This window comes from Agromyces sp. NPDC127015 (assembly GCF_042725165.1).
Classification (GTDB): Bacteria; Actinomycetota; Actinomycetes; order Actinomycetales; family Microbacteriaceae; genus Agromyces; species Agromyces chromiiresistens.
Genome location: NZ_JBHXDI010000003.1, coordinates 472,057 through 581,818, shown reverse-complemented (window position 1 = coordinate 581,818; position 109,762 = coordinate 472,057). Strand labels below are relative to the sequence as shown.

Sequence of the window (109,762 nt, the reverse complement as noted above, 5' to 3'; positions counted from 1 at the left end):
CGACCGACGGCGCAGCGAGCACGAAGACCATCGCAAGCACGGTGAACAGCACGAGGGCGAGTCGCGCCGGCCGCCGCGCCTCGAGGGTGAGCACCTCGACGGTGCGCGGGCGGGACGCGTGGGACATGGGTCCTCCTCGAGGCGGCGCCAGCGCCGTCCATCCGCGATCGTCGGGCTCGATGCGGAACTAGGGCCGATACTCGCCCCCGTGGGGCACGATCCGCTAGCCCCGAGAACGGGGGTCGCGGCTGACCACCGACACGCGGGCGCGCTGCTCGTTGTGCCGGGCCGCAGACCGGAGGATCCTGAGACCATGAGCGATCGTGAGGATTTCTTGATTTGGCTGCACGAGGACTTCGTGCGGGCCGAGCGGGCGATGTTCAACGGCGACGACGGGCCCCGGCGCGCGATCTGGGCCGAGGATGAACCCGTGAGCGTGCTCGGCGCCTGGCGCAACGCGACGAATCGCGCCGAGCTGATCGAGGCGTTCGAAGAGCTCGCGACGAGCTTCTCGGACTGCACCGACTACGCGTTCGACCTCGTCTCGTTCGACGTCGGCGGCGAGATGGCGTACACCGTGGGCTACGAACGCGTCGCGGGGTCGGTCGACGGCCAGCCGCGCACCTTCACGCTGCGCGCCACCCAGGTCTACCGGCGGGGCGACGACGGCTGGCGGGTCGTGCACCGGCACGCCGACAAGGTCGGGTAGCCGGGAGGGTCGCATGTCCACCCCGGTTGAGGCCGACTACCTCGTGGTCGGCGCCGGCGCCATGGGGATGGCCTTCGTCGACGCCCTCGTCGACCACGCGCCCGACGCGCGGGTGGCGCTCGTCGACCGACGTCACAGCGTCGGCGGGCACTGGCTCGAGGCCTATCCCTTCGTGCGCCTGCACCAGGCCTCGGCGCTCTACGGCGTCGCGTCGACGCTGCTCGGCGGCGGTCGCGTGCAGCACCGCGGGCCCGAGGCGGGGCTGCAGGAGCGGGCGACGAAGTCGGAGATCTGCGCGTACTACGAGCGGATCCTCGCCGAGCGCCTGCTCGAGTCGGGCCGGGTCGAGTTCTTCGCCGGCTGCGAGCACCTCGGCGACCATACGTTCGTCTCGCGGGTCTCGGGCGAGCGTTTCGCGGTGCCCGATCGCTGCCGCGTCGTCGACGCGCATTACCTCGCTCCGCGGGTGCCGGCCGAGGTGCCGCCGCCCTTCGAGGTCGGCGACGGCGCGCGGGTCGTGCCGGTCAACGAACTCGCGCACCTCGACGAGCCGCCGAGCCGCTACGTGATCGTGGGGTCGGGCAAGACCGCGACCGATGCGTGCGTCTGGCTGCTGGGGCGCGGCGTCGCCCCCGACGCGATCACGTGGGTGCGACCCCGCGACCCGTGGATGCTGAACCGCGCCGTCGTGCAGCCCGTGCCCGAGGTGTTCCTCGGTTTCGTCGCCGACATGATGGAGGCCGCCGAGGCGGCGAGCTCGCTCGACGACCTGTTCCTGCGGATGGAGGACGCGGGCATCATGCTGCGGGTCGACCGTTCGGTGACGCCCACGATGGCGAAGGCTCCCACGCTCGCGCTGTGGGAGCTCGAGCTGCTGCGCACGATCGAGCACGTCGTGCGCCTCGGGCACCTCCGGCGCGCGGAACGCGGAAGCATCCACTTCGACGACGGCTCGATCACGATCCCTTCCGACGCGCTCGTGGTGCACTGCGCCGGCGAGGGCCTCGTCTACCGCCCGCTCGTGCCGGTCTGGTCGCCCGGCGCGATGACGCTCCAGCCGATCCGGGCGGGGTTCCCCTGCTTCGGTGCGGCGATCGCCGGCTACGTCGAGGCCACGCGTTCCGACGACGACGAGAAGAACCGGCTCTGCCCGCCGTCGCCCTACCCCGACTCGATGGCGTCGTGGGCGCGGATGACGGCCGTGGGCGCCCGCAACGCGGGATCGTTCGGGGCTGAACGCGACATCTCCTCCTGGGCGTCGACGGTCGCGATCAATCCGGCGCGCATCCCACGGGATGCCCCGCGCTCGGCCGTGCTCGACGACATCATCGATCGCGTGAAGACCCACTCGGGGCCGGGGGCGGCCCGCCTCGCGGAGTTGAGCGAGCACTCGCCTGAGTGAGTTCGTCGCGCGCCGCCCGGCCCGTCGGCCGTGATTGTTCGTGCGGCGGCCGCTGCACCCGCACGCCGAGCGTCCTGAAACGGCACGCGCGATACGGTCGACTCGACGCCCCGTCGCCTCGACCCCTCGAGAGGAAGCCCATGACCGCGAACGCCGCAGACCAGTTGAAGGTCCGCCCTCGCATCTGGATCGGCCTGGCGATCTGGCTCGCCTACGTCGCGATCATCTTCGCGATCCAGTCCGCGAGCGGCATCCGGTACGACACCTGGGGCGACAGCGCTGGCAACCTCTTCTTCGGCGGCGGCATCTCGCTGATCATCGCGACGGCGCTCCTCGCGATCACGACGACCCTGCTCGGCTGGTGGCGTCCCGCGATGTTCGACCGTGCGCCGAGCCGGCACCGCTGGCCGATCTTCGTGCCGATCCTGGCGGCGGTCGCGGCGGTGATGAACCTCGCGGGCACCGATTGGAGCGCATACTCCTTTGCGTTCTTCGGGGCGTCGCTCGCGCTGCTGCTCGTGGGCTTCACGGAGGAGCTCGTGAACCGCGGCCTGCTGCTCACCGCCCTGCGGGGCCGGCTCGGCGAGGGCTGGGTCTGGTTCATCACCACCGCGCTCTTCGCGCTCATGCACTTCGTCAACGTGCTGCTCGGCGCGTCGGTCGAGGCCACACTGCCCCAGGTCGGTGCGGCGTTCCTCGGCGGCACCGTGTTCTACATCCTGCGCCGCACGACCGGGTCGCTCGTCTGGGCGATGCTGCTGCACAGCCTGTGGGACTTCTCGGTCTTCGCGACCGGCGTCGGACATGCGGGCGACGTCGCCTCGATCGCAACGGTGCTGTACCTCGTGGCCGGCCTGCTGGGCCTTGGTTGCGTCGTGTTCGTCATCCGCGGCTCGAACGAGCGGCCGGATGCCGCCTCCGCTCCGACGTCGACTGCGGCGAGCGCGGCCGTCTGAACGAGGAGCGCCTGGCCCCGCGCGCCTGAGGCTTGGGCGCCGTCACCGCGAACGCGGGCCCTACGGCGATCCTGCTCCAGCCCGGCGAGCTCGGGTGCAGCCCGGGCACCGCGCTGTTTCCGGCCGAAGAACACCAGTCCCCGCACTGACGGCACGGCCGCTGATCGATTCGCGACTCCGACGTTCGCGCCGTCGGGGAGGGGACCCGGCGGCAACTGCGAACGGCGATCGCGCTCCGCGCAAGACCACGGCAAGCTTCCAGGTCAACGCGACGCCCGCCTACGTGAACGTCAACTCCTTCGACAAGTGAGGCAAGCCGCTCGCTCTCTGCACGCCGGCGTCGTCTGTACCGTCAACGGCATCGGTGGAGGAGCCGGCTCCTCGACGACCTCGGAGTCCGGCTCCGTCACGGAGGCGCACGCTGCCGCTGACGCGGCGAACACCCGGTCCTCGATCACGAGGGCCGGGTGTTCGATCGAGGTGGGGCGTCGCCGTGCCTATTGGGTGATTGACTGGGTCGGTGCCCGACATTCCCACCCATCTGAACATCGCCGGAACCGAGTTCGCACGCATCGACTCGCCCGATTCGATCGCATGCTGGACGGCGACCCTCGATTCCGCAGGCGGGGACGATGATCGATCGGTGAGCATCGTCATCGAGCCGGCTGCCTCGCCTGAGCAGGGCGTGTTGCAGCTCGCCGCTGTCGTGGTGGCGCGATTCGACGAGTTCACCGATCTCGCCGCCGAGTATCTGCAGCAGCGACTCGGTGAACCGGAATACAGGCTGAGCGACGTCGAGCTCCTGGCTCTGCAGGGCGCTGAACCGCCGTTCGGTGAACCCGAGGCGGTGATCTGGGCTGATGGCAGCTGGATGCTCCGGTTCGCGGAGTCACGGCTCGAGATCGCGGACCCGTACGGAATCGGGGTGCTCTTCGACGGGACGAGTCCGTGCGCGATCGAGGACCTGTCCGACGCCGACTCGGCCTAGCTTCTTCTGCTCCTGGAGTCGCGGCCGGTCGAGTAGCGAAGCGTATCGAGACCCCTCAGGAGGTCTCGATACGCTCCTTCGTCGCCACTCGACCGGCAGACGTGGTTAAGCCGCGAGCGGCACCACACCCGCTGCCGCGACGACGAACTCCCCGTCACGGGCGTCGACGTGCACCGCTCCCCCGTCGCCGAGGGCGCCGGAGACGAACAGGTCGCTGATGCGGTCGTCGACCTCGCGCTGGATGACCCGGCGCAGGGGCCGCGCACCGTATGGTCGCCGACGTCTTCGAGGCGGCCGAGTCGTCGGCCTCGCTCGACGACTTCTTCCTGCACCTGGAGGATGCGGGCATCATGCTGCGCGTCGACCGCTCGGTGATGCCCACGATGGCCCGGGCGCCGACGCTCGCGATGTGGGAGCTCGAGCTGCTGCGCTCGATCGAGCACGTCGTGCGGCTCGGCCACATCCGACGCGTCGAACGACGACGGATCGAGTTCGAGGACGGCTCGATCGAGACCGCCGACGACGCCGTCGTCGTGCACTGCGCGGGCGAGGGCCTGCTCAACCGGCCGCTCGTGCCGATCTGGTCGCCCGGCGAGATCACGCTGCAGCCGATCAGGTCGGGGTTCCCCTGCTTCGGGGCGGCGCTCGCGGGCTGCGTCGAGGCGACCCGCACCGATGACGACGAGAAGAACCGGCTCGCCGCGCCGTCGCCCTACCCCGACTCGATGGCCGCCTGGGTGCGGATGACGGTGGTGGGTGCCCGCAACGCGGCGGCATTCGGTGCGGCGCCCGACATCGCCGCGTGGGCATCGACGGTGGCGATGAACCCGGCGCGCATCCCGCCCGGCGAGCCGCACTCGTCGCAGCTCGACGACGAGCTCGAACGCATGCAGGCGCACGCCCGCCCCGGCATGGCACGCCTCGCCGAACTCACCGCCACCACCGCTTGAGGAGCGCCGCCCACCCGCTGGTTGAGCAGCGCCCGACGAAGTCGGACGCGTATCGAACCGCCCCCGCCGGTTGATTAGCGAGCGACGAAGGAGCACGCGTACCGAAACCATGTGACCCGTAGGCTCGCATCATGGCCGGCAAGTACCGCTACGACACCGAGGTCGTGCGAATCTTCTACGACTTCGCGGAATCGGTCGTGTGGTTCCCCGATCCCGTCGACTACGACGAGAGCCGACTGAGCAGCGCTCTGGTCGCCGACCTCCGTGCTTGGGGCAGCCTCCACGAGACCGGCCGCGATGAGGACTACGAGTGGCGATCGCCCGATCTTCGCCGCCAGGCGGAGCTCGCGCTGCGGGAGCTCGCGCGTCGGTTGGGTCGCGAACTCGGATCGGCCTTCGAGATCGAGTACGAGGTCAGTCGGGCGACGTATCGTTCGCCCCATGCGCCGACGAATCGCGCGGCGGCGGCAGCATTCGCGGCACGGGCGGCCGGCGCCGAATGGTGACGAACGCCCGGCCCTCGGGGAACGAGGGGCCGGGCGTTCGGTTCTGCAGATCGGGTCACCGGGTTTCGAGACGCGTCCGACTTCGTCGGGCGCTCCTCGACCAGCGGTGGCGGGTTACGCCGCCATCGGCACGAGGCCGGCGGCCGTGACGACGAACTCCCCGTCGCGGGCGTCGACGTGCACCGCTCCCCCGTCGCCGAGGGCGCCGGAGACGAACAGGTCGCTGATGCGGTCGTCGACCTCGCGCTGGATGACCCGGCGCAGGGGCCGCGCACCGTACTCGGGCTCGTAGCCCCGTTCGGCGAGCAGCGCGACCGCGGCATCCGTGGCCTCGAAGCCGACCTCGCGCGACGCGAGGCGACGCGCGGTCGCACCCAGCATGAGCTTCACGATCTGCGCGAGCTGCGGCTGGTCGAGCTTCTGGAACAGCACGATCTCGTCGATGCGGTTCAGGAACTCGGGGCGCATGGCCTCGCGCACCTTGCCCATGACGCGCTGGCGCACGTCGTCGGCCGAGCTGAAGCCCGAGGCATCCGCGCCGGCGACGAAGCCGAGCGCACCCGACCGCGACGCGAGGAACTCGCTGCCGAGGTTCGAGGTCATCACGACGACCGTGTTGCGGAAGTCGACCGTGCGGCCCTGGCCGTCGGTGAGGCGTCCGTCGTCGAGCACCTGCAGCAGCAGGTTGAACACGTCGGGGTGCGCCTTCTCGATCTCGTCGAACAGCACGATCGAGTACGGGTTGCGCCGCACGCGCTCGGTGAGCTGGCCGGCCTCGTCGTAGCCGACGTATCCGGGAGGGGCGCCGACGAGCCGCGACACGGTGTGCCGCTCGCCGAACTCGCTCATGTCGAAGCGGATCACGGCGGTCTCGTCGTCGAACAGGCGGTCGGCGAGGGCCTTCGCGAGCTCGGTCTTGCCGACACCCGTCGGCCCGAGGAACAGGAACGACCCGACCGGCCGACGCGAGTCGCCCATGCCGGTGCGGTTGCGGCGCACGGCCTTGGCGACCGCGGCGACCGCGTCGTCCTGCCCGATGACGCGCTGGTGCAGCTCGCCCTCGAGGTCGGCGAGGCGCTCGCGCTCGGTCTCGGTGAGGCGGTTCACCGGGATGCCGGTGGCCCGCGAGATCACCGCGGCGATCTCGGCCTCGTCGATGACGGTGGCATCGGATGCCGCGGCGCGGCCCTGCTCGGTGACCTCGTCGAGCTTCGCCTGCACCTTCGAGATCTCGTCGCGCAGGCGCGACGCCTCCTCGTAGTGCTCGGTGCGCACGGCGGCGTTCTTCTCCGCCTCGAGCTCGCCGAGTCGCGACTGCAGCGCGGAGACATCCACCTTCACGCCGAGACGCAGCCGGAGGCGCGCGCCGGCCTGGTCGATGAGGTCGATCGCCTTGTCGGGCAGCACGCGATCGCTGAGGTAGCGGTCGCTGAGCTCGACGGCGGCGCGGATCGCGGCATCCGTGTACTCGACGCCGTGGTGCTCCTCGTACGCGGGCTTCAGGCCCTGCAGGATGAGCACGGCGTCCTCGATACTTGGCTCTCCCACGCGAACGGGCTGGAAGCGGCGCTCGAGCGCCGGGTCCTTCTCGATCTTGCGGTACTCGTTGAGCGTGGTCGCGCCCACGAGGTGCAGCTCGCCCCGCGCGAGGCGCGGCTTCAGGATGTTGCCGGCGTCCATGCCGCCGTCGCCCGCTCCACCGGCGCCCACGACCGTGTGCACCTCGTCGATGAAGACGATGAGCTCGCCCGTGTTGGCGGCGATCTCCTCCATCGTCTTCGTGAGACGCTCTTCGAAGTCGCCGCGGTAGCGGGTGCCGGCGAGCATGCCGGGCAGGTCGAGCGCGATGACCCGCTTGCCGAGCAGTGCCTCGGGCACGTTCTCCTCGACGATCGCGCGGGCGAGGCCCTCGACGATCGCCGTCTTGCCGACGCCCGCCTCACCGACGAGCACGGGGTTGTTCTTCGTGCGGCGCGACAGGATCTCGATGGTCTGCTCGATCTCGTCGGCACGGCCGATCACCGGGTCGAGCTCGCCGTTCGCGGCGCGCTCGGTGAGGTCCATGCCGAACTTGTCGAGCATCGGAGTCTCCGACTCGGTCGGTTGATTAGCGCCCGACGAAGGAGGCCGCGTATCGAAACCACCTTCACCGTCGCCCTGGGTCTCGAAGTCGCCACGCATCCCCTGTGTCAGCGCCTCAGCCGTCACCCCAGCCCGAGCCAGCACCTGCCCCGCAGGCGCATCCTGCCCGAGCACGAGTGCGAAGAACAGGTGCTCAGGGTCGATGTACGTCGACCCGCTCGACCGCGCCACCTGGTAGCTGTGGAACAGCGCACGGCTGGCCGACGGCGTGATCGTCGCCGCATTGATGTCAGCGACATCGGATGCCGCGGGCAGACGCGCCTCGGTCGCCGTGATGATGCGTTCGGGGCTCGCCCCGACGCGGCGGATCGCCTGCTGCACGCTCTCGTCCTCGACGATCACGCGCAGGATGTGCAGGGCGTCGAGCTCGGTCTGCCCGCGCTCGAGGGCGAAGCGCCCGGCCTGCTGAAGAATGCTCTGGGTGCGCGCGGTAAGGAACCGGCTGAGGTCGATCGACCGCGCCTGTCGCGCCTGCTCACCCGCGAGGTATCGGGCGAGGAACTCGTCGAACGAGCTTGCGCCGGCCTCGTTGAAGTCGTTGGGCACCTGGCCTCCTGGTTGAAGTTGAGTGTGGTTCGCTCAAGTTCAACGCTCCTGAAACCTCTCTATTCCCGAGTGCCCCCGACGGCGAGGGGGTGCTTACGGAGGCGGTGTGCGAGGGGCTGACCGAGCCCACCACTCTTCTACAGGAGGCCGTTCGTCGCTAGGGAGAATCTCCGAGTACTGATTGGCGAAGAGGCTGTTCACGGGAGGGACGTTGAACGCGTTGTCAGCGTCAACCAGCCAGCGGTCGTGCCACTCACGCGTGGGATCAACCCGCCATTCCACCTTGATCCCCTTGGTCGTCATCTCCTCTTGGAATCGGAGATAGTCGCGGTAGCTCTTCGCGGACAATACATTTTGGGCGCTCCCCGAGATGATGCGGAGCTCCGCAACCTTGGACGGGTCCAGCTCATCAACGAGTTCCTCAAAGGCGCGGGCCCCGAAGTGCTGGTCCGCCCAAGTGACAGTCCCTGTCTGGCCCCGAAGAACTCGCCTAAGTCGAGCCACATTCGAGAACGGGGTTCGCGGGGAGATCATCGCGCTTAGCTTCGCGACTTCCCCTGCCTTAGCGGCCCCGGGGTCGTCGGGCACGAACCGCACAGTTTTCTTCTGACGTGAGTACACAACAACCCCCAGGTCATTCAGCCAACGGAAGGTGGACCTCGCGTCATCAACCGAGAAGTCGGCGTCAACCACACGGTGGAGCGCAAGCAGGCTAATAACACCGTCCTCGGGGATCGCGGCCGAGTTCCCGAGCTCCTGAGCGATCACTTGGATAGGCAATAGGGATCGAAGGGCCTGCCCCAGCAGCCGCTTGGTGGCTTGGGCGTCACGCACCACGAACGCAGCCCGGTACAGATCGAGCCCCGCCTCGGACAACTTCGAGTCGTCACCTTCAATCGGTTCGGTCAACCCGGACAGTTCGAGCAGTCGTGACAGGTCACCTTCGGCGACCGACCGGCCCGTACCGACCTCCCGGATCCCGGCGAGAACCTGCTCCTGCGCGTAGCTGAACAGCAGATAGCCATCAACGTCAGTCGGGCTCACCGGGCGTGCTCTCGTATCCAAGTGCCGCGAGGACACGAAGCACATCGTCAACAGGCCAGGCGCTCATGTCGAGCTTCACCGTCACTCCAACCGATCCAGAGCCAGAGCCGGAGCCCGGGATCACCTCCCGCGTCGGCGCTATCACGGGCGTCTGGATGACTGCGGGCGGTGGGGTTGGCGGAGCGGCCTCAGGTTCAGGCCCAACGGCGGGTGCCGCAGGCGGAAGAGACACAGGCCGGTAATCCGGAGTCGCCTGCGGCGAAGCCGTGATGGCTTCTTCCGTCTCCAGTTCAGGCAGTGCGACCAGCCCGCCCAAGTTGACTACGCCCTGTTCGTCGACGAGGCCCGCGTACGAAGCGCTGTCAATGAACAGTGTTGCCGCAGCAGATGCATCGCTCTTCCCCAACGCGTAGCTGTACTCGTACTCGCTCGCGATGATGCTTGCCTCCGGGAGAGGGCCGCCGTCGTAGCGAGTCAGCACGCTCGCATAGGCCGGAACGCCCAGCACCGCTTCCTTGAGCGCACGGCCGTGACCTGCTTCGTCTGCTGTATTCGAGAGCGCCATACCAAGGGGCGTGAGTCGGAGCGTCCCATTCGCGCCGTTCTCAACCACCCTGAACAGTCGGAGAGCGCCGATGCGAGTGTTCCAGGTGCCGCCACTCGCCTTTGAGTCGGGCCTACCGGTCAAAGCACGCGCAACGATTACCGGGGCGACTTCACTCTTCCGCGCCGACCCCCAGATCTTTTGCGCCTGGTCGTCGATGGCCGCGAGCCCCACCTTGGGCACACCGTTCTTAGAGCGCAGTTTTACGCTAGCGTCTGCGGTTTCTGCGCGCTCAGTTGCCTGTGCGTCCGTCATGATCCCATCCCCTCTCGCCCCGCCCCCCGGCGGATGCTGGAAAAACTACCAGTAGAATCCGACATTTTGGACTGACGAACGGAAGATTCTTCCATGTTCGCTCAAGGCGGACTGGCGGCCGGCACAAGATGCTCGCATCCATCGACATCGCACGTGCGCTACGTAGGCACCGTGCGCTTGCTCTCGCCGTTAGCCGTTGACGCACCACCCCCACCGGCGTAGACCTAAGGCATCCCGAGAAGGAGGTGCCGTCATGGCTAAGGATCTCTTGGTCACCCTCGAGGATCAGCCCGGCGAGGGGGCTCGACTCGGCGAGGCGCTCGGCAACGCGGGCGTCAACATCGAGGGCCTCTGCGCGCTCATGGAGGGCGGTCGGGGCGCCGTCCATATCCTCGTCGAAGACGTCGCGGGCGCCAGGGCGGCGCTCGAGAAGGCCGACATCGCGATCGATGCCGAGACCGACGTCATCGTCAGCCCGGCGCTGCCGGAGCCCGACCTCGACACACCTGGCGTGTTCGGTGGGATGGCTCGCGCCCTCGCCGAGGCGGGCATCAACATCTCGCTCGTCTACGTGGCATCCCGAAACCGCGTCGTGCTCGCGACGAGCGACAACCAGAAGGCCACGCAGCTGCTGCAGTCGATGATGTAGCGACGACTAGCCGTCTCGAGATCAGTCGCGAACGCCGCGGCGATCGGGATCGTACGCCCTGATCTCGAACTCGCTGGGCGGGGGCAGCTGCGTCATGCTGTCGCCCTCGTACCAGAAGCACTCGATACCGGCGAGCACCTCCTGGCCGGTGTGGGCGTGACGTGTGAAGAGAATGACCTCCCCGGTCCCGTCGCGGTGGATCGCCTCGGTGATGATCCGCATCCCGGGTCGGACAGCGGGAAGCACGAAGTCGACCGAGGCGCACCCACAGGCACAGCCACCACTGACCTCAACGGCTGCCGCCTGCCGACGGAGTTCGACTGCGCCGGGGAACTCGGGCTCGACGAGCGCGTCGAGGAAGGCACGCTCACGGCTGGTCAGCGAGCGCGGAATCGGATTCGCCACATCTCCCATCTTGCAGCCCCATGAGGCCCTTCGGGCTGACTGCGCTCAAGCTGCCGCACTACGCATTGATCCCGCCTCCTGAGTCGGCGACGCCACCGACGCCACCGGCGAACTGACGTTCCCTTCGATCCGCATCGGCCCGCGCTCACGGCGTTCGGTCGCGAGCGGAGGCACCGGCTCCCGAGTTGCTTCCTGCGCGACGCCGGTGGTCGACTCGGCGAGACGCTCGGCCACGAGCGTCCACATCGAGAGCCGACGCCCCCTCGCCCCCCGGCCCATGCCGGCACATCGTGACAGGTCATGCGGGCTCGTCGCCCTGATTCGTACTCCCGCGAACTGGGGAGTACGCCGTGAGAACGGCGTCGATAGGCTCACGTGAAGCCGACGTCTCCGCTTCGACTGACCCGGACCCTTCGCTTGAAGCGACGGTGGCGATGCTCGCTGCCGTCATCGTCGACGATTGAATGGAGAAGCGCCCTGTGTTCGTGATCGAACCGGATCCCGAGCGGCCTCGGAAACGCCGCGTCGTCGATCGAGAACGAGATGCCGCGCTCGTACCCCTCGGCATGCGCGCGTACGAAGCGATCCGGCTGATGAAGCTCGTGTGGGGCGAGCGGGTGATCCCGTTCGAATACGAGCTCGAGCCCGTCGCCGCCGAAGCCGGCAAGCGCTTCGTCGGTCGCGTCTCTGGCTTCGGCACGAGCCCGATCGCCGCTGAGCAGGCCGGCACCTCCCGATACCGCTTCGCCAATGATGAGGAACGACGCGCTGCCGAGCGACTCGTGGCCGAGGCGCTGCTCGTCTACGGGGACTTCTACGACGGCCTGGACCACCCCGACGGAGTCTTCACCGTCGAGGTGCCGACGGAGGCGTACGGAACCTTCGCCTACACCCCTTCTTCCTTCGGTTACATGACCAACGCGACTTCGCCCGGCACCACGGGTGGGAGCACCCGATGAGCGGCGAAGGATGCGATCATCGCCGACTCGCCTCCGAAGCGGGCGGATGCCGCTCCTGACCAGCCTCGGAGTCCGAGTGACGCTCGCACCCGGCAATCGCGTTGCAACGCCGAATGATGGATGCCACGGCGCGCGACTTCTCCTCCACAGGGCCACGTGTACGTCGATTATCCACAGGCAGAATCCCAGATCATCACTGATTTCCAGCGATCTCGAATGTCAGTGGGTGGGTACAGGATTGAACCATGGAAGAGACCTCGCCACCCGGGCACACCGCACCCGCGGCGCAGGCCGCGCTGCACGCGCTGGCCGCCCTCGAGCGCGAGGTGGCGAGTCTCCGTGAGGCGTGGACCGGCGCGATGCCGGCGTGGGGCGCGAGCTTCGGCTCGACGCAGTTCGACCTCGAGCAGATGAGCGACCCGGGTCTCATCCGGGTCACCGACGCCCTCGCGAAGACGCGGCGCGACATCGACGCCGTGCTCGCCCGGGTCGCCGCCGAGGTCGCGCGCCGCTCCGGGCCCGAGTTCGGCGAGACCGGGCTCGCGAAGGCGCAGGGGTTCCACAATCCGACCCGGCTCATCGCGGCATCCACCGGGGCATCGCGCACCGACGCGCAGCGGCTGATCGCGGTGGGCACCGCCACCGCCGAGCGGCACACCTTCAGCGGCGAGCGGGCGCCCTCGAGGCATCCGCACGTGGCGGCTGCGCTCGCGACGGCGGCGATCGGTCTCGACGCGGCATCCGCGATCACCTCGATGCTCGACCGGGCGTGGGCGAGGGCCGACGCCTCTCGAATCGATGTCGTCGAAGCGGCGCTCGTCGAGCTGGCGGCGCAGGTTCCGCTCGAGACCCTCCTGCGCGGAGTCCGCGAGGCTGAGGCGAGGCTCGACCCCGACGGCGTCGAACCCCGCGACGACGAACTCCGCACCGAGCGCTCGTTGACGATGCGCGAAGACCGCCACGGCATGGTGCACCTGCAGGCCCGGCTCGACCCAGAGAGCGCCGCGCCGGTCAAGGCCGCGATCGAGGCGCTCGTGAGCGATGCGCTGCGCCGACGTCGGCCGGTCGACGGCGACCACGCGCCCGTCGTCGACGACGACCGCTCGATCCCGCAGATCCAGGCCGACGCACTCGCCGCGCTCGCGCGCCACACACTCGGCTGCACCCAGACCCTCACGCCCCTCGCGAAGACCACGGTCGTCGTGCGCGTCGACCTCGACACGCTCGTGAGCGGCCTCGGGCACGCCAACATCGACGGGCTCGACCAGCCCGTCCCGGCGTCGACCGTGCGTCGCATGGCCGCCGACGCCGAGGTCATCCCGGCCGTGCTCGGCGGCGAGAGCCTCCCGCTCGACCTCGGTAGGGCGGCCCGGCTCTTCACCAAGGCGCAGCGTCTCGCCCTCGGCGAGCGCGACGGCGGCTGCGCCTCGTGCGGCCAGAACATCGCCTACGTCGAGGCGCACCACATCCGCTGGTGGGAGCGAGATACCGGCCCGACCGACCTCTCGAACGGCGTGATGCTGTGCAGCTTCTGCCACCACCGCATCCACCGCGACGGCTGGCGGATCGATGCGAGCCCGAGCGAGGTGTGGTTCATCCCGCCGCCGCACATCGACCCCGATCAACTGCCGCGGCTCGGCGGCCGGGCACGATTCGAGCTGCGCGACGGTCGGGCGGCCTGACCGCGCGCGCGGTGCGGTTCGTGGCGCCCGCCTCGCGCGGCGCATGGGTTGCCGCCCGCCCAGCGCCACCGGGCAGGCCTGACCGCACGCTGCGCGGCTCGTGCGCCCCCAGTCTGCACGACGCGTCGGCGGACCCCGGCCCGGCGCCACCCGGGCGGACGCCAACGCTCGCCCACCGCACAGGAGTCCCTCCTAGGCTGGAAGCGTGCCCCGTCTCCACGCTGAACCCGATCGATCCAAGTGGGTGCCCGTCACCGACTCCCTCGGATTCCGCGGCCGTCGCGCCCGCAAGCAGGCGATCGGCATGCTGCTGTCGCAGGCGAAGGGGCCGAGCGCCGAGCCTTCGAAGCGCGGCGGCGGCTTCAGCGCGTGGGCGTTGAGTCAGGCCGTGCCGTTGCTGATGCGCAAGGCGGCGGGGCGGGTGCTCGTCTGGGTCTGGAAGGCCGAGCCCGACCTGCTCGTGGTGATGGCCCAGGTTCAGGCGGCGACCCCCGAGATCCGCATCGCGCGGGCCTCGATGCCGATCGAGTACGACGACACCGAGGAGTTCCGCGGCACCTACCTCGGCCTGGGCGAGAAGCTCGCCATGCCGCTTCCGCCGGGCGGTCGCCCGCCGTTCGCCACGTACACCTGGGATCTCGGCACGCACCTCGTGACCGTCACCGCCGTGTGCAGCGACCGCGAACGGTTCGGCACCGTCATCGGTGCGGTCGATGACCTCGCACGCGACATCCGCATCGTCGACGACCTCACCGTCGGCGAATCGGCGCCGGTGCTGCGCATCGACCCCGCCTAGACCGCTCACGCTCGCGGATTGGCCGGCCTCCCGGTTCGAGCCCGACTGAACAACTGTTCGGTGGTGCCCAACGAAAGGTTCGGACGCTTATGGTTCTTCAATGAACGTCGTTGAAAACGGGCCCACTCGGGCTAGCCCGGTTTCCGTTTCCGTCGTTTCGGTCACCTTCGGCTCGTTGTCCCTTGTCGTGCTGTTCCTCGCCGCCCTGATCGCATCGTTGTATCTGGACGTGCACACGGACGTCGACATGACCTGGATCTGGATGATGATCGTTGTCGTAGCCCTACTGGTCTACGTTGTCGCCTTGCTACTTGCGATTACCGGTGTGGTGTTTGGGATCATTGCTGCGGTGCGTGATTCCCGATATCCGCTGGTTTGGGTGGGACTCGGGCTTGCGCTAGGAGGAGTCGCCGCGTGCGTCGCGAGCTTGAGCCTCATCACTCCATGATCGCTGTCGGCCGAGCGCGCGGAGCACGGCCGCGCCGTGGGCTGAGCCGCCCCGCGCCGGTTACGGCGTCGGGTTCGAACCCTCCACGACGACGTCCCGTTGCGGGCCGTACTCCAGCGGCGATGCAACGAAAGCGATCACCGCGACGAGCGAAAGGGCCGAGACAGCGACGCAGACGCGTGACATGACGACCGAGGTGCGTTCGCCTGCGACGCGGCGCACGGCGACGAAGATGCTCCAGCCGATGAGTGCGCCGGCGGTGTTGACGATGAGGTCGGTGGTGTCGAAGCTGCCCGTCGAGATGACGTGCTGCACCGTCTCGAGCACGAGGCTCGTGGCAAGCGCGGCGAGGCCGGTCTTCCACCACTTCCAGGCCGGCGCGAGGGCTCCGGCGAACAGCCCGAAGGGCACGAAGAGCGCGAGGTTGATCAGGAGCTCAGCCGGTTTGCTCGCCCCGTCGTCTCCGGCCGGTACGAACGGCACCAGCTTGATCGGCCGGGCCAGGCCTGCGGCTTCGCCGATCCACGGCACGTCGAGCTTCCACAGCACCACCCATGCGAGGAGCGCAAGGTACACCGCGAACGCGACGATGAGGATGCCGCGGCCTCGGTTCGTTCGCGGCTGGTTCGAAGAGGTCACAGGGCATTCTCTCGCTGCGAGCCTCGGGAACCGCCGAGCCCGGCGGTCGCAACCTCGCGCACCGCATCCAGCACCACCTGCAGCGCCGGCGAGTCCGCCTGGCTCCGCCGATGCACCGCCGACACCCCACGCGTCGACGCCGGGCGAACCGTCGGAATCGCCACGAGATCCGGGTGCAGCTCCGGCCGCCCCATCCGCGGCACGAGCGCGACCCCGAGTCCGGCCCGCACGAGCTCGAGGTGGTTCTCGAACTCCATCGACTCGTGCACGACCCGCGGCGCGTTCGAGACGCCGTCGAAGAGGCGCCGCAGCCACTGCCGGCAGATGGTCGAGTCGAACGTCGCGATCCATTCCTCGTCGGCGAGGTCGGCCGGCGTCAGTTCAGTGACCCCGGCGAGCGCAAGCTTGTGGTCGCGCCGCAGGATCACGTCCGCGACATCCGTGAACAGGGGTGTCTCGACGAGGTGATCGGGCATCGCGAGCGCGACCCCGCCCCACCGGTGCACGATACCGAGGTCGCGCTGGCCCGACGCGACGAGCGCGATGGTCTCCCACGGCTCGCTCTCGCGCATCGGCACCCGCAGCTCGGGGTGCTCCGCGCGCAGGCGCGGCAGCACATCGACGAGGATGCCTCGCACGGCGGTTGAGAACGCACCGATGCGCACTTCGCCCGTGACCCGGCGGGGCGCACCGTCGGCAGCACTCACCCCGCCGGCCAGGTGCAGGTCGGCCTCGAGGCGCTCGAGGTCGGCGAGCACGGTCGCCGACGACGTGACGAGGTGGCGCCCGGCGTCGGTGAGCACGACGCCGCGGCCGGCCCGCTCGAGCAGGGCGACGCGGGTGCCGCGCTCGAGGCGCTTGATCTGCTGCGACACGGCCGACGGCGTGAAGCCGAGCGCGTCGGCCGCGGCGGCGACGCTTCCGTTGGTGGCCACGGCGCGCAGCGCGACCACGGCTTCGAGATCGATCATGTACGGATGCTACCGAATCGAGAGCAGAAATGATCGCTGGTGTTTCCGGATGCCTCGGCGCGAAGCTGGTTCCATGACGAGACGCGACATGCTGCTGGCCGCCCTGGTGGCGACGATGTGGGGCTTCAACTTCGTCGTGATCGACTGGGGCATGGCCGGCATCCCGCCGCTGTTCTTCGTCGCCGTGCGCTTCGCGGTCGTGGCCCTCGCCGTGGTCGTCGTGCCCCGCCCGCTCGCGAGCTGGAAGACCGTCGTCGGCGTCGGCCTCTTCATGAGCCTCGGCCAGTTCGCCCTGCTCTACACGTCGATCGCGCTCGGGCTGCAGCCCGGCATCGCGGCGCTGCTGCTGCAGGCGCAGGTCGTGCTGACGATCGTGGTGGCGGCGCTCGCCCTGCGCGAGCGCCCGAGCCGCATGCAGACGATCGGCGTGCTCGTCGGCACCGTCGGGCTCGGCGTCGTGGCGCTCGGTCGCGGCGGCGATGCGCCGGCGATCGCGGTCGTGCTGTGCCTGCTCGCCGCGCTCTCGTGGGCGATCGGCAACGTCATCTCGCGCAAGGCCGGCCCGGTCGCGCCCGCGAAGCGCTTCGGCGCGCTGTCGCTGACGGTGTGGTCGTCGCTCGTCGTTCCGCTGCCGGCGCTCGGCCTGTCGGCGCTCATCGAGGGGCCCGATGCGATCGCGGCGGGCATCGCGGCGTTCGGCTGGCGGCCCGTCGTGTCGACGCTCTACACGGCCGGGCTCTGCACCCTCGTCGGCTACGCGATCTTCAACGCGCTGCTCGCGCGCAACCGCTCGGCGTCGGTGGTGCCGTGGGTGCTGCTCGCGCCCGTCGTGGCGATGGCGTCGGCGGCGCTGCTGCTGGGGCAGATCCCGAACGTGTGGGAGACCGTCGGCGGGCTCGTGCTCGTCGCCGGGGTGTTCATCGCGAATGCGCCGGTGCGGCGGCGCGCAGAGCGGGCGCTTGCCGCGCCCGAACCGGTCGCAGCATCCTCGTCGTCAGCCGTCAGAGGGCACGCGCACTAGGTTCTCGCGAGCCGAAGCCCCTTCTCGGTGAAGTAGCTCACTTCGCCATCGGCATCCTCGATCCCGAAGACGAACTTGCCCGAGGCGGTCGCGCGCACATCGACGACCTGGCCGCGTCCGCGCGGCGTGACCACCTCGGCTCCCGGTGTGAAGATCGTTTCGCTCATGCGCCCGATCATGCTGGCACGCCGCGGGGGCCGGCCTCCCCCGTGCGGCGGATCATCTCGCTCGACGATGACCCAGATCGCCGCTCGCGCGGTTGGTCTCGATACGCGCTCCGCGCTACTCGACCGACCAAGTGCTCCTCACAACCACCCGCGGTCGCGGGCGATCGTGAGCGCCTCGATGCGGTTGCGGGCGTCGAGCTTGCCGATCGCGTTCGAGAGGTAGTTGCGCACGGTGCTCGTCGACAGGAAGAACCGTTCGGCGATGTCGTGGATCGTCGCCCCATCGGCCGAGGCCCGCAGCACCTCGGCCTCGCGCGCGGTCAGCGGGTTGTCGCGCACGCCGAGCGCCTCGGCGGCCAGCTTCGAGTCCACGACCCGCTCCCCCGCTCGCACCCGCCGGATCGCCGCGGCGAGCTGCTCGACGGGGTCGTCCTTCACGAGGAATCCGTTCGCCCCCGCAGCGAGCGCCCGCGCGAGGTAGCCCGGCCGGCCGAACGTCGTCACGACGACGACGAGGCAGCCGGGCACCGCCGACCGCAGCGGCCCGATCACGTCGAGGCCGCTCGCGCCCGGCAGCTCGATGTCGAGCAGCACGACGTCGGGATGCAGGCGCTCGGCGGCGGCCACCACCTCGTCGCCGCGCTCGACCGCGCCGACGACCGTGAGGTCGGGCTCGAGCTCGAGCAGGGTCGCGAGCGCCGATCGCATCATGCGCTGGTCCTCGGCGATGAGGATGGTCGTCGCCCCGCTCACCGTCCCGCCTCCCCGGGGAGGGGCACGACAGCAGTGACACGGAACCACGGCGAGACCTCGACCGCGAACTCGCCACCGGCGGCCTCGACGCGCTCGCGGAGTCCGCGCAGCCCGTTGCCGGGCACGAAGGTCGATCCTGCCGCGTCCGTCGACGACACCGCGCGAACAGCCCGCCCGGGCCCGTCGTCCGAGACGTCGACGATCGCGCGGCCGTCGACCACCGAGACCGCGATCACGCACTCGCGCGCCACCGAGTGGCGCAGCACGTTCGTCGCACCCTCGCGCACGACCCACCCGAGCACGGCATCGACCGCGACCGGCAGCGGCCGGTCGGGCAGGGTCACGGATGTCGCGACCCCGGCCTGCTCGAGCGTGCGACGCGCGTTCGCCACCTCGTCGCCGAGGCTCGCCGACCGCGAACCGGCCACCACCGAACGCACTTCGCCGAGCGCCTCGCGCGCGATCTGCTCGACGTCCGAGATGTGCTCGGCCGCGGCATCCGGATCCGGGGTCATCAGGCGGCGCGCCGCCTCGGCCTTCACCGCGATCACCGACAGCGAGTGCCCCAGCAGGTCGTGCAGGTCGCGCGAGAACCGCAGCCGCTCCTCGCCGACGGCCGCGACGGCGAGCCGCTCGCGGGTGCGATCGAGCTCGTGGGCCAGCGCCACGTAGTACTGCACGAGGTAGTTGCCCGCACCGCCCGCGAACGCGGCGAACCCGACGAGCACGGCCGCCTCGAGCGACCACGACTCGAACCCCACGGCGAGCGCACCCGTCGCCGCGATCGAACCGACCACGCCCATCGCCCACCGCCGGCGGACGGCGAGCGAGGCGGCCACCGCGAGCAGGGGGAACAGCAGCGCCTGACCGCCCTGCTGGAGGAAGAAGTAGCCGGCGCAGAGCAGCAGCAGGGCGACGAAGGCGAGCTCCGTCGCGGCACTCGGGCGACGACCCGCCCCGAACGGGCGGGAGACCGCCAATCCGAACGCGACGCCGATGAGCACGACGTACGCGGCGCGCGCCGCATCGCCGGCGACGATCGCCGAGACGAACGGGGCGACCAGCAGCAGCGGCGCCGCGATCAGCGCGAGCCACGCGGCCGGGCGGTAGGCGAGCCACGCCGCGGTCCGCGGGGTCGGCTGCGGTTCATCGATCGTCGTCATCACGTCACGCATCCCGGTTCGACTCCGAATGGGGCTCGGTCCGTCAGCCAATCTACTCAGAGCTCCGTCGCGGTCGGGCGGCGCCGGGCGGCGATCGGCAGTCCGACCATGAGCGTCGCACCCGTGACGAGGTGCATCGCGATGAGCGCGACGATCACCGCCCCAGACCCGCCCGCCCCGATCGGGCCGAGCAGCGAGAGGGCGAGCATCGTCCACCCGACGATGCCGAAGATGCGGGCGCTGAGCCGGGTGAATCGCTCGAGCAGCGCGAGGAACCCCCACGCGGCGAGACCCGCGAAGAGGCCCGCGACGACGATCGACACCGGGGTGATCGTCTGCGCGGTCGTCCCCGAACCGGCGACGAGGTCGAGTCCGGCGAGCGGTACCGCGAAGACCCAGACGATGAGCGGCGAGACGATCGCGACGGCGACGGTCGCCGCCCGTGCGAGCCGGCGGCGGGATGGCGGGGCGTCGACACCGATGCGGTCGGCGACGGCGTTCGGCTGGACTGCTGGTGTGGTCGTGTTCATGCCTTCGACGCTACGAATCGGCGTCGGGCCTCGGCAGAGACGAATGTCACGACTGTGCGTGCGCTGCGGGCGGCTCGCTCGCTCAACCGCCCGAACGCGACGGGCGCCCACGCTCCGAATTCGCAGGGAGCGCTAGGGCTTCGGCCGAGTCGAGCGTAAATTGCGTTATATCGCGTTTGCGATGCGGTGAGGATGCCGCCTCGCAACTGGACGAAGGCGGGGGCCATGAACCTGAATCTCGAACGGCGCGGCACCGCGCCCGACCGCCACGACCATGCCGACGGGGGGTGGTGATCGTGGAGGTCCTGCTCGGCATCTTCATCGCGTTCCTGATTTTCGTCGCGGTCGCGATCACGACGGTCGCGCTCGTCGTGCGAGCCGTCTACCGGCGCATCCGCCGCAACAGGGCGGTCGCCGCCACAGCGCTGCGCACCCGTGCCGGCTTCAGCCACGGCCCGCGCCGCAAGGTGCTCGCCCTGCGCGTGCGACTCGGCGACACCCTCGACAGCGGACAGGCCGCGATCGACCTCGCCGCGCAGAGCGCCGGCGGGCACGGCGAACTGCCGCGGCTCTTCCGCCGCATCAAGACCGAGGGCGAGGCGCTCGGCCTGCAGCTGCGACTGCTCGAGAGCGAGACCGACCAGGCCGTGCTCGCCACCGAGCTTCCGCTCGCCACCGATCGTGTCGACCAGGTCGCGGGGCTCGTGCGCCGGCTGCGCTCGGCCGTCGCATCCGGTCTCTCCGGCTCCACCGACGACACGCTCAGCGCCCTGCACGCCGACATGGAACGCGAGGTCGCCGCCCTCGCCGTCGGCGTCGACGAGCTGCAGCGGCTCAACCGTCGCGAAGAACGCGTCGCCCCGACCCGGCCGCCGGGTCACCCCCAGAGCACGCCCGCACGCCGACCACGTCAGACGTTCGACCTGAAGGAGACCCGACCATGAGCGACAACACCTCGCGCGTCCGCACCATCTTCCGCAGCAAGACCAAGAAGGCCCTCGACAAGATCGAGGACCCGCGTGAGACCCTCGACGACAGCTACGAGCAGCAGGTGAAGCTGCTGCAGCAGGTGCGTCAGGCGGTCGCCGACGTGGCGACGGCGAAGAAGCGCATCGACCTGCAGGGGCAGGAGATGGGCGCCCGCTTCCAGCGACTCGGCGAGCAGGCCCGCGAGGCGATGGCACAGGGGCGCGAAGACCTCGCCCGGGCGGCCCTCGAGCGCCGTGCGCTGCTCGAGTCGCAGGTCTCGAAGCTGCAGGACCAGTACTCCGCGCTGCAGCAGCAGACCGCGCAGTTGCAGCAACGCGAGCGCCAGCTCTCCGAGCAGGTCGCCGCGTTCCGCGTCGAGAAGGAGACCATCAAGGCCACCTACACCGCCTCCGAGGCGCAGGTGAAGGCGAACGAGGCGGTCGCCGGCATCGGCGCGAGCATCAACGACGTCGGCGCCAGCCTCGACCGGGCGAAGGATCGAGTCGCGCAGATGCAGGCGCGCGCCGCCGCCACCGACGAGTTGCTCGCCAGCGGGGCGCTCAAAGACCTCACCGCCGCCCCCGACGCCGACATCGAGCGGCAGCTCGCGACGCTCTCGGCGAAGGCCGAGGTCGACCGTCAACTGCAGGCGATGAAGGATGGCTCGGGCGCGACCTCCTCGCAGCAGCATCGCGAAGGCCCCGACGGGTGGCTGGGCATCGGGCAGGGGTCGAGCACGAATTGAGGTAGCGAGGCGGCGCCTGCCGCTGCCATGATGCCGGTAGCCCGAACCGAGGGAGACCGGATGTCCGAGACGCTCGACCGAACACCCGCCGGCGTCGCTTCGCCCCTGCCGGGCGCGACGATCATCGGCCGCATCCGGGGAATGCTCCTCTCGGCCCTGGGCGCCGCGCTCGGGTACTCGATCCTCGGAACGGCGAGCAAGGGCGGCTGCTTCGACGCGGTGAGCGAAGAGGCCGCCGCCGACTCGGCGTGCGTGAACCTCACCCTGCATCCGAGCCCCATCGTGTTCATCGCGATCGCGGTGACGGTCATCGTCGCGATCACCCTCGTGCTGCGGCCTGGCCGCTCCGAGGCATCCGCCCTGCGCATCATCGACCGCGCGGTGGACATCATCATCGCCGGCACGCTCGCCTGGGCGGCGCTGACGATGGTCTCGTTCTTCGCGATTCCGCTCGAGCCGCCGGGCCCGGGCGAGCCCTTCACGATCCCGTTCACGTTCGGCAACGTCGACATCGACATCACGCCCTAGCCGGCGCGATTCGACCGACGGAGCAAGCCGAGGGTCTCGACGCGCGGCGCGCACCGGCGCATCATGTCCCCATGACGACGCCGTCCCTCACTGCGCAGCTCAGGCTCGACCTCAGGCATCGCCTGCGCCCCATGCGGGGCCGCAACCCCGACGAACCGCATCGTGCCGTCACCCCGCTCGAGCTGCTCTACGACCTCACGTACGTCATCGCGTTCGCCGCCGCGGCCGACGAGCTCGCGCACGCGCTCTTCGTCGGCGAGGTCGGACCGGGCATCGGCGCGTACCTGTTCGCGGTCTTCGGGGTGTCGTTGGCGTGGCTCAACTTCACCTGGTTCTCGTCGGCCTACGACAACGACGACGCGCTCGTGCGGGCCGCCGTCGTCGCGCAGATGGTCGGGGTCGTGATCTTCATCTTCGGCCTGCCCGTCAGCTTCGAGGATGCCGCGCACGGAGCCAGCCCGAACAACATGCTGCTCGTCGCCGGCTACATCGTCATGCGCGTCCCGCTGATCGCGCTCTGGCTGCGCGCCGCGCGCGAGGACCCGGCGCATCGGCGAACCTCCCTCGCGTACGCGGCCGTGATCGCGGTCGCGCAGGTCGGCTGGCTGCTCACGACGATCCCCGGCATCCCGACGGGCGCCACCATCACCGCGATCGTCGTGCTCGCGACCGCCGAGCTCATCGCGCCGGTCGTGCTCGAGCGCCGCTTCGGTCGGGCGCCGTGGAACGCCGGTCACATCGCCGAGCGATTCGGACTGCTCACCCTCATCACGATCGGCGAGGTCATCGCCGGAACGGTCGCAGCCGTCGGCGCTCTCGTCGCTGAGCAGGGATGGTCGATCGCGGCGGTCGCGATCGTCGCCGCAGGGCTCGTGATCGCCGCCGGGCTCTGGTGGGCGTACTACCTCGTCCCGTCGCGCACGATCCTCGAGCGCTGGCCCGAACGCACCTGGGGCTGGCGGTACGTGCACCTGCCCCTCTTCGGCGCGATCGCGGCGGTCGGCGCGGGACTCCACGTCGCCGCGGTCGGCGTCGAGCACCAGGAGCTCAGCCTGCTGCAGATCACCCTCGCGCTCGCGGTGCCGGTCGCGTGCGTGGTCGTGCTCGTCTTCCTCATCTGGAGCGTGCTGATGCACTCCATGGACTTCACGCACGTGCCGCTCTTCATCGCGAACCTCGTGCCGCTCGTGGCCGCGGTCGTCATCGCCACGGTCGTCGACGCCGGGGCGCCGATCGACCTCGAACCCGGTGGCGACCTCACCGCCCTCGTCACGGTCATCGGGCTCGTGTCGCTCTCGTGCGTGATCGAGGTCGTCGGGCACGAGCTCGTCGGGTACTCGCACACGCTGCAGGCCGCGAAGCGGCACCTGCTCGAGCCCGAGATCGCCGCCCGGCACGCCGAGGCCGACGCGGCCGAGGCATCCACCTGAACCTCGCCCGCCCCGGCGAAGGGGGCTACGCCCAGCCGAGCTCCCCGAGGCGCGCGTCATCCAAGCCGAAGTAGTGGCCGATCTCGTGCACGAGCGTGATGCGCACCCGGGTGCGCAGTGCGTCGAGGTCGGGGCTGTAGGCCTGCATGTTGTTCTTGAAGAGCGTGATGCGGTCGGGCAGCTCGCCGTAGCCGTAGACCCCGCGCGTCTTCAGCGGGCGCCCGCTGTACAGCCCGAAGAGCCGCGGCCGCTCCCCCGGCGGCTGGTTCGCGATGAGCACCGCGACGTTCTCGAGTCCGCGCACCATCTCGTCGGGCAGCGCGTCGTAGACCTCTGAGACCATCTGCTCGAAGTCGTCGTCCGAGATCTCGACCATGTACCGATTCTGAACCCCGAACGGGCTCACCCGACCGGAATGCGCAGATCCGAGGCATCCCGTTCGCTGTCGACGGAATCGTGCGGCGGGTCGGCCGGTTCGAGGCGGCTGTCGAAGAAGACCCGCGCGAGGCGCGCACGGAGCCGCTCGAGCGGGCGTCCGCGCGGTGCGGTCGTGGCCGCCGCGATGGCGGCCGTGGCGGGCCGGTCGACGTCGAGCAGGCGCCGGCGCTCGTCGCGGTCGAGCTCCTCGTGCACCTCCACGTACTCGCCGCCCGGCAGGCGCACGATGCGCCCCGTCTCGAACCCGTGCAGCAGCATGTCGCGGTCGCGTCGCTGCAGGCCGAGGCACACTCTCCGCGTGAGCGCGAACGCGACGGCCGGGCCCGCCAGCAGCAGGAGCTGGAACACGAGCACCACGCCCTCGATGCTGACGCTGAACGCGGCCGCGATGACGTCGGCGCTGGCCGCGCCCCAGAGCACGCCGTAGAACACGACGCCCGTCACCCCGACGCCCGTGCGCGTCGGGGTGTTGCGGGGGCGGTCGAGCAGGTGGTGCTCGCGGTGATCGCCGAGGATCCACTCCTCGATGAACGGGTACGCGGCGACGAGCAGGAGGTAGGCGGTGACGACCGCGAGCGGGGCGAGCACGGCGAGCGTCCAGGTGCGGTCGAACGCGACGAGCTCCCAGCCCGGCGGCACCAGGCGCAGCGCCCCGTCGAGGAACCCGGTGTACCAGTCGGGCTGGCTTCCGGCGCCGGCGTCGCCCGGTGACGCGGGCCCGTACAGCCAGATGGGGTTGATCGTGACCGTCGCCGAGATCACCATCAGCACCCCCATGACGATGAGGAGCAGGCCGCCCGCCCGAGCCGCGGCGGTCGGCAGCAGCGGCACGCCGGTGCGGCCCGGCCCGGCGAACCGCGGAGGGCGGTGCCGGAGGAGCAGCGCGGCGCGCACCGCGATGAGCACCGCCATGAGCGGCACCACGGCGAGGTGCAGCGGGTACAGGTGCGCGATGATCTCGCCGGGGAAGGCACCGCCGAACAGCAGGTCCTTCAGCGGGGTGCCGACGAACGGGATGCCGAGCACGATGCCCTCGACGATGCGCAGCCCCGTGCCCGACAGCATGTCGTCGGGCAGCGCGTACCCGCTCCAGCCGCCCGCGAGCGCCGCGACGAGCAGCAGGAACAGCAGCACCCACCCCGCGCGCCGCGGCCGCCGGAACGCGCCCGTGAAGAACGTGACGAGCAGCTGCGCGATGATCGCCGCCGGCAGCAGGAGGGCCGCCCAGTGGTGCGCCTGCCGAACGAGCAGGCCGACGGGCACCTCGAACGAGATGCGCATCGTCGACGCGTAGGCCTCCGAGACCTGCGCCCCGAGCAGCGTCGGGTAGGGCCCGTCGTAGGTGACCGTCGCGTTCGACGGCGTGTACCAGAACATGAGGATGACGCCCGTCACCGTGATGACCAGGAGGCACGCCATCGCGACCACCCCGAACAGGTTCGTCCAGTGCACCGGCACGACACGACCCCGCAGCTCCGCGACGAACGCCGCACCACGCCGTCCCGCGGTCGTGCGGCCCAGCCGCTCTGCCGCCCGCTCGGTGAATCCCGTTCGACGCTCCTGCGTTGCCGACACGTCGGTCTCCTCTCAAGCCCTCTGCACATACGACGCCGCAGCGGCCCGATTTGTGACAGGTGCCCTCGAGGAGCGTGCCGGTTCAGTCGACGAGCGCCCCCGCCGACAGGTTCGCGATCGCGCCGGTCATCGAGCCCGCGCGATCGGAGGCGGCGAACGCGAGGTACTCCGCGACGTCGTCGAGCACCGGCAGTCGGCCCAGCACCGTCATGCCCGCCAGCCCGGTGAGCCATTCATCGATGGGGATGCCTCCGGCCGCCGCGGTGCGGCCGAACATGTCGCCCGTGTACGAGGTCGCGAGCGCATCCGACATGGCGTGCGGGCGCACGCAGACGACGCGGACCCCGTCGGGCCCGAGCTCGCCCGCGAGCGCGCGCGAGAACCCCTCGAGCCCGGCCGACTGGGCCGCGTTGCCGAGCAGCCCGCGACCGGTGAGCCGGGCGCCCGGCGTCGAGATCGTGAGGATGACGCCGCCGCCCTGCGCGATCATGTGCCGCGAGGCGGCCTTCGCGGTCACGAAGTTCGTCTGCAGGTAGCCGACCACGGGGTGCAGGTAGTCGTCGAGCGAGGTCTCGGCGATCGGCAGGCCCTGCACGTGGTCGAAGCCGACCGCGTTGAGGGCGATGTCGATGCGACCCGCGATCTCGGCCACCTCGTCGACGTGCCGGTCGACCTCGGCCTGGCTCATCGCGTCGACGACGGCGATCGAGACGTCCGCGCCAGCTGCACGGGCGGCGGATGCCGCGGCCTCGAGCCGTGGCAGCGACCGGCCCGCGAGGAAGAGGCGTGCGCCCTCGCGGGCGAACACCCGCGCTGCCGCTCCCCCGATCGAACCGCCACCGCCGTGGATCACGGCCACCTTGTTCTCGAGCAGCATGTCACGACCTCCGAATCTCATTCCGAATTGTGCAACTTGATAGTTGCACTATTCCGAACAGAGTGCAACCTTTCGATTGCACTTCGGAAGCGAATGCCCGAGACGAGGGGTCGCTCGTCGCGGACCGATCAACCGAGCCCGGCGCGCTCCTCCGAGGCATCCTGCTCGCCCTCGACCGGGCGGCCCGACAGGCCGACCGATCCCTTGCCGGCCCCCGTCGAGAGCGCCGCGGCCACCGCCACCGACTCGTCGACGTCGGGGTACTGCGGCCGCAGCCGCACGGGCTCGCGGCGGCGCTGCTCGCGCTTCGCCTTGCGCGAAGCGGCGAGGAGGTTGAGCGCCTCGACGAGGATCGCGAACGCCATCGGCGCGTAGATGAGGGCCTTGTCGATGTGCACCCCGAAGCCCTCGGCGATCAGGAACACGCCGATCAGCAGCAGGAACGACAGGGCGAGCATCTTCACCGTCGGGTGGCGGTTCACGAACGTGAAGATGAAGCGCGCCGCGAACAGCATGATGCCGAACGAGAGCACGACGACCGTGACGATGACGAGCAGGTTCTCGGTCATGCCCACGGCCGTGATCACCGAGTCGAGCGAGAAGACGATGTCGAGCGCCAGGATCTGCGCGAGCACCGAACCGAACGTGATGCGCCTCGGCGCGGCACCGTGCTCCTCCTCCGCGCCCTCGAGCTTGTGGTGGATCTCGGTGACCGCCTTGTAGACGAGGAAGAGGCCACCGGCGATCAGGATGAAGTCCTTCACCGAGAAGCCCATGCCCCACAGCTCGACGACGTCTTCCTTCAGCGTGATGATCCAGCCGGCGAAGAAGACGAGGATGACGCGGATCACCATCGCGAGCGTCAGGCCGAGGTTGCGCGCCTTGGCCTGCTGCTCCTTCGGGAGCTTCGACGCGAGGATCGAGATGAAGATGACGTTGTCGACGCCGAGCACGATCTCGAGCACGAACAGCGTGACGAAGACGGCAATGAGGTCGGGGGTGAGGGCGAAGGAGAAGTCCACGCCGCCCATCGTAGGGAGCCGTGCGCGTTATGCGGCGCCATCCGTGCGGGGCGTGCGGCGTGGCGTCAGCCGGATCACGGGGATCTCCCGATCGGTGACGCGCTCGTACCTCGCGAAGCCGTGCGCCGTCGACGTGATCTGCGCCCACGCCGCCGCGCGCTCAGCACCGTGCAGCTGCTCGGCGGTGACGTCGATGCGCTTGCCCGCGAACTCGATGCGCACCCGGTCGGGATGCGCCGCGATGTTGTAGTACCACGACGGGTTCTTCGCGGCGCCGTTCGCCGACGCGACGATCAACCGTGCGCCGTCGCCCTCGGGAAACCAGCGCACGGGTGTCACGCGCTCCCGCCCGGTCTTGCGGCCGATCGTCACGAGCGCGAGCTTGTTGCCGCGCCGGTCGCCCTTGCGGCGGATGTGCTCGGCCATGCGCTGGTTGCCCCACCGCTCGAGCCGGGTGCCGGCCGGGCTGCGCGCGCCGCGGGTGCCGTTCGGGGTGTCGAAGGCCATGGGGATCGCCTCCTTCTGGTGGCGAGTGCTTCCCCTCAATCATCCCGCGGATCGGGCAGCGCAGGGGCCCCGAGACGCTCCTTCGTCGCTCCTCGACCACCGGGGTCGGCGGTCAGCGCGACAGCTCGGCCTCCTCGTCGAGGTGGCCGAGCTTGTAGGGGTTCGCGATCGAGAAGATGCGGGTGATGCGCCCGTCCTCGATCTCGAAGCTGATCGCCCCGGCGAGCGCGCCGTCGATCTCGCCGCGGATCGCCGGCTGGCCGTTCACCCAGGTCGGTCGCGCCTCGAACGGCAGGCCGAGCTTCGCGAGGCCGCCGATCAGGTACCGGGCGATCTTGTCGGCGCCCACGATCGGCCTGGGCGCCGCGCCGCGCACGAAGCCGCCGCCGTCGGCGACCGACACGACGTCGGGTGCGAGCACGTCCATGAGGCCCTGCAGGTCGCCCGAGTTGATCGCCGCGACGAACCGCGCGACCACCGCCTCCTGCTCGGCGCGGTCGACCGCCACCCGCGGCCGCCGGGCCGCGACGTGCGTCTTCGCGCGGTGGGCGATCTGGCGCACCGCGGCCGGCGTCTTGCCGACCGCGTCGGCGATCTCGTCGTACGACACGTCGAACACCTCGCGCAGCACGAACACGGCGCGCTCGGTGGGTCCGAGCGTCTCGAGCACGGTCAGCATCGCGATCGACACGCTCTCGGCGAACTCCACGTCCTCCGCGACATCGGGGCTCGTGAGCAGCGGCTCGGGCAGCCACTCGCCCACGTACGACTCCCGGCGCCGCGACTTGGTGCGCAGGTGGTTCAGCGCCTGGCGCGTGACGATCCGCACGAGGTAGGCGCGCTCCTCGCGCACCTCGGATCGGTCGACGGCGTTCCACCGCAGCCATGACTCCTGCAGCACGTCTTCGGTGTCGGCCACCGAGCCGAGCATCTCGTACGCGATCGTGAAGAGCAGGGTGCGGTGGGTGACGAACGGGTCGTCGGTCATGATGCCGAGCCTACGACCTCGGCCGCGGCATCCGTCGTCGTCGCCCTCGTCGCGAGCGGCGGCAGGGCGCACGCATCGGCGTAGCCCTCCGAGTGGATGCCGAGGGCGAGGTTCATGCGCGAGCTCATGTTCATGAAGGCGACCTTCGCCGTGAGCTCGATGAGCGCGGCCGGGCCGAGCTCGTCGAGCAGCGCCGCCGACAGCTCGTCGGTGACGGCGGGCGGGGTCTGGCTCATCGCCTCCGCGTACTCCATGACGTTGCGTTCGAGGGGCGTGAAGACGGATGCCTCGCGCCAGGCCGGCACCTGCCGGGCCTTCGCCTCGTCGAGGCCCTCGTTGTGCGCCTTGTAGTAGTTGAAGTCGAGGCACCAGCTGCACCCGATGTAGGCCGCCGTCGCCATCACGGCGTAGCTCGCGAGGTTGTCGTCGAGCTCGTCGAGCGCCTCGATCTTGCGCCCGATGCCCATCGACGCGCGCATGAGCGCGGGATGGTGCGCGAGCACGCCCATCGAGTCGGGCACCTGGCCGAGCATGCGGCGGGCCGCGACCTTCACGACCGTGCCGAAGACACCCGTGAGCTCGGTCGGCGGAATGCGGGTCTGGGTGGTCATCGTGTCCTCCTGCGGTGGTCGACGGCCGGTGTTCGGTTCCCGGAACATTCCGTCGATGCAGGTAAGACACCGGCCCGCGCTCGCGTGTGACAGGTGCGGCGAAAACTCCTCGTCGATCGTCGATCGTCGACCGGCGGCGGCCGGGCAACCGCCGCGTGCCTACTCGACCGGCGGAGCCGCCCGGTCGAGCACGATCGCCGCGGGGAAGCGGCCCAGCACCCGGCGGAAGGGCGCCTTCGCGAGGCGCTGCGCCACGGCGGCGTCGACGATGCGCGGGTGCACGAGTTCGACGTCGCGCGCCTTCCAGCGCAGTGATGCGCCGCCGGCGGCGACGACGTTGCGCGCCCAGTTCGTGTTGACGCCCCACGGCAGGCCGATCATCACGATCGCGGCGTCGATCGTCGGCACGATCGCGATCGGGGTCTCGTAGGCGGTGCCGCTCTTGCGGCCCCGGTGGCGGATCACCGCCCAGATCGGCATCCACCTCCGGCCGGCGAGCGCCCGGGCGACCGGCTCGGTCGCATGGACCAGGCGCATGGGCGGTCCGGCCGAGGCATCCTTGCCCGACCGTCGTGAGTCGGCCGGTCGTGCGGAGAGCATCTCGTTCATACCAGGGAGACGATCCAGGCCTGGCGAACGTGACATCGGCCCTTGCCGTCACACCGGGCGCGGGTGGATCGTCGTACTGACATGACCGAATTCGCAGAGCTGTGGACCGAGCACCGACGCGTGGTGCGCGACGTCGCCTACCGGGTGCTCGGCTCGGTCGCCGACGCCGAAGACGTCACGCAGGAGACGTACGTGCGCCTCCTCGCCCGCGGCGACGAACCGCTCGACGACCCGCGCGCCTGGCTCGTCACCGTCGCCTCACGGCTCTCGATCGACCGGCTGCGCGCGCACGAGCACTCGCGGCGCGCCTACGTCGGCCCGTGGCTGCCAGAGCCGATCGTGACCGACGGGCGCACCCTGCCCGAAGACCGCGTCACGCTCGACGACTCGGTGCGCATGGCGCTGCTCGTCGTGCTCGAGCAGCTGACGCCCGCCGAGCGGACCGCGTTCCTGCTGCACGACGTGTTCGACCTCGGCTTCGACCAGGTGTCGGAGGTGCTCGGGGTGAGCGTCGCGAGCGCGCGGCAGTCGGCGTCGCGGGCGCGCCGGCGCATCGCCTCGCACGGCGACGCCCGGTTCTCGGTCGACGCAGGTGTCGCCCGACGGCTCTCGGAGCGGTTCGCCCGCGCCGCCGCCGAGGGCGACCTCGACGGGCTCATCTCGGTGCTGGCGGGCGACGCGCAGGGGCACTTCGACTCGAACGGCTTCTATCCGGATGCCTCGACCGAGGTCGTCGTCGGCGCCGAGACGGTCGCGCGGCAACTGCTGCGCGGCGTCGGCGGGCGCGGCCTCGACTTCGAGACGGCCGAGGTGAACGCCGCGCCTGGCATCGTCGTGCGACGTCGCGGCCGAGTGGTCTCGGTGCTCGCACTCGAGTTCGCGGGCGACCGCATCGCGGCCATCCACGGCATCGGCAACCCGAAGAAGCTCGAGCACCTGCAGTGAGCGGCGGACCTCCTGCCGGCCCGTCCGCCTCCACCTAGACTCACCACGTGACCCACGCCTCCCCCGCACCCGCCGCCGCCACGCGATGAGCCCGGTTCCCCAGGCCGCCCGACGCATCGAGCTGACGCTGCACAAGCCGTGGTTCGCGCTCTACTGGGGCGTCAGGCCGACCGTCGTCATCGGCGGGCGCGGCCAGCCAAGCCAGTGGGGCGTCGGCACCTGGCAGGTGCCGGCCGACCGGGCGGCGACGATCGGGGTCTACCTCTACAACCGAGTGTGGCGATTCGGGTCGGCGGAGTTCGGGCTCGGGCCGGGGCATCCGGAATCGCTCGTGTACGTCGCACCGGTGCTGCCCTTCACGCGAGGGCGGATTCGCGCGCGGGAGTAGCTCGGACGGGCAGGCGGGCAGTCCGGTGCGGACTACCGCGTCGGGGAGACTGCCGAGGCGATGACCTGCGCAAGGTCTGCTGGCCGACTCCACATGGGCCAGTGGCCGGTGGGGAGGTCGACGAGATCGACGTGCGTCAGCCGGGCCACCTCGGCGAACATCGGATGCCCTGCGGCGGCCAGCTCCCGGATCTGGTCACTCGAGATGGAGCAGCACACGAGCGTGGTGGGGATGTCGAGGCGCGCGTCGTCGGTGAGGGTGACGGCCTGGCGCAGGACGGGCCCCGGCTCGGGCACGGCGCGGCGACGAAAACGCTCGAGGTCGTCGGGACTCAGCCCGTCGAGGCTGGCTTGCGCTGCGAGCGCCTCGAACGGGGGCAGGGCGAGCTCTTCGAGGTCGGCGGGGGCGTCGGGGGCGAAGACGCTGCCCGGTGCGAGCGGGCCGCTGTCGACCCAGACCACGCGGCGGACCCGTTCGGGGTGCCGGTCGAGCACCATGCTCACCGGCGCGTTCGCGCCGCTGTGCGCGACGATCACCGCCGACCGGTGGGCGGTCGCGGCCTCCTGCGCCAGCGCACGCTCGATCGCGTCGACCTGGTCGTCCAGGGTCCGTGACGACCGCTGCGCGTCCTCGGAATCGAGCCCGGGCAGGGTCATCGCGATGGCGCGGTGTCGGGCTGCACGCAGGTGTTCGACGACGTCGTCCCAGGCCCAGGCCCCCAGCCAGTGGCCGGGGATCAGGAAGATGGTCGGTTCCGTTTCAACACTCGTCATGCCTCCCACTCTCGCTGACGGCATGGACAGCTGGGTGTCACTGTTTCTGGCATGAATTGGGATGATTCACTGGTGAAGAGAGCTGAACGCCTGCATGCGCTCTCGGAGATGTTGCGCCGTCAAGGGTCTCGCGGTGCAACCGCCGACCGACTGGCTGCCGAGTTCGGCGTCTCGGTCCGCACCATCAAGCGAGACCTGGCTTCCCTCGAACGCAGCGGCGCGGCCCTGTGGTCCCGTCCTGGCCCCGGCGGCGGCTACGGGCTGTCTGAGATCGCCTCGCTTCGACCGGTGAGCCTGAGCCCCGCGCAGGCGGTCGCGATCCTGGCTGCGGTGTCCGCCGCCCCGGATGCCCCCTACTCCGACCTCGCCTCGTCCGGAATGCAGAAGATCCTCGACGTGCTCGATCCCGCCGCCCGGGCCAGAGCCCGACGACTGGCGGATCGCGTCTGGGTCGACGCGCCGGCCCCGCCGCGGCGGGCGGTCAGGTCGGCGCTCGAGGAGGCGATGACCGAACAGCGGGTGGTCCGCATCCGCTACACCTCGGCCGACGGCACGAACACCTCGCGCGACGTCGAACCGGTGCTGTTCGCATCGACCAACGGCCAGTGGTACCTGGTCGGCTGGTGCCGACTGCGCGACGCGATGCGCTGGTTCGTGGTCGCTCGAGTCCAGCAGGCCCGTGTCACCGCGATCCCGTGCACCGGACACACCGTCGACGAGATCGGCGTTCCGCCGGCCACGGCACGACCGGTGCACAGACGTGACGACTGACCGACCCGACCGACGTCTTCGGTCAGTGCACCTCACCGATCACCGGGGCGAGGCCTGCAGCCGGGCGCTCCGTCAGCGGCAGGGCGTCACCGAGGATCGGCGCGAGCGCCGAGCGCGCCGGGCCGAGGTACCGGCCGAGCTCGGGCCGGCCGTAGCGGATCGGCACGGGCGCGGTGCCCTTGGCCGGGTACATCTCGAACTCGTCGCGCACCGTGCCGAGGAAGTGCGGGCCGAGGGCGGGGGCGGCGCCGGCGATGACGACCTCCTGCGGGTCGAGCAACGCCGACATGATGCGCAGGGCACGAGACAGGGCGCGCGCGCCGAAGGCCATGCGCTCGCGCGACTCGGCGGTCGAGGCGAGCAGGCTCGTGTCGTGCTCGTCGAACTCGTCGGTGTAGGCGTCGCCGAGCATCGCGCTCATCGAGGCGGCCGACTCGAGGCATCCCGACAGGCCGCACCGGCACGTCGCCCGCGCGCCCTCGAAGACGACCCGCACGTGACCGATCTCGCCGGCCCGGCCGGTCGCGCCGGCCATGAGGGTGCCGCCGTTCGTGACGGCGGCGCCGACGCCCTCGCCGAGGTGCACGACGAGGCGGATCGCGCCGTCGGCAGCGTCGGCGGCCTCGGTCAGCGCCTCGGCATCGACGTCGTTCACGACCGAGGTCGGTGCGCCGATCGCCTCCTCGAGGAGGCTCGCGAGCGGCACGCCGAACCAGCCCAGCTGCACGCTGTCGACGACGACCCCGTCGGCCGTGACGCCGGGCACCTGCACGCACGCGGCGAGCACGCGCGACTCGGCCCCCTCAGCGCGCAGGAGCGAGCGCACGGCGTCGACGACCGCCGAGACCTCGACCTCTCCCGCGAGCTCGACCCGGTTGCTCGCGACCGTGCGCCCGGCGAGGTCGACGAGTGCGACGTCGATCGCGCGGGTCCGCACGACCGCGACCACGATGAGGTGCGTCTCGGTGTCGATCTCGAGACGGGTCGCGCGCTTGCCGCCCGTGCTCTCGGCAGGGCCGGTCTCGGTGACGAGCCCGAACTCGATGAGCTCGGCCACGAGCGACGACGCCGTTGCGGAGGTGAGCCCGGTGCGGCGCGCGATGACGGCGCGGGTGACCGGGGCCGGCTCGCGCGCGATCAGTGCGAGCGCCCGCAGCAGGTTCTCACGGCGGATCGCCGTCTGCGCGTCGAGTCCGCCCGTACTCGCGAAGCGGCGCAGGAGGTCGGACTTGCGCTGCGGGCCGGCGTTGCTCACGGTCATGGTCTCCTCGATCGGGCGAAGTGTGTCGCGGGCGGCACCCGTGATGCGGTCGCGCGGGTGACATCGGGGGGCACGAGATCATCTTGCCCCTTGACGCCTCGACGACGAATCGCATAGGTTCGAACCAACTTAGTTTACTAAGTCAACAAAGTGGGCCTGGTGCGCGGGATTTCTTCCCGTGGCGCGAGTCCCGCGGTCGGGGATTGGCCGCGGGACTCCGGCTCCGTCTGCGCGTTCCCTACCGCGATGCGTCGTGCTGCGCGCCGACGGCCGGCGGCATGCGCCGCGACATCCGAGGCCCCGAACCGTGTCACCCAGAGACAGAGTCGTCGAGAAGTTGGAGGCAATGATGCAATCGATCCGCAAGACGTTGGCCACGGCGGGAGTGTGCGCCGTCGCCCTGGCCGGGGTGCTCGTGCCGCTCCCGGCCGCGGCGGCCCCACCGGCCGGTGCCCTGCCCACGGTGAGCCCGACCCCGCAGTCGATCGATCGCGCCGGCTCCGACCTCAACGTGCCCGCGCGCGTCGAGGTCGTCGTCGACGGCGGCACCGACGCCGCCGCGCTCGCCGCACTGCGCGACACCCTCACCGCCCACGGCGTCGACCGCATCGACGAGCGCGCGAAGCGCTCGGGCACCGCCCCGCTCACGATCGAGTTGGGTGCGGCATCGCGTGGCGACATCCAGGCCGCGCTCGGCGAGACCGACGTTCCCGACCACGCAGAGGGCTACGCGATCCGCGCCGACGCCACGGGCGGTCCGCTCGGCACCGTCGCGCTCGGCGGCGTCGACGCGGCGGGCCAGTTCTACGCCGTCAAGACGCTCGAGCAGCTCTTCGTGCCGAAGGACGACGGCGGCTACCGCATCGCCGGCGCCTCGGTGAGCGACTTCCCGTCGATGCCGCTGCGCGGCACGATCGAGGGCTTCTACGGCAACCCGTGGACCCACGAGGAGCGCCTCGACCAACTCGGGTTCTACGGCGACGTCAAGGCGAACACCTACATCTACGCCCCGAAGGACGACCCGTACCACCGCGACAAGTGGCGCGACCCGTACCCCGCCGACAAGCTCGCCGAGCTCGGCGACCTCGTGCAGACGGCGACCGACAACCACGTGCGGTTCACGTTCGCCCTCTCCCCCGGCAACACCGTCTGCTACTCGAGCGACGCCGACTACCAGGCGCTCACCGGCAAGCTGCAGCAGATGTACGACCTCGGGGTGCGGGCGTTCAACATCCCGCTCGACGACATCGACTACGGTCGCTGGCACTGCGACGCCGACCGCACGAAGTTCGGTGCGCCGAGCGGCCGCACCGCCGGCATCGCACAGGCCTGGTTCCTCGACCGGGTGCAGAAGGAGTTCATCGAGACCCACGAGGGCGCGTACCCGCTGCAGATGGTGCCGACCGAGTACTACAACACGACCGACTCGGGCTACAAGACCGCCCTGCGCGCCATGGACGAGGACGTCGTCGTGATGTGGACCGGTGAGGGCGTCGTGCCGCAGGAGGTCACGGTCGCCCAGGCGCAGAAGGCCGCGACGGTCTTCGGCGGTCCGACCTTCCTCTGGGACAACTACCCCGTGAACGACTACGGCCAGACTTCCGGTCGCCTGCTGCTCGCACCGTACGACAAGCGCGAGGCCGGCCTCGGCGAGTACCTCTCGGGCATCGTCTCGAACCCGATGAACCAAGCCGCGGCGAGCAAGATCGCGATCTTCGGCGTCGCCGACTTCACGTGGAACGACGAGGCGTACGACGCCGAGCACAACTGGTCGCAGGCACTGCGATTCATCGCGAACGGGGATGCCTCGACCGCCGCTGCGCTGCGCGTCTTCGCCGACCTGAACCACCTCGCGCCGAGCTTCGGAGCGCCGTGGCAGCCGCAGTCGCCCGAGCTGAACGCCCGCATCGCGGCCTTCTGGGCGAGCTGGGAGGCCGGCGACAAGGCCGGCGCCGTCGCCGACCTGCGCGAGTACGCGGTCGCCATCGCCGAGGCGCCCGACGCGATCCGGAGCGGACCGACCGACCCGGCGTTCCTCTCCGACGCGAGCCCATGGCTCGACGCGACGACCCTGTGGGGCGAGGCGACCGTCACGCTGCTCGACGCCGTGCAGGCGAGGATCGACGGCGACGAGGCCTCCTCTGCCTCGCTCGCGACCGCAGCGAAGGCGACGGCCGCCGAGGCCGCCGCGATCGTGGTCGATCCGGCCGACAACACCTGGGGCAAGGCCAAGGTGCGCATCGCCGACGGCGTGCTCGACGTGTTCCACGGCCGCATCGGGTTCACCCTCGCGATGTGGGAGGCCGGTGACGTCGTGAACGTCGCGCCCAAGGGCACGGCGACCGCGTCGAGCGTCGAGGTGCCGCAGTTCGGCACCAAGAACGTGAACGACGACAACCTGTCGACGCGCTGGGCATCGGGCTACAGCGACGACTCGTGGGTGCAGGTGAAGCTCGCCGAGCCGACGGTCGTGCGCGGCATCACCCTCAACTGGGAGTCGGCCTGCGCGAACGCCTACGAGCTGCAGACGTCGAACGACGGCGTGACGTGGACGACGATCCGCACGGTCGACGACTCGACCTGCGCGCTCGACCTGTTCACGGTCGACGAGGCCGACCCGGTGCAGTACGTGCGCATGCAGGGCATCGACCGCAAAACCACGTGGGGCTACTCGATCTGGGAGTTCGGCATCTACGCGGCGAAGTAGCACTCCGGTCGGTCGAGCAGGCGCGCGGCGCCGTTTCGACACCGCCGGCTGAACCGGTGCCCTTCGGCTCGTGCGAGCGGAAGGGCACCGGTCGTCCGACCGCGGGTCGTCCACTCGAGCTGTGCCGGTTCCCCCTCACGATGAGGCGGAACCGGCACAGGTGGTCGGACCATGCCGGCGCCGACCTCGCGGGCCCACCGGGTCGGGAGCGGCGGCTCAGCGCGAGCGGGCGAGCACGGCTTGCAGCCGCGCCCGGCACTCCGCGACGAACTCGGGGAACGTCTCCCAGTAGTACGCGACGCCCGAGACGGCGACGCCGATCGCCCAGGCGCGGGCTCGCAGCCAGGTCGCCTCGTCGAGCTCTGCCGCCGCGAAGTAGGCGTCGCGGGCCTCGGCCGGCAGGTCCCAGACCGCCGCGTGCTCGGCGTCGGGTGCACCGACCGAGAGCGCGCCGAAGTCGATCACGGCGTGCAGGCGGCCGCCGCGCACGAGCAGGTTGCCCGGGCGCAGGTCCCCGTGCAGCCACACGGGGCCGGCCGTCGAATCGGGCAGCTCCACCGCCGCGCGCCACCATCGTTCGAGCAGGTCGATGTCGAGGTCGTGCCCGACGAGCGGTCGGCACTCGTCGAAGTAGCCGCCGATCCACCGGTCGGCATCGCGAAGGCTTCCGCCGCGGTACCAGCTGAGGTCGCCGTCTCGGGTGGCGCCCATCAGGTCGATCGCGTGCAGCTCGCGGACGAACGTCGCGAGGTCGGCGCCGAACGTCGCCCAGTCCTCGACGTTGTGCGCGTCGGGCACGGCGCCGTCGATCCAGCGCACGACGGCCCACTCCGACGGGTACTCGCCGCTCGGCTCACCCGCGTGCTCGGGCGACGGCACGCGAAGCGTCAGCCGCGGCGCGAGCCGCGGCACCCATTCCCGCTCCTTGCGCAGCGACGCCGCCTTGTCGCTCGTGCGAGGCATCCGCACCAGCAGGTCGTCGCCCAGGCGGAACATGCGGTTGTCGGTGCCGGCGCCCACCTCGACGATCGGCAGCTCGGCCCACGCGGGCCGGTCGCGGCGCAGCAGCGCAGCGACGAGCGCGGCGTCGATGTGCAGTTCGTCGTCGTGCAGGCGCATCCGCCCATTCTGCCGGTCAGCGCTCGTCGCTCGGCGCGGTCGCCTCGAACTCAGCGCAACGGCGCGTACTTCGCCGCGATGATGCCCGAGTCGTACACCTGCGTGTCGAGCAGTCGCAGGCCGACGGGATGCGGCGAGCGCAGCCGGTCCTCGGCGTTGCCGACGATGAACGGGTGGATTCCCGCGTGCACCTCGTCGACGAGCCCCGCATCGACGAGGGCGGCCGCGACATCGCCGTAGCCGTGCGAGATGATCGAGTCGTACCGGTCGAGGAGCCCGCGCACGTACTCGGCGACATCGCCCTCGATGAGGGTGCAGTTCCAGTCGAGCGGCTCGGTCAGCGTCGTCGACGCGACGTACTTCGGCAGCGCGTTGTAGTGCGCGGCGAATCCCCGTTCGTCGGTCTGCGCCGGCCAGTACTCGCGGAAGAACTCGTAGCTGCGTCGTCCGAGCAGCACGGCGTCGGCCCCGAACACGAGTTCGTCGCTCGCCCGCTGCAGCCCCGGATCGTTCTCGTCGAACCAGTGCTCCATCTGGTCGAAAGCCCCGTCGAGCGTCATTTCGAATGAGATCGTCACTTTGCCCATGCGCCCCAGCCTGCCCCGCACCCCGGTCGATGTCACGGACGGATGGCACTGAAGACCGCGACATCCCGAACGCTGTGCCGCGCGCCGGTGCCGGGATGCCTCGGACCCGCGCCCGAGGCATCCCGACGTATCATCCGGAATATCTCCCACACCGAGTCCGGCGAAGCCGTCACATTCGCACGAGGCATCCGGTCTCAGTCAGCGAGACGGCTGCAGTCCCACCCCTCCGACCGACGGGAGCCCGCATGGAGGCGAACCTCGACGACGCCCTGACCGCGTTCGAGCGCGTGCGCGGAAGGCTGTTCGGCATCGCGTACCGCATGCTCGGCAGCGCAAGCGAGGCCGAAGACCTCGTGCAGGACGCGTGGCTGCGCTGGCAGGGCACCGACCGCACGGTCGTCGACGATCCGGCGGCGTTCCTCGCGACCACGACGACGCGACTCGCGATCAACGCGCTGCAGTCGGCGCGCGCCCGCCGCGAGACCTACGTCGGGCCGTGGCTGCCCGAACCCGTCGACACGAGCGCCGATCCCACGCTCGGCGCGGAGCGTGCCGAGGCGCTCGGCTTCGCGGTGCTCGTCATGCTCGAGAGGCTCAGCCCGACCGAACGCGCCGCCTACGTGCTGCGCGAGGCGTTCGCGTACCCCTACGACCAGATCTGCGAGATCGTGCAGGTCTCGGAGGCTGCGGCGCGCCAGCTCGTGAGCCGGGCCCGCAAGCACCTCGCGGGCGACCGTCGCCGCGCGGTGCCGGCGTCGGAGCAGCGGCGGCTGCTCACCGCCTTCCTCGCCGCGGCGAAGACGGGCGACCTCGTCGCGCTCGAGCGACTGCTCGCCGAGGACGTCGTGTCGTACTCCGACGGCGGCGGAGTCGTGCGCGCATCGAAGGTGCCGGTCGTGGGGCGAGAGCGCGTGGCGAAGTTCGTGCGCGCGTTCCACACCCATTTCTGGGACGGCGTCGACCTCACCGAGGCCGAGACGAACGGTCAGCCGTCGGTGCTGCTCTCGAAGGAGGGCGCGACGTTCGCCGTGATCACGATCGTCACGGGTCGCGACGGCATCGACCAGGTGCTCTGGATGATGAACCCGGACAAGCTCGGCGCGCTGGCTTCCCGTGCCGCCTCGTGAACCGGCCGCCCGGCTTCTCGCGGCGCTGCGAACGGGCGATGACGTCGCGCTGACGGCCTGCCTGCACCGCGACGTGCGGCTCGTCGTCGACACGGGCGACGAGACGGGCGGTGAACTCGTCGGGCGCGGCAGCGTGGTGCGCGCCCTCGTCGAGCGGCTGACGAACGGGGTGGATGCCTCGCTGGAGGCGTCGCAGGTCAACGGCTGCCCGGGACTCGTGCTGCGACAGGTCGACGGCGAAGTGATCGGCGTGCTCGGCGTCGACGGCGGCGACGCGATCGACGGGCTGTGGCTGTCGACGGCGCCGTCGAAGCTCGCCCACTGGAACGGCCGGCCGACGGTCCGGTGAACGGCGCGGTCGACGGCCGGCCGACGAGATCGACCGATTCCGTCGACTCCGTCACAACCGCGCGGCGTGTCCGGTCAGAGCTGTGTGAGGGCGGCGGATCGGCCGCAGCCCGGGACGGAAGGCACCAGTCATGAAGATCGTCGTCATCGGAGGAACGGGCCTCATCGGCTCGAAGGTGGTCGAACTGCTCGCCGAGCACGGACACGAAGCGGTCGCCGCCTCGCCAGGCACGGGCGTGAACACCATCACGGGCGAGGGCGTCGCCGCGGCGCTCGCCGGCGCCGATGTCGTGGTGGACGTCTCGAACTCGCCGTCGTTCGCCGACGACGACGTGCTCGCCTTCTTCACGACCTCGACGAGCACGCTGCTCGAGGCCGAGCGCCGAGCGGGCGTCGGCCACCACGTCGCGCTCTCGATCGTCGGCGCCGAGCGCCTGCCGCACAGCGGCTACCTGCGCGCCAAGGTGGCGCAGGAGCACCTCATCGAGGAGTCGGGACAGCCGTACTCGATCGTGCGGGCCACGCAGTTCTTCGAGTTCGCGACCCGCATCGCCGACGAGGCGACCGTCGACGGCGTCGCGACCCTGTCGACGGGGCTGATGCAGCCGATCGCCGCCGCCGACGTCTCAGCAGCGGTCGCCCGCGTCGCCGCAGGCGCACCGTTGAACGGCACCCTCGAGATCGGCGGGCCCGAGCGCATCGGCCAGGACGAGTTCGTCCGCGCCGGCCTCGCCGCGAAGGGCGACGCGCGCATCGTCGTCGGCGACCCCGAGGCGCCCTACTTCGGCACGAAGCTGCGCGGCACCGAGCTCGTGCCCGAGAGCCCCGGCGCCCGGTTGTCGACCCTGACGTTCGCCGAGTGGCTCTCGGCCCAGGCGGATGCGCCGGCGCCCGCGAAGTAGCCGTCGGGCGCGGCGGCTGAGCCCGGACTCACCGATCCCGGCCCTCGTCGGCGCCCCCGGCGCCGTCGTTCTTCAGGAAGGCGAGCACCGCCGCCACCCGCCGATGCACGCCGGACTCGGGCAACCGCAGCTTCGTGAAGATCGCGTTCACGTGCTTCTCGACGGTCGAGGTCGAGAGGAACAGCGACTGCTCGATGCCGGCGTTCGTCTTTCCCGCGGCCATCTCGCGGAGCACCTCGAGCTCACGGGCCGAGAGCCGCGCCAGCGGGCTCGATGCCCCTGACGCCGTGCGGCGGCGCACGAGGGTGTCGACGATCTGCGGGTCGATCACCGAACCGCCGGTGCACACCTCTCGGAGCGCGTGCACGAGGTCCTCGAGGTCGCCGATGCGATCCTTCAGCAGGTAGCCGAGGCCGGCCGAGCCGTCGGCGAACAGGGCGAGCGCGTAGCTCTCGTCGGCGTGCTGCGAGAGCACGACCACCCCGGTCGAGGGCGACGACGCACGGATGGCGTGCGCGGCCTCGATGCCCTCCATGTGGTGGCTCGGCGGCATCCGGATGTCGGTGAGCACCGCATGCGGCGCGAGGCGGCGCACCGCATCGAGCAGCTCGGTGGCGTTGCCGACCGCGGCGACCACGTCGACCTCGCCCGAGTCCTCGAGCAGGCGCCGCAGTCCCTCCCGCACGAGGTAGTTGTCCTCGGCGATCACGACGCGCAGCACGCCCGGGTCATCCATGCACGCCTCCCTGCGCCGCGGGCGGCTCCTCGCCGGCCACCCCGTCGACCGGCAGCTCCACGAGCACGGTCGTGCCGGAGGGTTCGCGTGCCGACACGCGCACCGTCCCCCGGAGTGCGGCGACCCGGTCCCGGATGTTCGCGAGCCCGCCGTGCGACACCGGCTCGGCGCCGCCCGCCGGCGCCCCGATGCCGCGACCGTCGTCGCTGATCGAGATGCGCAGATGCCCGTTCGACCGTGCGAGCACCACCGTCGCGTGCATCGCGTCGGCGTGCTTCGCCGTGTTCGCGAGCGCCTCGCGCACGACGTAGTAGGCGGTCGTCTCGACATCCTCGGGGTACCGCTCGGCGCGCACCGCGGCGTCGGCGTCGACCGAGAGCGCGATCGGGTACCGCGCGACACCCGACTCGACGGCGGCGACGAGCCCGTTGTCGCTCAGCACGGGCGGGTGGATCCCTTGCGCGAGCTCCCGCAGGTCGGTGAGCGTCTCGCGGGCCTGGTCCTGCAGTTCGGTGAGCTCGGCCGGGGTGAGTTGACCGCGCTCCAACCGGTTGCGGGCGAGGCGCAGCCCCGCGATCTGCGCCACCACGTTCTGCTGGATGCCGTCGTGCAGGTCGCGTTCGAGACGCCGGCGCTCGTCGTCTTGCGCAGCCACGAGCCGCTCCCTCGAGGCGGTCAGCTCTTCGAGCTGCGCCGCGAGCTGCGCCGTGAGGCGCACGTTCGCCACGGATGCCGCGGCCTGGCCGGCGACCGTGCGCAGCAGTGCGCGCTCGGCGTCGTTGTAGTCGCCGTGGTGTCGCGGCCCGACCTCGATGCTGCCGAGGGTCTCGTCGCCGCGGACGAGCTCGGCGGCGAGCGCCGGCGAGGCGGCTCCCCCGTCCTCGCCGGCGACGCCGAGCGGTTCCGCGTCGAGCCCGCCGTCGCCCGACGCGAGCCGGATGCGCACCCACGAGGCATCGAGGCCGTCGCGCACCGCCTCGGCGAGCCGGTTCAGGAGGTCGCGGGGCTCGCCCGCCTCCTCGAGGCGCGCACCCAGTTCGCTGAGCAGTTCGAACTGCCGCTCGCGGTCGCCGAAGAGCCGGCGGTGGATCCAGCGCTGCATCCACGTGCGCACCGGCAGCAGCGCGATCGCGACGAGCGCGGTGATGAGCACCGCGGGCACGACGCGCAGCCGACCCGACAGCAGGATCGCCGGCGTCGCGACCGCGATGCCGTAGAAGACCGTGATGAGCAGGTTCGACGAACGCGAGACGGCTCGCCCGCGGTCGTCGGGGGCGACGTCGAAGGCGCCGTAGCGGAAGATGCCGTGCACGGCGACGATCGGGATGGCGATGAGGGTCGCGTAGACGATCACCTCGCCGACTCCGGGCCACGGCAGCACCGGCCACAGGAGGAACGCCGCAGCCGAGGCCACGACGGTGATCGCCATCGATCGAGTGCGGGCACGCACCTCGGGCGCGCCGAACAGCGCACGCGAGCCGAGCACCGCGAGAGCGAGGAGAACCGCGGGCCACGACTGGACGAAGACCGCGTACACGAACGGCGCCGCCCACTCGAGCCACGGCACGGCGTACTGGTTCGGGATGCCGTCGCCCGAGATGCCGATGTAGGGCGACATCACGAGGTGCGGCGAGGTGAGCAGCGTCAGCGGCCCCACGAGCATCGGCATCCAGAGGAAGGCGACGACGACGCGCTGCCAGCGCCGCTCGGGCACGCCGTCGGGGAACGTCGCGAAGACGATGAGGAACGCCGACGTGGCGGCCGCGTCGGCCGTCAGGCCGATCATGTTGAAGAGCGGGAACCACGGCTCCACGATGAGCTCGATGTTGCGCTGCACGAACGTCTCGTAGGCCGAACCGACGAGGATGGCCGTCGCCGCGAGCGCGATGAGCACCGCCGTGCGCGACCTCGAGACGGTGAGCAGCCACAGGCCCAGCACGAAGAGCGGCACGGCTCCGAGGATGGGCCATGCGAGCCCGTGGTCGGCGTCGGCCTCGACGAAGCCGCGCTGCACGACGATGTAGACGAGCGCGGCGACCCCGATCGGGCCGAGCGTCGCGAGACAGACCCACCTGCGGTTCACGGTTCCATCGTCCTCCTGTCGGGCATCGCGCGGGAGGGGGCGGTCCGTACCCGCCCTTGGGGGCCAGCCTCCATCCGGCGTGCGGTGCACCGCCACGAGGCATCCGGCCCGCCGTGTTCCGGCGCCGCCCGCACTCCGCGACCGTCGAAGGCGAGCGGATGCCGCGGACCGGCGCCGCACGAAGGAGAAGGCATCATGCGCAAGCTGTACTCGGGCCTCGCCTGGACCGTCGCGGGCGCCGTCGTCGTGCAGGCCGCGGCGATCGCGTTCGCGTTCGGCGGCATGCTCAATCTCATCGCCGAGGGCGGCGTCGTCGACAAGGCGCTGCTCGAGAGCTTCCAGGCCGGCGGCGTCGGCGAACTCGGCTTCATGATCCACGGGCTCGTCGGGGGCCTGCTGATCCCGCTCGTGGCGCTCGCCCTCGTGATCCTGTCGTTCTTCGTGCGCGTGCGCGGGGCGAAGCTGTGGGCGGCGCTCACGCTCGGGCTCGTGGCGCTGCAGGTGACGCTCGGCTTCGCGATCGTCGGCTCGCCCTACCTCGGACTCATCCACGGGGCGAACGCGCTCGCGATCGTGGTGGCGGCCTCCGTCGCCGCGCTGCGCGTGCGCCGGGCGCGACTGGCCGATCGGGCGAGTGCCGACGCCGCGTCGGGGTCTCGCTCCGAGGGGGCGAGCACCGATGCCGTCGCGGCGTGACCTCCTGCGGTGCGCCGTCGTCGGCGTCGCGGTCGCGACCGCGCTCGGCGCCGGTGCGCTCGCGTGGAGCTCCACGCTGCTGGGCGAGTATTCCGTCATGGGCATGGGCTCGGGAGGTACGACCGGCGGAGCCGGGCACGCGGGCCACGGCGGGCAGGGCGCCGCGGCGGGCGGCGCCGCCGAGGCATCCGGCCTGCTCGACACCGTGAGCGTGACCGACCTCGCCGCCGACCCCGACCGCCCGGCCGACGTGCGCGTCGAACTCGTCGCCCGGCAGGGCACCGTCGACGTGCCCGGCGGCCGGTCGATCGAGGGCTACACGGTGAACGGCACGTCACCGGGGCCCGAGATCCGCGCCAGGCAGGGCGACCTCGTCGAGGTCGTGCTCGTGAACGAGTCGGTGGCCGACGGCGCGACGCTGCACTGGCACGGCATCGACGTGCCGAACGCCGCCGACGGCGTCGCGGGCATCACGCAGGACGCCGTGCCCGTCGGTGGCCGCCACGTCTACCGGTTCGTCGCGGCCGACGCCGGCACCTATTGGTACCACTCGCACCAGGTGTCGCACGTGCAGGTCGAGCGGGGACTGCTCGGCGCGATCGTGATCGAACCGGCCGAGCCGGACGGGCGGATCGCCGCGCCGACCGACGGCTCGCCGCTCGACGTCACCGCGCTACTGCACATCTACGGCGGCCAGCACACCCTGAACGGCCGCGTCGCCGACGAGCGCGTCTCGGCGCCGCCCGGTTCGACGGTGCGGGTGCGCGTCGTGAACACCGACCAGGGCACCGCCGCCGTGTGGGCGGGAGCACGGTTCCGCGTCGTCGCCGTCGACGGCCACGACGTGCACGAGCCCGGCGAGATCGAGGGGCAGCGCGTGCTCGTACCGGCGGGCGGCAGGGTGGATGTCGCGGTGCGGGCGCCCGACCGCGGCGCTGTGCGGCTGCACGTGGGCGGCGCCCGCAGCATCGTCATCGGCGACGCGTCCGCCGAGGCATCCGCCCCGCCGGTTCGCCAGCCGTCGACGAGCCTCGACCTGCTCGCCTACGGAACGCCGGAGCCGCTCACCTTCGACGCGGCCTCGCCCGACCGCAGCTTCGACTACGTGATCTCACGCCGCTTCGGCATCATCGACGGCCGCCCGGGCATCTTCTGGACGATCAACGGCCGCATGTTCCCCGACGTGCCCATGTTCGAGGTCGCCGAGGGCGACGTCGTCGCGATGCACGTCCGCAACGACTCGGGCGACGTGCACCCCATGCACCTGCACGGCCACCACGTCGTCGTGCTCGCGCGCGACGGGGTCGCCGCCTCGGGCAGCCCGTGGGTCGTCGACACCCTCGACGTGCACCCCGGCGAGACGTACGACCTCGCCTTCGTCGCCGACAACCCCGGCATCTGGAGCGACCACTGCCACACGCTCCCCCACGCGGTCGACGGGCTCGTCGCGCATGTCATGTACGAGGGCGTCACGACGCCGTTCACGATCAACGGCGAGGCGGGCAACCGGCCCGAGTGACCGCGGGCGCGCTTCTCGCGTGCCCCGGGGTGCCGGGCGGCGGCGGGCGGCGCCTGGCGGCTGGCGGTGAATCCGTTGCGTGTCGCGGCCGACATCGCGGGCGGTGCCCCGGTCGACGGCCGCGGGCGCCGTGGGTTGCCGGCCCTACAGCGCTCCGGTCGCGGGCTTCTCGACGACGCGCCCGCCGCCCTCGAACACGAGCAGGCGGTCGGCGAGCTTGTCGACGAAGAACCGGTCGTGCGACACCACGACCACGGCGCCCGGGAAGTGCGTGAGCGCGCGCTCCATCACCTGCGTCGAGGTGATGTCGAGGTGGTTCGTCGGCTCGTCGAGCACGATCACGGCCGCGCCCGAGAGCAGGCACTGGGCGATCGCCACGCGCGCCCGCTGGCCGCCCGAGAGGTTGCCGATCTTCTGCTGCAGGTCGGCGTCGGAGAACTGCAGCATCGCGAGGAACCGGGCGACGCTCTTCTTCGTCGCCGTGAACGCGAGCGAGTCGGGGTAGGCGTTCACGGCGTGGCCCACGGTGTCGGTCAGGTCGAGCTCGGCGTAGACCCGGTTGTACGACACGAACCGCGCGCCCTTCGCCCAGCGCACCGAGCCCGCGTCGGCCGCGGCATCCTCGGTGAGCACGTCGAGCAGGGTCGACTTGCCCGAGCCGTTCGAACCGATGATCGCGACCCGGTCGCCGCGTTGCAGGTCGAACGACACGCCCTCGAAGAGCGGGTCGCCGCCGAAGCCCTTCGTCAGCCCGGTCACGGTGAGCAGGTCGTTCGAGACCTTGAGCCCGTCGTAGATCGAGGTGATGATCTGGTCGATGGGGCGGGGCGCCTGCCGCTTCTTGATGTCGGCGAGCCGGCGCGCGACGGCGTTCGACGGGTTGCGCGCCGCCTCGCGACGGGCGGACGCGGCGGCCTGCTCGTACGCGAGCAGCTCCTCTTCGTGCGCGAACTGCTTCTCGAGCATCTTGAGCCGCGACTGCTTGGCGTGCACGTAGGCCGAGTAGTCGCCCTCGTACTCCTGCAGTCGATAGTTCTCGATCTCGATGATTCGGTCGACGACGCCGTCGAGGAACTGCCGGTCGTGCGACACGACGAGCACGGCGCCCGCGAACGTCTGCAGCCAGTTCTCGACCCACTTGACACCGTCGAGGTCGAGGAAGTTCGTCGGCTCGTCGAGCAGCAGCACGTCGGGCGCCTGCACGAGGATGAGCGCGAGCGCCGCCCGGTTTCGCCATCCGCCCGAGAGCCGATCGACCGACAGGGCGCGCCGCTCGTCGTCGAAGCCGAGCCGGGTGAGCACCGTGTCGATCGTGGTCTCGTAGGTCCAGCCGCCGATGTGGTCCATGCGCTCGAACAGCTCGCCCTGCTCGGTGAGGAGGCGCGTCATCTCGTCGTCGCCCATGGGCTCGGCGAGCGCGAGCCCGATCTCGTCGAGACGGGCCTGCGTCTCGTGCACGTCGGCGAAGTGGGCGCTCAGGGTCTGCTGGATGCTCTGCTCGCCGTCGAGCTCGGAGAACTGCGAGAAGTACCCGATCGTCGTGCCGAGCGTGACGTCGCGCGTGCCGCCCGACGGCTCGCGGCGGCCGAGCACGACCTCGAGCAGGCTCGACTTGCCGGTGCCGTTCTTGCCGATGAGCCCGACGCGGTCGCCCTTCTTGAGCTTCAGGAACGCCTCTTTCAGCACGGGCCGCCCGTCGAACTCGATGCTCACGTCATTCAGGCGGATCAGGCTCACGAGGGTCCTCGGTTTCGGGGGTCGGGGTGCGTTCGGCGCGCTGCGGCCGAATGGCGAGACGGATGCCTCGAGCCGGCGTCGAGTCTACCGACGGTGCCTGCGCGCCCCGGATGTTCCGACGACTCGCGTCGACCGTTCGTCAACGTGCGAACGCGGCGTTGCGGGTCCAACTTTCGATGGTCGACTGAGTCCCACGCCGTGTGCAGCGCCGGCTTCGCGCCGCGTTGGCTAGCGTGAGCGGTGGCGGCCGCCCGGCCGCAGGCGGGAGTCGGAGATGAACATCGGCGACGTACTGCTCAACGTGGCGCTCATGGTCGCGCTCACGCTGCTGTTCCTGGCCGTGCTGACCGCGTTCGTCCGGCGCGTGCTCGGCGTGCGGGTCGGCCTCGTGCGCATCGTGATCGCGGGGTTCGTCGGCCTCGCCGCCGAGGTCGGGTTCGAGTCGCAGGTCGTCTGGGGCAAGCAGGACTACAGTGCCGCGCTCCTGCCGGTGCAGCTCGGCATCGTCATGTTCGCGGCGGTCGCGTTCCTGGTGATCGCCGAGATCATCGTGCCGCCCGGATCCATCCAGCGGCCTGACCAGTGGCTGCCGTCGTTGCGGCGCAGCGCCGCGCGCACCCGCCGCTACACCGAGATCTCGCGCATCGCCGTTCGACATGGACTCGTGCCCTTCCGGCCCAACGCCGAGCCGACGGCCGCCGGCCACGCCGAGCGCACCCGGCAGGCCATCGCCCTTCGGGCCGCGCTCGAGGACGCCGGTGGCGCGTTCGTGAAGCTCGGCCAGGTGCTCTCGACGCGCAGCGACGTACTGCCGCCCGAGTTCGTCGCCGAGCTCAGCCGGCTGCAGCAGCGGGTGCCCCCGGCCGAATGGGCCGAGGTGCGCGCCCTGCTCGAGGCCGAACTGCCGCGGCCGATGGGCGACGTGTTCGGTGCCTTCGACGAGACCCCGCTCGCCGCGGCATCCATCGGGCAGGTGCACCGGGCGACGCTCGCGTCGGGCGAGCCCGTCGCCGTGAAGGTGCAGCGTCCTGGCATCGTGCCGCTCGTCGACCGCGACCTCGACATCGTGCTGCGCCTCGCCGACCAGCTCGACCGGTCGACGGAGTGGGGCCGGTCGCTCGGCGTACGCGGGCTCGCCGAGGCCTTCGCCGCGAACCTCCGCGAGGAGCTCGACTACCGCATCGAGGCGGCGAACATGGCGGCGATGCGCGCGACGCTCGCGACGCATCTGGCGCGGGAGCGCGTCAGCGTGCCCCGCCACCACGCCGAGCTCAGCGGCGAGCGCGTGCTCGTGATGGAACTCGTCGAAGGCCGCACGCTCAGCGATCCGGCTGCCCTGCAGGGACGCTCCGGCGACGAACGCGCCGAACTGGCCGACCGTCTCTTCTCCTCGGCCATGACGCAGATCATCGACGACGGCGTCTTCCACGCCGACCTGCACCCCGGCAACATCGTGATCGTCGACTCGGGCGAGATCGTGCTGCTCGACTTCGGATCGATCGGGCGGCTCGACTCCGAACTCCGGCGCCAGATCGGGGAGGTGCTGCTCGCGTTCTACCGCGGCGACGCCCGCAGCTTCGGCGACGCACTGATCGGGCTGGTCGAGCTCCCCGACGACCTCGACGAGGTCGCCCTGCGCCGGCGGATCGGGGCGTTCATGTCGCGCCGGCTCGGCCCGGGCGGCACGGTCGATGCCACCGTCGTGACCGAGATGGTGCGACTTCTCGCCGAGAACCGCATCGCGGTGCCCGGCGATCTCGCCGCAGCGTTCCGCGCCATCGGCACGCTCGAGGGGACGCTCCGCCTCGTGAAGCCCGGGTTCGACCTGCTCACCGAGGCGGAGGGCTTCGCCAAGACCCGGGTCGCCGAGGCGACGCGCCCGTCGGCGCTCTTCTCGACCGCCGTCGACGAGATCGGCGGCCTGCTGCCGATGCTGCGCCGCATGCCCCGGCGCGCCGACCGCATCAGCGCGGCGCTCGCCGACGGACGCCTCTCGTTCAACGTGCGCCTGTTCGCCGACCGTCGCGACCGCTCGCTCGTGCGCGATCTCGTGAACCTCGTCGCCGTCGCGTTCCTCGCGGGGGTGTTCGGCATCATGGCGGCGATGCTGCTCGTCAGCGAGGGCGGGCCGGAGGTCGCGCCCGACTTCACGCTCTACCAGCTCTTCGGCTACCTCCTCGTGATCGTCTCGGGGCTGCTGACGCTCAAGGTGCTGTTCGACGTCTTCCGGCGGCGCACGCCCTGAGCGACGTCGATCGGCGGGGTCGGCGTGGAAGGATCGAACGCATGCCGACGCCCACCCCGATCGACCTCGACAGCTGGCCCCGCCGCGAGGCCTTCGAGCACTACCGGCACCGCGTGCCCTGCACCTACGCGATGACGGTCGAGATCGACGCGACCGCGTTCGTCGCCGCACTGCGCGCCTCGACCCGCAAGACCTATCCGGCGCAGATCTGGGCGATCGCGAACGTCGTCAACCGGCATCCCGAGTTCCGCATGACGCTCACCGACGACGGGGCACCCGCGACGTGGCCGGTCGTGCAGCCCGCGTTCACGGTGTTCAACCCCGAGCGCGAGACCTTCGCCGCGGTGTCGGTGCCGTACGACGCCGACTTCGCGCGGTTCCACGACGCGGCGGCCGAGGTGCTCGCGAGTGCGTCGTCGGCGACCGAGATGTTCCCGCAGGGCGGCCTGCCCGCGAACGGCTTCGACGTCTCGAGCATCCCGTGGGCGAGCTTCACCGGGTTCACGCTCCAGCTCGACGGCGGCTCGAACCACTTCGCGCCGATCTTCACGCTCGGCCGGTACGTCGAGCGCGACGGGCGCACGCTGCTGCCGCTGGCGGTGCAGATCCACCACGCGTCGGCCGACGGATTCCACACCGCGCGCCTCGTCGGCGAACTCGAGCAGCTGTTCGCCGACCCGTCGTGGGTCACCGCCTGAGCACGTCGCTCAGGCGGCGTCGAACGTCACGCGGGGTTCGAGCCCGAGGAAGGCGGCGTAGCGCGCGGCAGCGTCGTCGATCGCCTGCCGCTCGCGCGCGTCGAGCGCCCGATGCGGCCGCAGCGCGAAGGTGACCGCCTTCGCCGTGACCGTGCGCTTCATCGCCGCGACGAGCTGGGCGTCGACGAGGGCCATGCCGATCGCCGTCTCGCGCTCGCGCGGCACCACCCCCTCGGAGTCGATGACCCAACGCGAGTCCTGGTAGCCGCGGTACATCTCGTCGAGCACCTGCAGCAGGTGGCCGGCCGGTTCGAGCGCCGCCGCGGCCGGACCGCCGGGTGCGTGCCAGAAGGTGCGCCCGTCGTGCTCGAACGACTCGAGCCGGTCGGCGGCAGCGGCGATGCCGCGGCGCGCGTCGGTGACGGTGAGCGTCGCCCAGTACGCGAGATCGCGCTCGGTCGCCGGGCCGTGGGACGTGCAGTAGCGCAGCGCGAGTTCGGCGAGCGCCTCGTCGCGATCGAACGGACGCGCGGGCGGCACCCGCTCGCTCATGAGCGCGTACGTGTGCTCGCCGTCGCGCGGCGCACCGCTGCAGACGAGCCCGAGCATCTCGAGCTTGCCGACGACGAGCATGAGCTGCTGCCCCGTGAGCTCGGTTCCGCGTTCGGCGAGCGCGGCGCCGAGGTCGGCCCTGGTGCGATCGGATGCCTCGCCGAGCACCCGCTCGATCGTGTCGGCGATCGCCGTCATGCGATCGGCCACCTGCGTCAGCTGCTGGTCGAACACCGGCAGCACCCGCGGCGCCGTCAGCTCGAGGAGCCAGCGCACGTCGTCGGCGTGCACGTAGTGCCAGGTCGGCCGCAGCACATGGGTGCGGATGACGCGCCCCGACGCGAGCGCATCGGCGAGGTCGGCGGCCTCGGGCGCCGAGGTGCGCGTCGCGACCGCCCACGCCGACTGCGAGGCGTTCTCGGCCTGCAGGGCGAGCAGCGATCGGACGACCTGCTCGGCGTCGTCGCGGGGCGTGGCGAGCGACTGCGATCGCAGCCTCCAGCGGGCGATGTCGCGATCGGTCGTCATCTCTCGAGCGTAGGCCGAGCCGCCGTCATCCCGGCAGGCGGAAACCGTTGCGACCGCAACCGGTGCGCTGCCAACATGGGCTGACCGCAGAACGGAGTCCGATGACCGACGCAGCCGCGCCCGCGAACGCACCGACGTCGCCGCCCGCCCGGCAGTCCGAGCCGCCGAGGTGGGCGATGCTGCTGCTCCGGGTTCGCGGGCTGCTGCTGAGCGGCGCGTTCGCCGCGATCGTCTACGGCGCGCTCACGCACGCGAGCCGCAGCGCCTGCCCGACGCAGACCGGCGACGTCTCCGCCGCGCAGTGCCAGACGTACACGCTCGGTCCGAGCTGGATCGTGGTCGCCGCGATGGCCGTCGCCTTCTTCGTCGGGCTCGGGGCCGCCGCGCGGCGTCCCGATCCGCTCGCCGCGCTGCGCTCGCTCGACCGCACCCGGGTGGTCATCATCTCGATCGCGCTCGGCTCGATCGTCATCAGCCTGGTGTGGTTCTGGATGCTGCCGGTGCAGCAGGTGCTCGACCAGGGCGGCAGCCTCTGGTTCCCCTTCCCGTTCGGTGCGGTGACGAGCGACTTCACCACGACGGGCTGACGCGCCGCTCGTCACCGCGACGACGACAGGACGCGCCCGCTGGCGCCCAGCGCGAGCCGTCGGGGCATGAACCCGACGAGCCTGCTGGTCAGCGCGTTGGCCCGGCCCGAGACGACGCTCGCGGGAGTGCGGCGCCGGTCGAGGCGACGCAGGGCGAGCGAGACGACCTGCTCGGTCGTGCGGAAGCGGCCGACCGCCGCGTTCTCGGTGCCCACGACGTCGAAGAACTCGGTCCGCGTGGCTCCGGGGCTCAGCGCGAGCACGCGCAGGCCGGAGCTCCTCGTCTCGTACGCGAGCGCCTCGGTGAAGCTCAGCACGAAGGCCTTCGACGCTCCGTAGACCGCCATGTTCGGGCACGGCTGGTACGCCGCGGTGCTCGCGATGTTCACGAGCGCACCGCGTCCGTCGCGCACCATGTCGGGCAGGAACTCGCGGGTGATCGACACGAGCGTGGCGACGTTCACCTGGACGAGTTCGGCGATGCGCGAGGCATCCGCCTCGGCGAAGGCGCCCTTCATGCCGAAGCCGGCGTTGTTGACGAGCGTCTGGACGCGGATGCCCCGCCCCTCGAGTTCGGCCCGCAGCGTCGACGCGGCGTCGGGTCGCGCGAGGTCGAGCGCGATCGGCGTCGCCGTCACGCCGTGCTCGTGCTCGATGCGCCGGGCGAGGTCGCGCAGCCGGTCGTCGCGGCGGGCGACCAGTACGACGTCGGCGCCGCGGCGGGCGAGTTGCGTCGCGAACTCGGAGCCGAGGCCCGAGCTCGCGCCGGTGATGAGAGCGGTGGTTCCGGTGAAGTCGGTGGTCATAACCGCAAATGTAGACAGTGCCAGCATTGTTGTCAATGCCTACTTTCGGATAGGGTGCAGGGGTGACCGAACGCGCGTACCACCACGGCAACCTGCGCCAGGAGCTCCTCACCCGCGCTTGGGAGACGATCGACGCCGACGGCCTCGACGCCCTCTCGCTCCGGCAGCTCGCGCGCGACGTCGGCGTCAGCCACGGGGCATCCGCCCGCCATTTCGCCGACCGCACCGCCCTGCTCGACGCGATCGCCGTCACCGGCTTCGAGCGCATGAACGCGGCGCTCGAGGCCGCCGTCGCGACCGAGCCTGGCTTCGACGGGCGGCTGCGCGCAGCCGGCCTCGCCTACATCGGCTTCGCGGTCGAGCACCCGGCGATCCTCGACCTCATGTACAAGGCGAAGCACCACGCCGACGCCTCCCCCCGACTGCTCGAGGTCAGCCGCGCGAGCATGGCCGCGGTCGTGGCGCTCATCACCGAGGCACAGGCGAAGGGCGAGATCCGCGAGGGCGACGTGGAGCGCCAGGCGCTGGTCGTCTTCGCCGCTGTGCACGGCGTCGCCGCGCTCGCGACCGACGACCTGCTCGACGGCGTCGCCTGGCAGGACGCAGCCGACGCGACGATCGCGGTCGTGCTCGGGGCATTCACCGCTGCATGAGCCGACCGAGCCCCACGCGAATACTCTGGGACGCTTGACTGGGACGATCGACCCACAATACGCTGCGTGCCATCGAGCAAGGAGGCTCACATGGCGCACCACGTTCACTCGAGATCCGCCGCAACACCGCTCGCCGACCGTCGGCGACGACGCTCCATCCTCTCCATCCTCGGCATCGCCGCGATCGGCGCACTGCTCATCACCATCCCCGTCGCTCCGGCGGAAGCCGCCGAGAACTGGTGGGATGCCCCCGCCCGCCCGGCCGTCGACGTCGAGCTCAACGTCACCGGGGCCCCGATCACCGGCGCACCCGGCGGCGAAGTGCGCGGCTTCATCGACTCGCACACCCACCTCAACTCCAACGAGGGCTTCGGCGGCCGCATGATCTGCGGCGCCCCGTTCTCGCCGAACGGCGTCGCCGACGCCCTGAAGGACTGCCCCGAGCACTACCCCGACGGCAGCGGCGCCCTCTTCGAGAACCTCACGAGCGACCCCGACGGCCACCACGACCCGGTCGGCTGGCCGACGTTCGAGGACTGGCCGAAGACCACCTCGATGAGCCACCAGGCCTCGTACTACGCCTGGATCGAGCGCTCGTGGCGAGCAGGCCAGCGCGTGCTCGTCAACGACCTCGTCACGAACGGCGTGATCTGCTCGCTGCCGATCATGCCGAAGGACCGCTCGTGCGACGAGATGGGCGCGATCCGCCTCGAAGCGCAGAAGGTGCGCGAGATGGAGTCGTACATCGACGGCATCTACGGCGGCCCCGGCAAGGGCTTCTTCCGCATCGTGACGACCCCCGACGAGGCGCGGGAGGTCATCGAGAGCGGCCGGCTCGCCGTCGTCATCGGCGTCGAGATGAGTGAGCCGTTCGGCTGCAAGATGATCCTCGACGTCGCGCAGTGCTCGAAGGCCGACATCGATCGCGGCCTCGACGAGTTCAAGGCGATGGGCGTGTCGAGCATGTTCCTCTGCCACAAGTTCGACAACGCGCTCTGCGGCGTGCGCTTCGACACCGGCACGCAGGGCACGATCATCAACGTCGGACAGTTCTACTCGACCGGCACGTACTGGCAGACCGAAGCCTGCACCGGGCCCGCGCACGACAACCCGATCGGCAACGCCGAGGTGCCCGAGGAGCTGCCCGGCGCCGACCCGCCCACCTACCCGTCGGGGGCGCAGTGCAACACCCGCGGCCTCACCTCGCTCGGCGAGTACGCCCTGCGCGCGGCGATGTCGCGCAGCATGATGATCGAGCTCGATCACATGAGCGTGAAGGCCGCGGGCCGTGCCCTCGACATCCTCGAGGCCGAGGATTACCCGGGCGTGCTCTCGAGCCACAGCTGGATGGACGACACCTGGACCGAGCGCCTCTACCGGCTCGGCGGCTTCAAGACGGGCTACCCGCATGCGGCCGAGGGCTTCCTCGGCGAATGGCGCGCGAGCGCCGCGCTGCGCGAGCAGTACGGCAAGGGCTACGGTTTCGGCCTCGACTTCAACGGCGTCGGCAGCCACCCGGCGGGAGGAACCGCGCCCGTGCCGGTCTCGTACCCGTTCACCGCGGCCGACGGCCGCACCACGGTCGACCGGCAGGTGAGCGGCGAGCGCACGTTCGACATCAACACCGACGGGTTCGCGCACTCGGGCCTCACCCCCGACTACATCGAGCAGCTGCGGCTCGCCGGCGGCGGGCAGGCCCTCGTCGACGACCTCATGTCGGGCGCCGAGTCGTACCTGCAGACCTGGCAGGCGACGCTCGACCACGAGAGCACGCAGAATCTCGCCACCGGCAAGCCGGCGACGGCGAGCTCGAGCGAGTGGAACCCGTTCACGAGCTACGCCCCCGGGCGCGCAGTCGACGGCAAGGGCAGCACCCGCTGGGCGAGCGGCAACTGGGGCGTGAACCCGCAGTGGTTGCGCGTCGACCTCGGCGAGTCGCTGCCGATCAGCCGGGTCACGGTGAACTGGGAGCGTTCGGCCGCGAAGAAGTACGACGTGCAGCTCTCCGACGACGGCCAGAACTGGCGCACGGCGTGGTCGACGACGTCGGGCGACGGCGGACTCGACACGGCCGCCTTCGCACCGACGAGCGCCAGGTACGTGCGCGTGCTGTGCACCGAGCGTACGACCGACTACGGCTACTCGATCTGGGAACTCGGCGTGTTCGGCGGGTGATGCGGGGCCGTGCCGCGGCTCAGCGTCAGCCCGGATGCCTCGGCACGGCCACCCCCGTAGGCTCGCGCCCATGAACGCCCGGGCGCCGGCCACCGCCTCGCACGCGTACCTCGTCGCGCTCGCCGACGGCGGCGGCACCGTTCCGGTCGAGCTCGGGGTCGTGCGCCGACTCGTCGAGCGCGGGCACCGCGTCACCGCGATCGTCGACGCGAGCATGCTCGAGGCGGCCCGCGGCACCGGCGCCGACGTCCGCACCTGGAGCGCCGCGCCCGCCGGCCTGTACCGCGACTGGGCGATCCGCAATCCATTCGAGATGGCGCGCGGCATGGCCGAGCACTACCTCGCCGGCCCGGCGGCCGGCCAGGCCGACGACATCGTCGCGGCCATCGACGCGGCGCGCCCCGACCTCGTCGTCACCACGTTCTTCACGGTCGGCGCGATGATCGGCGCCGAGGCTCGAGGCATCCCGTTCGACGTGCTCATGCCGAACATCTACATCGCGCCCGCTCCGGGGCGCCCGCCGGGCGGTGCCGGCCTGAAGCCGATGGCCGGCCCGCTCGGCGGCCTGCGCGACCGGGTGGCGTCGAGCGGCACGACGCGGCTCCTCGACCGCTACACGCTCGCGGCGCTCAACGACGTGCGTGCGGTCCACGGCCTCGCCCCGATCGGCACCACGTGGGACCAGCTGCACCGCGCGCGACGCGAGCTCGTGCTGACCACGGCCGAGTTCGACTTCGCCGGTGCGTTCGGCCCGAACGTGCGGTTCGTCGGCCCCGTGCTCGATGATCCCGCCTGGGCGGCGGACCCCGAGTGGACGCCGCCGCCCGGTGACGCGCCGCTCGTGCTCGTCGCGATGTCGTCGACCTTCCAGAACCAGGCCGACTGCCTGCAGCGCATCGTCGACGCGCTCGGCGCGCTGCCCGTGCGGGGGCTCGTGACGACGGGGCCCTCGATCGAGCCCGGTGAGCTCCGGGCTCCCGAGAACGTCGTCGTCGAGGCATCCGCCCCGCACGCCGCGGCGATGCACGCCGCGAGCGTCGTCGTGACGCACGGCGGGCACGGCACCGTCATGAAGGCGCTCGCGGCGGGCCGCCCGCTCGTGATCCTGCACCACGGACGAGATCAGGTCGACAACGCCGTACGGGTCACGGAGCGGGGCGCCGGCCTCGCCGTGCCGCGTCGCGCCGCGTCGCCGCGCATCGCGAGGGCGGTCGCCGAGGTGCTGGGCGACGGGCGCGTCCGACTCGCGGCCGAGCGGCTGGGCGCCTCGATCCGGCGGGATGCCTCGAGCGGCGCGCTGCTCGACGAACTCGAGCGAGTCGACTCGGCGGGCGCGGGCACGGTCTCGACCACGCCCGACGGTTCGCCGACCCGGGAATACCCGGGGGCATCTGCGAGAAGCCGGAGAGCCGTCACAGCCCCTCCGCGATCTCCTTGATCGCGGCCAGGCGGCGCTCCCACTCGCGCCCCACCGCGTCGAGGCGTGCCGCCGTGGCGCTGAGCGACGCTCCGAGCACGCGGTAGCGCACCTCGCGCCCGACGCGCACGGGCTCGACCACCCCGACCTCCTGCAGCACGGCGAGGTGCTTCGCGATCGCCTGCCGCGACACCGGCAGGCGCGCGGCGAGGGCCGACGCCGAGGCATCCCCCTCGCCGAGTGCCGCGAGGATGCTCCAGCGCGTCTCGTCGCCGAGCGCCGCGAACACGGGAACCAGCGTCGCAGTGCTCATGCGTCGCCCTCGAGCAGGGCGACGAGCTTGTCGAGTTCGGAGACCCAGCCCTCGGCGTGGTCGGCCATGTTCGCCGCCGGGTCGCTCGTGCGGTCGAACCCGGTCTCGACGACCGTGAGCTCGGTGCCGTCGTCGACCTCGTCGAGGGTGAACGTGAAGACGGTCGTGGTCGTCTCGTCGATCGCGCCGCCCGCACGGCGCACCGCGTCGTCGTTGCCCCAGCGGTACGCCACGCTGCGCGGGGCGTCGATCGCCTCGACGCGGATCGGAATCACGCCGTACCCCTCGAACGTCATCGTTCCGGTCGCGCCGGTACCGGCGCCGTCGAGCACCGTCTGCCCGAACCACCGCGAGATGTGCTCGGGCTCGGTGACCGCGCGCCACACCTTCTCGATCGGTGCGGCGATGCGGATCGTGCGTCGCACCGTGAATGCGCCCTCGTCGACGACGGATGCCTCGTTGCGGGTCTGACTCACCATGGTCGCGCTCCTTCCAGCGGATGCTGCAGTGGATGTCTCGGCGATCGATCGATCACCTGCAACTTCATAGTTGCACAAGGTGGATCGGAGCGCAACCCCACGATTGCATGTCGCCGGCGGTTCAGCCCATGCGCAGCACGACGCTCCCACGCTTGTGCCCGCCGTCGACGTAGCGGTGGGCCTCGACGATCTCGTCGAGCGCGTACGTGCGATCGATGACGGGGCGCAGCGCGCCCGTCTCGGCGAGGGCGACGAGCCGCTCCATGCCGTCGGCGCCCAGCTCGCCGCCGCGATGGTCGACGACGAGCCCGCTCCGGCGCGCCTGCCGACCCGCCCTCAGCATGCCGGCCAGGTCGGTGATCACGAGCAGCAGCGCGCCGCCGGGACGCAGCAGGTGCGCGACGCGGCCGAACGGCGCGTTGCCGACGCATTCGACGATCACGTCGTGGCGTGCCGGCCCGCCCGACGCGGCCCCCGAGTCGACGTCGCCCGCCGCGAAGTCCTCGCGGGTGTGGTCGACGACGCGAGACGCCCCGAGCGAACGCACGAGCTCGGCGTTGCGTCCGCTCGTGACCGCCGTGACCCGGGCCCCGCGCGCCGTCGCGAGCTGCACGACCGCCGAGCCGACCGCACCGGAGGCGCCGTTCACGAGCACCTCGCTGCCCGGCCCGATCGCGACGCGGTCGAGGTAGCGGAGCGCCGTGTGTCCGCCGAACACGATGGCGACGGCCTCTTCGAACGAGAGGTTCGCGGGCTTGCGGGCGACCTCGCCGTCGGCCGCGATCGTGACGTACTCGGCGTGGCACCCCATGCGCGAGCCGCGCATGACGACGACCTCGTCGCCGACGGCGAATCGCACGACCCCCGCGCCGACCGCCTCGACGACGCCGGCGGCATCCATGCCGAGCACGCGCAGCCGTGGTCGGAAGAGCCCGATCGTCGGCGCCACGACGAGCGCGAGCCCGCGCGGCACCCGGCGGGTGCGCAGGCGGTGGTCGGCGATGCTCACGGTCGACGCCCGTACGCGCACGAGCAGCTCCCCCGGCCCCGGCTCGGGGCGGGGCACGTCGACGACGCGCGCGACCTCGGGCGCGCCGAAGCGGTCGATACGGGCGACCCGCATGGCGCCGCGAGTGGCGGCGGGTGCGTCGGACGTCGATCCCTGGCGTGATGCGGTGGACATGATGCACTCCCTTACGTCGTAAGTCTTACGTCGTAAGATACGCCGCCGCGGAGCCTACGTCCAGACCCTCCAGCCGATTACCTGACGTTGTACGGTGAACTATGGCCAGAACCGCGACGCGCAGCCCGCTCAGCCGTGAGCGCGTGCTGCAGACCGCGCTGCGCCTCGCCGACCGCGACGGCCTCGACGCCCTCACGATGCGGGCCCTCGCCGACGAGCTCGACGTCGAGGCGATGTCGATCTACTACCACCTGCCCAACAAGCACGCGATCCTCGACGGACTCGTCGAGCAGGTGTTCGCCGAGGTCGAGGTCGAGATCGGCGGCTTCGCACCGCCGACCGAGCTGGACGCCGCGGACTGGCCGACCGCGCTCCGCTCGCGGATCCTCGGTGCGAGGCGGGTGCTGCTGCGGCATCCCTGGGCGCCGAACCTCATGAACACGCGCGGTGCGCCGGGCGTGCTCGCCGTGCGGTACGCCGACGGCGTCGTCGGCATCATGCGGGCCGGCGGGCTCTCGCACGACCTCATCCACCACGGACTGCATGCGATCGGCAGCCGCATGTACGGCTACGTGCAGGAGCTCAACGACGACAACTCGGCCGACCCGCCCGGCGACCCCGCCGAATTCGCCGCACTGGCCCCGCACCTCGCCGCGATGCTCGCCGACGTCGTGCACGACGACCCCGACTCGACCCTCGGCTGGTGCGACGACCAGACCGAGTTCGAGTTCGGGCTCGACCTGCTGCTCGAGGGCCTCGAACGCCGTCGGGCGGCCGAGGCGTCCACGGCCTAGCCGCCACCCCCGGTATCGCGACCGACCCGACCGGCGTATCGTGGCCGCCGGAAGCAAGGGCCGAACAAGGGGGTTCCGACATGGCCGAGCTCGCACCCATCCAGCCGTGCCTGTGGTTCGACGACCAGGCACGCGAGGCGATGGAGTACTACGTCGGCGTCTTCCCGAACTCGCGCATCACGCGCATCGACGAGTATCCCGACGAGTCGCTCGACGAGCACTTCGCAGGCATGAGCGGCAAGGTGCTGAACGGGCAGTTCACTCTGAACGGGGTCGACTTCGTCTGCCTCGACGGCGGACCGCTGTTCACGTTCAACGAGTCGATCTCGTTCGTCGTCTCGTGCGCCGACCAGGCCGAGATCGACCGCTACTGGGCGGCGCTCTCGCACGTGCCCGAGTCGGAGCAGTGCGGCTGGTGCAAGGACCGGTTCGGCGTGAGCTGGCAGATCATCCCGGCGAACATGGGCGAGCTGACGAAGCGCCCCGAGCAGATCCAGGTGATGATGCGGCAGAAGAAGGTCGTGATCGCCGAGCTCGAGAACGCGTAGCGCGCACTGAGCAGGCGGCGGCCGGATGCCTCGGCGGTCGCTCGGCTCAGCGCCATGCCCGTCGCCGAGATCGTCCGCGCTCATCGCCGTGCTCGCTGCTGGGCCTGATCGTCGGACGCGGCTGAGCCGACTCCCCCGATCGGTGACCGGCCGGCCGGATGCGCCCGCCGAGGCATCCGGCCAGGGTCGCGCGACGAGCCCGCACGCGATCATGGGCGACCGGCCGCGTTCCCCCTCGCGGCCGGTCGCCCGAGCCCTCCTGGCGGCGCTCCCTAGCGCACGCTCTCCAGGAAGTCGCGCGTGCGCTGCCGCTGCGGCCGGTCGATCACGTCCTCGGGGCGGCCCGCCTCGACCACGACGCCGCCGTCCATGAACACGACCTGGTCGGCGACGCCCCGCGCGAACCCGATCTCGTGCGTGACGACGATCATCGTCATGCCGTCGTTCGCGAGCTCGCGCATGACGTCGAGCACGTCGCCGACGAGCTCGGGGTCGAGCGCCGAGGTCGGCTCGTCGAACAGCATGAGCTTCGGCCCCATCGCGAGCGCCCGGGCGATCGCGACCCGCTGCTGCTGCCCGCCCGACAACTGCGCCGGGTAGTGACCCGCGAAGTCGGCGAGGCCGACCCGGTCGAGCAGCTCGGTCGCCTTCGCGCGGGCCTTCGCCCGAGGCATGCCGGCGATGCCGACCGGTGCCTCGACGATGTTCTCGAGCGCCGTCATGTGCGGGAAGAGGTTGAACCGCTGGAACACCATGCCGATCTCGCGCCGCTGGCGGGCGATCTGCTTCGGCGTCATCTCGTGGATGTCGTGCCCGGCCTGGCGGTAGCCGATGAGCTCGCCGTCGACGATGATGCGGCCGCCGTCGATCGACTCGAGGTGGTTGATGCAGCGCAGCAGCGTCGACTTGCCCGAGCCCGACGGGCCGAGCAGCACGGTCACGGTGCCCTCGGGCACGGCGAGCGAGACGTCGCGCAGCACTTGGTGGGCGCCGAAGCTCTTGCGCACGCGGCGGATCTCGACGAGGGGGCGGGCGTCCACTGCGGCGTCCTGCGCGGTCCGGGTGGTGGTGATGGTGCTCATACGGCGCTGACCGCCTTCGTCTCCGGCGCGGGCGCGGGGCCGGGCCGGCGCGATGCGAACGCCTGGCGCAGGCGCTGGAACGGCGTCGGCGGCAGGTTGCGGCTCGAGCCGCGTCCGAACCGCCGCTCGAGGTAGTACTGCGGAACCGAGAGGATGCTCGTCATGAGCAGGTACCAGATGCTCGCGACGATGAGCAGCTCCACCTGCTTGAGGTTCTGCGACGAGATCACCGTCGCCTGCGTGTAGATCTCGAGCACGGCGATGACCGAGAGCAGCGAGGTGTTCTTGAGCATCGAGATCGTCTCGTTGCCCATGGGCGGGATGATCACGCGCATCGCCTGCGGCAGCAGCACCCGGCGGAACGTGTAGAGCGGCGACATGCCGAGCGAGTACGCCGCCTCGCGCTGCCCCTCGTCGACCGAGATCATGCCGGCTCGCACGATCTCCGACGAGTAGGCCGCCTGGTTGAGCGTGAGTGCGAGGATGCCGGCGACCATCGCGGTGATCAGCAGGTTGGTGTCGGCCTGCCAGAACACGATGTCGGTGAACGGGATGCCGATCGAGAGCTTCTCGTAGAGGAGGCCGAGGTAGCCCCACAGCACGATCTGCACGAGCAGCGGGGTGCCGCGGAACGCCCACACGTAGAACCACGCGACGCTCGACAGCACGGGGTTCGACGAGAGCCGCATCGCCGCGATGACGACGGCGAGCACCGTCGAGACGACCATCGCGACGAGCGTGATGAGGAGCGTCAGCCAGACGCCGTCGATGATGCGGGGGTCGACGAGGAACTGGCCGATGGCCGCGAAGTCGATGTTCGGGTTCGTGAGCACCGAGTACGCGAACCCGGCGGCGAGCAGCAGCACGACGGCGGCGCTGATCCATCGCCACGGACGACGGAGCGGGATGGCCCGGACGTCGTCGTCGGTGGCCTCTGGTGCGAGCGCGACGCCCCGCGCCTCCACGGCCGTCATCCCTCGCCGCCCTGGTTCACCTCGGCGGCCTCCACGCCGTAGTCGGCGAGGCTGTTGCGCTCGAGCACCTGCTGGTAGGTGCCCTCGTCGATGAGCGCCTGCAGCGCCTGGCGCACGGCCTCGACGAGCTCGGCCTCGTCCTTCAGGATGCCGATGCCGCTGTACACCGGGCTGAAGCCGGCGGGGTTCTCGGGGTCCTGCACGATGTCGAAGGCGTCACCGCCCTCGACGGTGTCGGCGACGTAGCCGGCGACGAGGGCGTCGGCGACGTATGCGTCGCTCTTTCCCGCGCGCAATGCCGTCTGGGCGTCGAGGTCGCTCGGCAGCTCGGTGACGTTGACCGGGTCGCCGTCGCAGTCCATCGACCGCAGGATCTCGCCCTGCGCCGTCGCCTTCTGGATCGACACCGTCATGCCGCACAGGTCCTGCTGGGTGCCGATGCCCTTCGGGTTGCCCTCGGGCACGACGATCGCGAAGCCGCCGTACGTGTAGTCGACGAAGCTCAGCGTCTCCTCGCGCTCGGGGGTGTCGTTCATGCCGCTCATGATGAGGTCGTTCTTGTCGGCCTGCAGCGACGGGATGACCGAGTCGAAGGCCTGCTTGTTGAGCGACACGTCGATGCCGAGCTTCTGGCCGAGGAGGCGCGCCAGTTCGGGGTCGAAGCCGATCTCGCGGTTGTCGTCGCCGTACATCGCCATCGGCGGGTAGGGAATGTCGACGGCGACGTCGATGCGGCCCTTCTCGACGATGTCGTCGGGCAATAGATCGGTCAGCGACTCGTCGACGGTCGTCGAGACCTCGTCGCCGGCCGGCAGGTCGGGGCCGGCTGCGGCCTCAGCCCCGGAGCCGGAGGCTCCCGAGCAGCCGGTGAGGGCGAGGGCGACGGCGACGGCCGTCGCGCCGAGCAGGAGGGTGGTGCGTGCGATCATCGGTGACTTCCTTGTCGTGGTGGGGTGATCGGTCGGGGATGCCTCAGACGAATGCGTCGGCCATGGCCGGCGCGTGCGTGGCGAGCAGGTCGTCGTAGGTCTCGCGGCGGGTGACGAGGCGGGCGTCGCCCGCGCTCGCGAACACGATCGCGGGCTTGAGGGCGCCGTTGTAGTTGTTCGACATCGTGTAGGCGTAGGCGCCGGTCGCCGCCATGACGACGAGGTCGCCCACCTGCGCGGCCGGCAGGGCGGCGCCGTCGACGAGGAGGTCGCCCGATTCGCACTGGCGTCCGACCAGCTGCGCGGACTCCGTCCAGGGCTCGAGCAGCCGGTCGGCGACGACGGCCTCGTAGCGCTGCTGGGTGAGCGCGATGTCCATCTGGTCGGCGAGCCCGCCGTCGACCGCGACGAACGTGCGGCCCGTGCGCTTGACGGTCGTCACCCGGTAGAGCGTGACGCCGGCGCGCGCCACGACCGAGCGGCCCGGCTCGATCATGAGCTTCGCGTCGGCGGGCAGGTGGGCCCGCGCTGCGGCGACGATCGCGTCGAGGTAGTCGGCGACCTCCGGCGCCTCCTCGTCGTACGTGTAGGCGATGCCGAGGCCGCCCCCGACGTCGTAGGTGCCGAACGTGCCGACGCTCGAGATCTTCTCGACCGCCTCGCCGAACTGCGCGACGTCCAGGATCTGCGAGCCGATGTGCAGGTGCACGCCCTCGAACTCCATCAGCGGGTGCGCCTGCATGCGCGCGATCGCCCGGGCGGCCTGGTCGATGGGCAGCCCGAACTTGGAGTTCAGTCCGCCCGTCGCCTGCGAGGCGTGCGTCTTCGCCTCGACGCCCGGGATGACGCGGAGCAGGAGCCGCTGTGGACGGTCGAGCAGTCGCTCGAGCCGATCGAGCTCGTCGTCGTTGTCGACGATGATCGCGCCGATGCCGGCGTCGAGGGCGAGCCGGAGCTCGGCGTCGGTCTTCGCGTTGCCGTGGAAGTAGAGGCGCTCGGGGTCGACGCCCGCGGCGAGCGCGAGCCGCAGCTCGCCGCCGCCTGCGATGTCGATCGAGAGGCCCTCCTCGTGCGCGAGCCGGTACATGCCGACGGCAGGCAGCGACTTCGAGGCGAACAGCACCTCGGAGTTCGGCCAGCGGTCTCGGAGCCCTTCGACGAACCGGCGGATCTGGCGGCGCAACCCCTGCTCGTCGTAGACGTGCAGCGGCGTGCCGAACCGTTCCGCGAGCTCGGTGACGGCGACCCCGCCGATCTCGAGCACGCCGTCGGCGCTCGCCGTCGACTCCTCCGGCAGGATGCGCCAGAGCTCCCCGAGGCGGGTGCCCGCAGGGGCTGGACGGTTCGCGGTCATCGTTCCTCCTTCGCGCGGCGCCGTCGCCGTCGCGGTGGCCAGCCTAGGAAGATCTCGTTCACCATTGGTTGTCGATCTCGGATAGCTTTGCAGTGTGGATGCAGGTATTTCTCCAATCGAGCGCCCACCGCACCCGCAGGTGACGCTCGCCGAGCTCGTCGACCAGCTCGGACCGCGCACCGTGACGCCCATCGGGCCGCCCGCACCCGGCATCGCCGTGACGGGCACCGAGTTCGTCGACACCGCCGAGGAGTTCGGCGATGTCTCGTCGACCCTGCTGCTCGCGCCGTCGACCGCGTCGCTCAGCACCTCGCGCATCGCCGCGCTCGCCACCGGCGCCGCCGAGCACGGCGCCGCCGGCCTCGCCCTCAAGTGCAGCGCCGAGCGGGTGCCCGCCCTCGCGGCGATCGTCGAGGCGACGGGCCTCCCCCTCGTGCGCATCGCCGACCGCATCAGCTGGCGGCTGCTCGATGCGCAGCTCACTCGCCTGCTCGGCGAGGCCGAGACGCCGCTCGCCGCTCCGCAGCGCGGCGCCGAACCGCTCTTCGCGATCGCCAACGAGCTCGCCGAGTTCTTCGGCGGCTCGGTCGCGATCGAGGACCTCAGCCGGAACATCCTCGCCTACTCGTCGGTGCCCGGCCAGCTCATCGACACGCTCCGCACCCACGGCATCCTGGCCCGGCAGGTGCCGGCCTCCCCCTACAACGACGACCAGTACCGCACCGTGCTGCGCTCCGATCGCCCGATCAAGTACCCGCGGCTCGGGGACGAGGAGCCGCGGGTCGCGTTCGCCATTCGTGCGGGTGCACTGCCCCTCGGCAGCATCTGGGCGATCGACGCCTCGGGCGAGGGACCGGTGAGCCCCGAGCAGGACGAGCGGATGCGGCGTGCGAGCGCCCTCGCCGGCGCTCACCTGCTCGACGACCTCCGCGCGCACGCGACCGACCAGCGACCGCGCGAGGACCGCTTGCGCACCCTGCTCACGGGCATCGACCTCACCGGCACCGAGTTCGCCGAGCTCGGCATCGACGAGGAGCGCGGCGCCGCGCTGCTCGCCTTCGAGGTGCCGAGCGCGGGCCCGACCGCGATCGCCCAGCTCCGTTCGACCGTCATCCGCCACCTCGTGCTGCACCGGCCCGACGCCGTGGCCGTCGCCCATCGCTCACGCGTCTACGCGCTGTTCGCCGCGCGCACCGTCGACGAGGCGACGGCCCTCGCCGAACCGCTGCTGCCGCTCGTCGACCGCCTCGTCGGCGAGGGCGCTCGCATCGCGGTCACGGGGCCGGCTCACCGATCCGGCGATGTCGCGGGGGTCCGCGAGCTCGCCGACCGGCTGCTCGACGTCGCGGGGCGCGACGCGGCATCCGGGCGCCGCATCGTCAGCGCGGCGAGCCTGCGGCCGCTGCTCGTCGTCGACCGCGTCGCCGAGCTGCTCGCCGACGGTGTCGAACTGCGCGATCCCGGGCTCGACGCCCTGCACGGGTCGGCGTCGACGCGGGCCGTCGCCGAGACCCTGCTCGTGTGGCTCGAGTGCTTCGGCAACGTCGCGCAGGCGGCAGAACGCCTGGGCGTGCACGAGAACACCGTGCGACATCGCCTGCGCCGGGTCGTCGAGACGCACGGCGTGCGACTCGAGAACGCCGACGAGCGGCTGGCCGCGTGGCTGCAGCTGCGCGCGCTCGCGCGCTGACCCGCGGACGCCTCGACGACGAGCGGCGCGCGCCGAGGCATCCGACCGCGGCTACCCCACCGACCGCATGAACGCGCCGAGCTCGTCGGCGACGAGCTCGGGCTCTTCGAACGCGAGGAAGTGCCCGCCGCGGCCCGGCGCGGAGTACTGCCGGAGGTCGGTCGCGGCGCGTTCGGCGATCGACCGCGGGAAACCCCGCATGCCCGGCTCGCTGCTGAGGGTGACCGCGACGGGCACGGTGATGTTCGGGCGCGTCGCGTTGTGCGGGTAGTCGAGGTACTGCCGGAACGAGGTGCCGATCGACCCGGTCGCCCAGTAGAGCGTGAGGATCGTGCAGAGCGCGTCGCGGTCGAACCGGGACTCGACGTCGCCGCCGCAGTCGCTCCAGTCGCGGTACTTGTCGACGATCCACGCGGCGAGCCCTGCCGGCGAGTCGGCGAGCGCGGCGGCGATCGTGTCGGGGCGGGTGGCCATGATCGAGCTGTAGCCCTCGTCGCCCTCGTCGTACGCCGCCTCGGCGTCGAAGAACGCCTGCTCGGCGGGCGTGATCGGCGAGGCGTCGAAGGCGGCCGGGAACGGCCCGTGGATCATGTGCAGGCCGGCGACCTCGTGCGGGTACATGGTCGCGAGCCAGCTCGACGCCGCGCCGCCGATGTCGCCGCCGAACGCGAAGTACCGCTCGTAGCCGAGCGTCTCGGTCATGAGCGCGTGGAAGGTCTCGGCGATCGCCGCCCTCGTGAGCGGGCCGTCGACGAGCTCGGAGTAGAGGAATCCCGGCAGCGACGGGATCACGACGTCGACGTCGAGCAGCTCGGCGAGCGGCAGCATCTCGATGAAGCTGCTCGGCCAGCCGTGGGCGAGGAGCACCGGCGGCCTGGTTGCGTCGCGCCGGAGGTGCACGAAGTGCTGCCCGCGGTCGATGAACTGCGGGGAGCGGTTGAGGTGCGCCTCGGCGGCGCGCCAGTCGAAGTCGTTCGCCCAGTAGGCGACGAGCGACGCGAGGTAGGCGGGGTCGACCCCGGCGCCCCACGCCGACGCGCTCGGGGTCGTGAAGCGCGTGCGGGCGAGCCGTGCGCGCAGGTCGTCGAGCACGTCGTCGGGCACGTCGATCGTGAAGGGTTGCATGAGCCCGACCGTATCGGGTCGGTCCGACGGGCGGCGGACCGGCCATGCGCTTCGCGCTACTCGGCCGGCCGGCGGTCGTCGATGACGACGTAGAGCTTGCGCACGGTCTCGTGCACGTCCCACACCCCACGCCAGCCGCTCGGGGTGATGAGCGTGTCGCCGGCGCCGAACGTCACCGGCTCCTCGCCGTCGACCTCGATCGTCACGCGGCCGGAGAGGAACTGGCACACCTCGGTGTAGCCCTCGCGGGTGGCGGAGAATCGGCCCGGGGTGCACTCCCAGTACCCGACGTCGACGCCCGGCACCTCCCACAGCGAGCCGGATGCCTCGAGCACGCCCTCCGTCAGGGCGGTGGGCTTCGGCGCGGCGGGGCCGAGGTCGCGGGCGAGCGGGGCGAGCCCCGCGACGGTCGACGTGGCGGCGGGCAGATCGCTCATGGTGTCCTCCTGTGGTGGTTCGTCGCGCCTCAGCGGCCGGCGACGAGGTCGGCGATCTTCGCGATCGGCGAGGTCGTGGCGCGTCCGCGCTGCTCGCCGCGGTCGGCGGCGTGGTAGGCCGCGTAGATCGCCTGCACGGCGAGCCAGCGCAGCGGCTCGACCTCCCACTTGCGCGCGCGGTGGCCGACCCACGGCAGGCGGGTGAGCTCGGTGTCGTCGCCGAGCACGAGGTCGCGCAGCGTGCGGCCGGCGAGGTTCGTCGCGGTGACGCCCGTGCCGACGTAGCCGCCGGCCCAGCCGAGCCCGGTCGCCCGGTCGTGCCCGACGGTCGCCGCCCAGTCGCGCGGCACGCCGAGCACGCCCGACCACGCGTGGTCGATGGCGGCGCCGGCCGTCTGGGGGAAGAAGCGGTTGAGCAGCGCGGTGAGGCTCTCGATCGTGCGCAGCTGGGTCTCGCCGTCCTGGTCGACGTGCGAGCCGTAGCGGTACGGCACCCCGCGCCCGCCGAAGGCGATGCGGTCGTCGGCGGTGCGCTGCGCGTACATGTAGACGTGGGCGAAGTCGCCGAGGGTCTCGCGGCCGTTCCAGCCGATGTCGTCCCAGACCGCCGGAGCGAGCGGCTCGGTCACGATGAGCGACGAGTTCATCGGCAGCCACGTGCGGTGCTCGCCGCGCAGGTCGGGCGTGAAGCCCTCGGTCGCGCGCAGCACGTGCGGCGCCCGCACGGTGCCGTGGTCGGTTCGCGCCTCGCCCGGCACGATCTCGGTGACGGTCGTGCCCTCGTAGATCGCGACGCCGAGTCGCTCGACGGCGCCGGCGAGCCCGAGCGCGAGCTTCGCGGGGTGGATGCGCGCGCAGTGCGGGTGCCAGATGCCGCCCTGCACGCCGGCGACGTTGATGCGGGCGGCGGCGGCCTTCGCGTCGAGCACCTCGACGTCGGTCGCGGGCCACGACTGCTCTTCGGCGGCGGCCGCCTTCAGTCGTGCGAGCTGCGCCGGGTTGAGCGCGACCTCGAACTCACCGCCCTTGTGGATGTCGGCGTCGATGCCCTCGGCGGCCGCGACGGCGATCACCTCGTCGACGGTCGCGTTGAGCGCGCGCTGCTGGGCGATCGCGGCGTCGCGGCCGTGCGACGAGACGTACTGGCCGCGGCCGCCCGTCACCGAGTTCGTGAGCCAGCCGCCGTTGCGCCCCGAGGCCCCGTACCCGGCGAACCGGCGTTCGAGCACCGCGACGCGGAGGTCGGGCTGGTCGCGCTTCAGGTAGTACGCCGTCCAGAGCCCGGTGTAGCCGCCGCCGACGATCGCGACGTCGACGTCGAGGTCGCCGGGAAGGGCCGGCCTGGGGGTCGGCACGCCGACCTGCTGCAGCCAGAACGAGACGCCGCCGTTGACCGTCATGCGAGGTGTGCTCCATCTCTCCGTCGAGGGTGCGGCCGCGAGCGGCGGCCGGCCGAGGCATCCCGTTCGAGGAGCGAGATATCGGCGTGTTGTACAACAGTGTTTTGAAACGTACCCTCGCCATGGCAGGCTGTCAAACGAGCATCGAGCCAGCGGAGGGAGGGCCCGTGCCGATCGAGGTCGACCACGACGAACGGCTCGCCGACATCGCCCGCGCGACCGTCGAGATCGCGCGGGAGCGCGGAACCCGCGCCGTGACCCTGCGCGCCGTCGCCGAACGTCTCGGCCGTTCGACCGCGTTCATCACGAACTACGTGCCGTCGCGGGCCCACCTCATGGCGAACGCCCTCGAGCAGGCGCGCGGGCAGTGGGACGAGGAGCGCGCGGCCCACCTCGGCGACCTCGTCGGCGTCGAGCGGCTCGCGGCGCTCGCCCGGTGGATGTGCACCTCCTCCCCCGAGGAGAACGTGCTGCGGAGCCTGTGGATCGAGGTCATCGCCGATGTGCGCGGTGCGAACCGCCGCGCCTACGAGGTCGTACGGGGCGTCACGGATGCCACGTACGGCAAGTTCCTCGCGGGCGCCGAGCACATCGCGCAGGGCGGCGAGCCGGTCGATCACGACGAGGCCGCGCACATCGCCGACATCCTCTACCTGTACTGCCGCGGCTACGAGGTCAAGGCGATCGAGGACCCCGGCGCGTGGACCGATGAACGCGTGCAGGCGTCGCTCGAGGTGCTGCTCGCGACGCTCGTGCTCGACCGGCGGCCCTCCTGAGCCGCCCGCCGGACCGGCTCACCCGACGCATCGGAGGAGCCGGCCTCGGAGAGAGGTCGCTCAGCCCTCGCCCGCGCCGACGGCGCGGATGAAGCCGAGCACGTTCTGGCGGAGCGTCTCGACGCGGCGTTCGCGGGCCGCCTCGACGTCGAAGCCGACGTAGGCGGTCGGCGGGCGCTTGCGGGCGTTCGCCGAGCACTGGAAGTCGGCGCAGACGAGCGTGCCGACCGTGTCGCCCTTGCGGCCGGCCTGGCCGGCTCGACGCGCGACGAAGAAGAGCACGTCGTTCGGCAGGTGCACGTCTTCGCACCAGGCGCACTGGGGCCGGGAGCGCATGCGACCCTCGGCGCGCCTCAGCATGACGCCGACGAGTTCACCGTCGACCTCGGCGACGACGTAGGCGACGTTCGGCAGCTTGCGGTCGCGCCAGCCGAGGAAGTCGCGGCGCTCCCAGTCGAGCTCGGCGAAATCGGCGGGCAGGGTGAGCGTGTTGCGCTCGCGGACGGTGGCGTTGACGAAGGACGCGCGGATCTGCGCGTCGGTGATGGGACGCATGGGAATCGGAACCTGTTCTGTTCGCCGCCCGCTCGGGCGGCCTGCTGACTCGAGACGACGACGGCCGCGGCGCTTCCGGGCGCGACCGTCGGCGGCCCAGGCGCCTGGCGCCATGGACCGCGGGCGGGGTCATCTCATCGCGGCGCGCACGGCGCCCGATACCCCCTCACGCCCGCGAGCGATCGCGGGCAGGTCAGCACGATTCACGGTCGCCGAGTCTACCCCCGGCCGATGGGACCGTCGTCGCCGAACGTCGGCGGCCTCTGGCACAGTGGAGCCATGGCGATCGAGGTGCGACCGGCGACGGTGTTCGACGACGTGGCCGCGGTCATCGGCCCGAAGAAGCCGACGTCCAACGTGTGCTTCTGCCTCAGCTACCGGCTGCTCTCGTCGAAAGAGAACGTCGCGCTGCGCGAGCCCGACCGCTCGGCCCGCGTGCGCGAGCTGTGCGCCGAAGATCCGGCACCGGGCGTGCTCGCCTACGACGGCGACGAGCCCGTCGGCTGGGCGGCGGTGCATCCGCGTGCCGACACGAGCTTCGCGAAGAACCGGCGCATCCCCCATGTCGACGACGTCGACGTCTGGTCGGTGTGGTGCTTCCGGGTGCGCCCGGGCCACCGCAAGCAGGGGCTCGTGCACCACCTGCTCGCCGGCGCGGTCGACTTCGCCCGCGCGAACGGCGCGCCCGCGATCGAGGGCTACCCGGTCGACAACCGCGGCGAGAAGGTCGACCTCACGATGGCCTACGTGGGCACTCGCGCGGTCTTCGAAGAGGCCGGGTTCACGAAGGTCTCCGACACGACCTCGGTGCTCTCGGGCCACCCCCGCGTGATCATGCGGCTCGATCTCGGATGACCGGAACGACGGGTGCCCCGCACCGACTCGACCCCACCACGGCGCGGCGCCTCGCGGTGCGGGCGCAACGGCTCGAGGCGACCCGGCCGACCGATCTCGTCGGCCTCGTGCGCGACCTCGACCTGCTGCAGATCGACCCGACCGCGGCGATCGCGCCGAACGCCGACCTCGTCGCATGGAGCCGGCTCGGCGGCTCCTACCGGCCGAGCGACCTCGTCGAGGCGCTCGAGCACGACCGCACGCTCTTCGAGCTCGACGCCCTCATCCGGCCGATCGACGCCCTCGAACTGCTGCGGCCCGAGATGGCGTCCTTTCCCGAGTGGCCGCGCTCCCGCACCTGGCTCGAGCAGAACGACGACTTCCGTCGTGACGTCCTGAAGCTCCTCGAGGGCGCCAGGGAACCGTTGCCGTCGCGCGACATCCCCGACACGTCGGCGGTGCCGTGGGAGTCGACCGGGTGGACCCACGATCGCAACGTCGGGCGCATGCTCGAGTTCCTCGCCCTGCGGGGCGAGGTCGCGATCGCCGGCCGGCGGGGCCGCGAGCGGCTGTGGACGCTCGCGGAGCGGGTCTACCCGACCGCCGGAGCGGCGAACGGCCGCGCGCTCACCGTCGAGGCGGCGACGGCCGAGCGCAATGCCCGGCGACTGTCGTCGCTCGGCATCGCGCGGGCCAAGAGCACGAAGATGCCGCTCGAACCGATCGACGTCGGGATCACCGGCGAGCCCGCGGTCGTCGACGGCGTTCCGGGCGAGTGGCGGGTCGACCCGGTGCTGCTGGAGGGACTCCGCGACGAGGCATCCGGCCCGCCGTTCGAGGGGCGCACCGCGCTGCTGTCGCCGTTCGACCGGCTGATCTACGATCGCAAGCGCGCTCTGCAGCTCTTCGGCTTCGAGTACACCCTCGAGATGTACAAGCCGGCTGCGAAGCGGAGGTGGGGCTACTACGCGCTGCCGATCCTCTCGGGCGACCGTCTCGTCGGCAAGCTCGACGCCAAGGCCGATCGTGCGGCCGGGGTGCTCGTCGTGAACGCCGTGCACGAGGACGTGCCGTTCGATCGCGCGACGCGGCGAGCGGTCGACGACGAGATCGCATCGCTCGCCGAGTGGCTCGGCCTCGAGGTCGCGCGACGCGACGTCAGTTGACGAGCGACAGGGCGCAGTCGGCCGGCGACGCCTCGACCGCATGGCCGGTGGCGTCGGCGCCCGTCGCCCCGCGCACGACCCGCAGGGTCGCGAGGGTCGGATCGACCGCGCCGCGCACGTACCCGCCCGGCGTCGCGGCGATGCGCTGCAGGAACTCGACGACCTCGGCCGTGATGACCTCGCCCGGCAGCACGTTGGGGATGCCCGGCGGATAGGCGGCGAGCGCGTCGGTCGACACCCGCCCGATCGCGGCGGCGACCGGTACCGGCTCGCCCTGCGCCAGGAACGCCTCGCGCGGCAGCATCGCGAGCGGTCCCGGTGACGGCAGCGCGACGATGGGCCTCGCATCCCGCACCTGCGCCGGTTCGGGGGCGCCGGTCGACGCGCCGACCGCGGCCGGCCCACCCGTGGCGACGAGCGGCTCGGATGCCTCGCCTGCGGCCCGCTCGGGCGCGATCGCATGCAGCGCCCCGGCGATGCGGTCGACGTCGGGCACCACGCCGGCCCCGAGCACTGCGACGACGCACGAGTCGGTCGAGATCTCGAACGAGACGCCCTCGCGCTCGAGGCGGTCGCGCACGGTGTGCCCGTGCAGGCCGCCGCGGGCGACGTCGATCGACACGCGCAGCGGGTCGGCGTCGACGATGTCGTCGAAGTCGCCGAATCCGTCGCTCACGATGCCGAACCGCCCGCGGGTCCGGATCTCGTCGCGCAGGCGGTCGGCCGCGGCGATCGAGGCGGCGATGCGCCCATGGCCCGTCTCGAGGGTCTCGCGGGCGAGGTCGAGCGAGGCGAGCAGCAGCGCGCTCGCGCTCGTCGACTGGGTGAGCATGAAGGCGCGCTCGACGAGCGGCTCGAGGTCGTCGGCGAACGGCCCGCCGGCGAGGTGCAGCATGGCCGACTGGGTGAGGCTGCCGCCGAGCTTGTGCGTGCTCGAGATGACGAGGTCGGCACCGAGCCGCAGCGGGTTCTCGGGCAGGTCGGGGTGGAAGCCGAAGTGCGCGCCCCATGCCGCGTCGACGATGAGGGGCGCGCCGGCGGCATGGGCGATGTCGGCGAGGGCGGCGACGTCGGCGACCGCGCCGAAGTAGCTCGGCGAGATGAGGTAGACGCCCTTCGGCGACTCGACGCCGGCGAGCGCGGCGCGCAGGGCGGCGGGCGACACCCCGTGGTTGATGCCGAGCCGCGGGTCGATCGCGGGCGCGACGAAGCGGGGCGAGAGCCCGGCGAGGATGACGCCGTCGATGAACGACGAGTGGGCGCTCCGCTGGCCGACGACCGGGGCCGCAGCATCGCGGTAGGCGCCGAGGGCGAGTGCGGCGATGCGGTTGCCCTGCGAGGCGCCGTTCGTGAGGAACCACGTCCGACGGGCGCCCCACGCGCGTGCGGCGAGCGCCAGCGACTCGGCCAGCGGGTTGCCGGGTCCCTTGTCGATGCCGGCGAGCAGCGGCGGCACGTCGCGGCGCAGCAGCTCGGCCCCGAACCATCCGGTGAGAGCGGGAGCGGCGTCGGGGTCGGCCGCGTGGCCGGGCACGTAGACCCGGGCGCGGTCGTCTTCGGCGTAGCGGGCGACGGCGTCGGCATAGGGCGTGGGCATGCTTCCATCGTTCCCGCTCGGAATTCAATACGGAATAGCGATTGTTCTGTAATCATCAATATGACGTATTGATCATCGAAGATCGGAGCGAGCGTGATCGACCTGCGCCAGCTGCGCGCACTCCGTGCCATCGCCGATCAGGGCTCGGTCGCCGCCGCCGCGCGCGAGCTCGGCTGGAGCCAGCCGACCGTCGCGCACCACCTCGGCGGGCTCGAACGGGCGACCGGCGCGCCGGTCGTCGCGAGTTCGGCGGCGGGCACCCGGCTGACCGTCGCCGGCAGGCTGTGGCTGCCGCACGCCGCGGCGATCCTCGAGCGCACCGACCGGGCGCTCGACGAGGTCCGAGGCGCCCTCGACGACGCCCGGCGGACCGTGCGATTCGGCGTGTTCCCCACCGCGGCCGCACGCCTGCTGCCCGCACTCGTCGCCGCGTTCGACGGCGCGGGCCTCGTCGCCCACGTGACCGAGGCCGAGCTCGACGTGGTCGAGGCGGCGCTCGACCGGCTCGACCTCGACGCGGCGGTCGTGTACACCGCCCCCGGGGAGGCGCCTCGTGCCGCCCCCGGCCATGCCAGCACCCCGCTGTTCACCGAACGCTTCTCACTCGTGATCCCGTCGCGACATCCCCTCGCCGCCGCCGACCGCGTGCAGCTGCGCGATCTCGCGGGCGAACGCTGGGTGATCGGCACCCACGACGACGATCCGATCGACGCGGGGTTCCGCGCCGCGGCGCTGCGGGCGGGCTTCGACCCGGCCATCGGGCCGCGCAGCGACGACTACCGCGTCGTCGTCGAGTACGTCGCGGCCGGCCTCGGCGTGGCCCTCGTGCCCGAACTCGCGCTGCCGCCCGAGCGCGACGACCTGGCCGTGCTCGAGGTCACGGGCCTCGAACTCTCGCGGGTCGTCTCGCTCGCGACCGCGCCGACGCTCGACCCGGCGCTCGTCACGCTGATGGCGCGGGCCCTCACCTGACAGCACTCGCTCGAACTCGTCGAAGAATCAGCGGCTATACATCGGATCTTTAATCGGGCAGGATGGGTCCAGTCTCACCGTTTGCGTCTGAACGTCGAGCACTACCCCACCAAACACCAGATCAATGATGCTCCGGAGGTTCCCCGATGCTCCAACGCGAGATTCCGCGCCGACGCGCCCTGCAGCTCGGCGGGCTCGTCGCACTGGCCCCGCTCGTGCCCCAGTTCCTCGCCGCCCAGCCCGCCGCCGCACTGATCGGCGGCCGAGCGGCGGCCGCCGCAGGCGGAGGCATCCCCGTTCCCGACCTCTCGCCCAAGGCGCTCTGGTACGGCACCCCCGCGACCGACTGGGAGACGCAGGCGCTTCCGATCGGCAACGGGCGCCTCGGTGCGATGCTCTTCGGCAACCCCGACGAGGAGGTCGTGCAGTTCAACGAGCAGAGCCTCTGGGGCGGGCTCAACGACTACGACAACGCCCTCGCCGGCAAGCCCGACGGCGCCTACGACACGAGCGTCACCGGCTTCGGCTCGTACCGCGACTTCGGCACCCTCACGATCGCGTTCGGCGCACGACCCAAGGTCACCGCGCCCGGCGGCCCCTACAAGATCTGGGGCGCCGAAGACGTCGACAAGAGCTACGACGGCAACCCGCAGACGAAGTGGTGCATCGACGGTCCGCCCGCGCACGTGCTCTGGCAGGCCGAACTGCCGAGCGCCGCCGTCGTCTCGTCGTACAGCTTCACGAGCGCGAACGACGTGCCCGCCCGCGACCCCCAGGAATGGCGGGTGCTCGGCTCGAACGACGGCGGCACGTGGGCGACGCTCGACAGCCGCACCGGCGCACCGTTCGAGCAGCGCTTCCAGACGAAGACCTACGAGTTCCAGAACACGACCGCCTACCGCTTCTACCGCGTCGACTTCGTGCCGAAGGCGGGGGTGAGCCACTTCCAGGTGTCCGAGATCGGGCTCGGCGGCGTCGAGCTGGCGGCGGGCGGCAGCGTCTACGTGTCGTCGCCGACGGGCCACGCCGATTCCCTCGTGGGCAGCGTCGACGGCGAGGCGTCCACCGTCTGGCAGGTCGCCGACGCCGGGTCGGGTGCCGCATGGCAGCTCGAGCTCGTCGCGAAGCGAGCCCTCACGGGGTATGTGCTGACGAGCGGACCCGACGCACCCGGAGCCGATCCGCGCGACTGGGTGCTCGACGCCTCGAACGACGGGCTCGCGTGGAAGACCCTCGACACGAAGTCGGGCGTCGCGTTCGCCGCCCGCGGCGAGGCGAAGGCCTTCACGTTCGCGAACTCGACCGCCTACACCCGGTACCGCCTCACGTTCACGTCGCCCGGGGCGTTCCGCCTCGCGGGCGTCGCGTTCACGGGCAGCGGCTACTCGACGCGCGGACAGCGCAACGTGGTCGGGTACCGGCGCGCACTCGACCCCACGGTCGGCGTTCACACCGCGCACTTCGCGACCGTCGGCGGCACCGTGCTGCGCGAGGCGTTCGCGAGCCGCGACGCCGACGTGGTCGTGCTGCGCTACACGAGCGACACCGCCGGCGCGCTGACGGGCACGATCACGCTCGCCTCCGAGCAGGAGAACTCGCCGACGTCGGTCGACGCCGCGGCACGGCGCATCGGCTTCGCGGGCACGATGGCGAACGACCTCAGCCACGCGGCGACGGTGCGCATCGCCGAGACCGACGGCGAGGTGACGGCCGACGGCGGGGGCTTGCGGGTGTCGGGCGCCTCGGTCATCACGCTCCACCTCGACGCGCGCACCGACTACAAGCTCAGCGCCGCCGACGGGTGGCGCGGCGCCGCGCCCCAGCCGGGCATCGACGCCGCCCTCGAGGCGGCGGGCGGGCGCAGCTTCGACGACCTGCACGACGAGCACGTCGCCCAGGTCTCGAAGCTCATGTCGCGTGCCGCGGTCGAATGGGGCGAGACGGAGGCCTCGGTGCTGGCGCTGCCGACCACGACGCGCCTCGCACGCTACGGGGCGGGCGAGTCCGACCCGACGCTCGAGCAGTCGATGTACGACTTCGGACGCTACCTGCTGCTGAGCTCGTCGCGGCCGGGCGGCCTGCCCGCCAACCTGCAGGGCCTCTGGAACAACTCGAACCAGCCTGCGTGGGCGAGCGACTACCACACCAACATCAACGTCCAGATGAACTACTGGGGCGCCGAGACGACCGACCTGCCCGAGGCGCACGAGGCGCTCATCGCGTTCGTGCAGCAGGTCGCGGTGCCGAGCCGGGTCGCGACGCGCAACGCGTTCGGCGAGGACACCCGCGGCTGGACCGCCCGCACCTCGCAGAGCATCTTCGGCGGCAACTCGTGGGAGTGGAACACGGTCGCGAGTGCCTGGTACATGCAGCACGTGTACGAGCACTGGGCGTTCACGCAGGACAAGACGTACCTGCGCGACGTCGCCTATCCGATGATCAAGGAGATCTGCGAGTTCTGGCAGGACCGCCTCAAGGAACTGCCCGACGGCAGCCTGGTGGCGCCCGACGGCTGGTCGCCCGAGCACGGCCCGCGCGAGGACGGCGTGATGTACGACCAGCAGATCATCTGGGACCTGTTCCAGAACTACCTCGACTGCGCCGACGCCCTCGACGTCGACGCCGAGTACCGGGCGACCGTCGCCGATCTGCAGTCGCGGCTCGCGCCCAACAAGATCGGCAGCTGGGGCCAGTTGCAGGAGTGGCAGACCGACCGCGACAGCCCGACCGACATCCACCGCCACACCTCGCACCTCTTCGCGGTGTACCCGGGCCGGCAGATCACGGCGGCCTCGCCCGAGCTCGCGGCGGCGGCGCTCGTGTCGCTCAAGGCCCGCTGCGGCGAGAAGGAGGGCGTGCCGTTCACCGCGGCGACCGTGTCCGGCGACAGCCGGCGCTCGTGGACGTGGCCCTGGCGCACCGCGCTCTTCGCCCGCCTCGGCGACGCCGAGCGCGCCGGCGTCATGGTGCGCGGCCTGCTCACCTACAACACGCTGTCGAACCTGTGGTGCAACCATCCGCCGTTCCAGCTCGACGGCAACTTCGGCATCACCGGCGCGATCGCCGAGATGCTGCTGCAGAGCCACGACGGCGTCATCCGACTGCTGCCGGCGCTGCCCGCCGACTGGGCCGCGTCGGGGTCGTTCACGGGGCTGCGCGCCCGCGGCGGCTACTCGGTGAGCTGCGAGTGGAAGGACGGTGAGGTCGTCTCGTACGACGTCGTCGCCGACCGTGCGCCGAACATGTCGAACGTCACCGTCGTGGTGGGCGGCGAGCGCCGCAAGGTGAAGCCCGCGAACCCGACGGCCGGCAACCCGATGCGCGACCTCGGACCGGCCGCCTGACGTTTCGCTCCACCCGCAGCGATGAAGGATGCCTCGGGCATCGACCCGAGGCATCCGTCATCGTCAGGCCGAGGTGAACAACTTGAACCCGACGTGGGATGCCGCGAAGCCGAGCCGCTCGTAGAAGCGGTGCGCGTCGACCCGGCGGGCGTCGGAGGTGAGCTGCACGAGCGCCACGCCGCTCGCGCGCGCTTCGTCGACCGCCCAGCTGATCATCGCGCTGCCGACGCCGCGGCCGCGCAGGTCGTCGGCGACGCGAACGGCCTCGATCTGCATGCGGAAGGCGCCGCCGCGCGAGATCCCGGGGATGATCGTGAGCTGCATCGTGCCGACGAAGCGGCCGGCGGCATCGTCGACCGCGACGAGCGTGTTGGCGGGGTCGGCGTCGATCGCCTCGAAGCCCCGCTCGTAGCGCGCGAAGTGCTCGGGGTCGGAGCTGTCGTCGTCGCGACGCAGCGAATCGGCGGCGGTCATCGCGACGAGCGCCGGCAGGTCGTGACGGGTGGCGCGGCGGAGGGTGTAGCAGTCCCCGCGGACATCGAGGTCGACGGGAAGCGCAGGTGCGGCAGGGAGCATGCAGCCAGTCTCGCAGCGGCGCACCCCCGCCTTCGACGATGAGCCCGCCCGCGAGGCGTCCGCAACCGCTGGCGGCTGTCGGCGGTTGCGGCCAAGATGACCGCATGGACGTCATCGACTGGCTGCTCGACGCCGACCCGGCGATCCGCTGGCAGGTGCTGCACGATCTGCAGGGCGACGCCGAGGGCGCCGCCGCCGAGCGCTCGAGGGTCGCGACCGAGGGCTGGGGCGCGCGCCTGCTGGCCCTGCAAGACGACCGCGGGTACTGGAACGACGATGAGTACGGCGAAGACGGAGACCGCCGCAGCGTCATGTGGTCGTTGCAGTCGCTGCACCGTTTCGGCGTCGAACCCGAGGCACCGCCGGTTCGTCGTGCGATCGCGCGCGTGCGCGACGGCGTCACGTGGCACTACTGGGGTGACCTGCCGTTCTTCCACGGCGAGGTCGAGGAGTGCATCAACGGCGGCGTGCTCGCCGCCGGCGCGTACTTCGGCGTGCTCGGCGCCGGCAGCGACCGCATCATCGCGCGGCTGCTCGACGAGCAGCTGCCCGACGGCGGCTGGAACTGCGAACCCCGCGAGGAGTCCGAGCGGTCGTCGTTCGACTCGACCCTCTGCGTGCTCGAGGGGCTGCTCCGGTACGAGCAGGCGGTCACGGGCGGCACGGGCACGGGGGCCGTCGCCGACGGCGCCGCGGCGCCCACCGCCGACCTCGCGGCCGTGACCGCGGCCCGCCGTCGCGGCGAGGAGTACCTGCTCGACCGCAACCTGTTCCGGCGGCGTTCGACCGGCGAGATCGTGCTCCCCCGATACCGCAACTTCTCGTTCCCGACCTACTGGTTCTACGACGTGCTGCGAGCGCTCGACCACTTCCGTTCGGCGGGCGACGCGCCCGATGCGCGTGTCGCCGACGCCGTCGACCTGCTGCTCTCGAAACGCGGCGACGACGGCCGCTGGCTCGCCGGGCAGCCGTGGCACGGCGAGGTGTACTTCGCGCTCGACGCCCCCGAGGGCGAGCCGAGCCGCTGGAACACGCTGCGCGCCCTCCGCGTGCTCCGCTGGGTCGACGAGGCGGCCGTGTAGCCGCGGCTCAGAGCATCGCCCCCACGAGCGCCTCGCCGAGCGGCGTGCGCAGGTGCATCACGCGGGCGCCGTCGCGGGCGGAGGCGATGAGCCCGCCCTCCCGCAGCACGCCGAGATGATGCGAGGCGGTCGAGACCGCGAGCCCGACGTCGGCGGCGACCTGCGAGGTCGTGCGCGCGGTGTGCGCCCCGAGCAGGATCTCTGCGCGCGCGGCCCCGATGAGCGCTCCGAGCGCCGCCGCGGTCGACGCCGGGTCGCGCGCCCACGTCTCGGTGACGCCGCGCGCCGGGTAGAACACGGTGGGCTGCGCGGGCGGCTCGGTGAGCACCATGCACCCGAACGACGACATCACCGAGGGCACGAGCACGAGCCCCGACCCCCGGCAGTCGAGCGCCTCGCGATGCAGGCGCAGCTCGACCCGCACGGCGTCGTCGCTCCAGCTCACCGAGGGATGCAGCTCGCCGGCCATCGCCCCGACCCCGGCGGTCGCGATGCGCCGCGAACGCACCGCGATGTCGGCCCGCAGCAGCCGCTCGAGCTGCGTCCACACGGGCGCGAGCACCGCCGCCCACACCTCGCTCCACGCGTCGGCGATCATCGCACGCGCCCGCTCGGGCTCGTCGATCATGCGCCGGATCGCCTGCTGCCGCGCGCCTTCCGACCGCGCGACCATCTTGTTGAGGTCGACGAGCATCGGCTCGACGGGCGCGACGCGCATCCTGGCCGCCTCCTCCTCGGGTTCGAGGTCCCAGCCCGGCTCCGAGGTGAGGAAGTCGGGCATGTACCCGTCGACGCCGATCACCACGGCGAGCAGTTCGAACGCCTCTCGGGGCACGCGGCCGCGCACCGCGCGGAGCCATCCCCACTGCAGCGGGTGGGCTTCGGGCCGCTGCAGCACGCGCACCGCGTGACTGAGCTCGTGACCGGGCGAGATCCCGAACCGGATCGCCGAGATGTCGCCCGGGGCCAGCCGGAACTCGACGAAGTTTCGATCCACATCGAAACACTACAGCGATGGGATGCCGCGGGCCGAGGCTGTTCGCAGACGAACCGCCCGATCGGCCCGAGCACCGCCCCCGCGACTCGCGCCGCGGCATCCCAGAACCGGACCAACCGAACCGAACCGAACCGAACCGAACCGAACCGAACCGAACCGAGGAGCAGAGCATGAACGCCGCCGAGATCACCCTGACGCCCACCATGACCCCGCCCGTCACGCCCGTCGTCGTGCCGGCCGACGCACTCCGCATCGGCACCGGTCGCACGCGCCGATTCGTCGGCCTCGAGCACGGCGCCCGCATCTCGTACTTCTTCGTCGACAACGAGCCCGGCCAGGGCGCCGACCTGCACTGGCACCCCTATAGCGAGACGTGGATCGTGCTCGAGGGCACCGCGCGCATCACCGTCGGCGACACCGAGCTCATCGCCCGCGCCGGAGACACCGCCACCGCGCCCGCCGGAGTGTGGCACGGTTTCAAGAACGTCGGCGAGGGGCGCCTGCAGCTCATCGGCATCCACGCCGCCGAGACGATCGTGCAGACCTGGGCCGACGAATCGGACTGAGTCACCCCGCACGCCGACCACTCGAGAAGGAGAACCCCATGTCGTTCCAGGCCTACCTCGACAACATCGAGACGAAGACCGGCCTCACGCCGCGCCAGTTCGTCGAGCTCGCGCGCGAGCGCGGCTTCGACGAGACCACCAAGGCGACCCCCATCGTCACGTGGCTGGCCGACGACTACGGCCTCGGCCGCGGCCACGCGATGGCGCTCGTGCACGTCATCACGAAGGGCCCGCAGATCAGCACCAAGCACGTCGGCACCGACGGCGTGCATCGCGACACGACCGACACGCTCTGGCTCGACGGCAAGGCCACGAACCCCAACCCCTGAAGACAGCGCATCGAGTGTGCACTCGTCGCCCGGATTCGGGCCAGGAGTGCACACCCGGGCGGATGAGGCCGGCGCGCGGGCACGCGCGGGTCGGCTCAGCTCGAGCCGCTGCGATAGCGGTGCTCGGGTCGGCCGGCGCTGCCGTAGCGGAGCGACACCGTGACCGCGCCGCGCGCGGCGAGCTCGGCGAGATGCCGCTGGGCGGTCGCGCGGGAGACCCCCGCGCGCTCGGCGACCTCGACGCTCGACGCCTCACCGCCGTCGGCCAGGGCGTCGAGGATCAACTGCTGGGTGCCCGAGCGCGACGAGGTCGGCGCCGCACCGTGCAGCACGCCGAGCGCCCGATCGATCGTGTCCTGCGCGAGCGGCGACTCGACCGCGAGCAGGTTGCGGTACCGCAGGTACCCGTCGAGACGCTCCTGCAGGGTGCGGGCCTCGAACGGCTTCACGAGGTAGTGCAGCGCCCCCGAGCGCAGGGCACGACGCACCGTCGCCGCGTCGTTCGCGGCACTCAGCACGAACCGGTCGAGCCCGCTCTCACGGGCGAGCTCGATGCCGTCGCCGTCGGGCAGGTAGACGTCGACGAGCAGCAGCTCGGGCCGCCAGTCGCGGATCGCGGTGCGCGCCGACGCGATGTCGCGCACGGACGGCAGCGCCTCGAACCCGGGCCTGGCCGAGACGAGGTCGTGGTGGATCCCCGCCACCCTGAAGTCGTCGTCGACCACGAGCACCCGCACGTCTGCGGTCATCACCGCACCTCTCCTTCGTCTCCGTCGCCCGTCGGGCGCCGGTGCATGACGGCCGGCAGCCGGGCCGCGAACACGGCGCCACGACCCGCCCCGCCCGCATCGACGAGCCAGAGATCGCCACCCCGCCGGCGCGCGAAGCGTCGCGCGAGCGGCAGTCCGATGCCGCGGCCGTGCACCCGATCGGAGGCCTCGTCGGTGTCCTCCGCATCGTCGGCACCGTCGTCGGCGCGGCCGGCGAAGAGCCGCTCGGGGTCGGCGACGCCCCGGCCCGAGTCGCTGATCGTCACCGCGAGCGTGTCGCCGTCGTCGAGGAGCGAGAGCTCCACCCATCTCGGCTCGTCGCCCGCGACCGCGGCGGTGACCGCGTTGTCGACGAGGTTCCCGAGCACGGCGGCCACGTCCTCGGGCTCGTCGACGATGCCGACGAGGAGGGTGTCGTCGGCGACCCGCAGCTCGACGCCGCGCTCGGCGGCCTCGACCGCCTTCGCTCCGACGAGCGCCTGCAGGAAGGGGTCGTCGATCGCCTCGACCGCCGCCTCGGGCACGGCGCCGCGGCTCGACAGCTCGGCGAGGAACTCCTGGGCGTCGACGATCCGCCCGACCGCGAGCAGCCCCGACACGGCGTGCATGCGGTTCGCGAACTCGTGCCGCTGGGCGCGCAGGGCGTTGGTGGCCGTGCGCACCGCGTCGAGTCGCTCGGCGAGCGCGACGACGTCGGTGCGGTCGCGCACGACGGCGACGACCCCGAGGTCGCGGTCGCCGCGGCGCACCCGTCGCGCCTCGACGTAGCCGACATGGTCGGCGGTGACGAGTTCGCCGAGCGCGAGCGGCTCGCCGTCGAGTCCCCGGCGGATGGCCTCGACGAGCGCGGGCGGCAGCTCGAGCTCTGCGAGCGGGCGGCCGATCGCCGCCTCGTCGAGCGCGAGCAGGTCTCGCGCCGATCGGTTCACCGCGCGAACGACGCCGTCGCCCGAGACGGCGACGACCCCGTCGTTCACGCCGTCGAGCACGGCCGCCTGGTTCTGCAGCAGCGCGCCGAGCTCCTCGGGCTGCACGCCGAGCGTGAGCCGTTCGAGCCGGCGGCGGATGAGGAAGGCGGCGAGCGCGGCCACGCCGAACGCGAGCGCGACGGCCGCGGCGATCGCGGCGACGAGCCCCGGCACCTCGGCGAGGACGCTGGCCGGGGCGAACCCCACGCTCACCTCGCCGACGATGCCGGCGCTCCCGCCGCCGGGACCGGTCTGGCCGGCGCCCGGCCGGTACACCGGCACCTTCGCCCTGGCGGACTCGCCGAGGGTGCCCCGCTCCCAGGTGACGATCTCCTCGCCGGCGAGCACCCGCTCGTACTCGGTGCTCACCCGCTCACCGAGCCGTGCGGGATCGGGGTGCGCGAGCCGCAGCCCGTCGTCGTCGGCCACGACGACGAAGAGCGCACCGGTGCGCCGGGCGATCTCCGTCGCCTGCCGCTGCACCTCGCCGTCGGCGAGCACCGCGGCGTCCAGCTCGGCGTCGCCGGCGTACTCGGCGACCGCCCGCCGCAGCTGCGGGTCGGAGGCGACGGTTCGCGCGATCGCGAGCGCGGTCGACTGCGTCTCCGTGCGCAGCTGCTGCACGCCGATCCACGCGAACGCCGCCGCGCACACCGCGATCACCGCCGCCGCGGCAGCGAGCTGGGTCACGAGCATGCGGGTGGTGAACCTCATGCGGCTCCCTCCGCGCTCGTCGGCCCGATGGTGCGCGATCCGATGATGCATCGTCGGCCGACGAAGCACGCGCCCCGAGGCATCCGGCCCGGCACGTCGTGAGCAGAATGCGCAGAACCAACGCTACGCGCAGAACGCGGCGCAATGCGAGTTATCGGCCGGCCGGCCTCCGCAGTCCGTACGCTCCTCGAGACCCACCAGCCCCGTGCGGGCGCTCACTGACAAGGACGTCACCATGCTCGTGATCCTCGGATTCGCCATGATCCTCGTGTTCATGGCCCTCATCATGACCAAGCGGCTCACGCCGATGGTCGCCCTCATCGTGGTGCCCACGATCTTCGGCCTCTTCGCGGGCGCCGGGCTCGGCATCGGCGACATGGTGATGGAGGCGATCGGCGGCATGGCCCCGACCGCGGCCCTGCTCATGTTCGCCATCATGTACTTCGGCATCATGATCGACGTCGGGCTGTTCGATCCGCTCATCCGCTTCATCACGCGCATGCTCGGCAACGACCCGGCGAAGGTCGTGCTCGGCACGGCGCTTCTCGCGGGCGCCGTCTCGCTCGACGGCGACGGCTCCACGACCTTCATCATCACGACCTCGGCGATGCTGCCGATCTACCTGCGGCTCGGCATGAGCCCGGTCGTGCTCACGTGCGTCGCCGGCCTCATGAACGGCACGCTCAACATCGTGCCGTGGGGCGGCCCGACCGTGCGCGCCGCGACCGCGCTCAAGATCTCGCCGACCGACATCTTCGTGCCGATGCTGCCGTCGCTCGCCGTGGGCCTCGCGATCGCGCTCGCCTTCGCCTGGATGCTGGGCCTTGCCGAGCGCAAGCGCCTGGGCACGCTCGCCACCTCGAACGTCATGATCGATGAATGGGCGGATGCCGCGGCCGACGGCCGCACGAGCGCGGGTCGCTTCGGCATGAAGGTGCCTCGGCTCGTGCGCGGCGCGCAGGGCTCGGTCGGCGCGCGGGCGACCCTCGCCACGACGAACATCGTCACCGTGAGCGGGTCGGGCACGCCCGCGCCCGTCGCCGTCGCCGAGGACGAGCGCGACACGGCGATGGCCGACACGATGCTGCACCCCGACCGGCCCACGCTGCGGCCGAAGCTCATCTGGTTCAACCTCGCGCTCACCGTCGCGGTGATGGTGCTGCTCGTGCTCGACGTCATGCCGCTCGCGTTCGTCTTCATGATCGGGTCGGCGCTCGCGCTCATCCTGAACTTCCCGAAGCTCAAGGACCAGTCGGCCGAGATCGTCGCGCACGCGCCGAGCATCGTCGGCGTCGTGTCGATGGTGCTCGCCGCGGGCGTGCTCGTCGGCGTGCTCGACGGCACCGGCATGGTCACGGCGATGGCCGAGTGGGTCGTCGACATCGTGCCGCCGGCGCTCGGCCCGTACCTGGCGATCATCACGGGCGTGCTGTCGATCCCGATGACGTTCTTCATGTCGAACGACGCGTTCTACTACGGCATCCTGCCGATCCTCGCCGAGAGCGCCTCGACCTACGGCATCAGCGCCGCCGAGATGGCGCGCGCCTCGGTCATCGGCCAGCCCGTGCACCTGCAGAGCCCGCTCGTGCCGGCGATCCTGCTGCTCGTGTCGCTCGCGAGCGTCAACCTCGGCGATCACCACAAGAAGGTGCTGTGGCGGGCGACGCTCGTCTCGCTCGTGATGCTCGTCGTCGGCGTGCTCGTCGGGGCGATTCCCTTCGGCTGACGCCCGCGCTGCCGCCGCTCGGCCCGGTTCGGCTCAGCCGAGCCGGGCCGAGAGGCGCGAGCGGCGGAACTGGCCCGCCGCGACGAGCACGGCGACGACACCGGCGAAGACCGCGCAGGAGATGAGCCCGAGCGGCCCGGACAGCCAGGCGGGCGGCACTGGCGACCCGGCGGCCACGAGCAGCGCGCCGAGCCCGGCCGAGGCGTTGAACGCCCCGTGGCCGAACACGGCGGGCCACACCGAGCCCGTTCGCAGGCGCGTCCAGCCGAGCAGCACGCCGAACAGGGTGCACGAGAGCACCATGAGCAGCACGCCCGTGACGTCGGTGAGGCCGAAGTTGTAGCCGAGCAGGATGAGCGGGGTGTGCCAGAACCCCCAGAACGCGCCCGAGACGATGAGCGCCGGCCAGACGCCGAGCGGGCGCAGGGCGGGCAGCAGCCAGCCGCGCCAGCCTACCTCCTCACCGAACGCGAAGGGGGCGTTGACGACGGCGCCGACCGGGATCATCGCGAGCTGCAGGGCGACGACGAGCACCACCGGGGGCATGGGGGTGCCGGGCGGCAGCTCGCCGGCGAGCGCCTCGGCGAACCCCGAGAAGCCGACCGGGTCGAGCACCGCGAGCCCCGCGATCCACGTGATTCCCAAGCCGATCGCGACGATCAGGGGCATGGCGAAGACCATGACGACGCTCATCCCGATCGTGCGCCGCGCCGGACGCAACGGCCACATGCCGAGACCCCGCAGGATGTCGCGCGCCGGGCGCCGCCCGCGGGTCCGCCGGTCCACGACGAGCGCCGCGAGCGTCGCCACGGCCGGCGTCAGCATCATGGCGGTCGCGACCAGCGGCAGCAACGGGTCGGCCATGCCCTCGCCGCGCGCCCAGAGCGGCCAGGCCACGAGCCAGGCGAGCCCGCACGAGACGACGGCGAACACCGCGACCGAAGCCCAGTGCACGTGCCGGTCGGCACCGTCGACCCGCTCGGCGCCCTCGGCTTCCTCGGCACCGACCGCCTCCGCCATGATCCTCGGCTGTTCGCTCATCTTGGCCACGCTACCGAGTCGTGCGCAGCACCGGATCCGCCGCAGGACGGAGATCGCCGGCGCATGAGCGCCGCCCCGAGGCATCCGTGCGGCCGTCGGCCGGCCGGCCGGTCAGGCGACGAGCTGCCGCCAGGCCCCCGCCCGGGCGTCGATCGGCGTGCCGTTCGAGATGCGAGCCGTGCGCGCGGCCGGGTCGAGCTGCACGGTCGCGAGCGTCGCCCAGCGCTCGCCGAACGGCAGCGTCAGGTCGGGGCGGTGGCAGAGCAGCGGCTGGCCCGGATCGGAGTAGAGGAAGGCGAGCAGCTCCTCGTCGGTGCGCGGCTCGGGGTAGTCCGCGAAGCGGGCGGCGATCAGGCCGTAACGCTCGTCGGAGTCGGGCTGGTAGATCTCGGTCTTCTCCTGTGCCTGCGCCTCGCGACTCAGGAAGTGGTTCGTGCGCACGACCGTGCCGTCGACGGGCTCGACGACGAACACCCCGATCGGAGTGATGTCGGTCGTCACGACCGTGTCGGCGTCGAGCAGCGTGAACGAGCTCGACGCGCTGCGCGGCGCGTCGCGCACGAGCTCGACCGCCTCGTCGACCGAGGCCGCCTCCTCGAGCACCGTCGCCGACAGCACGTGCACGGGCACGCCGCCCGCACCGTCGGTGCGGTGTCCGAGGATGTTGAAGTGCAGGGCGAGCCCCGCGCTGTTGACGCCGATCTTGCCGAGCATGCCGTGCTCGGTGAGGCCCGCGACGTCGTACCGGCCGCCGCGCGTCTCGTGCGTGTGCCACTCGCCGTCGAGCTGGTGGTGCCAGTCCCAGGTCTGCAGTCCGAAGGTGCGCACCGAACCGTCGGCGAACCGCACCCGCCGGCCGATCGTCGAGCACTCGCCCGGCGCGGCGCCCACGCCCTGCGAGAGGATCTCGGTGCGCGCATTGAGCGCGTACACGTGCCACGGCTCGACCCCCGCTCCGGCGGCCAGCCCGTCCATCTCGGCGAGCCGGGCGGGCCGCCATCCGCCGACCGCGTCGGCGCAGCTCAGGGCGAGGTCGCGCACGACGGCCTCGTCGAGCTCGTACTTCGCGAAGAGCTCGAGATAGGTCCGCAGCCCTGCGGGCAGGGCGTCGCGGAGTTGCGCGCCCCGTTCACGACCGCGTTCGAGCGGATCGGCGCCGTTCGCGACGACGTGCAGGCGGTCGGTGATGCTGTGCAATGGATCGTTCCTTCAGCGGTTGCGGTGGAGATGGCGCGACGGGTTCCCGGCGCGGTTCAGAGCTGGTGGGCGAGCTGCTCGATGACGCCGCGCCGCGGCACCCAGCCGGGCTGGGGCGCGCACTCGAGCAGCAGTCTCGTGTACGGATGGGTCGGGCGGTCGAGGATCTCGCCGACCGTCCCACGTTCGACGATGCGGCCCCTGCGCATGACGATGACGTCGTCGGCGACGGCGCGCACGACGGAGAGGTCGTGCGTGATGAAGAGGTAGGTGAGCCCCTTCTCGCTGCGCAGCCGGGCGAGCAGGTCGAGCACCTGCGCCTGCACCGAGACGTCGAGCGCCGAGACCGCCTCGTCGAGCACGATGATCTCGGGCTCGGCGGCGAGCGCGCGGGCGATCGCGACCCGCTGCTTCTGGCCGCCCGAGAGCGCAGAGGGCTTCGCGTCGGCGTGCCGTTCGGTGAGGCCGACCTCGGCGAAGAGCTCGAGCAGCCGCGCCCGGCGCCCGGCGCGATCGAGGTCGGGCCGATGCACGCGCAGCATCTCGTCGATGGTCGCCGAGACCGGCAGCGACCGGTTGAGCGAGCCCTGCGGATCTTGGAAGACCATCTGCACGAGCTTCGACCGCGCGCGCAGGCGCGATCGCGACGTGGTCGGTCGCACCTCGTTCCCGTCGATGCGGACCGCGCCGGCCTCGGCCGTCTCGAGCCCGACGATCACGCGGGCGAGCGTCGACTTGCCCGACCCGGACTCGCCGACGACGGCGAGGCACGTGCCGCGGCGCACCGTGCACGAGACGTCGTCGAGCGCCGTGACGCTCGACCGGCGCCCGACATGGAAGGTGCGGCGGAGTCCCACCGCCTCCAGGATGAGGTCTTCGCTCATTCGTGCGCCTCCGTTCCGTTCGCGGGCACCGGCGCACGCCCCGCCGGGTGGAGCAGGGGTCGGGCGGCCATGAGCGCACGCGTGTACTCGGTCTTCGGCCGGTCGCGGATGTCGTCGGGCGTGCCGATCTCGAGGATCGCACCGTCCTTCATGACGGCCAGCCGATCGCACACCGCCGCCGCGAGGTCGAGGTCGTGCGTCACGAAGATCATCAAGAGCCCGTGCTGGCGGCGCTTCTCGTCGAGGATCGCCACGACCTCGGCCTGCGTCGTCACGTCGAGCGCCGTGGTGGGCTCGTCGGCCAGCAGCAGCTTCGGCTCGCCCGACATCGCCCCCGCGATCACGACGCGCTGCAGCATCCCGCCCGAGAGCTGGTGCGGGTAGGAGCCCAGCACCCGCTCGGTGTCGGTGATTCCCACCTGCCGCAGCAAGTCCGCTGCGCGGGCCTTCGCCGCCGCCTTGGGGATGCCGCGGGCATCGGCCATGCCCTCGACGAGGAACCGCTCGACGCGGAGCACGGGGTTGAGCGCGCCGTGCGGGTTCTGCGCGATGAGCGCGAGGTCGTTCGCCCGGATCCGCCGGAGCTGCTCGCCGCGCGCGGCGAGCAGGTCGGTTCCGTCGAGCTCGATCGATCCGCCGACGCGGGCGCCGCCCGGCTCGATGCCGAGGAGGCACTTCAGCGTCATCGACTTGCCCGAGCCCGACTCGCCGACGAGGCCGAGGGCCTCGCCCTGGCGGAGCGAGAACGAGTTGCCGCGCAGGATCTCGGTCTCCTCGCCCGTGTCGGGGTCGGCGACCGCGAGCGTCAGGTGCTCGACGTTCAGCATCAGCGCGTCCTTCCCGCCGCCCGGCGTCCGCCGAGCTGCTCTCCCACGTAACCGAGCGCGGCCACGGTGATCACGATCGCGAGGCCCGCGAAGACGCTCTGCTCCCAGTACCCCTGCAGCAGCGAGGCCTGGCCGTTCGAGACCATGAGGCCCCAGTCGGGCGTCGGCGGCTGCACGCCGAGCCCCAGGAACGAGAGCGCGGCGAGGTCGATCATCGCGTAGCCGAAGTTGATCGTCATGCCCGTGAAGATCTGGGTGCGCACGTTCGGCAGGATGTGGCGCCCCGTGATGACGAGTCCCGAGATGCCCTGCAGTTGCGCAGACGACACGTACGGCAGGTTGCGCTCGCGCAGCGCCACCGACCGGATGACGCGGGCCGAGTACGGCGTGAAGCCGATGGCGAGCGCGATCGAGGCGGTGAGCAGCGACGGCCCGAAGATCGCGACCGCGAGGATGGCGAGCAGCATGTTCGGGAACGCGAACAGCACGTCGAGGACGCGACCGATGAACGCGTCGACCCGGCCGCCGAACCACACCGCGGTCAGCGCGAGGAGCGAGGCCGAGACGGCGGCCACGAGCACGACGACCGTGGGGCCGATGAGGCTCGTGCGCGCTCCCCACACGATGCGCGAGAAGATGTCGCGACCCGACTGGTCGGTGCCGAACCAGTGCTCGAGGCTCGGCGGGAGGTGCCGGTCGACGATCGATCCGACGTACGGGTCGTACGGTGCGATGTACGGCGCGAAGACGGCCGTGAGCACGACGACGGCGAGGATGCCGGCGCAGACGAGCCCGAGGGTGCCGAGCCGCAGGCGCAGCCGCCGCCAGCCCGTGACCGGGCCGTCGAGTCGTTGCCGGCGGATCGCCTGCACCGCGACGGTGTCCTGGCCGACGGTGTTCGCCGGCGGCTCCGTGGTGGTCTGCCGACTCGTCATGCCGACACCTCCCTGGCGAGTCGTACCCGCGGATCGATGACGGCATAGAGCAGGTCGACGATGAGGTTGATGAGGCCGAACGCGAGCACCATGATGAGTGCGATCGCCTGCACGACGGCGAAGTCCTTCTTCTGCACGGAGTTGACGAGCAGCGATCCGATGCCGTCGAGCGTGAACGCGTACTCGATCACGAATGCACTCGCGAGCAGGCCCGCGATGTTCGTGCCGATGACCGTGGTCACGGGCAGCATCGAGTTGCGGATCGTGTGCCGACCGAGCACGATGCGCTTCGGCACGCCGCGCGCGACCGCCATCACGACGTGCTCGGCGCCCTGCTCCTCACGCACCGCCGTGCGGGTGATCCGGGCGACGACCGCGATCGCCGGGAACGCGAGGGCGATCGCCGGCAGCGTCAGGTGCCAGACGCGGTCGGCGAACCCCTCCCCCGATCCCGACACCGGGAACCAGCCGAGGTTCGCACCGAACAGCGCCATCAGCACGAGCGCGGCGAAGAAGGTCGGCACGGCGAACCCGAGGTTCGAGCCGAACACGACGACCTTCTCGAAGGCGCCCGAGCGCGTGGCCGCGAGGATGCCCAGCCCGACGCCGAGGAGCACGATCAGGATCGCCGCGTATGCCGCGAGGAAGAGCGTGGTGGGCAGGCGCGACTCGATGAGGGTCGAGACATCCTGCTGCGTCAGCAGGGACCGGCCGAAGTCGCCGTGGAGCACGTCGATGAGCCAGTTCCAGTAGCGCACGAGGAAGGGATCATCCAGCCCGTACTGCGCCCGGATCGCGTCGAGCACCTCGGGGCTGACCGTGCGCCCCTGCACGAGGAACTGCTCGGGACTTCCCGGAGCGAGGTACATCCCGCTGAACACGATGAAGCTGGAGACGAGCAGCACGAGCGCCAGTGCGACGAGGCGTTTCAGTACGTAGAGCATGGACGATCCCTTCCCGCGCGCACCCGGCTACTCGGCCGAGCCGAGGTCGGCGGCCCAGGGGTAGTACAGGTAGATGAAGGAGGCGGGAACCCCGGTCACCGACTGGTCGAGGTAGAGCCGGACCGCGAGGTCGTTGATCGGCACCCAGGGCTGCTGCTGCATGACGAGCGCCTCCGCGTCGACCGTGAGCTCTGCCCGCTTGGCGGGGTCGCTCTCCGCGTAGGCGGCGTCGATCGCCGCGTCGATCTCGGGGTCGGAGAAGCCCGCGTAGTTCTGCTGGCTGCCCGTGTAGGCGACGTTGTCGAGGTGCGCGAGCGGCGACGGGCTCGAGAGGTAGTTGGTGGTGACGAAGCCGTCGTAGCCCTTGCGCGCCTCGGGGTCGGAGAAGAACGCTCCGAACTGGGCGCTCGGCACGCCGGTCGGCTCGAGGGTGAGGCCGAGCTCCTTGGCACCGTTCGCCATCTCGTTGAGGATGTCGGCGTAGAACGAGCGCTCGCTCGGATAGGCGATCTTGATCGGCTGCGAGAGGTCGACGGTCGCGGCCTCGAGCTCCTGCTTCGCGGCGTCCAGGTCGTAGCTCAGGTCGGGCAGCTCGGCGTCGCGCTGCTCGGCGACGTCGGGGTAGTGGTTCCACGGTCCCTGCGGCACGATCGAGCGCGACGGCGTGCCCGTGCCCTCGTAGACGGTGTCGGCGATGGCCTGGCGGTCGGTCGCCCGGGTGAGGGCGCGCCGCACTGCAGGGTCGCCGAAGGTGCCGTTGCCGGTCGAGATGATCGCCATGATCTGCATGCCCTCGCCGTACGAGAGTGCGCCCGTGCTGCTCGTCGAGAGCTGTCCGAGTGCCGGCAGCGGAACGTCGTAGGAGCCCTGGATCTCACCGGTCGAGAGCCCCGTCGCGATGGCGGTGGGGTCGACGACGAAGCCGATCTCGACCTCCTTCGCCTTGGCGCGCTTCTCGGCGTTCCAGTAGTCGTCGTAGCGGTCGAGCGAGATCGACTGGCCCTGCTTCCATTCGCCCACCTGGAACGGCCCTGTGCACATGACGCCGGCCTCGGGGTTGCCGTAGTCCTCTCCCGCGGCCTCGCGCTGCTGCTGCTGCACGACCGCGCCGAGGTTCGTGGCCAGTTCCTCGTCGAGGATGGTGTTCGGCTCCGAAAGGGTGAGCGTGACCTCCCACTCGCCGGTCTTCTCGATGCCCGTGACATCGGCGAAGCTCGATGCGAGGTAGCTGCCCTCGGAGGGGTCGAGGTGGCGGTTCAGGCTGAACACCACGTCATCGGCGGTCATCGGCGTGCCGTCCCAGAAGGTGACGTCGTCACGGATCTGGAAGACGTAGGTCTGTGCGTCGTCGGAGACCTCGAAGCTCGAGGCGAGGTTCGGCTCGACCGAGAAGTCCGGCTGCATCTGGAACAGGGACTCGCAGAGGTTGGAGAGGATCGTGTTCTCCGGGTAGTTGAACGCCTTGACCGGGTCGAGCGTCGCGAGTTCGCCGTAGGTCGAGTTCCACGTGACCTTGTCGACCTCGCCGGTCGCGGCCGGCGTGAGCTGCAGGAGTTCGCCCTCGTCGAGCGTCGAGCCGGAATCGCCGCCTCGATCCGCCGTGCATCCCGCGAGCCCCAGGCTCGCGACCGCGAGGAGCGCGATCGATGCTCTTGTCATTGCGGTTTTCACTGTGTCCTCCTGAGCTTCTCCGTCGAATCTCACGCCGTCGAGTGCGATGAGCTACGGCGAAGCTACTAGAAGAATCGATTCTTGTAAATCGATTCCGTAAATCGATTCTCTTTGTGAGGATCCCTGCTGCGATCAGCGCAGTCCGCTTGCTACGCTGGCCGGGTGTCCATCGATGCGGCGAGACCGACGATCAACGACGTCGCCGAGCGCGCCGGCGTCTCGCGAACGACGGTCTCGAACGCGCTGAACGGCAAGGGCACGATCGGCGCCGAGACCATCGAGCGGGTCAAGCGCGTCGCAGACGAACTCGGCTACGAGCCCAACGCCATGGCCCGCGGACTCCGGCAGTCGAAGCTCGGGGTCATCTCGCTGCTGATCCGGCCGCTCGAGTCGCTCGACACCGCGATGCCCGAGGGGGTCGACTACTTCCTCCGGTTCGCCGGCTCCGCCGCCCTGGCCGCGATGGACCACGGGTACTCGCTCATGCTCATCTCCGACCCGACGAAGCCCGGCGCGCCGCCCTCGTCGCTCGCCGCCGACGGCTGCCTCGTCGAAGCGCCGATCCGCAACGATCCCGCGCTCACCCTGCTCGACCGCAAGCGCATCCCGTTCGTCGCGGTCGGCGTCGACCCCGCGCGCCCCGACGCCTTCCCTGCGATCGCGCAGCAGACCGAGCGCGACACGCGGCTCGCCCTCGACCACCTCCTCGACGCCGGGGCGCGACGGGTCGCGCTCGTGACCGGCACCGACGAGAACTCGTGGAACGCGCACGCACGGCGCGGCTACGAGCAGTGGGCCGCCGAGCACGGCATCGAGCCGATGATTCGCGCACGCGACGAGACGAGCGGAGTCGACGGCGGTCGCACGGTCGCGCATGAACTCCTCACGGGCGACGCCCCGCCCGACGGCGTGTACTGCCTGACCGGTCGTCATGCGGCGGGATTCGTCGCAGGGGCCCGCGAACTCGGCGTCGGCGTCCCCGACGACCTGCTCGTCGTCGCCGGCTCGGACGCGGTCATGAACCGCACCTCGACCCCCACCATCACCGCGCTCGACCTCCGCCCGGTCGAGACCGCGCGGCTCGCCGTCGACGCGTTGATCCGCCTGCTCGACGGAGAGCCCGTCGACTGGTCGAGCCTCGATCCGGCCAGTGAGCTCGTCGTCCGCGACTCGACGTCGCGGCGCAACGGCGACGCCGCCGTGACGGCCTGATCCCCGGGCAGACCCCCCGGGCGGCCGCTCGCAGCCGACTCACCGTTCGAGGCCGTAGGCTCGATACACCGCAAAACCCTGATCTGCAGAGGAGTCCGCCTGCCATGAGCGACGCCGCGAACCTTGACGTCTTCAACCGCCGCGAGTCCGAGGTGCGCGGCTACGTGCGCTCGTTCCCGACGGTGTTCGACCGGGCGACCGGTTCGACCCTCGTCGACGCCGACGGCCGCGAGTACCTCGACTTCTTCGCCGGGGCCGGCGTCTTGAACTACGGGCACAACAACCCGGCGTTCACCCGCGCGATCATCGAGTACCTCGAGCGCGACGGCATCATCCACGGGCTCGACATGGCGACCTCGGCCAAGCGCGCCTTCATCGAGGCGTTCGAGCGCCTCATCCTCGAGCCGCGCGGGCTCGACCACAAGCTGCAGTTCACGGGTCCGACCGGTGCGAACGCCGTCGAGGCCGCACTCAAGGTCGCCCGCCAGGCGACCGGCCGCCCGACCGTCGTCGCGTTCACGAACGCGTTCCACGGCCTGAGCATGGGCGCCCTCGCGGCCACCGGCAACAGCCACTACCGCGAGGCCGCTGGCGTCACCCTCGACGACGTCGTGCGCCTGCCCTACGACGGCTACCTCGGCGAGAACGTCGACACCCTCGACCTCTTCGAGAAGATGCTCGACGACCCGGGATCGGGCCTCGACCTGCCTGCGGCGGTCATCGTCGAGGCGGTGCAGGGCGAGGGCGGCATCAACGTCGCGAGCGTGCCGTGGCTGCAGCGCCTGCGCGCGATCACCGCCGAGCGCGGCATCCTGCTCATCCTCGACGAGATCCAGGCGGGCGTCGGCCGCACCGGTGCCTTCTTCGCCTTCGAGGCCGCGGGCATCGTGCCCGACCTCGTGACGGTGTCGAAGTCGATCTCGGGCTCCGGCCTGCCGATGTCGCTCGTGCTGCTGCGCCCCGAGGTCGACGTGTGGAAGCCGGGCGCCCACACGGGCACCTTCCGCGGCAACAACCTCGCGTTCGTCTCCGCCCGCGTCGCCCTCGAGGCGTACTGGGCCGACACGGCGTTCGTCGACGAGGTCGCCCGCAAGTCGGCGCTCCTCGCCGGCGAGCTCGAGCTGATCGCCGCCGAGAACCCGTCGCTCGGACTCACCGTGCGCGGGCGCGGCCTCATGTACGGCCTCGTCTCCGACGGCGACCGCGGCCTCGCGGGGCGCATCTCGAAGGAGGCCTTCACGCGCGGGCTCGTCATCGAGACCTCTGGCGCGTTCGACGAGGTGCTGAAGTTCCTGCCGGCGCTCACGATCACCGACGACGAGCTGCTGCGCGGCCTCGCGATCGTGCGCGAGAGCCTCGCCGCGGTGACGGCGACCGCGGTCGCGGCGAGCTGACCGGCCGGCTCGAGCGGCCCCTCGGCCCGCGGGAACACCCCGACTCATGACCGACGACGCGGCACGGCCGCCCCGCCGCGGGGCCGGCCGGCCGCGCGTCGCGGTGCTGAACCGCGAGCGCATCACCGACGAGGCGCTGCGCCTCGTCGACCGCAAGGGCGCCGGCGCACTCACGATCCAGGCGCTCGCCGACCGTCTGGGCGTCGTCCCGAGCGCCATCTACAACCACGCCGCATCGCGAGCCGTCATCCTCGGGTGGATCCAGGAGCGCCTCGTGCGCGAGGTGGATGTCTCGGGCTTCGGCCCGCTTCCCTGGCGAGCGGCGACCGAACGCTGGGCGTGGAGCTACCTTCGCGTGCTGCGCGCGCACCGGGAGTGCGTCGCGATCTACGCGCACCTGCCGATCCGCGACACCCCCGAGGCGACCCAGATGTACCAGCGCGTCATCGTCGGGTTCCAGGCTGCCGGTTTCCCGCCGCCCGAGGTGTTCGCGTCGATCTCGGCGATCGAGCAGCTCGTGTTCGGCGGCGCCATCGACTCGCTCGGCCCCGAGGACGTCTACGCCCCCGAGGCGCCCGGGATCGTCGCCCAGGCGTACGCACTGCACCGCCGGCGACTCGTCGAGGAGCGCGTGCTGGTCGCCGACCGCGCGTTCGAGCTCGCACTCGGACTGCTGCTCGACGGGCTCGCGGCGCGATACCGCATCGCGCCCGCACGCTGACGGCGATGCAGCACACTGCGCGCCCGCGCCCGCGCCGGCGCGCGCGGACGCGGATGCATCGCGCGAGTTCGGCACGCGGCCGAGCCATCCGCGCCGTCGCCGCCCTACCCCGCGGCCAAGATCCGCTTCGCCGTGTCGGCGCCGATGCGGATCGCGCCGTCGACGTGCAGGTAGCCGACGCCCTGGATGTCGCTCGACGCGAAGAAGATCGGGCCGACCGGCTCGTTCTGCAGGTGGCCCCAGCGGCTGAGCCCGCCCAGGTCGTAGCTGCACGCATAGGCGCCGCGCGTCCACTCCTCGTCGCCCCAGTCCGACATCGCGACCGCGACCGGGTTCCGCGCCTCGTCGCCGAAGTACGCGGCGAACGAGTCGAGCACCGCGGCCCTGCGCTCGGCCTCGGGCATCGCCCAGAGCCGCTCGGCCTCGACATCGACGACGAACCCGACGAGCATGCCCTGCGACGAATCGTGCGTCGAGTTGTCGTAGACCTCGCAGACGAACTCGTCGCGCCCGAAGCCCGTACCCGCGAGGCCCCGCTCGCGCCAGAACGGCGTGTCGTACGCGGCCTGCACCTTGACGACGAGGCCCATCGACTGGTGCTGCTGCGCGACCATGCGCTCGCGCGGCAGGTGCGGCTCGTAGCGGATGAGCGAGTACAGGTTCGGGGGCACGGCGACGACCGCGAAGCGCGCGCTGACCCGCAGTTCGTCGCTCTCGGCGACGACCGATGCCGCGCGGCCCGGTCCCTCGTCGGTCCAGTCGAGCCTCCGCACGGGCGACGACAGGAACACGACGTCGTCGCCGAGCTCGTCGGCGAGCTGCGTCGACACCGACTGCATGCCGCCCACGACGCGCCGGTCGAGCAGCAGGCCGTCGTCGACGAGCTCGTGCAGCGAGCCCGCCGACGCGGCCATGAGCATCGCCTGCAGCACCGAGAAGGTGTGCGCCGGCTTCGTCAGCATGCCGCCGGCGATGAAGTGGTCGAACGAGCGGATCGCCTCCTCGTCGTCGCTGAGGGTGCGCAGCCACGCGCTGAAGCTGATCGCGTCGAGCTCGGCGGCGCGCGGGTGCTCCCACGGCGCGGCGGGGTCGAGCTCGGCGGCGAGCGCATCGAGCGCGGCGATGAGGGTGTTCATCGCCGCGACCGTCTCGGGCGCGGTCGGGAAGTCGTCGCCCTCGAACTCGGTGCGGCGCCCGTCGGGCGCGAGGTAGACCGAGCGGCCCTCGCGGTGGCGCGGATAGCTCTCCTTGCCGAGCTCGCCGAGCAAGGACTCGAGGGCGTCCTGGCCGGCCGAGATCCACTGGCCGCCGAGCTCGAACCACTCGCCGTCGACGGTGTCCGACCAGGTGCGGCCGCCGACGCGGTCGCGGGCCTCGAGCAGCGCGACCGATGCGCCTCCCTCGACCAGTCGGCGGGCGGTCACCAGACCGCTGACGCCGCCGCCGATCACGACGACGTCCCGGGTGATCTCTCTCACGTTCATGCTCCTCATCGAGTCCTCGAACCGCTCGGTCGTCGAGCCGTCGACGGCGGCATCGATGCGGCCGTCGCGAGGGAGCCTACGAGCATGGGGCGCCCGCGGGTGAGCCGCCGGCGCGGCGGATTCATTTACGCACGCCCCCGCACGCCGCCCGGGCGGGGCGCGAGGATGCGGCCGTTCATTTTCGCGCCCCCGTGCGAGGGTCGGGACGTCCACCCCGAGGCCGTCGCGGGGCGGGTCGGAATCTGGCAGGGTGAACGCTCGAAACCGAGAGGTTCGAGGCCCGCGTGTGACCTTCGAGTGCTTCCGCGACATTCCTGCAGTGAGGAGGTACTCCGTGGAGGACGATGAACCCGGGGACGCCGAACTGCTCCGCAGCATCGGCGCCGGCGACCAGCGAGCCCTGTCGAAGGCGTTCGACCGGCATTCGAACACGGTCGCCCGCTATGCGTGGGCGCTCGCGCCGAGCCGCATGGATGTCGAGGAGATCGTCCAGGACACGTTCCTGGCACTGTGGCGACGAGGCCCCGAGATCGCGCTGCTCGATCGGTCGCTGCTGCCCTGGTTGCTCGTGACCTGCCGCAACATCGCCGCGAACGCGGGCCGCAAGCGTGCACGCGCCGCCGCCGACGCGTTGCCCGACGAGTGGATGCCGGCGCACCTGTCGATCGTCAGGGCGGACCAGGCGCGCGAGTCCGCCCGCGAGGAGTTGCGATGGGTGCTCGACGCGATCGAGCGGCTCGAGCCGGTCGACCGCCGCGTCTGCGAACTGTGCCTCCTCGACGGCCTGCCGTACGCGCAGGCCGCCACCGAGCTCGGCCTCAGCGTCGGCGCGGTCAAGCAGCGGGTCTCCCGCAGTCGGATTCGCTTGAGGAAGGCGGTGACCGTCGATGAGAACTGAACCACCGAACGGCGACGAGATGGCGCGCCTGCTGGCGTCCGCCAAGGGTGGACTCATGGCCGAGGCCCGACGAACGCCCCGACGGCGACCCCGCACCGAACTGCTCGTCGGCAGCCTCGTCGCGGCGGTGCTGCTCATCGCGCTCGTGACGGGCGGCGCGCTCGTGGCCTTCACCGGAGGCCCGGCGCCGTTCGCGGGCCCGGGGCCCACCCCGGCGACCTCCGCACCGCCGACCGACACGACGCCCGCACCCGACGAGCCCGGGCCGACGCCGACCGAGTCGGCCACCGAGCCGCCGGATCGGCTCGCGGCCGTGACGACGATCGTCGTGCGCGCCGAGGGCCTCGACTTCGAGGACGCCGCCGGCGAGGTCGTGACCTCGACCTCGTACGACGACGACACCGGCCTGATCGTCGGGACGCTCACGGCGGTGCTCGGCGAGGTGCCGACCGTCGAGGAGGAGGGTGCGGAAGAGTACCTCGCCTATGTCTGGCCGGGCATCCGCGTCAGCGACGATCTCGGCGAAGGACCGGGTCGCATGCCGACGAACGTCGCGGTGAAGTTCACCCTTCCGGTCGTCGGTGACGGCGTCGCCGTGACCACGCAGCGCGGGGTCGCGCCCGGCGACGAGCTCGCCGCCTACCTCGCCGACGAACCGATCTACCCGGGGTACCCCGAGACCATCGGCATCGTCGCGCTCGAGACGGGACCCGAACTCGGGCCGCCGTCATCTGAAGGGGTGCCGAACGCGTACGCGGTCGTGGCGTCCGACTCCGTGGAGGAGGACGGCATCCCCTCGGTGGTGAGCGCTCCCGTCAATCTCGGGACCGCCCAGCAGTTCGGTTTCTGAGCGGCGATCTTCGGGCACCGATGCGGGCCGTGCGCACGACGCTCGTGCCCGCATCGCGGCCGCGCGGATGCCCGGTGCCGATCAGTCGAGCCCGGTGCTCGCGAGGTGCCGCGCCCCGTGGCTCAGCACCTTGACGACGACCCCGCGCCGGCGAAGCTCGGCGAGCGTGCGCAACTCTTCTTCGACGTCGCGGCCGAGCGCGTGCACGTTCGCGACGACGAGCACGTCGCCGCCGTGCAGGGTGCCGAAGAACCGGGCGAGTCGTTGCTCCCACGACTCGCCGACGTTCTCGGGCGCCGGGTAGCGGAAGTCGAGGATCGCGACCCCGAACGCGAGCAGGTCTTCGCGCTGCTCGAGGATGGGGGGCATGTCGGCCCTGGCCACGACCAGGCCCACCAGACGCGACCCCTCGGGCCGCGCCATCCACCAGTCGCCGTCGCGTCGCAACTCGACGAAGCACTCGGGGCACTCGGTGGCGGCGTGGGCGTGCGTCGCCGACGACCCGCCCACCGTGGGGTGCTCGTCAGTCATCCGGTCGCCTCGCTCCTACCCGTTCCGTCCGGCATTCATCGTACGCGCTCGCGCCGACACCGGGGGTGGGGCCGGTACAGGCCGGATGCCCCGGCGTGCGCTCAGCGCGGACCCGACGCGGCGCGCCGATCGCGAGACCGGCCGAGCGCGTACGCGCCGGCGCCGGCCAGCAGCAGCGCGATCGCGGCGAGCATCGGCTGCAGCGCCTCGAAACCCGAGGCGGGCAGGGCCCCGGCGTCCGGCGGCTCGGGCGCGGGCGGCTCGGGCGGCTCGGGGGGTTCGGGCGGCTCGGGCGGCAGCACCTGCGAGTTCGCGAACGTGCACACGACCGTCTCGCCGAGCCCGAGCGCGATCACTGCGTTCGCGCCGTCGATCGTCGGCTCCGACGCCCCGCCGGTGCACGTGACCCCGTCGAGCGCCCACCCGGCGGTCTCGAGCTCGGTCACCCGATAGTCGCCGGGCGCGAGCGGCGCGGTGGTGAACGGCTCCGAGGCATCCGACAGAGCGAAGCCCGCTTCGTCGCCGCCGTCCGGCCCCCATTCGAAGCCGAACTCCTGCGACGAGCCTGGCGGTGTCGTCGACTTGTCGACGACGATAACGCCCCATTCGGTGTTCGTGAACGTGCAGGTGACGGTCTCGCCGGGGTCGAGCCCGATCGAGCCGACGAGGTCTGCCGTCGTCGACGGGGTGCCGTCGGCGGCGCCGTCGACGCAGGCGAGCCCGGTCGTCTCATAGCCGTCGCGCGCGCGCTCCTCGACGGTGTAGCTGCCGGGAACGACCCCGTCGAACGCTGCCGCCCCCGTGCCGTCGCTCGTCGTGATCGTGAACTCGGGCGGTGACCGCCAGTCGCCGGTGAAGCCGAACTCGCCGTCGGCCCCGTCGACGGCCTTCACCACGACGATGCGGCCGTAGGCGGAGTTCACCGCACTGCAGGCGCCCACGTCGCCGGGGTTCACCGAGAAGTCGCTGAGATCGTCGAGCACGAACGGGGGGCCGCCGTCGCCCGGCGTGATCGTGCAGGTGAGCGCGCCCTCGATCCAGTCGGGGCGGTCGACCTCGACGAACGAATAGCGCACGCCCGGGATGATCTGCGGCAGCTCGACCTCCGCGCCGCCGCCCGCGGTCGTGACGCCCACGGTGATCGGGTCGATCGCGTGGTCGAGGTCGGTGAGCACGAACTCGAACTCGCCGTCGCCGCCGAGCGAGGTCTTGGTGAGCGCGCCCGTGCCGGCCGTCGCCCGGTTCGTCATCGTGCACTCGAGGTCCAGACCGACGGGCGCCGTGAACTGCAGCCCGGGCGCCTCGAGGTCCTCGTCCGCGAGCCCCGTGCAGGCGACGTCGCTCGACCAGCCCGACGCACCCGACTCGGTGATCGAGTAGCTGCGGCCGGGCATCAGCGCACCCCAGGTCACGATCTCGCCCGACTGCCCGACACCGCTGACGACCTTCGGGCTCGACTCGCCCGTCGGCACCGGATCGATGCCGAGGTCGAACGACCACGCGAAGTCGTCGCCGATGCCCGCGGCCACCTTCGCGACGCTGATCGAGGATGCCTCGGCGGTGTTCTCGACCGTGCACTCGACGGCCTGTGCCGGCGTCGGTGAGAACTGCAGTCCCGCCGTAGCGGGATCGAGGTCCTCGAGGCCGCAGACGGGTGCACCACGGGACCACCCCGCCTGGGCGGCGCCCGATTCGCGCAGAGTGTACGTCGCACCCGGCACGAGCTCGTCCCACTGCACGGTCGGCGCTGCCTCGGTCGCGGTCCGACCGATGGTGGTGCCGTCGGGTCCGACGAGGTCGAACGCGAACGACCACGCGAGATCCGCATCGGCGCCCGCGACCGTCTTCGTCAGGGTGAGCGAGGCCGTGTCGGCACGGTTGGTGAAGAAGCAGACCGCCGCGTCGGTGTCGGCGAGGTCGACGACGACGCCGCGGCCGTCCGCGCTCGGCTGCCATTCGGCGCCGTTGCAGTCGAGTCCTTCGAGCGTCCAGCCGTCGACGTCCGCAGGCTCCGTGACGGTGTACGACCCGGGCTCGAGCGACCCGAACGACCGGAGCGCGACGTTCGGCGGAGTCGAGTCGCCGTTGAGCTGGAATCCCGTCGGCGCCGCGTCGGGCGGCGTGAACACGAAGTCGAACAGCTGGTCGTACTCGACCGGCACGGTGCGCTTGATGACGGCGATCGAGCCCGGAAGGCTGTTCGTGAAGAAGCAGCGCACGGTCTCGCCCGGCAGCACGGTGAAGTCGATGCTGCGCGCAGCGGTGTCGCCCGTGTGATCGGTGCCGCCGTAGGTGCACGAGAGGTCGGCGAGCCGGGTCGGCGGATCGGCCGCGTCCGAGTCCTCGCTGAGCGTGTACTCGCCGGGCGGCACGCCCGTGAACGTCTCCTCGTAGAGTGTCCCGTCGCCGTTCGGCACCTCGATGTCGAAGGCCTCGCCACCGGGCAGGTCGCTGGCGAACGAGAACGTCCGCCCGTCGACCCCGTGCGCCTCCTTCGACACGATGACCGTGCCGAGCTGCGTGTTCGTGAACGTGCACGTGATGTTCTCGCCCGCCGCCGGCGTCACGGTCGCCGAGCGACCGTCGACCTCGGCGCCGCCGCTGTCGCACGCGATGTCGGGCGCGAGCCAGCCGTCGGCCGCCGCCTCGGTGATGGTCACGTCCTCGCCGACGGGCACGGCGAACGAGCGGCGATCGCCGTCGCCGAGCGTGACGTCGTCCTGGCCGGTCACCTCGAACCCGAAGGCACCGGCCGCCCCGTCGGGCAGCGTCTGCTTCTCGACCGTGACGACGGCCGCGGCATTCGTGATGACGCAGTCGGTCGTGTTCTCGGGTGAGACGAGGAACGCGTCGGACGGGTCGTCGATGACGAACTCCTGCGGCGGACCGCCGCCGAGCGGGATCGCCGTGCAGACGATCGACTGGAGCGACCACGGCGGTGGGATCGACGTCTCGGTGAGGTGGTACTGCGAGCTCACGAGCACGTCCTCGTACGTCTTCGTCTCGCCGGCCGCGAGCGTGTCGACGATCGAGTCGACGGGCGGCGGCCCCGGGATCACCGGTCCGCCCTCGCGGGTGATGGTGAACCCGAAGTCGTCGGTCGGCTCCACGTCGTCGGGCACGGTCGCCTTCGTGACCGTGAGCGCGCCGCAGTTCGAGAGGCTCATGGCGTCGGGTGCGTGGTCGGCGAAGTCCTGGATGTTCGCCTGGGCGGAGTTGCCCGTGCGGGTGAACATCTCCGACACCTCGAAGGTGCGGCACTCGGTCGGGGCGAAGATGCCGGAGGTGTTGAGGTCGATCGCGAACTCGCCGAACGTGTCGAGCGGCTGGTTCGTGAGCGGCGGCCCCTCCTGCCGGATGCCCGTCGCCCAGGTGAAGTCGGCCGTGCCGGGCTGTGCCACCCACGTGCCGGCGCCGAGTGGGTTCGCACAGGCGTCTCCCGCGGTCGGCGCCCAGCGCAGCACTCGCGCCGTGGTGCCCGACGACTCGTAGTCGAACTCGATCAGCACGTCGTTGCAGCGCCCGTTGCCGGGCCCTTCGAGGTGCTGGAAGATGCTGACCTCGCCGTTGCCGACGTAGCGGGTCCAGTACCCGTAGAGGATGGTGTGGCGGGTGCCCGCCGCATCGGTGACCACCTCGAGCCCGTACGCCGTCGAGCAGAGGTCGCCCTTCTCGTTCGGCTTCGCCGTGCCCGGCAGCCACGGGTTGGTGTTCGGGCTCTGGCTCGGCGGGGCGCCGGTCGGCTCGGCGCCCGCGGCGCAGGCAGCGGCCAGCGAGCTGTTGTCCCAGTCGAACGCACCCTCGATGATGCCGGTCGACGCCAGGCCCTGGGTCGTCGTGTACGGACCGGTCGGGGTGAACGTGAAGCTGCTGTCGGGCTGCACGCCGGTGATGAAGTCGCCCCAGTTGAAGGTGTTCGGCGGAGTGCCGGGGTCGACGGTGCCGTCGACGATCATGCCCGTCGCGAGGCCCGACGGCTCGAGGGTCGCGGCCGTCGCCGAGGTGGCCGCCCCGAACGGGGCGAACAGCGCGGCGATCAGCGCGCCGACGGCAACGGCCGCCCGCGCTCGCCCACCGCCGGATCGCCGCCGCGAGCGACTCGCCGCCACGTTCGACCTGCCCGTTCCCCCCGGACTGCGCACGCACTCACCGTATCGAAGTCGACCCGGCGACGGCACCCCTCCGACGATCGCGCGGCGCGGGGATCGGGTCGGCGCCGCTCCCGGCCGCGATCAGCCGACCGCGAGGAACTCCGCCGCCGCCTGCCGGAACACCCGCGATCCTGGCGTGTTGAAGTGGTGCCGCCGCGGCACCTCGACGAAGGTGCCGTTCGGCGTCGCCGCCGCCAGGCTGCGCGACTGCTCGACGATGGCATCCTCCGTGCCGGTCGCGAAGAGCACCGGCTGGCGCGGCGGGTCGGCCGGGTCGGGGTCGGCGTCGCCGAGTCGCATGCCCTCGGCGAGCGCGATGAGCGCGCGCAGGTCGTTGCCGGGCACGCGCTCGGCGAGGGCCACGTAGTTGCGGGTGACCTGGTCGTCGACGGGCGTGCCCTCGTCGACGTAGGCGCGCGCCTGGTCGATCTGCAGGCGGGCGAGCGGCCGCCCGTCGGGGATGCCGCCGAGCACCGCGCGTGACACGTGCTCGGGCGCCTGCACCGCGAGCTGCCAGCCCACGCGCCCGCCGAGCGAGTACCCGAGATAGCGCACCCCCTCGACCAGCAGGTACGTGTCGAGCACGGTCACGAGGTCGTCGACGAACGCCGACATGCGGTAGGCGGATGCCTCGTGCGGCGTGCCGCTCGCACCGTGGCCGCGCTGATCGACGCCGATCACCCTGAAGCCGGCCGCCGTGAGGTCGCGCACCATGCCGGTGTCGACCCAGTTGTCCTTGCAGCTCGAGGCGAACCCGTGCACGCACAGCACGGTCGGCGCGTCGTCGTCGCCCCAGGTGTAGGTCGCGATGCGGGTGCCGTCGGCGGCCATCACGTACTGCGGCTTCGGCATCACGGTTCGCGCCGGCAACGAGGCATCCATGCCTGCCATTCTGCCGCGCCGTCGCGCGCATCGCGCGGCGCGGCGCTCAGCCCTCGAAGTCCTCGGGGTCGACGTCGTCGAGGAACCGCTTGAACTCCTCGAGCTTCGACTCGTCGATCGGCATGGCGGCTCCGCCCGAGGCATCCCCGTGGTGCGACGACCCGGAGGGCTCGGACGCCGCCTCGCCGGCGAGCTCCGCCGGGATTCCTGCGTCCTCGAGCACCTGCTCGGCGATCCAGATCGACGCCTCGGACCGCACGGCGAGCGCGATCGCGTCGGACGGCCTGGCATCGACGATGCGCGGCCCCTGCCGGGTGACGAGCGTGAGCTCGGCGTAGAACGTGCCCTCGTCGAGCTTCGTCACCTCGACCCGCTCGAGGCGGGCGCCCAGGGTGCCGAGCAGCGTCGTCATGAGGTCGTGCGTGAGCGGGCGCGGGGTCGACTCGCTGCTGAGTGCGATGAGGATCGAGTTCGCCTCGTTCCGGCCGATCCAGATGGGCACGACGACCGGCCCGTCCGGGTCGTCGGCGAGCGGGCGCAGCAGCACGAGATGCTGCCCCGACTGGTCGAGCGCGATGCCGAGCACCCGCACCTGGATCATGCCGTCCTCCGTCCCGCGACCTCCTTCGAGCGTAGGCTCGTTCACCTGCCGGCACATCATCCGAGACCGAAGGAGCCGCCGATGACCGACTGGACCGCCGACGAGCTCGACCGCGTCGGCGCCGCCGAAGAGCTGCAGCTCGCGTCTCGGCGCGCCGACGGGTCGCTGCGCCCGTACGTCACCATGTGGGTCGCCCGCGTCGGCGACGACCTCTTCGTGCGCTCGGCGTACGGCCCCGAGGCCGGCTGGTACCGCCGCGCCGTCGCGAGCGGCACGGGCCGTGTCAGGGCCGGCGGTGTCGAACGCGACGTGAGCTTCGCGGGCGCCTCGGCCGAGGTGCAGCGCGACCTCGACGCTGCGTACCGCGCCAAGTACGCCCACCATGCCGAGCGCATCGTCGCCACGGTGGTGGGCGAGCGCCGCTACGACGTCACGATCCGGCTCGTCCCCGAGGCCGACGCCGGCTGATGCCCGATCTCGAGATGGTGCGCCTGCCCGCGGGCATGGTGGGCCTCCACGACGCGCGCCGGAAGGTGCGGTGGACGGTCGAGCTCGAATCGTTCGAGATCGGCCGCTTCGCCGTCACCCAGGAGCAGCTCGCCGAGGCGATCGGCGAGACCGCGAGCCATCCGCTTCGCCCGGCGGCCGATGTGAGCTGGCTGCGGGCGATCCGCTTCTGCAACGCCGCTTCCGAGTGGGAGGGGCTCGACCCGGCGTACGCGTTCGACGGGCTCGACGTCCACTGGGACGCGACGAGCGACGGCTATCGCCTGCCGACCGAGGCCGAGTGGGAGTACGCGTGCCGTGCCGGGTCGACGGGGCCCCACTACGGCCCGCTCGCCGAGGTCGCGTGGACGGCGGCCGACGGCGTCTCCGCGCCGCAGCGGGTCGGGCTCAAGCTGCCGAACCTCAACGGGCTGTTCGACACGCTCGGCAACACGTGGGAGTGGTGCTGGGACCTGCTCGACCCGGCGCGCTACGACGACTACCGCGTGTTCCGCGGCGGCGGCTTCGCCGACGACGCGTGGAGCGTGCGCGCGTCGACCCGGCGCGGCGGTGCGCCCGGCATGCGCCACGAGGACGTCGGCTTCCGCGTCGCTCGGGGTGGCTTCGACGAAGCGGATGCCGCGCAGGGGTGGTCGCTCGCGGCCGACCTCGAGCGGGCGACGATCGACGAGCCGCTGCCGCCGGGGTGGACGCCTCGGCGCTGAACGTCGCCGCGCCGCGCCGGCTCGACCCGGCGCCGCACGTGTCGGCGGCGCATGGCAGACTCACGGCATGGCGCAGCAGATCGGCACGCCGGGCGGCACGCCCGAACGTCCCGCGGTGTTCTTCTCCGGCCCCGACGAGTTCCGTGCGTGGCTCGAGGCGAACCACGACACCGAGACCGAGCTGTGGATGGGCCTCTACAAGAAGCACGTCGCCGACCGCCCGCTGACGTGGGAGCAGGCCGTGCCGGTCGCCCTCTGCTACGGCTGGATCGACTCGGTCGCCCAGCGCATCGACGACGACGCGACGCGCCAGCGCTGGTCGCCGCGCAAGCCCTCGAGCATCTGGTCGAAGGTCAACATCGCACTCGTCGAAGAGCTCACCGCGCAGGGCCTCATGACCGAAGCCGGCCTCGCCGCATACGCCCGCCGTCGCGAAGATCGCACGGGCGTGTACTCGCACGAGAACCCCGACCAAGAGCTGCCGCCCGAGTGGGCCGCCCGAATCGAGGCGAACCCCGCGGCATCCGCCTTCCTCGAGGCGGCGACGCCGACGTACCGCCGGCAGGTGACCCACTGGGTGCTGCAGGCGAAGCAGCAGGCGACCCGCGAACGCCGGCTCGCCCAGCTCATCGACGACAGCGCGGCGGGCGAGCTCGTGCCGTTCCAGCGCTACGGCGAGACGCCGAAGTGGGTCCTGCGCGCCGCCGAGGCGGCGCGCGCGGCCGGCGGGTCGAGCTGACGTGACGAAGGGGTGGATGCCTGGGCCCAGGCATCCGCCCCTTCGTCGCTCGGTCGTCGCGGCACGATGAGCCGCTCGCCGGCGTCAGGCCCGCGCGAGTCCGTAGATCGGGCTCTTCTCCTGCTCGGCCTCGTGGTCGGGGCCGAGCGGAATGCCCGAGCGGTCGCGCAGCAGCAGGGTCGCCACGAGGCCGATCAGCGTCATGCCCGCCAGGTACCACGTGACGGCGTCGGTGGAACCGGTCGTCTGCACGAGCCACTGGGCGATGGTCGGGGCGAACGCGCCGCCGAGGATCGCACCGATCGCGTACGAGATCGAGACGCCTGAGAAGCGGATCGAGGCCGGGAACAGCTCGGAGTACAGCG

The 109,762-nt window shown here is 71.5% G+C and carries 108 protein-coding genes and 1 pseudogene (2 of these 109 running past the window's edge); 51 read left to right on the top strand and 58 right to left on the bottom strand.

Annotated features, from left to right (window positions below):
- Positions 1-127 carry the 5' end (the start) of a beta strand repeat-containing protein gene (locus ACFWGP_RS12110; protein WP_376931030.1) on the bottom strand. Its footprint begins 4,391 nt before the window's first position, so 127 of the gene's 4,518 nt are visible here — the first part of the coding sequence; it begins with the start codon at positions 125-127; its stop codon lies off the left edge, out of view.
- A 186-nt stretch (positions 128-313) separates the two neighbouring features.
- Here ACFWGP_RS12110 and ACFWGP_RS12105 point away from each other — a divergent pair, with 186 nt between their 5' ends.
- The 4 genes from ACFWGP_RS12105 to ACFWGP_RS12090 all read left to right on the top strand — a co-directional run bounded on the left by ACFWGP_RS12105 (position 314) and on the right by ACFWGP_RS12090 (position 4,055).
- A complete protein-coding gene (locus ACFWGP_RS12105) occupies positions 314-709 on the top strand; it encodes a DUF4440 domain-containing protein (protein ID WP_231431906.1) in 396 nt (131 codons plus the stop codon).
- 13 nt (positions 710-722) lie between these two features.
- The gene (locus ACFWGP_RS12100; protein ID WP_376931029.1) at positions 723-2,111 is read left to right on the top strand and encodes an NAD(P)-binding protein; all 1,389 of its coding nucleotides are present in this window, start codon (positions 723-725) and stop codon (positions 2,109-2,111) included.
- Positions 2,112-2,251: 140 nt separating this feature from the next.
- Entirely contained in the window at positions 2,252-3,067 is an 816-nt protein-coding gene (locus ACFWGP_RS12095; protein ID WP_376931028.1) for a CPBP family intramembrane glutamic endopeptidase, read from the top strand.
- A 643-nt stretch (positions 3,068-3,710) separates the two neighbouring features.
- Positions 3,711-4,055, top strand: coding sequence for a hypothetical protein (locus ACFWGP_RS12090; protein WP_231431909.1), 345 nt, complete (start codon positions 3,711-3,713; stop codon positions 4,053-4,055).
- Between the two features lie 105 nt (positions 4,056-4,160).
- Here the strand turns inward: ACFWGP_RS12090 and ACFWGP_RS12085 are convergent.
- A pseudogene (locus ACFWGP_RS12085) lies at positions 4,161-4,325 on the bottom strand (hypothetical protein); the annotation flags it as partial.
- Between ACFWGP_RS12085 and ACFWGP_RS12080 the strand changes: the two are divergent.
- Together ACFWGP_RS12080 and ACFWGP_RS12075 are read left to right on the top strand one after the other, a co-directional pair.
- Positions 4,325-5,005, top strand: a complete 681-nt coding sequence (locus ACFWGP_RS12080) for a hypothetical protein (protein ID WP_376931027.1) — start codon at positions 4,325-4,327, stop codon at positions 5,003-5,005. The pseudogene ACFWGP_RS12085 and the gene ACFWGP_RS12080 overlap by 1 nt on opposite strands.
- 131 nt (positions 5,006-5,136) lie before the next feature.
- A complete protein-coding gene (locus ACFWGP_RS12075) occupies positions 5,137-5,511 on the top strand; it encodes a hypothetical protein (protein ID WP_376931026.1) in 375 nt (124 codons plus the stop codon).
- Between the two features lie 114 nt (positions 5,512-5,625).
- Here the strand turns inward: ACFWGP_RS12075 and ACFWGP_RS12070 are convergent, their stop codons facing one another.
- The 3 genes from ACFWGP_RS12070 to ACFWGP_RS12060 all read right to left on the bottom strand — a co-directional run bounded on the left by ACFWGP_RS12070 (position 5,626) and on the right by ACFWGP_RS12060 (position 10,102).
- Entirely contained in the window at positions 5,626-8,199 is a 2,574-nt protein-coding gene (locus tag ACFWGP_RS12070; protein WP_376931025.1) for an ATP-dependent Clp protease ATP-binding subunit, read from the bottom strand.
- Positions 8,200-8,292: 93 nt separating this feature from the next.
- Positions 8,293-9,243 carry a hypothetical protein gene (locus ACFWGP_RS12065; protein WP_376931024.1) on the bottom strand — a complete coding sequence of 317 codons (951 nt, stop codon included), beginning with the start codon at positions 9,241-9,243 and terminating at the stop codon, positions 8,293-8,295.
- Positions 9,230-10,102, bottom strand: coding sequence for a hypothetical protein (locus ACFWGP_RS12060; protein WP_376931023.1), 873 nt, complete (start codon positions 10,100-10,102; stop codon positions 9,230-9,232). The genes ACFWGP_RS12065 and ACFWGP_RS12060 overlap by 14 nt, the downstream gene beginning before the upstream one ends.
- Before the next feature lie 253 nt (positions 10,103-10,355).
- Here ACFWGP_RS12060 and ACFWGP_RS12055 point away from each other — a divergent pair, with 253 nt between their 5' ends.
- On the top strand, positions 10,356-10,751 hold the full coding sequence (locus ACFWGP_RS12055) for a hypothetical protein (RefSeq protein ID WP_376931022.1): 396 nt from the start codon (positions 10,356-10,358) through the stop codon (positions 10,749-10,751).
- 21 nt (positions 10,752-10,772) lie between these two features.
- Here the strand turns inward: ACFWGP_RS12055 and ACFWGP_RS12050 are convergent, their stop codons facing one another.
- Complete coding sequence (locus ACFWGP_RS12050) at positions 10,773-11,156, bottom strand: hypothetical protein (protein ID WP_376931021.1); 384 nt, start codon at positions 11,154-11,156, stop codon at positions 10,773-10,775.
- A 566-nt stretch (positions 11,157-11,722) separates the two neighbouring features.
- Here ACFWGP_RS12050 and ACFWGP_RS12045 point away from each other — a divergent pair.
- The 4 genes from ACFWGP_RS12045 to ACFWGP_RS12030 all read left to right on the top strand — a co-directional run bounded on the left by ACFWGP_RS12045 (position 11,723) and on the right by ACFWGP_RS12030 (position 15,041).
- On the top strand, positions 11,723-12,115 hold the full coding sequence (locus ACFWGP_RS12045; protein WP_231431915.1) for a hypothetical protein: 393 nt from the start codon (positions 11,723-11,725) through the stop codon (positions 12,113-12,115).
- A gap of 245 nt (positions 12,116-12,360) precedes the next feature.
- Positions 12,361-13,797: a DUF222 domain-containing protein gene (locus ACFWGP_RS12040; protein WP_376931020.1), complete on the top strand. Its 1,437-nt coding sequence runs from the start codon at positions 12,361-12,363 to the stop codon at positions 13,795-13,797.
- Positions 13,798-14,002: 205 nt separating this feature from the next.
- Entirely contained in the window at positions 14,003-14,593 is a 591-nt protein-coding gene (locus ACFWGP_RS12035; protein ID WP_376931019.1) for a hypothetical protein, read from the top strand.
- A 100-nt stretch (positions 14,594-14,693) separates the two neighbouring features.
- Entirely contained in the window at positions 14,694-15,041 is a 348-nt protein-coding gene (locus ACFWGP_RS12030; RefSeq protein WP_376931018.1) for a hypothetical protein, read from the top strand.
- Between the two features lie 60 nt (positions 15,042-15,101).
- Here the strand turns inward: ACFWGP_RS12030 and ACFWGP_RS12025 are convergent, their stop codons facing one another.
- Both ACFWGP_RS12025 and ACFWGP_RS12020 read right to left on the bottom strand, forming a co-directional pair.
- Positions 15,102-15,680, bottom strand: a complete 579-nt coding sequence (locus tag ACFWGP_RS12025) for a VanZ family protein (protein ID WP_376931017.1) — start codon at positions 15,678-15,680, stop codon at positions 15,102-15,104.
- On the bottom strand, positions 15,677-16,651 hold the full coding sequence (locus ACFWGP_RS12020) for a LysR family transcriptional regulator (protein WP_376931016.1): 975 nt from the start codon (positions 16,649-16,651) through the stop codon (positions 15,677-15,679). Before ACFWGP_RS12020 ends, ACFWGP_RS12025 begins: the two co-directional genes overlap by 4 nt.
- Positions 16,652-16,724: 73 nt before the next feature.
- On the opposite strand from ACFWGP_RS12020, the gene ACFWGP_RS12015 reads away from it, so the two are divergent.
- Complete coding sequence (locus ACFWGP_RS12015; RefSeq protein ID WP_376931015.1) at positions 16,725-17,672, top strand: EamA family transporter; 948 nt, start codon at positions 16,725-16,727, stop codon at positions 17,670-17,672.
- Here ACFWGP_RS12015 and ACFWGP_RS12010 read toward each other — a convergent pair.
- The 4 genes from ACFWGP_RS12010 to ACFWGP_RS11995 form a co-directional block, all read right to left on the bottom strand.
- Positions 17,669-17,851, bottom strand: a complete 183-nt coding sequence (locus ACFWGP_RS12010) for a hypothetical protein (protein WP_376931014.1) — start codon at positions 17,849-17,851, stop codon at positions 17,669-17,671. The two genes, ACFWGP_RS12015 and ACFWGP_RS12010, sit on opposite strands and share 4 nt — an antisense overlap.
- Positions 17,852-17,977: 126 nt before the next feature.
- Complete coding sequence (locus tag ACFWGP_RS12005) at positions 17,978-18,592, bottom strand: DNA-binding response regulator (RefSeq protein ID WP_275506363.1); 615 nt, start codon at positions 18,590-18,592, stop codon at positions 17,978-17,980.
- A complete protein-coding gene (locus tag ACFWGP_RS12000) occupies positions 18,589-19,755 on the bottom strand; it encodes a sensor histidine kinase (RefSeq protein ID WP_376931013.1) in 1,167 nt (388 codons plus the stop codon). The genes ACFWGP_RS12005 and ACFWGP_RS12000 overlap by 4 nt, the downstream gene beginning before the upstream one ends.
- A 56-nt stretch (positions 19,756-19,811) precedes the next feature.
- Positions 19,812-20,285 (bottom strand): DUF6069 family protein, encoded by a 474-nt coding sequence (locus ACFWGP_RS11995; protein WP_376931012.1) that lies wholly within the window; start codon positions 20,283-20,285, stop codon positions 19,812-19,814.
- A gap of 290 nt (positions 20,286-20,575) precedes the next feature.
- On the opposite strand from ACFWGP_RS11995, the gene ACFWGP_RS11990 reads away from it, so the two are divergent.
- From ACFWGP_RS11990 to ACFWGP_RS11975, 4 genes are all read left to right on the top strand, one after another.
- Positions 20,576-21,229, top strand: coding sequence for a hypothetical protein (locus ACFWGP_RS11990; RefSeq protein ID WP_376931011.1), 654 nt, complete (start codon positions 20,576-20,578; stop codon positions 21,227-21,229).
- Positions 21,226-21,999, top strand: coding sequence for a PspA/IM30 family protein (locus ACFWGP_RS11985; RefSeq protein ID WP_231431925.1), 774 nt, complete (start codon positions 21,226-21,228; stop codon positions 21,997-21,999). The genes ACFWGP_RS11990 and ACFWGP_RS11985 overlap by 4 nt, the downstream gene beginning before the upstream one ends.
- A gap of 60 nt (positions 22,000-22,059) precedes the next feature.
- A complete protein-coding gene (locus ACFWGP_RS11980; RefSeq protein WP_275506359.1) occupies positions 22,060-22,527 on the top strand; it encodes a hypothetical protein in 468 nt (155 codons plus the stop codon).
- Positions 22,528-22,598: 71 nt separating this feature from the next.
- On the top strand, positions 22,599-23,957 hold the full coding sequence (locus ACFWGP_RS11975) for a low temperature requirement protein A (protein WP_376931010.1): 1,359 nt from the start codon (positions 22,599-22,601) through the stop codon (positions 23,955-23,957).
- Between the two features lie 25 nt (positions 23,958-23,982).
- Here the strand turns inward: ACFWGP_RS11975 and ACFWGP_RS11970 are convergent, their stop codons facing one another.
- The 8 genes from ACFWGP_RS11970 to ACFWGP_RS11935 all read right to left on the bottom strand — a co-directional run bounded on the left by ACFWGP_RS11970 (position 23,983) and on the right by ACFWGP_RS11935 (position 30,584).
- A complete protein-coding gene (locus ACFWGP_RS11970) occupies positions 23,983-24,333 on the bottom strand; it encodes a metallopeptidase family protein (protein WP_231431928.1) in 351 nt (116 codons plus the stop codon).
- 26 nt (positions 24,334-24,359) lie between these two features.
- Entirely contained in the window at positions 24,360-25,970 is a 1,611-nt protein-coding gene (locus ACFWGP_RS11965) for a cytochrome bc complex cytochrome b subunit (protein WP_376931009.1), read from the bottom strand.
- An 82-nt stretch (positions 25,971-26,052) separates the two neighbouring features.
- Complete coding sequence (locus tag ACFWGP_RS11960; RefSeq protein ID WP_376931008.1) at positions 26,053-26,847, bottom strand: SDR family NAD(P)-dependent oxidoreductase; 795 nt, start codon at positions 26,845-26,847, stop codon at positions 26,053-26,055.
- Between the two features lie 128 nt (positions 26,848-26,975).
- Positions 26,976-27,878, bottom strand: a complete 903-nt coding sequence (locus tag ACFWGP_RS11955) for a TerC family protein (protein WP_231431930.1) — start codon at positions 27,876-27,878, stop codon at positions 26,976-26,978.
- Between the two features lie 18 nt (positions 27,879-27,896).
- Positions 27,897-28,376 (bottom strand): nitroreductase/quinone reductase family protein, encoded by a 480-nt coding sequence (locus tag ACFWGP_RS11950; protein ID WP_231431931.1) that lies wholly within the window; start codon positions 28,374-28,376, stop codon positions 27,897-27,899.
- A gap of 112 nt (positions 28,377-28,488) precedes the next feature.
- Positions 28,489-29,364: an RNA polymerase sigma-70 factor gene (locus tag ACFWGP_RS11945; RefSeq protein WP_231431932.1), complete on the bottom strand. Its 876-nt coding sequence runs from the start codon at positions 29,362-29,364 to the stop codon at positions 28,489-28,491.
- Complete coding sequence (locus ACFWGP_RS11940; RefSeq protein ID WP_275506356.1) at positions 29,361-29,975, bottom strand: carboxymuconolactone decarboxylase family protein; 615 nt, start codon at positions 29,973-29,975, stop codon at positions 29,361-29,363. Before ACFWGP_RS11940 ends, ACFWGP_RS11945 begins: the two co-directional genes overlap by 4 nt.
- A gap of 159 nt (positions 29,976-30,134) precedes the next feature.
- Positions 30,135-30,584, bottom strand: a complete 450-nt coding sequence (locus ACFWGP_RS11935) for a nitroreductase family deazaflavin-dependent oxidoreductase (protein ID WP_231431934.1) — start codon at positions 30,582-30,584, stop codon at positions 30,135-30,137.
- Positions 30,585-30,665: 81 nt separating this feature from the next.
- On the opposite strand from ACFWGP_RS11935, the gene ACFWGP_RS11930 reads away from it, so the two are divergent.
- On the top strand, positions 30,666-31,529 hold the full coding sequence (locus ACFWGP_RS11930) for a sigma-70 family RNA polymerase sigma factor (protein ID WP_376931007.1): 864 nt from the start codon (positions 30,666-30,668) through the stop codon (positions 31,527-31,529).
- Positions 31,530-31,614: 85 nt separating this feature from the next.
- A complete protein-coding gene (locus ACFWGP_RS11925) occupies positions 31,615-31,917 on the top strand; it encodes a hypothetical protein (RefSeq protein WP_376931006.1) in 303 nt (100 codons plus the stop codon).
- 32 nt (positions 31,918-31,949) lie between these two features.
- Here the strand turns inward: ACFWGP_RS11925 and ACFWGP_RS11920 are convergent, their stop codons facing one another.
- Positions 31,950-32,690, bottom strand: coding sequence for an alpha/beta fold hydrolase (locus tag ACFWGP_RS11920; RefSeq protein ID WP_376931053.1), 741 nt, complete (start codon positions 32,688-32,690; stop codon positions 31,950-31,952).
- A 72-nt stretch (positions 32,691-32,762) separates the two neighbouring features.
- Between ACFWGP_RS11920 and ACFWGP_RS11915 the strand changes: the two genes are divergently transcribed.
- Positions 32,763-33,461 carry a YafY family protein gene (locus tag ACFWGP_RS11915; RefSeq protein ID WP_308191666.1) on the top strand — a complete coding sequence of 233 codons (699 nt, stop codon included), beginning with the start codon at positions 32,763-32,765 and terminating at the stop codon, positions 33,459-33,461.
- A 22-nt stretch (positions 33,462-33,483) separates the two neighbouring features.
- Here the strand turns inward: ACFWGP_RS11915 and ACFWGP_RS11910 are convergent, their stop codons facing one another.
- Complete coding sequence (locus ACFWGP_RS11910) at positions 33,484-34,722, bottom strand: ROK family transcriptional regulator (RefSeq protein WP_275506352.1); 1,239 nt, start codon at positions 34,720-34,722, stop codon at positions 33,484-33,486.
- Positions 34,723-35,068: 346 nt separating this feature from the next.
- On the opposite strand from ACFWGP_RS11910, the gene ACFWGP_RS11905 reads away from it, so the two are divergent.
- Positions 35,069-37,429, top strand: coding sequence for a beta-N-acetylglucosaminidase domain-containing protein (locus tag ACFWGP_RS11905; RefSeq protein ID WP_231431938.1), 2,361 nt, complete (start codon positions 35,069-35,071; stop codon positions 37,427-37,429).
- Positions 37,430-37,645: 216 nt separating this feature from the next.
- On the opposite strand, the gene ACFWGP_RS11900 is transcribed toward ACFWGP_RS11905, so the two are convergent.
- Positions 37,646-38,548, bottom strand: a complete 903-nt coding sequence (locus ACFWGP_RS11900) for an aminoglycoside phosphotransferase family protein (protein WP_376931005.1) — start codon at positions 38,546-38,548, stop codon at positions 37,646-37,648.
- A 50-nt stretch (positions 38,549-38,598) separates the two neighbouring features.
- On the bottom strand, positions 38,599-39,135 hold the full coding sequence (locus ACFWGP_RS11895; RefSeq protein ID WP_231431940.1) for a dihydrofolate reductase family protein: 537 nt from the start codon (positions 39,133-39,135) through the stop codon (positions 38,599-38,601).
- 245 nt (positions 39,136-39,380) lie between these two features.
- Between ACFWGP_RS11895 and ACFWGP_RS11890 the strand changes: the two genes are divergently transcribed.
- The 3 genes from ACFWGP_RS11890 (at position 39,381) to ACFWGP_RS11880 (ending at position 41,512) form a co-directional block, all read left to right on the top strand.
- Positions 39,381-40,262, top strand: a complete 882-nt coding sequence (locus tag ACFWGP_RS11890) for an RNA polymerase sigma-70 factor (protein WP_231431941.1) — start codon at positions 39,381-39,383, stop codon at positions 40,260-40,262.
- Positions 40,249-40,611 (top strand): hypothetical protein, encoded by a 363-nt coding sequence (locus ACFWGP_RS11885; protein WP_376931004.1) that lies wholly within the window; start codon positions 40,249-40,251, stop codon positions 40,609-40,611. The genes ACFWGP_RS11890 and ACFWGP_RS11885 overlap by 14 nt, the downstream gene beginning before the upstream one ends.
- A gap of 130 nt (positions 40,612-40,741) precedes the next feature.
- Positions 40,742-41,512, top strand: coding sequence for an SDR family oxidoreductase (locus tag ACFWGP_RS11880; RefSeq protein WP_231431943.1), 771 nt, complete (start codon positions 40,742-40,744; stop codon positions 41,510-41,512).
- A gap of 28 nt (positions 41,513-41,540) precedes the next feature.
- On the opposite strand, the gene ACFWGP_RS11875 is transcribed toward ACFWGP_RS11880, so the two are convergent.
- Positions 41,541-42,248 (bottom strand): response regulator transcription factor, encoded by a 708-nt coding sequence (locus tag ACFWGP_RS11875; protein WP_231431944.1) that lies wholly within the window; start codon positions 42,246-42,248, stop codon positions 41,541-41,543.
- Entirely contained in the window at positions 42,241-44,331 is a 2,091-nt protein-coding gene (locus ACFWGP_RS11870) for an ATP-binding protein (RefSeq protein WP_376931003.1), read from the bottom strand. The genes ACFWGP_RS11875 and ACFWGP_RS11870 overlap by 8 nt, the downstream gene beginning before the upstream one ends.
- 195 nt (positions 44,332-44,526) lie before the next feature.
- On the opposite strand from ACFWGP_RS11870, the gene ACFWGP_RS11865 reads away from it, so the two are divergent.
- Both ACFWGP_RS11865 and ACFWGP_RS11860 read left to right on the top strand, forming a co-directional pair.
- Positions 44,527-45,027, top strand: coding sequence for a hypothetical protein (locus tag ACFWGP_RS11865; RefSeq protein WP_376931002.1), 501 nt, complete (start codon positions 44,527-44,529; stop codon positions 45,025-45,027).
- Positions 45,011-46,546, top strand: coding sequence for a multicopper oxidase family protein (locus tag ACFWGP_RS11860; RefSeq protein ID WP_376931001.1), 1,536 nt, complete (start codon positions 45,011-45,013; stop codon positions 46,544-46,546). The genes ACFWGP_RS11865 and ACFWGP_RS11860 overlap by 17 nt, the downstream gene beginning before the upstream one ends.
- A gap of 144 nt (positions 46,547-46,690) precedes the next feature.
- On the opposite strand, the gene ACFWGP_RS11855 is transcribed toward ACFWGP_RS11860, so the two are convergent.
- Entirely contained in the window at positions 46,691-48,259 is a 1,569-nt protein-coding gene (locus ACFWGP_RS11855; RefSeq protein WP_376931000.1) for an ABC-F family ATP-binding cassette domain-containing protein, read from the bottom strand.
- A 298-nt stretch (positions 48,260-48,557) separates the two neighbouring features.
- Between ACFWGP_RS11855 and ACFWGP_RS11850 the strand changes: the two genes are divergently transcribed.
- Positions 48,558-50,528 carry an ABC1 kinase family protein gene (locus tag ACFWGP_RS11850; RefSeq protein ID WP_376930999.1) on the top strand — a complete coding sequence of 657 codons (1,971 nt, stop codon included), beginning with the start codon at positions 48,558-48,560 and terminating at the stop codon, positions 50,526-50,528.
- A 41-nt stretch (positions 50,529-50,569) separates the two neighbouring features.
- On the top strand, positions 50,570-51,226 hold the full coding sequence (locus ACFWGP_RS11845) for a CatA-like O-acetyltransferase (RefSeq protein WP_231431950.1): 657 nt from the start codon (positions 50,570-50,572) through the stop codon (positions 51,224-51,226).
- Positions 51,227-51,235: 9 nt separating this feature from the next.
- Here ACFWGP_RS11845 and ACFWGP_RS11840 read toward each other — a convergent pair whose 3' ends face one another.
- A complete protein-coding gene (locus tag ACFWGP_RS11840) occupies positions 51,236-52,306 on the bottom strand; it encodes a winged helix DNA-binding domain-containing protein (RefSeq protein ID WP_376930998.1) in 1,071 nt (356 codons plus the stop codon).
- Between the two features lie 101 nt (positions 52,307-52,407).
- On the opposite strand from ACFWGP_RS11840, the gene ACFWGP_RS11835 reads away from it, so the two are divergent.
- Positions 52,408-52,893 (top strand): hypothetical protein, encoded by a 486-nt coding sequence (locus ACFWGP_RS11835; RefSeq protein ID WP_376930997.1) that lies wholly within the window; start codon positions 52,408-52,410, stop codon positions 52,891-52,893.
- An 11-nt stretch (positions 52,894-52,904) separates the two neighbouring features.
- On the opposite strand, the gene ACFWGP_RS11830 is transcribed toward ACFWGP_RS11835, so the two are convergent.
- On the bottom strand, positions 52,905-53,699 hold the full coding sequence (locus ACFWGP_RS11830; RefSeq protein WP_376930996.1) for an SDR family NAD(P)-dependent oxidoreductase: 795 nt from the start codon (positions 53,697-53,699) through the stop codon (positions 52,905-52,907).
- A 62-nt stretch (positions 53,700-53,761) separates the two neighbouring features.
- Between ACFWGP_RS11830 and ACFWGP_RS11825 the strand changes: the two genes are divergently transcribed.
- From ACFWGP_RS11825 to ACFWGP_RS11815, 3 genes are all read left to right on the top strand, one after another.
- Complete coding sequence (locus ACFWGP_RS11825) at positions 53,762-54,352, top strand: TetR/AcrR family transcriptional regulator (RefSeq protein WP_376930995.1); 591 nt, start codon at positions 53,762-53,764, stop codon at positions 54,350-54,352.
- A gap of 90 nt (positions 54,353-54,442) precedes the next feature.
- Complete coding sequence (locus tag ACFWGP_RS11820; protein ID WP_376930994.1) at positions 54,443-56,527, top strand: discoidin domain-containing protein; 2,085 nt, start codon at positions 54,443-54,445, stop codon at positions 56,525-56,527.
- Positions 56,528-56,597: 70 nt separating this feature from the next.
- On the top strand, positions 56,598-57,965 hold the full coding sequence (locus ACFWGP_RS11815) for a glycosyltransferase (protein WP_376930993.1): 1,368 nt from the start codon (positions 56,598-56,600) through the stop codon (positions 57,963-57,965).
- Here ACFWGP_RS11815 and ACFWGP_RS11810 read toward each other — a convergent pair.
- From ACFWGP_RS11810 to ACFWGP_RS11800, 3 genes are all read right to left on the bottom strand, one after another.
- Positions 57,940-58,257 carry an ArsR/SmtB family transcription factor gene (locus ACFWGP_RS11810; RefSeq protein ID WP_376930992.1) on the bottom strand — a complete coding sequence of 106 codons (318 nt, stop codon included), beginning with the start codon at positions 58,255-58,257 and terminating at the stop codon, positions 57,940-57,942. The two genes, ACFWGP_RS11815 and ACFWGP_RS11810, sit on opposite strands and share 26 nt — an antisense overlap.
- On the bottom strand, positions 58,254-58,736 hold the full coding sequence (locus ACFWGP_RS11805; protein WP_231431958.1) for an SRPBCC domain-containing protein: 483 nt from the start codon (positions 58,734-58,736) through the stop codon (positions 58,254-58,256). The genes ACFWGP_RS11810 and ACFWGP_RS11805 overlap by 4 nt, the downstream gene beginning before the upstream one ends.
- Positions 58,737-58,857: 121 nt before the next feature.
- Positions 58,858-59,919, bottom strand: a complete 1,062-nt coding sequence (locus ACFWGP_RS11800) for an NAD(P)-dependent alcohol dehydrogenase (protein ID WP_376930991.1) — start codon at positions 59,917-59,919, stop codon at positions 58,858-58,860.
- Between the two features lie 101 nt (positions 59,920-60,020).
- Between ACFWGP_RS11800 and ACFWGP_RS11795 the strand changes: the two genes are divergently transcribed.
- Both ACFWGP_RS11795 and ACFWGP_RS11790 read left to right on the top strand, forming a co-directional pair.
- The gene (locus ACFWGP_RS11795; protein WP_231431960.1) at positions 60,021-60,713 is read left to right on the top strand and encodes a TetR/AcrR family transcriptional regulator; all 693 of its coding nucleotides are present in this window, start codon (positions 60,021-60,023) and stop codon (positions 60,711-60,713) included.
- Between the two features lie 80 nt (positions 60,714-60,793).
- Positions 60,794-61,261, top strand: a complete 468-nt coding sequence (locus ACFWGP_RS11790) for a VOC family protein (protein WP_231431961.1) — start codon at positions 60,794-60,796, stop codon at positions 61,259-61,261.
- Between the two features lie 272 nt (positions 61,262-61,533).
- On the opposite strand, the gene ACFWGP_RS11785 is transcribed toward ACFWGP_RS11790, so the two are convergent.
- From ACFWGP_RS11785 to lysA, 4 genes are read right to left on the bottom strand one after another with little or no spacing between them, the layout of a single operon-like run.
- Positions 61,534-62,343, bottom strand: a complete 810-nt coding sequence (locus tag ACFWGP_RS11785; RefSeq protein WP_231431962.1) for an amino acid ABC transporter ATP-binding protein — start codon at positions 62,341-62,343, stop codon at positions 61,534-61,536.
- Positions 62,340-63,317, bottom strand: coding sequence for an amino acid ABC transporter permease (locus ACFWGP_RS11780; protein ID WP_231431963.1), 978 nt, complete (start codon positions 63,315-63,317; stop codon positions 62,340-62,342). Before ACFWGP_RS11780 ends, ACFWGP_RS11785 begins: the two co-directional genes overlap by 4 nt.
- Positions 63,314-64,246 (bottom strand): ABC transporter substrate-binding protein, encoded by a 933-nt coding sequence (locus ACFWGP_RS11775; RefSeq protein WP_376930990.1) that lies wholly within the window; start codon positions 64,244-64,246, stop codon positions 63,314-63,316. Before ACFWGP_RS11775 ends, ACFWGP_RS11780 begins: the two co-directional genes overlap by 4 nt.
- A gap of 43 nt (positions 64,247-64,289) precedes the next feature.
- Positions 64,290-65,600 (bottom strand): diaminopimelate decarboxylase, encoded by a 1,311-nt coding sequence (gene lysA, locus ACFWGP_RS11770; RefSeq protein WP_231431965.1) that lies wholly within the window; start codon positions 65,598-65,600, stop codon positions 64,290-64,292.
- Between the two features lie 94 nt (positions 65,601-65,694).
- Between lysA and ACFWGP_RS11765 the strand changes: the two genes are divergently transcribed.
- On the top strand, positions 65,695-67,290 hold the full coding sequence (locus ACFWGP_RS11765) for a PucR family transcriptional regulator (RefSeq protein ID WP_376930989.1): 1,596 nt from the start codon (positions 65,695-65,697) through the stop codon (positions 67,288-67,290).
- Between the two features lie 51 nt (positions 67,291-67,341).
- On the opposite strand, the gene ACFWGP_RS11760 is transcribed toward ACFWGP_RS11765, so the two are convergent.
- From ACFWGP_RS11760 to ACFWGP_RS11750, 3 genes are read right to left on the bottom strand one after another with little or no spacing between them, the layout of a single operon-like run.
- Positions 67,342-68,415 (bottom strand): epoxide hydrolase family protein, encoded by a 1,074-nt coding sequence (locus ACFWGP_RS11760; protein WP_376930988.1) that lies wholly within the window; start codon positions 68,413-68,415, stop codon positions 67,342-67,344.
- 56 nt (positions 68,416-68,471) lie between these two features.
- Complete coding sequence (locus ACFWGP_RS11755) at positions 68,472-68,852, bottom strand: cupin domain-containing protein (RefSeq protein WP_275506332.1); 381 nt, start codon at positions 68,850-68,852, stop codon at positions 68,472-68,474.
- Positions 68,853-68,881: 29 nt separating this feature from the next.
- On the bottom strand, positions 68,882-70,252 hold the full coding sequence (locus ACFWGP_RS11750) for an NAD(P)/FAD-dependent oxidoreductase (RefSeq protein ID WP_376930987.1): 1,371 nt from the start codon (positions 70,250-70,252) through the stop codon (positions 68,882-68,884).
- A gap of 167 nt (positions 70,253-70,419) precedes the next feature.
- On the opposite strand from ACFWGP_RS11750, the gene ACFWGP_RS11745 reads away from it, so the two are divergent.
- Positions 70,420-71,028, top strand: a complete 609-nt coding sequence (locus ACFWGP_RS11745) for a TetR/AcrR family transcriptional regulator (RefSeq protein ID WP_231431970.1) — start codon at positions 70,420-70,422, stop codon at positions 71,026-71,028.
- A gap of 60 nt (positions 71,029-71,088) precedes the next feature.
- Here ACFWGP_RS11745 and ACFWGP_RS11740 read toward each other — a convergent pair whose 3' ends face one another.
- On the bottom strand, positions 71,089-71,583 hold the full coding sequence (locus ACFWGP_RS11740) for an FBP domain-containing protein (protein WP_231431971.1): 495 nt from the start codon (positions 71,581-71,583) through the stop codon (positions 71,089-71,091).
- A 279-nt stretch (positions 71,584-71,862) separates the two neighbouring features.
- On the opposite strand from ACFWGP_RS11740, the gene ACFWGP_RS11735 reads away from it, so the two are divergent.
- Both ACFWGP_RS11735 and ACFWGP_RS11730 read left to right on the top strand, forming a co-directional pair.
- Positions 71,863-72,438 carry a GNAT family N-acetyltransferase gene (locus tag ACFWGP_RS11735; RefSeq protein WP_275506331.1) on the top strand — a complete coding sequence of 192 codons (576 nt, stop codon included), beginning with the start codon at positions 71,863-71,865 and terminating at the stop codon, positions 72,436-72,438.
- Complete coding sequence (locus tag ACFWGP_RS11730) at positions 72,435-73,583, top strand: DNA glycosylase AlkZ-like family protein (protein ID WP_376930986.1); 1,149 nt, start codon at positions 72,435-72,437, stop codon at positions 73,581-73,583. Before ACFWGP_RS11735 ends, ACFWGP_RS11730 begins: the two co-directional genes overlap by 4 nt.
- Here ACFWGP_RS11730 and ACFWGP_RS11725 read toward each other — a convergent pair.
- On the bottom strand, positions 73,576-75,180 hold the full coding sequence (locus ACFWGP_RS11725) for an aminotransferase class I/II-fold pyridoxal phosphate-dependent enzyme (protein WP_376930985.1): 1,605 nt from the start codon (positions 75,178-75,180) through the stop codon (positions 73,576-73,578). The two genes, ACFWGP_RS11730 and ACFWGP_RS11725, sit on opposite strands and share 8 nt — an antisense overlap.
- Positions 75,181-75,273: 93 nt before the next feature.
- Here ACFWGP_RS11725 and ACFWGP_RS11720 point away from each other — a divergent pair, with 93 nt between their 5' ends.
- Together ACFWGP_RS11720 and ACFWGP_RS11715 are read left to right on the top strand one after the other, a co-directional pair.
- The gene (locus ACFWGP_RS11720; RefSeq protein WP_376930984.1) at positions 75,274-76,152 is read left to right on the top strand and encodes a LysR family transcriptional regulator; all 879 of its coding nucleotides are present in this window, start codon (positions 75,274-75,276) and stop codon (positions 76,150-76,152) included.
- 146 nt (positions 76,153-76,298) lie between these two features.
- Positions 76,299-79,496, top strand: coding sequence for a glycoside hydrolase N-terminal domain-containing protein (locus ACFWGP_RS11715; RefSeq protein ID WP_376930983.1), 3,198 nt, complete (start codon positions 76,299-76,301; stop codon positions 79,494-79,496).
- A gap of 63 nt (positions 79,497-79,559) precedes the next feature.
- Here the strand turns inward: ACFWGP_RS11715 and ACFWGP_RS11710 are convergent, their stop codons facing one another.
- The gene (locus tag ACFWGP_RS11710) at positions 79,560-80,072 is read right to left on the bottom strand and encodes a GNAT family N-acetyltransferase (RefSeq protein WP_275506328.1); all 513 of its coding nucleotides are present in this window, start codon (positions 80,070-80,072) and stop codon (positions 79,560-79,562) included.
- A gap of 104 nt (positions 80,073-80,176) precedes the next feature.
- Here ACFWGP_RS11710 and ACFWGP_RS11705 point away from each other — a divergent pair, with 104 nt between their 5' ends.
- Complete coding sequence (locus tag ACFWGP_RS11705) at positions 80,177-81,154, top strand: hypothetical protein (RefSeq protein WP_376930982.1); 978 nt, start codon at positions 80,177-80,179, stop codon at positions 81,152-81,154.
- Positions 81,155-81,161: 7 nt separating this feature from the next.
- Here the strand turns inward: ACFWGP_RS11705 and ACFWGP_RS11700 are convergent, their stop codons facing one another.
- Positions 81,162-82,151 carry a DUF5937 family protein gene (locus ACFWGP_RS11700; RefSeq protein WP_231431978.1) on the bottom strand — a complete coding sequence of 330 codons (990 nt, stop codon included), beginning with the start codon at positions 82,149-82,151 and terminating at the stop codon, positions 81,162-81,164.
- Positions 82,152-82,321: 170 nt separating this feature from the next.
- Here ACFWGP_RS11700 and ACFWGP_RS11695 point away from each other — a divergent pair, with 170 nt between their 5' ends.
- Together ACFWGP_RS11695 and ACFWGP_RS11690 are read left to right on the top strand one after the other, a co-directional pair.
- Positions 82,322-82,717, top strand: coding sequence for a cupin domain-containing protein (locus ACFWGP_RS11695; protein WP_231431979.1), 396 nt, complete (start codon positions 82,322-82,324; stop codon positions 82,715-82,717).
- Between the two features lie 38 nt (positions 82,718-82,755).
- A complete protein-coding gene (locus ACFWGP_RS11690) occupies positions 82,756-83,046 on the top strand; it encodes a DUF4287 domain-containing protein (protein ID WP_231431980.1) in 291 nt (96 codons plus the stop codon).
- A gap of 95 nt (positions 83,047-83,141) precedes the next feature.
- On the opposite strand, the gene ACFWGP_RS11685 is transcribed toward ACFWGP_RS11690, so the two are convergent.
- On the bottom strand, positions 83,142-83,795 hold the full coding sequence (locus tag ACFWGP_RS11685; protein ID WP_376930981.1) for a response regulator: 654 nt from the start codon (positions 83,793-83,795) through the stop codon (positions 83,142-83,144).
- Positions 83,795-85,498, bottom strand: a complete 1,704-nt coding sequence (locus tag ACFWGP_RS11680; protein WP_376930980.1) for an ATP-binding protein — start codon at positions 85,496-85,498, stop codon at positions 83,795-83,797. Before ACFWGP_RS11680 ends, ACFWGP_RS11685 begins: the two co-directional genes overlap by 1 nt.
- A gap of 235 nt (positions 85,499-85,733) precedes the next feature.
- On the opposite strand from ACFWGP_RS11680, the gene ACFWGP_RS11675 reads away from it, so the two are divergent.
- Entirely contained in the window at positions 85,734-87,224 is a 1,491-nt protein-coding gene (locus tag ACFWGP_RS11675) for a CitMHS family transporter (RefSeq protein ID WP_275506324.1), read from the top strand.
- 33 nt (positions 87,225-87,257) lie between these two features.
- Here the strand turns inward: ACFWGP_RS11675 and ACFWGP_RS11670 are convergent, their stop codons facing one another.
- From ACFWGP_RS11670 to ACFWGP_RS11640, 7 genes are all read right to left on the bottom strand, one after another.
- Positions 87,258-88,265 carry a CPBP family intramembrane glutamic endopeptidase gene (locus ACFWGP_RS11670; RefSeq protein ID WP_376930979.1) on the bottom strand — a complete coding sequence of 336 codons (1,008 nt, stop codon included), beginning with the start codon at positions 88,263-88,265 and terminating at the stop codon, positions 87,258-87,260.
- A gap of 111 nt (positions 88,266-88,376) precedes the next feature.
- Complete coding sequence (locus tag ACFWGP_RS11665; protein WP_231431984.1) at positions 88,377-89,462, bottom strand: C45 family peptidase; 1,086 nt, start codon at positions 89,460-89,462, stop codon at positions 88,377-88,379.
- A 56-nt stretch (positions 89,463-89,518) separates the two neighbouring features.
- On the bottom strand, positions 89,519-90,346 hold the full coding sequence (locus ACFWGP_RS11660) for an ABC transporter ATP-binding protein (RefSeq protein WP_231431985.1): 828 nt from the start codon (positions 90,344-90,346) through the stop codon (positions 89,519-89,521).
- Positions 90,343-91,173, bottom strand: a complete 831-nt coding sequence (locus tag ACFWGP_RS11655) for an ABC transporter ATP-binding protein (RefSeq protein WP_376930978.1) — start codon at positions 91,171-91,173, stop codon at positions 90,343-90,345. The genes ACFWGP_RS11660 and ACFWGP_RS11655 overlap by 4 nt, the downstream gene beginning before the upstream one ends.
- Complete coding sequence (locus ACFWGP_RS11650) at positions 91,173-92,108, bottom strand: ABC transporter permease (RefSeq protein WP_376930977.1); 936 nt, start codon at positions 92,106-92,108, stop codon at positions 91,173-91,175. The genes ACFWGP_RS11655 and ACFWGP_RS11650 overlap by 1 nt, the downstream gene beginning before the upstream one ends.
- Entirely contained in the window at positions 92,105-93,052 is a 948-nt protein-coding gene (locus ACFWGP_RS11645; protein ID WP_376930976.1) for an ABC transporter permease, read from the bottom strand. Before ACFWGP_RS11645 ends, ACFWGP_RS11650 begins: the two co-directional genes overlap by 4 nt.
- A 27-nt stretch (positions 93,053-93,079) precedes the next feature.
- Complete coding sequence (locus tag ACFWGP_RS11640) at positions 93,080-94,711, bottom strand: ABC transporter substrate-binding protein (protein WP_231431989.1); 1,632 nt, start codon at positions 94,709-94,711, stop codon at positions 93,080-93,082.
- Between the two features lie 174 nt (positions 94,712-94,885).
- Between ACFWGP_RS11640 and ACFWGP_RS11635 the strand changes: the two genes are divergently transcribed.
- The 3 genes from ACFWGP_RS11635 (at position 94,886) to ACFWGP_RS11625 (ending at position 98,050) form a co-directional block, all read left to right on the top strand.
- A complete protein-coding gene (locus tag ACFWGP_RS11635; RefSeq protein ID WP_275506319.1) occupies positions 94,886-95,935 on the top strand; it encodes a LacI family DNA-binding transcriptional regulator in 1,050 nt (349 codons plus the stop codon).
- 104 nt (positions 95,936-96,039) lie between these two features.
- Positions 96,040-97,329, top strand: coding sequence for a diaminobutyrate--2-oxoglutarate transaminase (ectB, locus tag ACFWGP_RS11630; protein ID WP_231431991.1), 1,290 nt, complete (start codon positions 96,040-96,042; stop codon positions 97,327-97,329).
- Between the two features lie 46 nt (positions 97,330-97,375).
- Positions 97,376-98,050 carry a TetR/AcrR family transcriptional regulator gene (locus ACFWGP_RS11625; RefSeq protein WP_275506318.1) on the top strand — a complete coding sequence of 225 codons (675 nt, stop codon included), beginning with the start codon at positions 97,376-97,378 and terminating at the stop codon, positions 98,048-98,050.
- Positions 98,051-98,154: 104 nt separating this feature from the next.
- On the opposite strand, the gene ACFWGP_RS11620 is transcribed toward ACFWGP_RS11625, so the two are convergent.
- Positions 98,155-99,528, bottom strand: a complete 1,374-nt coding sequence (locus ACFWGP_RS11620) for a flavin monoamine oxidase family protein (RefSeq protein ID WP_376930975.1) — start codon at positions 99,526-99,528, stop codon at positions 98,155-98,157.
- A gap of 340 nt (positions 99,529-99,868) precedes the next feature.
- Between ACFWGP_RS11620 and ACFWGP_RS11615 the strand changes: the two genes are divergently transcribed.
- A complete protein-coding gene (locus ACFWGP_RS11615; protein ID WP_376930974.1) occupies positions 99,869-100,432 on the top strand; it encodes an RNA polymerase sigma factor in 564 nt (187 codons plus the stop codon).
- Complete coding sequence (locus ACFWGP_RS11610) at positions 100,422-101,282, top strand: hypothetical protein (RefSeq protein ID WP_376930973.1); 861 nt, start codon at positions 100,422-100,424, stop codon at positions 101,280-101,282. The genes ACFWGP_RS11615 and ACFWGP_RS11610 overlap by 11 nt, the downstream gene beginning before the upstream one ends.
- 81 nt (positions 101,283-101,363) lie before the next feature.
- Here ACFWGP_RS11610 and ACFWGP_RS11605 read toward each other — a convergent pair whose 3' ends face one another.
- The 4 genes from ACFWGP_RS11605 to ACFWGP_RS11590 form a co-directional block, all read right to left on the bottom strand.
- Positions 101,364-101,813: a recombinase family protein gene (locus ACFWGP_RS11605; RefSeq protein ID WP_231431996.1), complete on the bottom strand. Its 450-nt coding sequence runs from the start codon at positions 101,811-101,813 to the stop codon at positions 101,364-101,366.
- Between the two features lie 101 nt (positions 101,814-101,914).
- Positions 101,915-105,922: a hypothetical protein gene (locus ACFWGP_RS11600; RefSeq protein WP_376930972.1), complete on the bottom strand. Its 4,008-nt coding sequence runs from the start codon at positions 105,920-105,922 to the stop codon at positions 101,915-101,917.
- 123 nt (positions 105,923-106,045) lie between these two features.
- Positions 106,046-106,846, bottom strand: a complete 801-nt coding sequence (locus ACFWGP_RS11595; RefSeq protein WP_376930971.1) for an alpha/beta fold hydrolase — start codon at positions 106,844-106,846, stop codon at positions 106,046-106,048.
- 46 nt (positions 106,847-106,892) lie between these two features.
- Complete coding sequence (locus tag ACFWGP_RS11590; RefSeq protein ID WP_231431999.1) at positions 106,893-107,447, bottom strand: bifunctional nuclease family protein; 555 nt, start codon at positions 107,445-107,447, stop codon at positions 106,893-106,895.
- An 81-nt stretch (positions 107,448-107,528) separates the two neighbouring features.
- On the opposite strand from ACFWGP_RS11590, the gene ACFWGP_RS11585 reads away from it, so the two are divergent.
- The 3 genes from ACFWGP_RS11585 to ACFWGP_RS11575 all read left to right on the top strand — a co-directional run bounded on the left by ACFWGP_RS11585 (position 107,529) and on the right by ACFWGP_RS11575 (position 109,397).
- Positions 107,529-107,915, top strand: a complete 387-nt coding sequence (locus ACFWGP_RS11585; RefSeq protein WP_231432000.1) for a DUF2255 family protein — start codon at positions 107,529-107,531, stop codon at positions 107,913-107,915.
- Positions 107,915-108,658 carry a formylglycine-generating enzyme family protein gene (locus ACFWGP_RS11580; protein ID WP_376930970.1) on the top strand — a complete coding sequence of 248 codons (744 nt, stop codon included), beginning with the start codon at positions 107,915-107,917 and terminating at the stop codon, positions 108,656-108,658. Before ACFWGP_RS11585 ends, ACFWGP_RS11580 begins: the two co-directional genes overlap by 1 nt.
- A gap of 67 nt (positions 108,659-108,725) precedes the next feature.
- Positions 108,726-109,397 (top strand): YdeI family protein, encoded by a 672-nt coding sequence (locus ACFWGP_RS11575; protein WP_376930969.1) that lies wholly within the window; start codon positions 108,726-108,728, stop codon positions 109,395-109,397.
- A gap of 84 nt (positions 109,398-109,481) precedes the next feature.
- Here ACFWGP_RS11575 and ACFWGP_RS11570 read toward each other — a convergent pair whose 3' ends face one another.
- Positions 109,482-109,762, bottom strand: the end of a protein-coding gene (locus tag ACFWGP_RS11570; protein WP_231432003.1) for an MFS transporter. 1,102 nt of this gene lie beyond the right edge of the window; 281 of the gene's 1,383 nt are visible here — the last part of the coding sequence; its start codon lies beyond the right edge, outside the window; its stop codon occupies positions 109,482-109,484.

What these genes read in the sequence shown, in the direction of transcription:
- ACFWGP_RS11805 (WP_231431958.1), bottom strand. Translation starts at nt 58,736, where the DNA reads ATGGTGAGTCAGACCCGCAACGAGGCATCCGTCGTCGACGAGGGCGCA.
- ACFWGP_RS11985 (WP_231431925.1), top strand. Translation starts at nt 21,226, where the DNA reads ATGAGCGACAACACCTCGCGCGTCCGCACCATCTTCCGCAGCAAGACC.
- ACFWGP_RS11860 (WP_376931001.1), top strand. Translation starts at nt 45,011, where the DNA reads ATGCCGTCGCGGCGTGACCTCCTGCGGTGCGCCGTCGTCGGCGTCGCG.
- ACFWGP_RS11905 (WP_231431938.1), top strand. Translation starts at nt 35,069, where the DNA reads ATGATGCAATCGATCCGCAAGACGTTGGCCACGGCGGGAGTGTGCGCC.
- ACFWGP_RS11840 (WP_376930998.1), bottom strand. Translation starts at nt 52,306, where the DNA reads ATGACGACCGATCGCGACATCGCCCGCTGGAGGCTGCGATCGCAGTCG.
- ACFWGP_RS11925 (WP_376931006.1), top strand. Translation starts at nt 31,615, where the DNA reads ATGAGCCCGGTTCCCCAGGCCGCCCGACGCATCGAGCTGACGCTGCAC.
- ACFWGP_RS12045 (WP_231431915.1), top strand. Translation starts at nt 11,723, where the DNA reads ATGCGCGCGTACGAAGCGATCCGGCTGATGAAGCTCGTGTGGGGCGAG.
- ACFWGP_RS11785 (WP_231431962.1), bottom strand. Translation starts at nt 62,343, where the DNA reads ATGAGCACCATCACCACCACCCGGACCGCGCAGGACGCCGCAGTGGAC.
- ACFWGP_RS11580 (WP_376930970.1), top strand. Translation starts at nt 107,915, where the DNA reads ATGCCCGATCTCGAGATGGTGCGCCTGCCCGCGGGCATGGTGGGCCTC.
- ACFWGP_RS11650 (WP_376930977.1), bottom strand. Translation starts at nt 92,108, where the DNA reads ATGACGAGTCGGCAGACCACCACGGAGCCGCCGGCGAACACCGTCGGC.
- ACFWGP_RS11775 (WP_376930990.1), bottom strand. Translation starts at nt 64,246, where the DNA reads ATGATCGCACGCACCACCCTCCTGCTCGGCGCGACGGCCGTCGCCGTC.
- ACFWGP_RS11640 (WP_231431989.1), bottom strand. Translation starts at nt 94,711, where the DNA reads ATGACAAGAGCATCGATCGCGCTCCTCGCGGTCGCGAGCCTGGGGCTC.
- ACFWGP_RS12075 (WP_376931026.1), top strand. Translation starts at nt 5,137, where the DNA reads ATGGCCGGCAAGTACCGCTACGACACCGAGGTCGTGCGAATCTTCTAC.
- ACFWGP_RS11950 (WP_231431931.1), bottom strand. Translation starts at nt 28,376, where the DNA reads ATGGCCTTCGACACCCCGAACGGCACCCGCGGCGCGCGCAGCCCGGCC.
- ACFWGP_RS11945 (WP_231431932.1), bottom strand. Translation starts at nt 29,364, where the DNA reads ATGACCGACGACCCGTTCGTCACCCACCGCACCCTGCTCTTCACGATC.
- ACFWGP_RS11970 (WP_231431928.1), bottom strand. Translation starts at nt 24,333, where the DNA reads ATGGTCGAGATCTCGGACGACGACTTCGAGCAGATGGTCTCAGAGGTC.
- ACFWGP_RS11690 (WP_231431980.1), top strand. Translation starts at nt 82,756, where the DNA reads ATGTCGTTCCAGGCCTACCTCGACAACATCGAGACGAAGACCGGCCTC.
- ACFWGP_RS11605 (WP_231431996.1), bottom strand. Translation starts at nt 101,813, where the DNA reads ATGACTGACGAGCACCCCACGGTGGGCGGGTCGTCGGCGACGCACGCC.
- ACFWGP_RS11790 (WP_231431961.1), top strand. Translation starts at nt 60,794, where the DNA reads ATGGCCGAGCTCGCACCCATCCAGCCGTGCCTGTGGTTCGACGACCAG.
- ACFWGP_RS11845 (WP_231431950.1), top strand. Translation starts at nt 50,570, where the DNA reads ATGCCGACGCCCACCCCGATCGACCTCGACAGCTGGCCCCGCCGCGAG.
- ACFWGP_RS11890 (WP_231431941.1), top strand. Translation starts at nt 39,381, where the DNA reads ATGGAGGCGAACCTCGACGACGCCCTGACCGCGTTCGAGCGCGTGCGC.
- ACFWGP_RS11910 (WP_275506352.1), bottom strand. Translation starts at nt 34,722, where the DNA reads ATGACCGTGAGCAACGCCGGCCCGCAGCGCAAGTCCGACCTCCTGCGC.
- ACFWGP_RS11955 (WP_231431930.1), bottom strand. Translation starts at nt 27,878, where the DNA reads ATGGGCGGCGTGGACTTCTCCTTCGCCCTCACCCCCGACCTCATTGCC.
- ACFWGP_RS11740 (WP_231431971.1), bottom strand. Translation starts at nt 71,583, where the DNA reads ATGCGTCCCATCACCGACGCGCAGATCCGCGCGTCCTTCGTCAACGCC.
- ACFWGP_RS11610 (WP_376930973.1), top strand. Translation starts at nt 100,422, where the DNA reads ATGAGAACTGAACCACCGAACGGCGACGAGATGGCGCGCCTGCTGGCG.
- ACFWGP_RS11975 (WP_376931010.1), top strand. Translation starts at nt 22,599, where the DNA reads ATGACGACGCCGTCCCTCACTGCGCAGCTCAGGCTCGACCTCAGGCAT.
- ACFWGP_RS11760 (WP_376930988.1), bottom strand. Translation starts at nt 68,415, where the DNA reads ATGCAACCCTTCACGATCGACGTGCCCGACGACGTGCTCGACGACCTG.
- ACFWGP_RS11900 (WP_376931005.1), bottom strand. Translation starts at nt 38,548, where the DNA reads ATGCGCCTGCACGACGACGAACTGCACATCGACGCCGCGCTCGTCGCT.
- ACFWGP_RS11685 (WP_376930981.1), bottom strand. Translation starts at nt 83,795, where the DNA reads ATGACCGCAGACGTGCGGGTGCTCGTGGTCGACGACGACTTCAGGGTG.
- ACFWGP_RS12100 (WP_376931029.1), top strand. Translation starts at nt 723, where the DNA reads ATGTCCACCCCGGTTGAGGCCGACTACCTCGTGGTCGGCGCCGGCGCC.
- ACFWGP_RS12040 (WP_376931020.1), top strand. Translation starts at nt 12,361, where the DNA reads ATGGAAGAGACCTCGCCACCCGGGCACACCGCACCCGCGGCGCAGGCC.
- ectB (WP_231431991.1), top strand. Translation starts at nt 96,040, where the DNA reads ATGAGCGACGCCGCGAACCTTGACGTCTTCAACCGCCGCGAGTCCGAG.
- ACFWGP_RS11830 (WP_376930996.1), bottom strand. Translation starts at nt 53,699, where the DNA reads ATGACCACCGACTTCACCGGAACCACCGCTCTCATCACCGGCGCGAGC.
- ACFWGP_RS11750 (WP_376930987.1), bottom strand. Translation starts at nt 70,252, where the DNA reads ATGACGGTCAACGGCGGCGTCTCGTTCTGGCTGCAGCAGGTCGGCGTG.
- ACFWGP_RS11645 (WP_376930976.1), bottom strand. Translation starts at nt 93,052, where the DNA reads ATGCTCTACGTACTGAAACGCCTCGTCGCACTGGCGCTCGTGCTGCTC.
- ACFWGP_RS11625 (WP_275506318.1), top strand. Translation starts at nt 97,376, where the DNA reads ATGACCGACGACGCGGCACGGCCGCCCCGCCGCGGGGCCGGCCGGCCG.
- ACFWGP_RS11590 (WP_231431999.1), bottom strand. Translation starts at nt 107,447, where the DNA reads ATGATCCAGGTGCGGGTGCTCGGCATCGCGCTCGACCAGTCGGGGCAG.
- ACFWGP_RS11800 (WP_376930991.1), bottom strand. Translation starts at nt 59,919, where the DNA reads ATGTCCACCGCATCACGCCAGGGATCGACGTCCGACGCACCCGCCGCC.
- ACFWGP_RS12095 (WP_376931028.1), top strand. Translation starts at nt 2,252, where the DNA reads ATGACCGCGAACGCCGCAGACCAGTTGAAGGTCCGCCCTCGCATCTGG.
- ACFWGP_RS11735 (WP_275506331.1), top strand. Translation starts at nt 71,863, where the DNA reads ATGGCGATCGAGGTGCGACCGGCGACGGTGTTCGACGACGTGGCCGCG.
- ACFWGP_RS11675 (WP_275506324.1), top strand. Translation starts at nt 85,734, where the DNA reads ATGCTCGTGATCCTCGGATTCGCCATGATCCTCGTGTTCATGGCCCTC.
- ACFWGP_RS12105 (WP_231431906.1), top strand. Translation starts at nt 314, where the DNA reads ATGAGCGATCGTGAGGATTTCTTGATTTGGCTGCACGAGGACTTCGTG.
- ACFWGP_RS11815 (WP_376930993.1), top strand. Translation starts at nt 56,598, where the DNA reads ATGAACGCCCGGGCGCCGGCCACCGCCTCGCACGCGTACCTCGTCGCG.
- ACFWGP_RS12010 (WP_376931014.1), bottom strand. Translation starts at nt 17,851, where the DNA reads ATGATCGGGCGCATGAGCGAAACGATCTTCACACCGGGAGCCGAGGTG.
- ACFWGP_RS11660 (WP_231431985.1), bottom strand. Translation starts at nt 90,346, where the DNA reads ATGAGCGAAGACCTCATCCTGGAGGCGGTGGGACTCCGCCGCACCTTC.
- ACFWGP_RS11820 (WP_376930994.1), top strand. Translation starts at nt 54,443, where the DNA reads ATGGCGCACCACGTTCACTCGAGATCCGCCGCAACACCGCTCGCCGAC.
- ACFWGP_RS11585 (WP_231432000.1), top strand. Translation starts at nt 107,529, where the DNA reads ATGACCGACTGGACCGCCGACGAGCTCGACCGCGTCGGCGCCGCCGAA.
- ACFWGP_RS11595 (WP_376930971.1), bottom strand. Translation starts at nt 106,846, where the DNA reads ATGGATGCCTCGTTGCCGGCGCGAACCGTGATGCCGAAGCCGCAGTAC.
- ACFWGP_RS11880 (WP_231431943.1), top strand. Translation starts at nt 40,742, where the DNA reads ATGAAGATCGTCGTCATCGGAGGAACGGGCCTCATCGGCTCGAAGGTG.
- ACFWGP_RS11795 (WP_231431960.1), top strand. Translation starts at nt 60,021, where the DNA reads ATGGCCAGAACCGCGACGCGCAGCCCGCTCAGCCGTGAGCGCGTGCTG.
- ACFWGP_RS11680 (WP_376930980.1), bottom strand. Translation starts at nt 85,498, where the DNA reads ATGAGGTTCACCACCCGCATGCTCGTGACCCAGCTCGCTGCCGCGGCG.
- ACFWGP_RS11810 (WP_376930992.1), bottom strand. Translation starts at nt 58,257, where the DNA reads ATGAGCACTGCGACGCTGGTTCCCGTGTTCGCGGCGCTCGGCGACGAG.
- ACFWGP_RS11575 (WP_376930969.1), top strand. Translation starts at nt 108,726, where the DNA reads ATGGCGCAGCAGATCGGCACGCCGGGCGGCACGCCCGAACGTCCCGCG.
- ACFWGP_RS11730 (WP_376930986.1), top strand. Translation starts at nt 72,435, where the DNA reads ATGACCGGAACGACGGGTGCCCCGCACCGACTCGACCCCACCACGGCG.
- ACFWGP_RS11960 (WP_376931008.1), bottom strand. Translation starts at nt 26,847, where the DNA reads ATGCTGCTCGAGAACAAGGTGGCCGTGATCCACGGCGGTGGCGGTTCG.
- ACFWGP_RS11940 (WP_275506356.1), bottom strand. Translation starts at nt 29,975, where the DNA reads ATGACCACCCAGACCCGCATTCCGCCGACCGAGCTCACGGGTGTCTTC.
- ACFWGP_RS11710 (WP_275506328.1), bottom strand. Translation starts at nt 80,072, where the DNA reads ATGCTCCCTGCCGCACCTGCGCTTCCCGTCGACCTCGATGTCCGCGGG.
- ACFWGP_RS12055 (WP_376931022.1), top strand. Translation starts at nt 10,356, where the DNA reads ATGGCTAAGGATCTCTTGGTCACCCTCGAGGATCAGCCCGGCGAGGGG.
- ACFWGP_RS11930 (WP_376931007.1), top strand. Translation starts at nt 30,666, where the DNA reads ATGACCGAATTCGCAGAGCTGTGGACCGAGCACCGACGCGTGGTGCGC.
- ACFWGP_RS11705 (WP_376930982.1), top strand. Translation starts at nt 80,177, where the DNA reads ATGGACGTCATCGACTGGCTGCTCGACGCCGACCCGGCGATCCGCTGG.
- ACFWGP_RS11850 (WP_376930999.1), top strand. Translation starts at nt 48,558, where the DNA reads ATGAACATCGGCGACGTACTGCTCAACGTGGCGCTCATGGTCGCGCTC.
- ACFWGP_RS11865 (WP_376931002.1), top strand. Translation starts at nt 44,527, where the DNA reads ATGCGCAAGCTGTACTCGGGCCTCGCCTGGACCGTCGCGGGCGCCGTC.
- ACFWGP_RS11655 (WP_376930978.1), bottom strand. Translation starts at nt 91,173, where the DNA reads ATGCTGAACGTCGAGCACCTGACGCTCGCGGTCGCCGACCCCGACACG.
- ACFWGP_RS11725 (WP_376930985.1), bottom strand. Translation starts at nt 75,180, where the DNA reads ATGCCCACGCCCTATGCCGACGCCGTCGCCCGCTACGCCGAAGACGAC.
- lysA (WP_231431965.1), bottom strand. Translation starts at nt 65,600, where the DNA reads ATGACCGCGAACCGTCCAGCCCCTGCGGGCACCCGCCTCGGGGAGCTC.
- ACFWGP_RS11995 (WP_376931012.1), bottom strand. Translation starts at nt 20,285, where the DNA reads ATGAACACGACCACACCAGCAGTCCAGCCGAACGCCGTCGCCGACCGC.
- ACFWGP_RS11695 (WP_231431979.1), top strand. Translation starts at nt 82,322, where the DNA reads ATGAACGCCGCCGAGATCACCCTGACGCCCACCATGACCCCGCCCGTC.
- ACFWGP_RS11920 (WP_376931053.1), bottom strand. Translation starts at nt 32,690, where the DNA reads ATGACGAGTGTTGAAACGGAACCGACCATCTTCCTGATCCCCGGCCAC.
- ACFWGP_RS12060 (WP_376931023.1), bottom strand. Translation starts at nt 10,102, where the DNA reads ATGACGGACGCACAGGCAACTGAGCGCGCAGAAACCGCAGACGCTAGC.
- ACFWGP_RS11895 (WP_231431940.1), bottom strand. Translation starts at nt 39,135, where the DNA reads ATGGGCAAAGTGACGATCTCATTCGAAATGACGCTCGACGGGGCTTTC.
- ACFWGP_RS11755 (WP_275506332.1), bottom strand. Translation starts at nt 68,852, where the DNA reads ATGAGCGATCTGCCCGCCGCCACGTCGACCGTCGCGGGGCTCGCCCCG.
- ACFWGP_RS12015 (WP_376931015.1), top strand. Translation starts at nt 16,725, where the DNA reads ATGACGAGACGCGACATGCTGCTGGCCGCCCTGGTGGCGACGATGTGG.
- ACFWGP_RS12020 (WP_376931016.1), bottom strand. Translation starts at nt 16,651, where the DNA reads ATGATCGATCTCGAAGCCGTGGTCGCGCTGCGCGCCGTGGCCACCAAC.
- ACFWGP_RS12030 (WP_376931018.1), top strand. Translation starts at nt 14,694, where the DNA reads ATGAACGTCGTTGAAAACGGGCCCACTCGGGCTAGCCCGGTTTCCGTT.
- ACFWGP_RS11980 (WP_275506359.1), top strand. Translation starts at nt 22,060, where the DNA reads ATGTCCGAGACGCTCGACCGAACACCCGCCGGCGTCGCTTCGCCCCTG.
- ACFWGP_RS11835 (WP_376930997.1), top strand. Translation starts at nt 52,408, where the DNA reads ATGACCGACGCAGCCGCGCCCGCGAACGCACCGACGTCGCCGCCCGCC.
- ACFWGP_RS11670 (WP_376930979.1), bottom strand. Translation starts at nt 88,265, where the DNA reads ATGAGCGAACAGCCGAGGATCATGGCGGAGGCGGTCGGTGCCGAGGAA.
- ACFWGP_RS12000 (WP_376931013.1), bottom strand. Translation starts at nt 19,755, where the DNA reads ATGACGACGATCGATGAACCGCAGCCGACCCCGCGGACCGCGGCGTGG.
- ACFWGP_RS11935 (WP_231431934.1), bottom strand. Translation starts at nt 30,584, where the DNA reads ATGAACGAGATGCTCTCCGCACGACCGGCCGACTCACGACGGTCGGGC.
- ACFWGP_RS11780 (WP_231431963.1), bottom strand. Translation starts at nt 63,317, where the DNA reads ATGACGGCCGTGGAGGCGCGGGGCGTCGCGCTCGCACCAGAGGCCACC.
- ACFWGP_RS12080 (WP_376931027.1), top strand. Translation starts at nt 4,325, where the DNA reads ATGGTCGCCGACGTCTTCGAGGCGGCCGAGTCGTCGGCCTCGCTCGAC.
- ACFWGP_RS11875 (WP_231431944.1), bottom strand. Translation starts at nt 42,248, where the DNA reads ATGGATGACCCGGGCGTGCTGCGCGTCGTGATCGCCGAGGACAACTAC.
- ACFWGP_RS11715 (WP_376930983.1), top strand. Translation starts at nt 76,299, where the DNA reads ATGCTCCAACGCGAGATTCCGCGCCGACGCGCCCTGCAGCTCGGCGGG.